Consider the following 111,237-nt stretch of genomic DNA (forward strand, 5'->3'; position numbering starts at 1 on the left):
TCGAAGACCTTGCGGAAGTGCTCGCGCTTGCGGAGGATCGTGATCCACGACAAACCCGCTTGAAATCCATCGAGAATAAGCTTCTCGAACAGGGCGCGGTCGTCGCGCTCAGGGACCCCCCAGTCGGTGTCGTGATAGGCGACATAGGGCGGATCGTAGCCAGGCCACCAGCACCGCGGCTTGCCGTCTGCATGATCGGTGAGCAACATCCGGACCTCCTGCCGATTTATTTTACACTTAAAATATTTTTCGCAGGTGGGGTTGTTCGCGAAAATTCCACGGCGATAATGCCTTCGCATTGGCCGCGACCACGGACAAGCCCGGGAGCGGTCGTCGACCCGAGCAACGCTCGGGGTGGGAGGTTTTCGATGAAGCGCATCCTTCTCTCTCTGGCGTTGGGAGCGGCCGCGCTGTCGGCACCCGCGCAGGCCCAGGAGCCGATCCGCATCGGCGTGATCCAGACCCTGTCAGGTCCCGGTGCCGTCCTCGGTCAGCAGGCGCGCGACGGCCTGCAGCTCGCCGTCCGCCATCTCGGCGGCCGCATGGGCGGGCGCGAGGTCCAGGTCATCGTCGTCGACGACGAGCTGAAGCCGGATGTCGCCGTGCAGCGCGTACAGGCGCTGATCGACCGCGACAAGGTCGATTTCGTGGTCGGCCCGATCTTCTCCAACGTGCTCCAGGCCATCCACCAGCCGGTGGTCAGCTCGCAGCGCGCCTTCCTCATCAGCGCCAATGCCGGCCCGTCCAGCTATGCCGGCCGCGGCTGCCACGAGAACTTCTTCGTCACCTCCTACCAGAACGACCAGGTGCACGAGGTGCTCGGCGCCTATGCCCAGCGCCAGGGCATGCAGAAGGTCTTCCTGATGACGCCGAACTACCAGGCCGGGCGTGACGCCATGGCCGGGTTCAAGCGCCATTTCCGCGGCCAGGTGGTCGACGAGGTCTATGTCCCGCTGAACACGCTGGACTTCTCCTCCGAACTCGCCCGCATCGGCTCCTCGGGCGCCAACGGCATGTTCACCTTCATGCCGGGCGGCATGGGCGTGAACCTCGTGCGCCAGTATTCGCAGGCCGGCCTCACCCAGCGCGTGCCCTTCCTGTCTGCCTTCACCGTCGACGAGTCGACCCTGCCGGCCCAGCAGGACGCCGCCGTCGGCATGATCGCCGGCATGACCTGGGCGCCGAACATGGACAATCCGCAGAACAAGAAGTTCGTGGCGGATTACGAGGCGGCCTTCGGGTCGGTGCCGGGCTCCTACGCCATGCAGGCCTATGACGCCGCCATGCTGATCGACAGCGCGGTGCGCGCCACCAATGGCAACCTGTCGAACCGCGATGCCGTCCGCGCCGCCCTGCGCAAGGCCGACTTCGTGTCTCTGCGCGGCCGTTTCCGCTTCGCCAACAACCACTATCCGATCCAGGACTTCTACACGGTCCGCGCCGCCAAGCGCGCCGATGGCAAGTTCCAGACGGAGATCGTCGAGCGGATCTTCGAGAACTACACGGACGTCTACGCCGCCCAGTGCCAGATGCGCTGGTGATCTGACACGCGATCACCCTCTCCCCTCGTGGGAGAGGGTGGCAGCGTCAGCTGCCGGGTGAGGGGCCGCCTGGTCCTCACCGACATCCATCGCCACCGCTTCCGCGGCCGGCATCCTGTTGCCCGCCCTCACCCGGCGCCTCCGGCGCCACCCTCTCCCACGAGGGGAGAGGGTTTCCGATCGGCCTGCGATGTCCTCCACGCTCCTCATCATCCAGACGCTGAACGGGCTGCAGCTCGGCGTGCTGCTGTTCCTGATCGCCGCCGGCCTCACGCTGGTCTTCGGCGTGATGGACTTCATCAACCTCGCCCACGGCGTCCAGTACATGCTGGGGGCCTATCTCGCCGCCATGTTCGTGCCGCTCACCGGCAGCTTCGTGCTGGGCCTGATCCTGGCGCTCGCCACGGCCCTGCTGGTCGGCCTGCTGCTGGAGGTCGTCGTCATGCGGCACCTCTATGACCGCGACCACCTCGAACAGGTGCTGGCGACCTTCGGCCTCATCCTCTTCCTCAACGAGGGCGTGAAGATCATCTGGGGCGCCGCGCCCCTGCAGGTGCCGATGCCGCAGGCGCTCTCCGGCACGATCCGCATCGCCGACGGCGTGCTCTATCCGGTCTGGCGGCTCGCCATCATCGGCTCGGGGCTCGCGGTGGCGGTCGTGCTCTGGCTCGTCGTCACCAAGACGCGGGTCGGCATGCTCATCCGCGCCGGGGCCACCAATGCGCCGATGGTCTCGGCGCTCGGCGTCGACATCCGCCGCCTGTTCATGATCGTCTTCGGCTTCGGCGCCATGCTCGCGGGCTTTGCCGGCGCCATGGCCGCACCGGTCCTCTCGGTCGAGCCGGGCATGGGCGACAACCTGTTGATTTTGGCCTTCGTTGTCATCGTCATCGGCGGCATCGGCTCCATCCGCGGCGCCTTCATCGGCGCGCTGCTTGTCGGCCTCGTCGACACGCTGCTGCGCTCCTTCTCGGTCGACCTCCTGCGCCTCGGCGGCCTGTCGCCCTCGGATGCGCGCACCATCGGCCCGGCGATCGCCTCCATGTCCATCTACATCCTCATGGCCGCCGTGCTGTTCTTCCGGCCGACCGGCCTCTTCCCGGCCAAGGGCTGACCGATGGCCGAGACCCCCGTTCCCCCCGTGATGCCCGCCGCCCCGCCGCTCTGGCGGCGGATCTGGCTCCCCGTCCTCGTCTTCGCGCTGCTCGCCATCGTGCCGCTGATCTGGGGCGAGCGCTTCATCCTCGGCCTCGTCACCCGCGCCATGATCATGGCGATCGCCGCGCTCTCGCTCGACCTCATCCTCGGCTATGGCGCGCTGGTCTCCTTCGGCCATGCCGCCTTCCTCGGCATCGGCGCCTATGCGGTGGCGATCCTCTTCAGCCACGACATCGTCGATGCCTCCATCGCCTTCCCCGTGGCGATCCTCGCGGGGGCCCTCTTCGCCCTCGTCACCGGCGCCATCTCGCTGAAGACCCGCGGCGTCTATTTCATCATGATCACCCTGGCCTTCGGGCAGATGGCGCTGTTCACCGCCACCAGCCTCTCGGCCTATGGCGGCGACGACGGCCTGAGGATGTTCCACCGCTCCGAGGTCTTCGGCTCGCGCCTGCTCGCCAATGACACGACCTTCTATTTCGTCGTGCTCGGCACGCTGCTCGGCTGCTTCCTCCTGCTCAAGGCCATCGTCGCCTCGCGCTTCGGCCGGGTGCTGCGGGGGGCGAAGGAGAACGAGCGGCGGATGCGCGCGGTCGGCTTCGATCCCTTCCTCTATCGCCTCGCCGCCTATGTGCTGGCCGGTGCGATCTGCGCGCTGGCCGGCGCGCTCTTCGCCAATCTCGGCATGTTCGTCGCCCCCGCCTACATGACCTGGCAGCGCTCGGGCGAGTTCATCGCCATGGTGGTGCTCGGCGGCATGGGCACGCTGATCGGCCCGATCATCGGCGGCATCGGCGTGACGCTGGTCGAGGAATGGCTCGCCCAGATCACCCAGCACTGGAAGGTCATCTTCGGGCCCATGGTGATCCTCGTCGCCATCTTCGCCCGCGGCGGCATCGTGAAGCTCCTGTCGCGGGGAGACCGGTGATGACATGGCACCGCGTCCCAGCGCCGACCACGCCGCATCGACACCTCTCCCCGGCGGGGAGAGGTCGATCCGAGAGAAACGAGGATCGGGTGAGGGGGAGCCTTCGCATCGACCGGATCACAGCCCCCTCTCCCGGCCTTCGGCCGACCTCTCCCCGCCGGGGAGAGGTGACCGGGCGCGCCAGCGGATCGCGCCCATGACCGCCTCACCCTCCTCCCCCGTCCTTTCCCTCTCCGGCCTGCACAAGAGCTACGGCGCGCTGAAGGTCACCGACGGCGTCAGCCTCGACGTCAGGCCCGGAGAGCTCCACGCCATCATCGGCCCGAACGGCGCCGGCAAGACCACGCTGATCGGCGAGATCACCGGCGAGGTGGCGCTGGATGCCGGCACCATCACCTTCTGCGGCGAGGACATCACCCGCCTGCCCATCCATCAGCGGGCGCTGCGCGGCCTCACCCGCTCCTTCCAGATCACCCAGGTCCTGCCCGGTTTCACGGCTCTGGAGAATGTCGCCACCGCCGCGCAGGCCCATGACGGCTCGTCCTTCCACTTCTTCCGCCGGGCCTCGTCCGAATCCCACCTGAACCGCGTCGCCCTGGACGCGCTCGCGCAGGTCGGCCTCGCGCCCCGCGCCGGCATGGTCGCGGCGAGCCTCTCGCACGGCGAGAAGCGCCAGCTGGAACTCGCCATGGCGCTCGTCTCATCGCCGAAGATCCTGCTGCTCGACGAGCCCATGGCCGGCATGGGCCGGGAGGAGACCGAGGGCATGGTCGAGGTGCTGCTGGCGCTGAAGGGCCGCTATCCCATGGTGCTGGTAGAGCACGACATGCACGCGGTGTTCCGCCTCGCCGACCGCATCTCCGTGCTGGTCTATGGCCGCGTCATCGCCTCCGGCACACCGGAAGTGGTCAGGGCCGATCCCGCCGTGCGCGAGGCCTATCTCGGCGAGGAGGATTTCGCGTGAGCGAGCCCGACATCGCCATCGACGCCGAGACGCGCCTCGCCCACCAGCCCAGGGACTCGCGCCCCGAGCTCAGGCTCTGGCTGCGGCTCCTCACCTGCACGACGATGATCGAGCGGGAGATCCGCCGGCGCCTCGCCGAGCGCTTCCAGATGACCCTGCCGCGCTTCGACCTGCTCGCCCAGCTCGACAAGTCGCCGGAGGGCATGACGCTCGGCGAGATTTCGAAGCGTATGATGGTCACCAACGGCAATGTCACCGGCCTCGTCGCGCGCATTGCCGAACAGGGCTTCGTCGAGCGCCGCCGCGACGCCACGGACGGGCGGGCCCAGCGCATCGTCATGACGGCGGAGGGCCATGAGCAGTTCGCCCGCATGGCGCGCGAGCATGGCGCCTGGGTGCGCGAGCTGCTGGCTGGGCTCGATCCCACCGAGCGCGAGGTGATGATGGGCCTGCTCGCCAAGACCAAGGCCGGCGTCGCGCGAGCCTCGGCGGCGCGCGAGGAGGCGGAGGACTGAGATGCTGACCGTCTCCAACCTCGAGGCCGGCTACGGCGACGTGCAGGTGCTGTTCGGCGTCTCGCTGAGCGTGAAGGCCGGCGAGGTCGTGACTCTGCTCGGCCGCAACGGCATGGGCAAGACGACGACGATCAAGTCGATCTTCGGCCTGATCCGCCCGGCGGCCGGGGCCGTCGAGGTCGAGGGCGTGGCGCTGGCCGGCCAGCCGCCCTTCCGCGTGGCGCAGGCAGGCCTCGGCCTCGTGCCGGAGGGCCGGCAGATCTTCCCGAACCTTGATGTCGAGGAGAACCTCGTCGCCACCGCCGCCAACCGCACCAAGCGCGAGCAGGCCTGGACGCTGGAGCGCGTCTACGCTTTCTTCCCGCGGCTGAAGGAGCGGCGGCGCAACATGGGCACGCAGCTCTCGGGCGGCGAGCAGCAGATGCTGGCCATCGGCCGGGCGCTCATGACCAATCCGAAGCTGCTCGTCCTCGACGAGGCCACCGAGGGGCTCGCGCCCGTCATCCGCGCGGAGATCTGGGCCTGTCTCGCGCGCCTCAAGCAGGACGGCCAATCGATCCTGGTGATCGACAAGAACGTCGACGCTCTGGTCAAACTGGCGGACCGGCACCTGATCCTCGAGAAGGGCCGGATCGTCTGGGAAGGGACGAGCGGCGACTTCCTCGCCAGTCCCGACCTGAAGGATCGCTACCTGCACGTCTGACCCGTGCCCGCCTTGATCGGAGCCGCCATGGCCACCCCCCTCGCCGAGACCATCGCCCGCGAATACGGCACGCCCGCCGTCGTCATCGACATGGACAAGGTGGAGGCGAACATCGCGCGGGTGCAGGCCCAGTGCGATGCGCAGGGCCTCGCCAACCGGCCCCATATCAAGACCCACAAGAGCCCGGAGCTCGCCAAGCTGCAGGTCGCCGCCGGCGCCAAGGGGATCACCTGCCAGAAGATCGGCGAGGCGGAGGTCATGGCCGCCGCCGGGCTCGACGACATCCTGATCAGCTACAATCTCCTCGGCGAGGAGAAGATGAACCGGCTGGGGCGCCTGCTGGAGACGGTCAGCGTCACGGTCGCCGCCGACAATGCCACCGTGGTCGGCGACCTGCCGAAGGCGGCGGCGGTGGCGGGGCGCCCGCTCGGCGTCGTCATCGAATGCGACACGGGCCGCAAGCGCGCCGGCGTCGAGACGCCGGGCGAGGCCATCGAGCTCGCCAAGCTGGTCGCCGCCTCCCCCGGCCTCCAGTTCCGCGGCTTCATGATGTACCCGACCGAGGACGGCTGGCCGGAGGCGCAGAAGTTCCTCGACACGGCGCTGGCCGGCATCCGCCTCGAAGGGCTCGACGCCGAGATCATCTCCACCGGTGGCTCGCCGAACATGAAGAACATCGGCAAGCTGAAGGGCGCGACCGAGCACCGTCCCGGCACCTACATCTACAATGACCGGATGCAGGTCGAGGTCGGCGTCGCCACCCTCGATGACTGCGCGCTCACCGTCTACTCGACCGTGGTGAGCCGCGCCGGCGCCGATCGCGGCATTCTCGATGCCGGCTCGAAGACGCTGACCGCCGATCCCGGCGGCGGGCTCGACGGCTACGGCCTCATCCTCGAGCATCCGGAAGCGCGCATCGCCAAGTTCGCCGAGGAGCACGGCTTCCTCGACCTTTCGAAATGCAACGAGCGGCCGAAGGTCGGCGACATCGTGCGCATCGTGCCGAACCATGTCTGCGTCGTCGTCAACATGGTCGACGAGGTGGTGATGGTGCGCGGAGACGAGATTGTCGGCATCCTGCCGGTGGCCGCCCGCGGCAAGCTCAGGTGAGGAGGGACGCATGACCCCGGAAGAGAAGCTCGCCCAGATGGGCCTCACCCTGCCGCCGACGCCGACACCGGCGGGCAATTACGTGCCCTTCAAGCGCGACGGCGCCATCGCCTATCTGGCGGGCCAGGGCCCGCGGAAGGCCGATGGCTCGCTGCACACCGGCAAGGTCGGGGCCGACGTGACGGTCGAGACGGCCTATGAGCACGCCAAGCTCGTCGGCCTGCAGATCCTCGCCTCCGCCAAGGCCGCGGCGGGCGGCGACCTGTCCAAGGTCGAGTTCCTGAAGGTGCTGGGCATGGTCAATGGCACGCCGGATTTCGGCGACCATCCCCGCGTCATCAACGGCTTCTCCGATCTCATGGTCGCGGTTCTCGGTGACCGCGGCCGCCACGCGCGCTCGGCGGTGGGCATGGGCTCGCTGCCCATGGGGATCACCGTGGAGATCGAGGCAGTCATCCGGATTCACAACTGAGGGGTGGGGGCAATTGCCCTAGCTGCTCCTCGACGATCCAAGCCCCTCACCCTTCCCTCTCCCCGCAAGCGGGGAGAGGGGGACTTCGACGTCGCGATCGTCCTCAGTCGTCGTGCCAGGCGCTGACGTCGTCCATCGAAAAGCTGCGGTGTTGCCCCCTCTCCCCGCTTGCGGGGAGAGGGAAGGGTGAGGGGCTTCTGGAAGCACCGAGGCTGGACGCGTCGATCGCCACCTCTCTCCGCGTCATGGCCGGGCTTGTCCCGGCCATCCACGACTTGACTACCGCCGTCAGAAGAAGTCGTGGATGCCGGGCACAAGGCCGGGCATGACGATTACGTCGAGGCAGGAAGGCAGGAATGCCCCACCCTGACCCTCCCCTCTGGCGAGGGGAGGGAGACCACGGCGTCGAGCCGAGTTCTCAACGGTTGGGCCTGGCGCGGCCGTCGCCAAACAGTCGGGACATCATGGTCCCCCTCCCCTCGCAGAGGGGAGGGTGCGGGTGGGGCATTCCCCATCGCCCCCTATCATCCGCCCCTACTCCGCGACGACCGCCGTCGCCTCGATCTCGATCTTTGCCGCCTTCTCCACCAGCCGCACGACCTGCACCACGGCCATGGCCGGATAGTGCTGGCCGAAGACGTCGCGATAGGCGCGGCCGAGACCCTTCAGGTTCGCCTGGTATTCCTCGACATCGGTCACGTACCAGGTGAGGCGCACGACATGGTGCGGCTCGGCGCCGCCCTCGGCGAGGATGGCGCGGATGTTTTCGAAGCACTGGCGCGCCTGGTCGACGAACGCCTCGGGGAAATTGCCCATGATGTCCCAGCCGACGACGCCGCCGGTGACGACGAGGCGGCCCTTCGCGCTCATGCCGTTGGCATAGCCGCGCGGCACCGGCCAGCCCTGCGGATTGAGGGTGACGGGGCGCACATCCTCGTCGGGGATGCTGAGGGGAATGACGGGCTTCAGGGTCTGGCTCATGATCTCTCTCTGAAACGCCTTTGGGGCGCGCCTGTTCGGCGGCCTTACTCGGCCGCCTTGGGCAAGCCGGCGGAGGATGCCTCGCCGGCCTCGCGGGCGGCGCGCTCGCGGAGCGCGAAGCGCTGGAGCTTGCCGGTCTCGGTGCGCGGCAGGCTGGGAACGAAGGCGATCTCGCGCGGGTACTTGTAGGGCGCGATCTCGTTCTTCACGAAGCTCTGGAGCTCGACGACGAGGGCCGGCGTCACCGTCACGTCGGGCTTCGGCACGACATAGGCCTTGACGATCATGCCGCGCTCGGGATCCGGCTGGCCGACGACGCCGGCCTCCGCGACGGTCGGATGGGCGAGGAGGGCTGCCTCCACCTCGGGGCCGGCAATGTTGTAGCCGGCGGAGACGATCATGTCGTCGTTGCGCGCCTGGTACCAGAAATAGCCGTCCTCATCGCGGACATAGGTGTCGCCGGTGACGTTCCAGCCGTTGACGACATATTTCCGCTGACGGTCGTCGGCGAGGTAGCGGCAGCCGGTGGGGCCGCGCACGGCGAGGCGGCCGGGCTTGCCGGGGGGAAGGTCCTCGCCGTCGGCGCCGATCACCTTGGCCTCGTAGCCGGGCACGGGCTTGCCCGTCGCGCCGGGACGGATCTCCTCCTCGGGCGCGGAGATGAAGATGTGCAGCATCTCGGTGGCGCCGATGCCGTCCATCAGCTTCAGGCCGGTCGCCTCCTCCCAGGCATCGAAGGTCGCCTTCGGCAGGGCCTCGCCGGCCGAGACGCATTTGCGCAGCGAGCGCCAGTCATGGTCGCGCAGGTTGGGGATCATGGCGCGGTAGGCGGTGGGCGCGGTGAAGCAGATGGTCGGCTTGTAGGTGGCGATGGCCGGCAGGAGGTCACCGGGCGAGGCCTTCTCCAGGAGCACGGTGGAGGCGCCGACGCGGAAAGGGAAAAGAACGAGGCCGCCGAGGCCGAAGGTGAAGGCGAGTGGCGGCGAGCCGATGAAGCGGTCGTCGGGCGTGGGCTTGAGGACGTTCCGCGCATAGGCGTCGCAGATGGCGAGCAGGTCGCGGTGGAAATGCATGGTGCATTTCGGCTCGCCGGTGGTGCCGGAGGTGAAGCCGAAGAGGCAGACATCGTCGCGCGCCGTGTCGATGGCGGTGAAGGTGGGGGCTGCAGAAGCGGCGAGCGCCTTGAGTTCCGAGAAGCCGACGATCCGCTTCAGGAAGCGCGAGGAGCCGGCGGTCTTGGTCAGTTCGTCCATCAGCCGGTCGTCGCAGAGGGCCAGCGCAATCTCCGCCCTGTCGACGATCTGGCCGAGCTCCTTGGCGCGCAGCAGCGGCATGGTGGCCACCACGATGCCGCCCGCCTTGATGACCGCGAGATAGGCCGCGACCATGGTCGGGTTGTTCGGCGCGCGCAGCAGGACGCGGTTGCCGGGCACGAGGCCAAGGGGGCCGGTCAGCACATTGGCGATGCGGTCGATTTCCGCCGCGAGGTCCGCATAGGTCCAGTGGGTACCGTCGGGGGCAAGAATGGCGGTGCGCTCTCCCCTGCCCTCCGCCACGTGGCTATCGACGAAGGCGGTGACGCAGTTGAGCCGCTCGGGATAGGCGAGCTCCGGCCGCTCGAAGAGGAAGGCGGGCTGGAGCTCCGCCGGCGGCAGGCCGCGCGCCGCGAAGCTGTCGACATGGGCGGAGGCCACGCCGGTTTTGAGCTGCACCACCGATCCTGCCACCGATCCCGTCATCGGATGCTCCTATTCGGCTGCCTTGGGGAAAGCCGCGGCCTCGGCCTCGGCGAGATGGGCCCTGGCGATGACGACCTTCTGGACTTCGGTCGCCCCCTCGTAGATGCGCAGGGCGCGGATCTCCCGGTACAGTTCCTCCACCTTTTCGCCCTTCTTGACGCCCAGGCCGCCGAAGACCTGGATCGCCCGGTCGATGACCTTCTGGGCATTCTCGGTGGCGACCATCTTGGCGATGGCCGCCTCCTTGGTGATGCGGGGCTTGCCCTGATCCTTCGCCCAGGCGGCGCGGAAGACGAGCAGGGCCGCGGCCTCGAGCTCGGCGACGCTGTCGGCGAGGGAGGCTTGCGTCAGTTGGAGGTCGGCGAGCGGCGCGCCGAACATGATCCGCGACTTCGCCCGGCGCGTCGCCTCGTCGAGGGCCCGGTAGCCCATGCCGAGGGCAGCGGCCGCGACGGTGGGGCGGAAGATGTCGAGATTGGCCATGGCCATGGCGAAGCCGCCGCCGGCCTTGCCGATCAGCGCGTCGGCGGGCAGGCGGCAATCGTCGAAGACGAGGGTCGCGAGCGGGTGCGGGGCGATGACGTCAATGCGCTCGGCGATGACGAGGCCGGGCGCGTCGGCGGGCACGATGAAGGCGGAGATGCCGCGGGCGCCTGGCGCCTCGCCGGTGCGGGCGAAGACGACATAGCGGTCGGCGATGCCGCCATTGGAGATCCAGGTCTTCGAGCCGTCGAGCCGCCAGCCGCCGTCGGCCGTCCGTGTGGCGGTGGTCGCCATGGCGGCGACGTCCGAGCCGGCATCGGGCTCGGAGAGGGCGAAGGCGGCGATCGCCTTGCCGTCGCGCACCGGCGGGCAGCAGAGCGCTTTCTGCTCCGGCGTGCCGAAGAGCGAGACGACGCCGGTGCCGAGGCCCTGCATGGCGAAGGCGAAATCGGCGAGGCCCTCGACATAGCCGAGGGTCGCGCGGGTGATGCAGAGGGTGCGCACGTCGAGGGCAGGAGTGAGCCCGCCCTGCTCGCCGGGCACGCAGGCCTTCAGCCAGCCCGCCTCGCCCATGGCGGCGACGAGGCGGCGGCAGGAGCCGTCGACATCATGGTGATCGACGAGGCCGGGAACGGTCCGGGCCGCCCAGTCGGCCAGACGCGCGGCATAGTCGCGGTGGCGGTCCTCGAAGAAGGGCAGCGACAGGAGGTCAGCGGGGAGCATTTCAAGGCCTCCGGGCGAGACCACCTCTCCCCGGCGGGGAGAGGTCGATCCGAGCGTAGCGAGGAGCGGGAGAGGGGGAGAAGGGTGCAAGGGCCGAAGGGCCCCCTCTCCCGGCTGCTGCGCAGCCGACCTCTCCCCGCCGGGGAGAGGTGAAGCGGCGGCCCCCGACGGTCATCCTCAATCCCCCTCGAAGACAGGCTTGGTCTTCGCCGCGAAGGCCTCGAAGGCACGGCGGAAGTCCTTGGTGTCCATGCAGATCGCCTGAGCCATGGCCTCGGCCTCGATCGCCTCGTCCACCGACATGGTCCATTCCATGTGCAGCATGCGCTTGGTGATGGAATTCGCAAAGGTCGGGCCATCGGCGATCTCGCCGGCAAGGGCGGTCGCCTCGGCGAGCACCGCCTCGGGCGCGGCGAGGCGGTTGAAGAAGCCCCAGGCATGGCCCTCCTCGCCGCCCATCATTCGGCCCGTGTAGAGCAGCTCCGAGGCGCGGCCCTGGCCGATGATGCGGGGCAGGATGGCGCAGGCGCCCATGTCGCAGCCGGCAAGGCCGACCTTGTTGAAGAGGAAGGCCACCTTGGTCTTGGCCGTGCCGACGCGCAGGTCCGAGGCCATGGCGATGATGGCGCCGGCGCCGACGCAGATGCCGTCGATGGCGGAAATGATCGGCTGCGGGCAGGCGCGCATGGCCTTCACCAGTTCGCCGGTCATGCGGGTGAACTGGAGGAGGCCGGGCATGTCGCGGCCGGTCAGCGGCTCGATGATCTCGAAGACGTCGCCGCCGGCGCAGAAATTGCCGCCCGCGCCCGTCACCACCACCGCCTTGATCGAGGTGTCGAAGGCCAGCGCCCGGAAGAGGTCGCCGAGCTCGGCATAGCTCTCGAAGGTCAGCGGGTTCTTCTTCTCGGGGCGGTTCAGGGTGATGGTCGCGACCTTGTCCTTCACCTCCCAGAGAAAATGCGTCGCCTTCCACTCGGCCAGGGCCTGTCGGTGCGGGATGCGGTGGGCAGGGGCTTGCATGGGCGTGTCCTCAGATCTCTCCGCCCGCGACCGGCAGAGCGAGGCCGGTGACGGCGGCGGCCGCATCCGAGACGAGCCAGAGGACGGCGGCTGCCACCTCCTCCGGCTTGATCAGGCGGCCGATGGGCATGGTCTTGGTGAGATCGGCGAGCGCCGCCTCGGGGCTGCGGCCGGTTTTCGCAACGATCGTCTCGATGGAGCCGGCGACGAGGTCGGTCTCGGTGAAGCCGGGGCAGACGCAATTGACGGTGACGCCGGAGGTCGCGACCTCTTTGGCCAGCGCCCGCGTCAGGCCGACGACGCCGTGCTTCGCGGCGCAATAGGCGGAGACATAGGGGTAGCCGGTGAGGCCGGCGGTCGAGGCGACCGAGACGATGCGGCCAGCACCGCGCGCCACCATGCCCGGCAGGACGGCGTGGATGCCGTCGAAGACAGCGGTGAGGTTCAGCGCGATCATCCGGTCGAACAGCGCGCCATCCATCCGCTTCAGCGGCGCGGTCTCGGCATGGCCGGCATTGCTGATGAAGATGTCGAGGTCGCCGGCCTCGCGCAAAGCGGCGAGGAAGGCGGGACGGACGGTGACGTCACAGGCGATGGCGCGGGTCGCATGGCCGGCGGCGACCGTCTCATCGAGGGGCGCCCGGCTGCGGCCGAGAACGATGACCTCGGCGCCCTGTCCGGTGAGCGCCGCGGCGATGGCCCGGCCGATGCCGCGTCCACCCCCGGTGACGAGGGCGCGCTTGGCCTTCAGCGGCATCAGCGCAGAGGATGGGGCGGCGGGGTCCGTCGGCATCATGGCCTCCTCGCCTGAATGTTTTAAGCTTCAAATATTTTGGAGCAAGAGCCTTTCCGCGCCTTGCCGCCAATTATTTTAAGCCTAAACTATTTTGCATGACGCGCGCCCCCGGGTGCAGCGACAAGGGAGATGGCCATGCGCATCGCGGTGATCGGCGGCGGACCGGGCGGGCTCTATTTCGCCATCCTCATGAAGAAATGGCAGCCGGCGGCGGAGATCACCGTCTTCGAGCGCAACCGCCCGGACGACACGTTCGGCTTCGGCGTCGTCTTCTCCGATGCGACCCTCGACATTTTCGAGCGCTACGACGCGGAGAGCTACCGCGCCATCACCGAGAACTTCGCCTACTGGGACGATATCGAGGTCCGCTTCAAGGACACGGTGCACCGCATCGGCGGCAACGGCTTCTGCGGCTGCTCGCGCCAGACGCTGCTGATCCTCCTGCAGAACCGCGCCCGCCAGCTTGGCGTCGAGATGAAGTTCCAGACGGAGATCGACCCCACCCCGGAGACCTTCGGGGCCTATGATCTCGTCGTCGCGGCGGACGGCATCAATTCGCGCATCCGCGAGGCCAATCGGGACCACTTCCAGCCCGAGGTGGACCTGCGCCCCAACAAGTTCACCTGGATGGGCTCCACCCGCGAGCTCGACGCCTTCACCTTCTTCTTCCGCGAGACCGCGTTCGGCATCTTCATCGCCCATACCTACCAGTACGAGGCGGGCCGCTCGACCTGGGTGATCGAGACCGATCCCGAGACCTTCGCCCGCGCCGGGCTCGACCGCATGGACGAAGAGCAGTCCGCCCGCTTCCTCGAAGGCGTCTTCGCCGAGGAGCTGGCCGGCCATCCGCTCATCACCAACCGCTCGCTCTGGCGGCAATTCCCGATGATCCGCTCGAAGCGCTGGGTGAAGGACAACGTCGTCCTCATGGGCGATGCCAAGGGCACGGCGCATTTCTCCATCGGCGCCGGCACCAAGCTCGCCATGGAGGATTCCATCGCGCTGTTCGACGCCTTCCGCGCCAAGGGCACCGTGGCCGAGGCGCTCGCGTCCTACGAGACCGACCGCCGCGAGGAGGTGGAGCGCACCCAGCACGCGGCGGACGTCTCGCTCGTCTGGTTCGAGCATGTCGACCGGTTCTGGGACATGGATCCGCGCCAGTTCGCCTTCGGCCTGATGACGCGCTCCAAGGCCATCACCTACGAGAACCTCAAGCTGCGCGCGCCGGACTTCGTCGCCGAGACCGACCGGATGTTCGCGGAGGGCGTGCCGGGGGCGGATCTGTCGAGGCCCCGCCCGCCGCTGTTCCAGCCGCTGACGCTCCGCGGCATGACGGTCACCAACCGCGCCGTCGTCTCGCCCATGTGCATGTATTCGGCGGTCGAGGGCATGCCGACCGATTGGCACGTGGTGCATTACGGCGCCCGCGCCATTGGCGGCGCCGGCCTCGTCTATACGGAGATGGTCTGCGTCGCCCCCGACGCCCGCATCACACCTGGCTGCGCCGGCCTCTGGTCGGATGAGCAGGAGGCGGCCTGGACGCGCATCGTCGCCTTCGCCCATCAGAACTCGCAGGCGAAGCTCTGCCTGCAGCTCGGCCATGCCGGCCGAAAGGGCGCCTCCAAGCTGATGTGGGAGGGCATGGACCGGCCGCTGACCGACGGCGCCTGGCCGATCGTCTCGGCCTCGCCCCTGCCCTACTATCCCGACAGCCAGGTGCCGGCGGAGCTGGACGAGGCCGGCATGGCCCGCATCACCGCGGAGTTCGTCGCGGCGACGGAGCGGGCGGCGCGCTGCGGCTTCGACATGCTGGAGCTGCACTGCGCCCACGGCTATCTGCTGGCCTCCTTCCTGTCGCCGCTCACCAACCAGCGGACCGACGCCTATGGCGGCAGCCTCGCCAACCGCCTGCGCTTCCCGCTCCGGGTCTTCGCCGCGATGCGTGCGGCCTGGCCGGCGGAGAAACCCATGTCGGTGCGCATCTCCGCCACCGACTGGGCCGAGGGCGGCATCACCGAAGACGAGGCCATCGCCATCGCCCGTGCCTTCGCCGAGGCCGGCGTCGACCTCGTCGACGTCTCAACCGGCCAGACCACGCCGAAGAGCCGGCCGGTCTACGGCCGCATGTTCCAGACGCCCTTCTCAGACGCCATCCGCAACGAGGCTGACGTGAAGACCATGTGCGTCGGCAACATCACCTCGGCCGACCAGATGAACACGATCCTCGCGGCCGGCCGCGCCGACCTCGTGGCGCTTGGCCGTCCCCATCTCGCCGACCCGTCGTTCATGCTGAAGGCGGCGGCCTGGTACGGCGTCGATATCCACCAGCCGCCGCAATATCTGCCGGGCAAGGACCAGGCGCTGCGCAATGCGGTGAAGGACCGGGCGGATTTCGAGGCGCTGAAGGTGGCGGCCAAGCCCAAGCGCCACGCCCGCGGCAGCTTCGCGCCGCGCGCCGCGGCTGAGTAAGGCTCAGCCGAGGTCCGCGAGGCGGAAGGTGAGGCCCGCGATGTCCGGATGGGCGGGCTTGAGCGGATCCGTGGACCCAAGCCGGCGGATGGCGCCATAGCCATCGGCGCGCGGTTCGCGATGGATGGTGACGGCCAGCTGGTGCGCGTCCACCACCCAGTAGTCGGCAACACCATGGGCCGCCATCAGTTCGGCCTTGCGACCGAGGTCAAAGGCAAGGCTCGTATCGGCAACCTCAATGACGAGAAGCACGTCGGAGGGCGTCAGCCGCTCGCCGCTGAAGTCGCGGTAGATGACGAGATCGGGCGCAACGAAGGTGGTTTCGGAGAGCTGCAGGGTGGGCTCGGTCCCGACGCGGAAGCCCGGCGGCAGGCGGCGGGCGATCAGCATGATGAGGTCGTCCTGGAGGCGCTGATGGATGCGGTTCTTCGCGTTCATCGGGACGAACTCTCCCTCGATCAGCTCGACCCTCTCATCGTCCTGCAGAATGCCGGTCTCCAGCATGCGGAAGGCGTCCTCGACGGTGAATGCCCGTCGCGGCAGACCTTCGGCTCCCTGAGTGACCATCACGTTCATCGCGTAACCTCGCGGGGGAGGATAGCATCGAGAATGCCTGATGTATTGAGCGGCCGCCTGGCCGCAAGCTCCTACCGGCTCGCCGCCGACAGCCCGCCATCCACGGCGATCTCGGCCGCCGTCACGTAGCGCGCCTCGTCGGAGACCAGGAACAGCACCGCCTGCGCCACGTCCCAGGCATCGCCCATCTTGCCGGTGGGCACCTGCGCATTGCGCGAAGCGATGAGCGCCGCGACATCGCCGCCGGCGATGGTCTTCGCCAGCCGCGTCTCGACCAGCGGCGTGTGCATCAGGCCGGGGATGACCGTGTTGCAGCGGATCTGCTGCTTCGCATAGGTCACGGCGATGGAGCGCGAGAAGCCGAGGATGCCGAGCTTGGTCGTGGTGTAGGCGACATGCGGCCGGTCGGGGAGGACGCGCACGCCGGCGATCGACGACAGGTTGACGATGGCGCCGCCGCCCTGCCGCTCCATGACCGGAATGACGTGCTTGCAGGCGAGGAAGGCGGTCTTGAGGTTGAGGTCGAGCTGGGCGTCCCAGACCTCCTCGCTCATCGCCACCGGATCGCCCGGCGCCGACCCGCCGACATTGTTCACGAGGATGTCGATGCGGCCGAAGCGGGCGAGGCAGTCGGCCACCGCCGCCTCGACCTGCGCAGCCTTCGTCATGTCGACGGCTGCCGCATGGGCGGTGCCGCCCTCGGCCGCGATCAGCCGCTGCGTCTCTTCGGCTGCCGCGAGGGTGATGTCCGTGCCGTAGATCGTCGCGCCCTGGCGGGCGAGCAGCACGGCCGTGGCCTTGCCATTGCCCCAGCCCTCGCCGACGGAGCCGGCGCCGGAGATGAAGGCGACCTTGCCGGTCAGGTCATGCATCGGGAACTCCGGGGAGAGAGGGATCAGACGTAAGCCGGGCTCAGACGAGGACCTGATGGGCCTTCATGCCCACCGTGCCGAAGACGCGGCGATAGCGCTCGATCTCGGCCTTCGGGCCCGTCGATTTCAGCGGATTGTCGGAGAGCTTCACGGCCGGGCGGCCATTGGCCTCGATGACCTTGCAGACGACGGAGATCGGCGCCAGCGCGTCCGGATCGCCATTGGGCACGCAGCCCTTGAAGTCGTTGGTGAGGTTGGTGCCCCAGCCATAGCCGATGCGCACCCGGCCCTTGAAGCGGCGCGCCGTCTCCTCGATGGAATCGATGTCCATGCCATCGGAGAGGATGACCAGCTTCTTGGCAGGGTCCCGGCCCTTCTCGCGCCACCAGGCGATGAGCTCCTCGGTACCCTCGATCGGGTCCTTGGAGTCCGGGCGGGCGCCGGTCCAGTCGGCCACCCAATCCGGCGCATGGGCGAGGAAATGCGCCGTGCCGTAGCAGTCGGGCAGGATGATCCGCATGTTCTGGTCGTAGATGCGCGCCCAGTCCTCCAGCACCCGGTAGGGCGCCTTGAGGAGATCGGCATCGGTCTTGGCCAGCGCGCCATAGACCATCGGCAGCTCATGGGCATTGGTGCCGATGGCCTCGAGGCCGAGGTCCATGGCGAGCTTCATGTTGGAGGTGCCGGTGAAGACGTCGGGGCCGAGGCCGTCGGCCATCGCCTCCATCATCCACTTGTGCCAGAGGAAGCCGTGGCGGCGGCGTGTGCCGAAATCCGAGATCTTGAGGACGCCGACCTCGTCCTTCAGCCGGCGCAGGCGCTTGATCTTCTCCCAGGCCTTGGCCTTGGCGTTGGCATAGAGGATGTCGAGCTCGAGCTTCGACAGGGCCCGCATGGTGGCGCGCGCCCTGAGCTCGTTGATGATGGCGAGTGCCTGGACCTCCCACATGGTGGTCTCGGCCCAGCGCCCGGCAAAGGTCAGCTCGTACTGCCCGTCGCGCTTCTCCAGGTGATAGTCCGGCAGGCGGAAGTCCTTGAGGAAGGCGAGATAGTCGGGGCCGAAAATGCGCTCGCGGCCATAGAAGGTGTTGCCCGCGAGCCAGATCAGCTCCTTCGGCGTGAAGCGCAGGTCGCGGGCGTGGTCGAGCTGGGCGCGCAGCTCGCCCTCGTCGACGATGTCGGCGAGACGCACGGTGGTGGTGCGGTTGGTCAGCGCGAAGGTCGCCGTCACCTCCGGATGGAAGCGGCGGATCAGCTGCTGCATCGAGAACTTGTAGTAGTCCGAATCCAAGAGCGACCGGACGATGGGGTCCAGCTTCCAGGTGTGGTTGTAGACCCGCGTGGCGATGTCGACCATGGACGGTCCGCTCGTGGCGCTTCAGGGTGGAGGACCTTAGGGGCGCGGGCGGAGCTTGCAAAGTCGCCCTTCGACCGAAGGCCTGCAGGGCAGCCGCCCAGGGCGGTGAAGCCGGGTGATGGCCCGCCGGACGAGGCCTTTTTCACGCCCCCCACCCCTGACCCCTCCCCTCCGCAAGCGGGGGGAGGGGAATGGCGGGACGTCCGCTCGCGTTTCACAGGGCCAAGGTTGAACGGAGTTGCACGATCCCCTCCCCCCGCTTGCGGCGGGGAGGGGTCAGGGGTGGGGGGCCTTGATCTGCGCCAGTTGGGCTCTCAGGCCGGCACCGAGTCGCGCGAAAGCCCGAATTCGCGGCCCGGGATCGAGGCCAGCAGCGCCTGGGTATAGGGGTGCTGCGGGGCGCCGAAGACCTCGCCGATGGGCCCCGCCTCCACCACCTCGCCGCTCTTCATCACGGCCACGAGGTCGCAGACCTGCGCGGCGACGCGCAGGTCATGGGTGATGAAGACGATGGAGAGGCCGAGCCGCTCGCGCAGGTCCGCCAGCAGCCGCAGCACCTGCGCCTGCACCGACACGTCGAGGGCCGAGACCGCTTCGTCGGCGACGAGCACCTCCGGCTCCAGCGCGAGCGCACGGGCGAGGCCGATGCGCTGGCGCTGGCCGCCGGAGAATTCATGCGGGTAGCGGTCGGTCGCCGCCGGATCGAGGCCGACGAGGCCGAAGAGCTCCTTCGCCTTGGCGAGGGCCGCCTTGCGGTCCATACCGTGGACGATGGGGCCCTGCGCCACCAGTTCGCCGGCCTTGCGGCGGGGATTGAGCGAGCCGAAGGGGTCCTGGAAGACCATCTGGATGTGGCGCGTCTCCTGCCGCATCTCCTCGCGGCTGAGCTTGGCAAGGTCGCGGCCGTTCAGCACCAGCGAGCCCTTGTCGGGATCGATGAGGCGGATGATGCAGCGGGCAAGCGTCGACTTGCCCGAGCCGCTCTCGCCGACAATGCCGAGGGTCGCGCCCTTCGGCAGGGTCAGCGTCACGTCCTTCACCGCGTGGGTGACGCGCACGCCGCGGCCGAGGAAGCCGCCGGTGCGGAAGGTCTTCGACACGTGGTCGATCTCGAGGATCGGCTCGGTGCCGATGGGCCGCGGCGGGGGCGCCTTCAGCGGCGGCACGGCGGCGATGAGCTGCTTGGTATAGGCGTGCTGCGGATGGTTCAGCACCTGATCGGCCGGGCCCTGCTCGACCACCAGGCCGTGCTGCATGACGGCGACGCGGTCGGCGATCTCGGCGACGACGCCGAAATCGTGGGTGATGAAGAGTACGGCCGTGCCCTTGCGCCGCTGCAGGTCCTTGATGAGCGCCAGGATCTGCGCCTGCGTCGTCACGTCGAGGGCGGTGGTCGGCTCGTCGGCGATGAGCACCTTGGGGTCGAGGGCAAGCGCCATGGCGATCATGGCGCGCTGGCGCTGGCCACCGGAGAGCTCGTGCGGATAGGCGCGGGCCGCAAGCTTCGGATCGGGGATGCGCACTTCTTCGAGGAGGGCGAGGACCTTGTCGGCGATCTCGGCCTTCGACAGGCCGGTATGGATGCCGAACATCTCGCCGATCTGGTCGCCGATGGTGCGCAAGGGGTTCAGCGCCGTCATCGGCTCCTGGAAGATCATGGCGATGCCGGCGCCGCGCACGGCGCGCATCTCGGCATCGGTGAGCTTGGTGAGGTCCTTGCCATCGAAGAGCACCGCGCCGCCATCGATGTCGACGCCGCCGGGCAACAGGCGCATCACCGCATTGGCGGTCATGGACTTGCCCGAGCCGCTCTCGCCGACGACGCAGAGGATCTCGCCGGAGGCGATGGCGAAGGACACGTCCTTCATGGCGTGGGGACGGTCGGCGCCCTTGGGCAGGCGCACGCTGAGAGCCTCGACGGTGAGGACTGGGGATGCGGCCACGGGTCAGCGTCCCTTCAGGCGCGGGTTGAGCGCGTCGTTGAGACCCTGGCCGACCAGCGAGACGGCAAGGACGGTGAGCAGGATGGCGATGCCGGGAATGGCCGAGACGTACCACTGCACGCGCAGCACGTCGCGGCCGAGGCCGATCAGGTTGCCCCAGGAGGCGACGTTCGGATCGGAGAGGCGGAGGAAGGCGAGTGCGCTCTCCAGCAGGATCGACAGCGCCATGACGACGCTCGCATAGACGATGACCGGCGGCAGGGCGTTGGGCAGGATCTCGCCGAAGATCAGCTTGAGGTCCTTCAGGCCGAGGGTGCGGCCGGCCTGGACGAATTCGCGGTTGCGCAGCGACAGGAACTCGGCGCGGGTGAGCCGCGCCGGGGCCGGCCAGGAGACGACGCCGACCGCGACGATGACCGTGCCGATGGTCGAGCCGAAGACGGCGACGAGGACCAGCAGCAGCAGGAAGTTGGGCAGGGTCTGGAAGGCCTCCGTCACGCGCATCAGCACGTTGTCGACCCAGCCGCCGTAATAGCCTGCCACCGCGCCGATGACGATGCCGATGGCCACCGCGATGATGGTGGCAACGCCGCCGATGAGCAGCGAGATGCGGGCGCCGTGGAAGATCTGGGCGGCGATGTCCCGGCCTGAATTGTCGGTGCCGAGGGGAAAGCGCGGATTGGTGAAGGGCCAGACCAGCGGCCGGCCGGCCAGAGCCAGCGGATCGCGCGGATAGAGCCAGCCGGCGCTGATCGCCATGGCGATGACGGCCAGCAGCAGGATGAGCCCGATGACGGCGGGCGGCGAGCGGAAATAGGCGCGGACGACCTCCAAGGCTCAGGCCCCCGTGGTGATGCGCGGGTCGAGGCGCGCATAAATGAGGTCGACGATGAAATTCACGGTGATGACCAGCAGCGCCGAGACGAAGATGATGCCGAGCAGGGTGTTGAGGTCGCGCTGGACGACGCTTTCATAGGCAAGGCGCCCGAGGCCGGGGAGCGAGAAGACGCTCTCCACCACCACCGAGCCGCCGAGCATGGTGCCGGCCTGCAGGCCGATCAGCGTCACCATGGGCAGCAGCGCGTTGCGCAGCACATGGCGGGTGATGATGCGCGTCTCGTCGAGGCCCTTGGCGCGGGCGGTGCGCACGAAGTCGAGGTTCTGCACCTCCAGCATCGAGGCGCGCATGATGCGCAGGTAGATGGCGAGGAAGATGAGGCCGAGCGTCAGGGTCGGCAGGACGAGGTGGCGCGCCGTGTCGAGCACGGCCCAGATGCCGGTCGCGGTGGAGGTGATGTCGGTGAGGCCGCCGGCGGGCAGCCATTGCAGGTAGATCGAGAAGACGACGATGGCCATGAGCCCGAACCAGAAGGAGGGCGTGGCGTAGAAGATGAGGCCCACCGTCGAGATGAGCGTGTCGGGCCAGCGGTTGACGCCGCGGGCGGCGATGACGCCGAGGATGAGGCCGAAGAAGAAGGCAAAGGACAGCGAGGCGGTCATCAGGAGGATGGTCGCCGGCAGGCGCTCGGCAATGACGGTTGCCACCGGCTTGCCGTAGATGGCGGAGAAGCCGAGGTCGAAGCGCACCAGCCGCCACAGATAGCTGCCGAGCTGGGCGGAGACCGAGAGGTCGAGCCCGTAGAAGCGGCGCAGCTCCGCCGCCGTCTTCGCGTCGCCGCCGCCCATCTGCGCCATCATGGCGTCGACAGTGTCGCCGGGCGCGAACTGCAGCAGCAGGAAGACGCCAATCAGGATCAGCAGCAGGGTGGGGATCGAGGCGGCGAGACGCCGCCCCGCAAGGCTCAGGATGCGCATGGATCAGGCCATTCGAGGCGATGGTGAGGGGTGGCGCGCAGACCGGCTGACAGGACCTCGCCCGTCATCCCCGGCCGAGCGAAGCGAGGGGAAGGGGATCCAGGGGCCGCCATCGCTGGTCCCTGGGCATGCGCCCTTGCCCTCCTGGACCCCCTTCCCTCGCCCCAAAGCATCGAGCGATTGCGAGATGCGTTTGCATCTCGCTTCCGGGCTCGCCGGGGGTGACATCGGTTCCACCTGTCTTGTCTCCGCAATCCGGTGTCGCAATGGCCGCGGACAAATCCGCGGCCGCCGACGCCGTCACTCCGCCAACCAAAGATCGTGCCAGGACGAGGAGCCCCAGCGCGGCGTGTTGGAGTGGTTGCGCGCCCTCGCCGTGATCACCGTGACGAAGATCTGCTCGATCGGCATCCAGATCATCAGCTCGCCATTGGCGCGGCGGACGAAGTCGCCATAGAGCGCCTTGCGCTTGGCGGCGTCGACCTCGGTCGCGGCATCGTCGATGATCTTGTCGAGGGTCGCGTCGGTGACACCCCACTGGTTGGTCCAGGGCGCGCCGACCGGCTGTCCCGAGCGATACCACACGGTCGTCGAGACGGCTGGATCGTTGCGATACTGGTGCCAGCCCGTGGCGAGGTCGAAGGCATGGTCGGCATAGACCGACTTGAGGAAGCCGCCGCCATCGGTGCGGACGATCTCGACGCGGATGCCCACCTCGCCCAGCGACTGCTGGATGAAGGTCGCCCAGAGCGAGATGTCCTCGCCCCAGGGGGCCGGGAGAAGTCGCAGCGTCAGGCGCGTGCCGCCGGCGCCGGGGCGCAGGCCCGCCTCGTCGAGGAGGCGGATCGCCTTGGCCTTGTCATAGGGGAACTGCGGGGTGTTGGCGCCCGGATAGAAATCGGTCGAGACCGAGGGGATCGGGCCGGTGCCGAGCTTGGCGAAGTCGCCGAGGAAGTTCTCGATGAAGAAGGGCACGTTGATGGCGTGGGCGATGGCCTGGCGCACCTTGATGTCGGCCAGTTCCTTGCGCCGGAAGTTGAACTCCAGCGTGTTGGTGCGGGCATTGCCCTCGTTGCCCTTGGTGGAGACGACGAAGCGCGGATCCTTGCCGAGGCGGGCCATGTCCGAGATGGTGAGGCCCGAGAAGGGCGAGTAGTGCATCTGGCCGGCCTCCATCTGGGCGGCGGCAGCGGCACGGTCGGTGATGACGCGCCAGACGATGCGGTCGAGATGGGCGGGCCCGCGCCAGTAGCCGTCATGGCGCTCGGCGATGATGTGCTGACCGCGCTCGTAGCTCACGAACTTGAAGGGGCCGGTGCCGACGGGGGCAAGGTTCACCGGGTTCTGGCGGATGTCGCCCTTGTCCTCGTAGAGGTGGCGCGGCGAGATGTAGCCGAGGTCGGGCAGCGCGCGCAGCAGGAGGTTCAGCGGCATCGGCCGCTCATAGCGGAAGATCGCGGTGTGCGGATCCGGCGTGTCGACGGCGGTGAGGAAGAGCTGCAGCGTCGAGCCGTAGTTGAGGATCTTCTTCCACATCTCCATGGCGGTGAACTGCACGTCCGCCGAGGTGAAGGGGCGGCCGTCGTGCCAGGTCACGCCCTGCCGCAGCTTGAAGGTGATGGTCTTGCCGTCGGGGGTCGATTCCCAGCTCGTCGCCAGCACGCCGACCGGATTGCCCGCGGCGTCGAGGTCGACCAGCGGCTCCATAATCTTGCCGGAGATGATGTAGACGCCGGTGGAGGCCTGGAGGCTGGGGTTCAGCTGGCGCTGCTCGGCGCCGTAATGGACGACGAAGACGCCGCCCTTGCGCGGCGTCTGCTGGGCGAAGGCCTTGAAGGGATCGATCACGTTGGCGGCGATCGCGGCCGAGGTCATCAGCGCTGCGCGGCGGGTCAGGTCCATGGGGATCTCCTGGCGGAAGGGGCGACTGAATTCACGATGGGCGACTGCACAATAGGCGTCAATCGCGGAGGACGCGGGGACGGCCCCGCGCCGCTCAGTTCGGGATGAAGCTGATGACGACGCCATTGGCGCGGGCGGCGGGCACGCTCACCGTCTCCTCGCCATGGGCGATGGCGGCGGAGGCGGCCTTGGCCTTGGCGAGGTCGCCGGTGGCGATGACGATGGCCACCGCGCCCTCGGCCGCGGCGCCCTCGCGCACGGCGGCCGGATAGCGCGCAGCAAAGCCGGCGGCGTCATAGAACAGGAAGTCGGCGCGCTTGCCGCCCGAAGGCACGCGCCAGCCGTCCGGCGTCTTCGTCGCCGGCTCGTCGATGAGGCCGGCCATTTTCTTGGCCGCGGCTTCCGGATCGGCGCTGAGGATCTCGATGCGGGCGATGCGGCGCGCGCCATTGGCATGGCTCTGCAGCTCGGGAATCCAGACCGTCTCGCGGGTCAGGTGCTGGCAGGCGAAGATGCGCATGCCGCCGGGATTCTGGTCGAGCGGCCAGCGGAAGACATTGAACTTGGCCTCGCCCGTGCCGCCGCCGGGCAGGTCGACGGGGCGGCCGAAATGGACGGGGCCGAGCGGCTCGAGGCCGCGGGCCTTCAGCTCGGCGGCGCCGCCGGCGGCGTCATCGGTGGTGAAGGCGGTGCGCTCGATGCCCTCGCGCTTCGCCAGGAAGTCGCGGGTCGGCTTGTTCTGGTCGGTCTCGGTGAGGACGCCGAGGAGCTCGAGGTAATCCTCGCCAAACATGATGGTGTAGTTGCCGGTGCCGAGATGCGGCGAGTGGGTGCCGCGCGGCGAGACGGTGAAGCCGAGCAGGCCCCAGGCCCGCGCCGACGCGTCGAGATCGCGGACGGTGACGACAACGTGGTCTGCACCGAGGATGTGCTTGAGCGGCATGGTTCGCTTCTTTCCAGTTCAGCTGGCGCGCAGTTCATCTGATCGGGCGCTGCCGCGCAACGCGCCAAGGGTGGCAGAAATGCCGCCCCGGTGCTGCTCTGCACACATAGCTGGAGAGAAGAATTTACCCGTCTGCGGCAGACAATCGTGATGCAATTAAAATATTTGTACTCTTACAACGCGTACAAATAGGATAAATATTCTAAATCAAGCCCCTGCCCGCAGAAGCTCCCGGTGGTTTTCGCCCGCCGCGTGGCGCCCCAGCCCACCGGCGGCTTGCCGCTGCCCCTGCAGGCGGCTTTCATGGATCGTGCCACATGACCGGAGATACCTCCATGCCTTCCACCGCCTCGGCTCCCTGGCCGCCGTCCCTCTGGGTCGCCACGGCGCCGCCCGGCCCGGTGCTGCAGCCGCTCGTCGGGGAGGAGACGACGGATGTCGTCGTCATCGGCGCGGGGTTCACGGGGCTCTCGACCGCGATCCACCTGCGCGAAATGGGCGTCGCCGTCACGGTGGTGGAGGCGGTGGAGCCGGGCTGGGGCGCCTCGGGCCGCAACAACGGCCAGGTGATCCCGACGCTGGCCGGCCATGACCCCTCCGGCATGACGGCGCGCCATGGCGAGGCCGGCGAGCGGTTCAACCGCGTGCTGCGCGACGCCGCGCAATATCTCTTCGACCTCGTGCGCAAGCACGACATCCCCGCCGAGGCCGAGCAGGCGGGCTGGGTGCAGCCCGTCCATTCGCCCGGCCGCTTCAAGATCGCGGAGAAGCGGGTGAAGGAATGGTCGGCGCTCGGCGCGCCGGTCGAGCTGCTTGACCGCGAGGCGACGGCGAAGATGCTGGGCTCGGAGGCCTGGTTCGGCGGCTTCTGGAACCCGACCGGCGGCCATATCAACCCGCTCGCCCTGTCCCGCGGCCTCGCTCAGGTGGCCCTGAAGCTCGGCGCGGTGATCCGCTCGCGCTCGCCGGTCTCATCCTATGCGCGAGTGGGCGATGCCTGGGTGGTGAAGACCGAGAAGGGCCAGGTCACGGCCAAGGCGCTCATCCTCGCCACCAATGCCTATACGGGCGAGTTCTCCGACAGCCTCAACCGCGACATCGCCCGCGAGGTGATCCCGGTCCTGTCCTGGCAGATGGCGACGCGGCCGATCAGCGACAATGTCGCCAAGACCATCATTCCGGACCGGCAGGCCATGTCGGACACCCATCGCGAGCTCTATTTCGCCCGCTGGGACGCCCGCAACCGCCTCGTCACCGGCGGCGCGGCCATGGTGCCGGGCGCCAATGGCGACAACCTGCGCGGCATGATCGGCGAGCGGCTGAAAAAGCTCTGGCCGCAGATCGGCGATGTCGAGTTCGACTATGTCTGGTCCGGCTATGTCGGCATGACGCCGGACAACCTGTTGAAGCCGCAGGTCGCCGGCTTCCCGCGCTTCCACAAGCTCGGGCCGAACGGCTATGCCTGGGCGGGCTGCAACGGCCGCGCCGTGGCGCTCTCGGTGTCGCTGGGCCGCGAGCTCGCCAGGGTCACGCAGGGCGTGCCGGAGAGCGAACTGGGCCTGCCCTTCTCCGATCCGACGCCGCAGCCCTTCCAGCCCATCCTGCGCCGCATCGCGCCCTTCGCCCTGCCGCTCTACCGGCGGCTGGACGCCCAGGAGATCTGAGCGCGTTCAGGCTCTACCCGTCATCCCCGGCGAGGCCGAAGGCCGAGGGAAGGGGATCCAGGACTTGAAGGGCAGGACGACTGTTGTCCTCATGGGTCTCGACGGTCGCCCCTGGACCCCCTTCCCTCGCCCTCCGGGCTCGCCGGGGGTGACGACAACGAAAGGCCCCAAGGGCCGGAGGAGATGGCATGAGTGACACGCCGCAAGCCGAGGTGAAGGTCTTCGGGCCGGAGGAGAGCCCGTCCTACTGGCAGCCGGTGCCGGCCAATGGCTTCGTGCGCTGCATCCTCAATCCGAAGACGGTGAAGACCGAGAACCGCTTCGCCATGGGCACGCAGACGGTCGCGCCGGGCTGCCATATCCGCGAGCACACCCATGACCGCCACGAGGAGGTCATCCACCTGACGGCCGGGCGCGGCTTCGCGCGCATCGACGGCGAGGACATCCCGATGGAGGCGGGCTCGACCGTCTTCATCGGCCGCGACCGCAAGCACGGCTTCGTCAATCCCGGCCCCGAGCCGATGAGCTTCGTCTGGTTCCTGATGCCTGGCGGGCTCGAGGATTTCTTCGCCGCCATCGGCCGCGAGCGGGTTCCGGGCGAGCCTGCGCCCGAGCCCTTCCCGCGGCCCGCCGATGTCGCCGAGATCGAGAAGCGCACGGTCTTCGGCTGGGCCGATCCCAGCCACAATCCGAAGGGATAGAGCCATGATCGTCGAGGAGCGCGACTACCGCATCAAGGCCGGCCATCTCGCCGAGTTCGTCGGGCTCTACGAGGAGCACGGGTTGCCCATCCAGCAGGAGCTGCTCGGCACGTTCCACGGCTATTTCACCTCGGAGACGGCGGAGCTGAACCACGTAGTGGCCTGGTGGTCCTACGAGAGCCTCGATGACCGCCTCGTCCGCCGCGACAGGATGATGGCCGACCCGCGCTGGCAGGATTACCTCGCCAAGGTGAAGGGGCTGGTCGAGGTCCAGCACGTGCGGTTCCTGCGGCCGACGCGGTTTTCGCCGATCAGGTGAGGAGTGGGGCGCGCGCCCCACCTCTCCCCGGCGGGGAGAGGTCGCCGAGCGTAGCGAGGCGGGAGAGGGGGTGAGCCTTCTCCGGATCGGCCTCAAGCCCCCTCTCCTGGCCTTCGGCCGACCTCTCCCCGCCGGGGAGAGGTGGAGCGGTGCCGCTTCGGCGCGCGATGCCATCAATGCGCGCCGCCCTCTCCGCGTCATGCCCGGGCTTGGCCCGGGCATCCACGAATTCTTCTGGATGCGCGGTGGTCAAGTCGTGGATGCCCGCCATAGCCGAGGCCTTGCCTCGGCGTCGGAAGCAAGGAACGGCGGCCAACGGCCGCCAGAGGGCGGGCATGACGGATGGGTGGGTGGAAACGGGAAGCGCCCCCTCACTTGAACCCCACCACCGCGTGCGGCACGTAGGCTGCCTCCAGCGCCGCAATCTCCTCGGCCGTCAGCTTCACCTTCAGCGCCGCCACCGCGTCGTCGAGATGACCCATCTTGCTGGCGCCGACGATGGGCGCGGTGATGCCCGGCTTCTGCAACACCCAGGCGAGCGCAACCTGGGCCCGCGGGATGCCGCGGGCTTTCGCCACCGCCGCCACGGCCTCGACCACCTTGCGGTCGGCCTCGGCGGTGGCCGCATAGAGCGTCTTGCCGAAATCATCGGTCTCGGCGCGGGCGCTGGAGGAATCCCAGTCGCGGGTGAGGCGGCCGCGGGCGAGCGGGCTCCACGGAATGACGCCGATGCCCTCCTCGCGGCACAGCGGCAGCATCTCGCGCTCCTCCTCGCGGTAGAGCAGGTTCACGTAGTTCTGCATGGTGGCGAAGCGCGTCCAGCCATTCGCCTCCGAGGTCTTCAGCATCTTCATGAAGCGCCAGGCGCTCATGGAGGAGGCGCCGATATAGCGGGCCTTGCCGGCCTTCACGACGTCGTGGAGCGCTTCCAGCGTCTCCTCGATCGGCGTGTCGTAGTCGAAGCGGTGGATCTGGTAGAGGTCGACATAGTCGGTGCCGAGGCGGCGCAGCGAATGGTCGATCTCGGTCATAATCGCCTTGCGCGACAGGCCGGCGCCGTTCGGGCCGGGGCGCATGCGGTTGAAGACCTTGGTGGCGATGACGATGTCGTCGCGCTTGGCCATGTCCTTCAGCGCCTTGCCGACGATCTCCTCGGAGGAGCCGAGCGAATAGACATTGGCCGTGTCGAAGAAGTTGATGCCGAGGTCGAGCGCCCGCTTGATGAAGGGGCGGCTCTCGGTCTCGCCCATGGACCAGGGATGGGCGCCCTGGTCGGGCGCGCCATAGGTCATGCAGCCGAGGCAGAGGCGCGAGACGTCGAGGCCGGTGCGGCCGAGCTTCACAGTGTCCATGGCGGGGCTCCCGAGGGGCGGATCGGCCCTGTTCTAGGACGGGCTTGGCGCGGGGGGAACGGCGGGCCGCAGCGGGCCTGCCATGCCCGCGGCGTCAGTCGTCGCGGTGGCGCGATCGCACGCGCCGGACCACCAGCGCCATGACGATGATGACGAAGGGCAGCACCACGGCGGTGGCGACCGAGGGGTCGAAGGGCAGGAGCCCCGCATCCTTGCCGCCCTTGAAGAGATAGCCGAGCAGGCCGAGCACGTAATAGGACACGGCCGCGATGGAGAGGCCCTCCACCGTCTGCTGCAGGCGCAGCTGCAGGCGGCCGCGCTCCGACATGGTCTCGAGCAGCGTGCGGTTCTGCTGTTCGAGGGCGATGTCGACGCGGGTGCGCAACAGGTTCGCGGCGCGGGCGAGCTTCAGCGACAGCTCCGCCTGGCGGTCGGACGCCGTCTGGCAGGTGCGCATGGCGGGGGCGAAGCGGCGGTCGAGGAAGGCCGCCCAGGTCGAGTGCCCCTCGACCGGCGTCTCGCCGATGACCGCAAGGCGCGAGCGCACCAGCGCCTCGTAGGCGCGGGTCGCACCGAAGCGGAAGCTCGACAGCGCAGCCTCCGCCTCGAGCTCGGCGGCCTGCGCCACCAGCGTGTCGAGCAGCGCGGCGTTGCTCTCGAGCCCCGTCGCCGTCTTCATGCGCTGGGCGACCGAGAGAAGCTCGCGCTCGATGCGGCCGATGATCGGCCCGACCCGCTGCGCCTCGGGCAGGCCGAGCAGGGCGAAGCAGCGATAAGTCTCGACCTCGAGCAGGCGCTGCACCAGAGCGCCGGCCACCGCCGGGGTCAGGCCGTGGTCGATGACGAGAATGCGGGTGTAGCCGCGCGAATCCTGGCGGAAGTCGGTGGCGATGGTCGCCGCATCCATGGCCCGGGAGACGCAGAGCGAGGCCGGGTCGAACAGCGCCTGCCAGTCGGCGGGAACGCCATCCTCGCGCACCAGCGCCAGGTCGATGGCGACCAGCAGCGGGCCGGGGGCGGCGACGGCGCCGCCGACCGGGCTCGGCTGCGGCAGCGGCCAGTGGAACGGGTCGCCGGCCGGCGCCGGCACGTCCCAGCCATAGGTGGAGAACTCGCTGTGCCGCTCCCAGCGCAGCCGCGACGTTGGGAAGACGGCGCGGTGGAAATTGGCGCCCTCGTCCGGGCGGGCCGCGCCCGTTGCGCCGCACCAGGCGGCGAGCGTCGCCCGCTCCTGCACCACCGGCACCTCGGCGGTGGCAAAGGCGTGGAGCAACACGCGGCGCGGCGTCTCGACCAGCTGGAAGGGCCGGGCATGCAGCTCGTCCAGCACCTGGCGGCGGAGCGGATGGGGCGCGAAATCGAGACTCACGGGGAACGCGTCCTTGGGGGCATGGGAGCGTCATTGGAGACCCGCCCCGCCCGCTTGGCAAGCGGCCTCACGGGGCTGCGTCACTCGATGCCGTAGGCCTTCCGCGCTTCCGCCACCTCGGCCTCGTCCCAGTAGCCGATGAGAATGCCGCCGCGCAGCTGGCGCGCCGGGCCATAGGTCTCGATCGTCGCATCCGGCATGGTGATGCGGTTGTGGTCGGTCAGCGCCCAGGCGAGGAGATGCTCCTTCAGCCGCGCCCGCACCGCCTCATGCTCGGGGTCGTCGCCGAGGTCGCGATATTCATGTGGGTCCGTCTGCAGGTCCCAGAGCATCGGGCGGAAGCCCGGCGCGTGGACATACTTGAACCGGCCGTCGAAGACCATGAACAGCCGGCACTCGTCGGGCTTGCGGCCGAGGGTGCGGCGGGAATCCAGCATGGAATAGTCGTATTCGGAGATGGCGACCGGCCGCCAGTCCAGCGGCGTCTGCCCCCGCAGCAGGGGTTTGAGCGACCTGCCCTCGACGATGTGGCGCGGCACCGTGCCGCCGAAATGCTCGATGAAGGTCGGCGCAAGGTCGATGGCCTCGACGAGGGCGTCGCAGGTCGTGCCGCGCGTGGCGTCGGCCTCCGGAGAGGGATCGACGACGATGAGCGGCACCTTCACCGAGACCTCGTGGAACAGGTCCTTCTCGCCGAGCCAATGGTCGCCGAGATAGTCGCCATGGTCGGAGGTGAAGACGATCATCGTCTTGTCGGTGAGGCCTTCGTCATCGAGGAACTTGAACAGCACGGCGAGCTGGTCGTCGATCTGGCGGATGAGGCCCATATAGGCCGGGATGACGCGGCGGCGGACCTCCTCACGGGCAAAGTTGCGGGAGACCCGCATGTCCATGAAGGCGCCATAGACCGGGTGCGGGTTCTGCCGCTCGAGATCGGAACGGATGGCCGGCTGGACGTCGTCCTCGCTGAACATGTCGTGGTAGGGCGCCGGGGCGATATAGGGCCAGTGCGGCTTGATGTAGGAGAGGTGCAGGCACCACGGGCGCCCGTCCTCCTTGGCCTCGCGGATGAAATCCATGGCCCGGCGGGTCATGTAGGGCGTCTCGGAATGCTCCTCGGGGATGTTGGCTTCCTTGTCGGCATGGGCGAGGAGCCAGCCATTCTGCTTCTCGCCGTCGGGCCCAATGCCGGAATTGGCGCGGTCCTCCCACGGGTTGCGCGCCGGGAAGCCGTTTGTCTCCAGATAGGCGTCGTAGGCCGGCCGGGCTGCGCCGGGCCGCGAGGGATGCAGGCCGTCGTCGCGCTCATAGGGCTCGAAGCCGCATTGCGCCGCCTCGACGCCGATGACCGAGCCCTTGGGGATGCCCAGCCGCTCCATGCCCTCGTCATCGGCGGTCATGTGGGTCTTGCCGACGAGGACGTTGCGCACGCCGAGGGCTTTCAGGTGCTGGCCGAGCGTCGGCTCGCCGATGCGCAGGGGGAAGTTGTTCCAGTTGGAGCCGTGCGAGCGCATGTAGCGGCCGGTGTAATAGCTCATGCGCGAGGGGCCGCAGACCGGCGACTGCACATAGGCGCGGGTGAAGCGCACGCCGCGGGCCGCCAGCGCATCGATGGTGGGGGTCTTGAGGCGTGGATGGCCGGCGCAGCTCAGGTAATCGAACCGCAGCTGGTCGCACATGATGAAGAGGATGTTCTTGTCGGCGTGCGGCATGGCGGGCTCGTGGGATCAAGGGCGCCGACAGTGCGTCGGACGGGCGAAGCGGGCAAGGGGAGTGGGTGGGGGATTGCGGAGCCACTCGGATAGCCACCGCACCCTCCGTCATGCCCGCCCTTGTGGCGGGCATCCACGACTTGACCACCGCCCCATGAGAATTCGTGGATGCCCGCCACAAGCCCGGGCATGACGGATGGGGTGGTGCCGGAAGGCAAGCAGGAGAGGTGAGCCCGGCCGAAAGCCCCACTCGCGCCCTCCCCGAGCGCCCCTCACGTCGGCCGGAAGCCGGAGGCCTTCACCGCCGGCGTCCAGTCGGCGATGTCCTGCCTCTGGACCCGCCCCAGCTCCTCCGGCGTCGAGCCGGTGGGCACCATGGCGAGGCCCAGGACCTTCTCCTTCACCGCCCCGTCATGCATCGCCGCCATCACCGCGCGGCTGATGCGGCCGAGGATCTCCGGCGGCGAGCCGGCCTTGGCGAAGAGCCCGTACCAGGCGCCGCCAGCAATGGCGATGCCGGCCTCGGTGAAGGTCGGCACATCGGGCAGGAACGGCGAGCGCTCGCGCCCCGACACGGCGAGGATGCGGATGCGGCCGCCTTTGGCCAGCTCCGTCACGTCGGAGGTGGTGGTGATGACCATGGGCACCTGGCCGCCGACGAGGTCGGTCAGCGCCGGGGCGGAGCCGCGATAGGGCGCATGGACCAGCGGCACGCCGATCTTCTCGGCCAGCAGCGCGCCGAAGAAATGCGGCAGGTTGCCGACGCCCGGCGAGCCATAGGTGGCGCGGCGCGGGTCCTGCTTCACCCAGGCGACGAGTTCGGAGAGCGTCTTCGCCGGCGTGTCGGGATGCACGGCAAGGGCGAAGTCGAAGGTGGTGACGAGGCTCACCGGTGCGAGGTCGCGGACGGGATCGTAGGGCAGCTGCGGGAAGACGATGGGGTGGATGACCACCGGTGCGATGGGCGTGAGGAGCAGCGTGCGGCCGTCGGGGGCGGCGTTGATGACGGCCTGGGTGCCGATCTGTCCGCCGGCGCCGGGGCGGGCCTCGACGATGGCCGGCTCGCCAAGGGCACGGCCCACCTCGTCGGCGACGATGCGGGTCAGCGCGTCACCGGCCCCGCCCGCGGCGAACGGGAAGATGAAGCGGATGGGGCCGGACTGGGCGCGCAGCGCCGGAGCGGCGAGGGAGAGGGCAGCGGCGGTGCCGAGAAACGTCCGACGATCCGGCGTCCTGCGATCCATGATGACCTCCCCTTGCCCCTGCACCGACCATCCGACGACGGCGAGGACCCTAGCGCAAGGCCACCGCTATGTCAATGATAATTTTCCTATCTTAGGATGATCGGCTTAGAGAAGGTTGATCTCCTCAATAGGCTTTCACCGGATGGATGAAGGGCCAGGGCGGGGCCTCGGTCCCCCGCGCCACCGCCACCTCGATAAGGGCGGGCGCGCCCTTGGCGAGGGCCGCCGCCAGGACCGGCCTCAAGGCCGCCGGGCTGTCGACGCGGGCGGTGTCGAGACCGAAGGCGCGGGCCAGGGCCGGGAAATCGGGGTTCATCAGATCGGCGCCGATCAGCCGGTTGCCGTAGCGGGTCTCCTGGTCGCGGCGGACATTGCCATAGGCGTTGTTGTTGAAGACCACGGTGACGAGGCCGATGCCGTATTGGACGGCGGTGGCGAGTTCCTGGACGCCGAAGAGGAAGCCGCCGTCGCCGGTGATGGAGACGACGGGGCGGTCCGGGTGGGCGACCTTGACGCCGAGCGCCGTCTGGAAGCCGAAGCCGAGCGTGCCCTGGAAGCCGGAAGAGACATAGGTCCGGGGGCGGCGAACGGGATAGCCGAAATAGCTGGTGAAGCCGGCCTGGCAGAGCTCCTCGACGAGGAGGCCCTCGGGCGGCAGGACGTCGCGGATGACGTCGAGATAATCCATCTCCGGCTGCACCACGCGGATCGCCGCGGCGGCCTCCCGACGGGCCGTCTCGATGGCGGCGCGGTTGTCCGGCGGGCGGTGGCCCTCCAGCGCGGCAAGAAGGGCCGCGACCCCCTCGCCGGCATCCGCGACGAGCGGCGCGTCGGCCTCCAGCCGGTCCATCTCGGCGGGGTCGATGTCGATGCGCACGAGCTTGCGGCCGCCGTCGAGGCGGGTCGTCAGCGCCATCATGTTGGCCCAGCGCATGGTCGGCATCTCGGCACGCGTGCCGATGGCGACGAGGAGGTCGCACTGCTCCCAGAGCCGGAAGGCGGCATAGGAGGACAGGCCCCAGGGACCGGCCTCGTCGACCACGCCGCGGCCACCGCGGAAGGCGGCGACAGGGGCGCCGATCCGCTCGGCGAGGAGGCCGATGGCGGCGGCGGCGTCCTGCGCGCCGGAGCCGGTCATGATGAGGGGGAAGCGGGCGGCGCGGATGAGGTTGACGGCGTGCGACACCGCCATTGGCTCGGGCTTCGCCGGGGCGTCGAGCACGGCGGCGGCGGCATCCGGCACATCCTCGGCGCCGGCCATCGTGTCCCAGGCCATTTCGAGCGCGACCGGGCCGGGGCGGCCGGACTGGGCCTGGCGAAACGCCTCGGCGACGAGGGCCGGGGCATCGGCCGGGCGCTCGATCCGCTCGGCCCATTTGACGAGGGAGCGCAGCGTCCCGAGCTGGTCGGCGATCTCGTGGAGGTGGCCGCGCCGCTTGCCGATGAAGGGCGTCGGGATCTGGCCGGTGAGGCAGACCATCGGCGTGTTGCAGCCCCAGCCCGTGGCGAGCGCCGCGGTGGTGTTGAGGACGCCGGGGCCCGGCACCACCGAATAGACGCCAGGCTTGCCGGTGGAGCGGCCATAGCCGAAGGCCATGTAGCCGCAGGCCTGTTCATGCCGCGCGCCGACGGTGCGGATGCGGTCGGCATTCTGCGCCAGCGCATCGAAGAGCGGATACATCTGCGCGCCCGGCAGGCCGAAGACCGTGTCCACCCCATTGGCGAGAAGGCCCGCGACGATGGCCTCGCCGCCCGTCATGCGCCGCGTCATGCGTGTCTCCGACAATCGCGTGGAAGGCCCCTGCCCGGCCGGCCGCTCAGGGCCATTTCACCACGGGCGGTAGCGAGGACAGGATGCTTTCGACATTGCCGCCGGTCTTCAGGCCGAAGACCGTGCCGCGGTCGTGCAGCAGGTTGAACTCGACATAGCGGCCGCGGCGGATGAGCTGCTCCTCGCGGTCGGCCTCGGTCCAGGGCGTCTGGACGTTGCGGCGGACGAGCTCGGGATAGATCGCGGCAAAGGCGCGGCCCACCGACTGGGTGAAGGCGAAGTCGGCGTCGCGGTCGCCGCTGTCGAGATAGTCGTAGAAGATGCCGCCGATGCCGCGCGGCTCCTTGCGGTGCGGCAGGTAGAAATAGTCCTCGCACCAGGCCTTGAAGCGCGGATAGTCGGCGACCGCATGGCCCTCGCAGGCGCCCTTCATCGCGTCGTGGAAGGCGATGCTGTCCGCATCCTCCTGTACCCGCCGACGGTCAAGCACCGGGGTCAGGTCGGCGCCGCCACCAAACCACATGCGGCTCGTCACCACGAGGCGGGTGTTCATGTGCACGGCCGGCACGTTGGGGTTCACCGGATGGGCGATGAGCGAGATGCCGGTGGCGAAGAAGCGGGGGTCCTCCATGGCGCCGGGGATCTGGCCGCGGAACTCGGGGGCGAATTCGCCGTGGACGGTCGAGCAATGGACGCCGACCTTCTCGAAGACGCGGCCCGCCATCATGCTCATCACGCCGCCGCCGCCATCGGCGCCGCTGTGATCGGTGCGCGACCAGGCCTTGCGGGTGAACCGCCCGGCGGGGGCCGAGGAGCCGGTCAGCCCGTCCTCCAGCGCCTCGAAGCGGGCGCAGATGTCGTCGCGCAGCGCTTCGAACCACGCTCTGGCCCGCGCCTTGTGGGCCTCGACATCGGCCGGCAGCGGCGAGGGATCGGGGCGCGGGGCGTTGACGGCTTTCGGTGCGGCGGTCGGGGCGTTCATGGGCGCTCTTCTCAGGTGCGGAGCACGATCTAGCCCCGTCCTTTCGCCGCAGACAAGTCCGTCAGAAGGCGACGCAGGCGCGCTTCGTGACAATGCCGACGGAGTCCTGCGCGAAACGGCGGCGATAGGCGGCCGCGACCTCGGCGAGACGCGGCAGGTCGCGGGCCTCGTCCGCCAGGACGATGGTGATGACCTTGGAGGGCTCGCGGATCAGCCGGCCCGAGGCCTCGCGATACTGGCCTCGGGCATCGGTGATGGTGAGGCCGTCGGGAAAGCGCGGCGTCACCTCGCGGTCGACGAAACCCGCGAAAGCGGCTTCCGAGACCCCCAGCCGCCCGCCGATGTTGCGGCCGAAGAGCAGGTCCGCCACCAGCCGCTCGCGGCCGCCCGGCGGGCAGGCCGGCGCGCCGGTGGTGACGCAGCCGGCGAGCACCAGCGAGGCCAGCAGCAGGACGGCAGGCGCACGGCTCACGGCAGGCGGGCCGTGTCGTACCAGAAGCCCTCGAGGTTCCTGGCGAGGTCGCGATAGCCGTCGGAGGAGCGCGGCTTCACCAGATAGGCATTGGCATGTTCGCGATAGGACCGGCGGATGTCCTCGTCGCGGTCGGAGCTTGAGAAGATCAGCGTGGGCAGGGTCCGCGTCGCCTCGTCGGCGCGCAGCCGCTGGAGGACGTCGAAGCCGTCCATGCCGGCCATGGAGAGGTCGAGCAGGACAAGGTCCGGGCTCTCCCGGGCGATCTCGGCCAGCGCCACCTCGCCGCTCTCGGCATGGCGGATGTCGACGGCGCCGCCGGTCGCCGCGAAGGCGTTGCGCAGGAAGAACAGCTCGTTCGGGTCGTCATCGACCAACAGCATCGACCGGTTGGGTTTCGCCATCGCCTCCTCCCGTCCTTCGCTCCGCCTTCGCCCGCCGACGCGGCAGGGTCATCTGGAACCGTGCGCCCTTTGGCCAGTCCTTGTCGAGCCAGATTTCACCGCCGTGGCTCTCGACGATGCGCCGGCAGAGCGCCAGGCCAAGCCCGATGCCGGGATAGCGGCTCTCGTCGCGGTGCAGGCGGCGGAAAATCTCGAAGACGCGATCGGCATAGAGCGGGTCGATGCCGATGCCGTTGTCCTCGACCGCGACCTCCCAGAAGCGGCCGGCGGGCCGGGCGCGGATCTTCACCACCGGCGGCTCGTCGCCGCGATATTTCACGGCATTGCCGATGAGGTTCTGGAACAGGCGGACGAGCAGTTCCTGGTCGCCTTCGATGGTCGGCAGGTTGAACACCTTGATGGTGGCGCCGGCAGCCTGGATGTCGGCATCGAGCATGGCGACCGCCTCGCTCACCACGACGGCGAGGTCCACGGCGTCCCGCTTCTCCAGCGCATAGGCGACCTGCGTATAGGCGTTGAGGCTGCGGATCAGGCGCTGCATTCGCTCGACGCTGCCCTGGATCTTGGCGGCATAGCCGGCCGCCTCGGCGTCCGTTCCCGCCACACGGGCGCCGAGCATGTCGGAGAACATGTTGATGTGGCGCAGCGGCGCCTGCAGGTCGTGGGAGACGATGGCGGAGAACTGGCGCAGCGACTCGTTGGTCTGGCGGAGCTTGGTCTCCTGCTCCTGCCGCTCGGTGTCGTCGCGGACCACGACCATGATCGAGGGCTCGTCAGACGATGCATGCGGCAGCCGGCTATAGGCCGCCTGGATCCACACCCAGTGGCCCTCCTTGTGGCGCAGCCGGTGGATGCTGAAGCCGAGCTCGCGTCCGTCGGCCATGGCCCGGTTGACGCCGTCCACCCGCCGCCAGTCGTCGGGATGGACGATGCTGACGGGGTGGATCGCCACGATCTCCTCCGGGGTGTAGCCGAGGAGGCGCTGGCAGGACGGCGAAGCGTAGAAGAGGCGCCCCTCGACGTTGCGCAGCAGGATCGTGTCGCGGGCATTCTCGGCCAGCAGCCGGTAGCGCTCCTCGCTCGCCTCCAGCGCCGCACCGCGCTCCTCGACGCGGCGCTCCAGCTCGCGGTTGGCGCGGGCGAGCGCCGAGGCCTGGAGGTGCAGCTTCACCGAGGCGCGGCCAAAGGCCTCGCCGACGCGGTTCACCTCGACGATGTCGGTGCGGGGGACGACGGTGAGCTGGCCGCGCTCCATGGCGGCGGCGGCCTCGACCATGGCATTGGCGGCGCGCGACAGGCGGCGCACGAGGACGGTGGCCATGGCGATCGACAGGATGACCAGCAGGAGGCCGACCACCGTGACGCCGCCGAAGGTGCGCCAGAGCGCCGCGTCGATGGCGCTCTCCCGCAGGCCGAGCGTCACCAGCCAGCCGCTGAGATCCGAGCGCTGGTAGAAGGCCCTGACCTTCAGGCCATCGGCATTGATGCCGTTCCAGGAGCCGGACCGTCCGACCGCCGCGTCGAAGGAGGGCAGCTGGCGGGCGACGGATGCCTCGTGATTGGCCGAGCGGGCGATGATGAGCCCGGAGCGGTCCGACAGCGAGGCGAAATAGGGATCGCTGATGCCGGCGCGGACCATGAAGCGATGGAAGACCTCGGGGCTGAAGGTGTTGGAGACGAGCGCCACCACTGTTCCGTCGCGGACCACCGGCACGAAGATGGCCACCGCATAGGTGCTGGTGCCGCGGCTGACGAAGAGGCTGGAGAAGACCGGCTGGCGGCTGCGGATCGCTTCCGTCATCGGCTCGAGGAGCGGCCAGTGCGGCAGCACCTCGCCGGGCGGCAGGCCGGTATCGACCAGCAGCCGACCGTCGAGCGCCCGCAGGCGGATGTCGACGCCGGATTCGGTGAACTGCCGCGCCTGGGCGTCGAAGGCGGCGTGGTCGCTGGCATCGATGGCCGGGGAGGTCGCGAGCACCCGCAGGATGTCGAGGCGGCTGCCGAGCATCCGCTCGATCTCGGCGGCGACATCCTCGGTGCGCTGCTGGCCGACCAGCTTGAGCCGCGAGATCTCGGCATCGGCGAAGCGCCAGGCCACGGCAACGGCCAGGAGCATGAGCGGCACAACGATCACCGCCGCGAAGGCGACGAGATAGACCGCCAGCGATCGCTCCTTGCCGACCTCCTGCACCCTGCCTGCCTCCCCTGGGGTCGGCCGATTCGCAGGCCGCTTCCGGGGTGATCATAGCAGCGCTCCGCTGCGTCAACTCCGGCCCCCCGTCGGGGTGGCGGCGAGGCGGCCTGATCGGCATCGCCCTTGCGGCATGATGGTAACGCCGTGGTGATTGCTTCCCCGCGCATCGTCCTCCTATGCTCAAACGCGCCGGCGGCGGGAGGGAGATTCTCGATCCCGCCGCCGCGGGGTTTTTTGCAGATTGTTCTGTCCTTCCCAGGCGACGGGGAACCACATGCGGCAGTTGACCCGCATCATGATCATCGATGACGAACTCCACGACATCGGCTTCATGATCCAGTTCTTCGAGGAACGCCTCCCGGACTGCTCGTTCGAGACATTCGGTTCGGCCGAGGAAGGGCTGGCCCGGCTGCATTTCTCCGATGCCCGCGGCGACAATCCGGCGCTGCCCGACGATCCCGACATCATCATCCTCGACCTGACGCTCGGCGCGATGGACGGGTTCGAGTTCCTCAAGCGCATCCGCCGCGATGAACTGACCCGGCAGATCCCGGTGATCGTCATTTCCGGCGACGGGTCCACCCTGTCGGTGGACAAGGCCTATGAGGCCGGCGCCAACACCATGTTCCGCAAGCCCTCGTCGCTGGAGGGCTACCGCGCCATGATCGGCGCCATCGTCGAATACTGGCAGAAGACGGCGCGCCACGCGGCGGCCTGAGACGGGCCGACTTGAGTTCGCGGCCCAGGCGGTGCAAGTGCGCGAAGCCTTCCCGCCTCCAGCGAGACGAACCAAGTCCCATGACGAACATGACCCGCGCCCTGCCCGTTGCCGCCCTCCTCCTTGCCGCCAGCGCCCTGCCCGCCGCCGCCCGCGATGCGCAGTGCCGGATCGAGCAGAACGGCCGGGTGGCGCTGGAGCGGATCTGCGACTTCCAGCCGGACGGGCGCGACGGCTCCTTCGGGCTCTCGCCGCGCGGCGGCGGCCAGGGCGCACTGTTTGGGCCGATCCTGTCGGTGAGCGTGTCGATCATCGAGCCGGGCGTGGCCGAGGTGCGCGGCCTCACCCGGGACGGCATCAATTCGCGCTGGGGCACGGCGCGCCGGTCGACCACCGACCGGGCCTGCTGGGAGGGCGCGGACTTCCGGATCTGCGTGCGCTGATCACTCCGCCAGGGCCGCAGCCTGATGCGGCTCGGGGGTGGCGTCAGCCGCCATGCCCAGCTCGCTCGCAACCGAGCGCATGATGGCCATCTGCTGCTCGGCGACCTCGGCCGAGAGCGGGGCATCGAGCGACAGGTCGACGGCGAAGAGCCCGAGGTTGCCCTCGACCAACTGGAGCACGCGCTCGGAGGCGGCCTGTCCGCGGCGGGACACCAGCGCGGCATGCTGGGTCTCGGCCGAGCAGACGCGGGGGCCGGCGTCGATCCGGAGGGGATTTGCCGTGGCGGCGGGCGACAGGACGAGAGCCCCGAGGCACAGGATGCCCGCGGCGGCCCCCGTGAAGGGGAACGTGGTCATGGGATGGATTCCAGCGTGGGGGCCCGCGACGCGAACGACTTGCGCGGGCCGGATCATGAGCTGGAAACGAAGGAATTGGCGATTTTGTTCCGCAGGACGCTGCGGCATGCCTGGCTGGGTCGCTAGGATTCGAACCTAGATAGCGGGTACCAAAAACCCGAGTCCTACCATTAGACGACGACCCAGTGCGGCCGGGAGCGCTGCTCCGGCGTCAGGCGGGGCGGACCATAGCGATGTGATCGCCGCCGTTCAACGCCCGGTGTGGATCATCGGCGCCGTCCGCCACTGCCGAAGGCCAGAGGGAGGCGTCTGTGGACGCCGCTCCGCCTCCTGCACTAGGTTTCGGCACCGATCGGCCGCCCGCCCGGCCGCAAACACACCGTCGTGGAGGACGCCATGCTGGGTCTGATGCAGGACTGGCCGCTGCTCATCTCGAAGATCATCGACCATGCCGGGCTCTATCATGCCAACCGCAAGGTCATCTCCCGCTCCGTCGAGGGGCCGATCGTCGAGACGACCTATGCCGCCATCCGCCGCAATGCGCTGCGGGTCGCCAAGCGGCTGGAGAAGGACGGGATCGGGCTCGGCGACCGGGTCGGCACGGTGGCCTGGAACACCTGGCGGCACCTCGAGGTCTGGTACGGCATCACCGGCATCGGCGCGGTCTATCACACGCTGAACCCGCGCCTCTTCCCCGAGCAGATCGCCTGGATCGCCAATCATGCGGAGGACCGCATGATGTTCATCGACCTGACTTTCGTGCCGCTGCTGGAGAAGCTGCAGGACAAGCTGCCGACGGTGGAGCGCTACATCGTGCTGACCGACGGCGCGCACATGCCGCAGACGAGCCTCCGGAACGCTGTCGCGTATGAGGACTGGCTGAACGAGGTCGATGACGACTTCGCCTGGAAGAGCTTCGACGAGAACACCGCCGCGGGCATGTGCTACACCTCCGGCACGACGGGAAACCCCAAGGGCGTCGTCTATTCGCACCGCTCCAACATCCTGCACTCGCTGATCGCCAACGGCCCGGACATGCTAGGCCTCGCGGCGCGCGACACGATCCTGCCCGTCGTGCCGATGTTCCACGCCAATGGCTGGTCGCTCGCCTTCACCGCGCCCATGGCCGGCACGACCATGGTCATGCCCGGCCCGAAGATGGACGGCGCCTCGATCTACGAACTGCTGAACACCTACAAGGTCACGCATTCGGCGGCGGTGCCGACGGTCTGGCTGATGCTGCTGCAGCATCTCGAGCAGAACGGCCTGAAGCTGCCCCATCTGCGCAAGACGATCATCGGCGGCTCGGCCTGCCCGCGCGCCGTCACCCAGACCTTCCGCGATGTCTATGACGTCGAGGTGCTGCATGCCTGGGGCATGACGGAGCTCAGCCCGATCGGCACGGTCTGCTCGATGAAGCCGGAGGTCGCCGACCTCACCGGCGATGCCTGGCTCGACATCAAGGAGACGACGGGCCACCCGCCCTTCGGCGTCGAGATGAAGATCGTCGACGATTCCAAGCGCGAGCTCGCCCGCGATGGCAAGGCCTTCGGCCGACTCGTGGTGCGCGGGCCGTCCATCGCCGCCGCCTATTTCAAGAACGAGGGCGGTGAGATCCTCGACGAGGACGGCTTCTTCGACACCGGCGACGTCGCCTCGATCGACCCCAACGGCTACATGCGTATCGTCGACCGCTCGAAGGACGTCATCAAGTCGGGCGGCGAGTGGATCTCCTCCATCGACCTTGAGAACCTCGCGGTCGGCCATCCCGACGTCGCCGAGGCGGCGGTGATCGGCATCGCCCATCCGAAGTGGGACGAGCGGCCGCTGCTGATCGTCGTCCCGAAGGCCGGCCGCACGCCGACCCGCGACGGGCTGCTCGCCTTCATGGAGGGCAAGATCGCGAAGTGGTGGATGCCCGACGACGTGGTGGTCGTGCCGGAGATCCCGCACACCGCCACCGGCAAGATCCAGAAGACGGCGCTGCGCGACCAGTTCAAGGCCTATCGCTTCCCCGGCTGAGCCCTGCCGCATCGCAACAGCGAAACGCGTGCGGCGTCGTGGCGCTGCAACGCGGGGGCGGCTAGCATGGCCTCCGTCATCGACCGGAGGATGGAATGACGGAAGCCGCCCCGCCGGGTCCCATGGACCCGTCCCGGCCGGGATCATCGCCGCAGGGCGCAGGCCAGGGCGCAAGCCAGGGACCCTGGGGGCCGCGCTCGGCCGCGGCCGCCATGGCGGCGGCGGAAGCCTCGCTCACTGCGGCGCGAACCACCTCCGTGCCGCCGGTGAGCCCCCCTCCCCCGGCTGCACCCACCCCGGCGCCCCCGACGCGGATGGTGTTCACCGGCGAGAACGGCGAGCTCTTCGGCCTCCTCGTCCGCGGCTATGTCCTGCAGGTGCTCACCCTCGGCCTCTACCGCTTCTGGTTCACCACCGAGATCCGCCGCTACTACTGGGGCCACAGCTTCGTCGGGCCCGAAGACATCACCTATACCGGCCGGGGCATGGAGCTGTTCAAGGGCTTCCTGATCGCGCTGGCCGTGGTCCTGCCGATCCAGCTCGGCGCCTTCCTCGTGCTGCTGGGCCTGCCGCAGGCCGAGCTTGTCGTCTCCGGAACGGTCTTCCTCGCCTATGCCCTGCTCGGCCAGTTCGCGGTCTATGCCGGCCGCCGCTATCGGCTCACCCGCACCTCCTTCCGGGGCTTGCGCCTGCGCATGACCGGGTCGGCCTGGTCCTATGCGTTCCGCGCCTTCGGCCTCTGGATCCTCGTCGTGCTGTCGCTCGGCCTGTTCTACCCCTGGGCGACCGCGGCAATGGAGCGGATGAAGATGCGCAACACCTGGTACGGCGACGTTCAGGGCGACTTCACCGGCGAGCCGATCGTCCTGTTCCGCCGCGGCATCGTGCTCTGGCTGATCGCGCTGGCGCTGCCGGTCGCTTCGGTCATCTCCATCATCGCCTCCGTGCCGCCCGAGGCCTGGGATGCGCTGTGGCTCTGGCTGGACGGCTCGAGTTCGCGCGTCTCGACGGTGGTCGGGCTTGCCATCGCCGCGGTGGCGGGAGTGGGTCTTCTGACCATCGTCATCCCCATCCTGCTCTTCCCGGCCTTCCAGGCCATCGCCTTCCGCTGGCGGATGGAGGGCACGCGGATCGGCGGGGCCTCGTTCACCTCGCGCTTCACCATCGGCGCCTCCTACCGGGTCTATCTCCTCGGCGCGGTGGCGCTGTTCGGCGTGCTGATCCTGCTCGGCATCGTCTCGGCCATCGGCTTCGGCGGCATCGCCACCGTGGCGATCCTGCGTGGCGGTGACGGGGTCTCGTCGACCACGGCCGGGATCATCGGCGGGTTGCTCGTCGTCGTCGCCTATCTCGTCCTGTTCGGCACGATGTGGATCGCCAAGCAATTGCTGATCGACCTGCGCCTGCAGCGCGCCCGCCTGTCGTCGCTGGCGGTGGTGAACCTCGCCGCGCTCGACCATGCCCGCGCCAACAATGTCGATGCCTCGGCCATGGGCGACAGCCTCGGCAGCGCCGTCGATTTCGGGTTCAGCACCTGATGCCCTCGATCTCCGCCCGGTACTATGACGGGATCACCAGCCGCCGGCAGGCGGTGGAGGTCTCGCTGCATCCCGAGGGGCTCGCCATCTTCTCCGGCGAGGGCTTCGTGGTGGCGCGCTGGCCCTATGCCGCCATCCGCCGCATCGAGGGGTTCCGCGGCACGGGCCTCGCCATCACCCGCGTGCCGGAGCCGGGCTCGAGCGCCGAACCACGGCTCGAGGTCGACGACCCCGCCTTTGCCGCCGAGCTCTCCGCACGCGCGCCGCTGTCGCTCACCGGCGCAGAGGGCGGGCGGCGCGAGCGCCGGTCCGTGGTGCTCTGGGCGCTGGCGGCCGTGGTCTCGCTGATGGGCCTTGCCTATTGGGGCCTGCCGGCTCTGGCGAGCAGCATCGCACCGCTGGTGCCCGCCTCCGTCGAGCAAAGGCTCGGCGCGGCCATGGACCCGCAGGTCCGCACCGAGTTCGGCGGGCCGCGCGGCCTCAAGACCTGCTCGGCGCCGGCCGGCGTCGCCGCACTCGCCGATCTCGTCGGCCGCTACGAGCGGGCCGCCGGCCTCCACGTGCCGCTCACCGTGGTGGTGCTCGACAGCGGCATGGTCAACGCCTTCGCCCTGCCCGGCGGCTACATCTACGTCATGCGCGGCCTGATCGACAAAGCGCGCGGGCCCGACGAGGTGGCGGGCGTGCTCGGCCACGAGATCGGCCATGTGCGCCACCGCCACGGCCTGCAGGCGGCGATCCAGTCCGGCGGGCTCGCCTTCCTGCTCGGCACGGTGTTCGGCGATTTCGCCGGCGGCACGGCGATCCTCATCGCCTCGCGCACTCTGCTCTCCAGCGCCTTCTCGCGCGATGCCGAGCGGCAGGCCGACGCCTTCGGCGTGGACCTGATGCTGCGCGCCGGCGGCGATCCCGAAGGCCTTGCCCGCTTCTTCCGCATCGCCGGCGCCGACGGCATGCCCGGCGTGCTCACCTGGCTGAACAGCCATCCGGCAGGCCCCGAGCGCGAGGCGGCGATCCGCAAGCTCGCCGAGAACAAGCCGGTGGTGGCCCCTGCCCTGTCGCCCGCGCAATGGCAGGCGCTGCGTGCTATCTGCAGCACGACCAGCTGAGCCGGACCGAGCCCGCATGCCGCGCAGACCTCTCGTCGAACCGACCTCCCGCCTCGCCATCTGGGGCCTGAGGCTGGTGCTTGCCGGCATGGCGGTGATGCTGGTGGCCATCCTCGCCGCCCGCCTGGACCGGCTGGACGGCTACCAGGCGGTGATCGCCCTCGCCCTCGGCCTCGCCATCGTCGCCATCGGCGTGCTGCTGGCGGTGCTCGGCGGCATCGTCATCTGGGTGACGGGCTATGGCGGCGCGCGGCGGGCGACGCTCGCCGTCGTGCTGGGCCTCGCCGTCTCGGCCTATCCCGTGGCGCTGATGGTCATTGGCCTCCGCCTGCCGGCGCTCAACGACATCACCAGCGACCTCACCGATCCGCCGAGTTTCGGCATCGCCGCCATGGCCCGGCCCGCCAATGCCAATCCAGTCGCCTATCCCGCCGCCTTCGCGCCGGTGCAGCGGCGGATCTATCCGGAAATCCGCGGCATCGATGTCGACCTGCCGGCGGACAGCGTCAACGAGATCGTCAACGACCTCGTGGAATCGCGGCGCTGGACCGTGCTCGACCAGGTCGATTATCGCGGCCCCGACCGCGAGGGTCGGGTGGAGATGGTGACGCGCTCCCTGCTGCTGGGCTTTCGCGACGACATCGTCATCCGCATCCGCTCGGTGAACGGGCGCGCCCGCATCGACATGCGCTCGGCCGCGCGCTACGGACGGCAGGATTTCGGCGAAAACGCGCGGCGGACCATCGCCGCGCTCGACGAGATGCGGGTTGCGGCGCGGCGCGCCCAACGCGAACGATGAGGGACTGACATGAGCATCCGGGCTGCGACCGTTCCGCTGCACGAGGACGAGGTGATCGAGGGCATCCGCCGCTGGGTCTCGATCGAAAGCCCCACCCATGATCCGGCCGGCGTCGAGGCGGTGCTCGATGCTGTGGAGGACGATTTCAAGGGCCTGCCGGTGAGGTTCGACCGCGTTGCCGGCGTCGATGGCTATGGCGGGATCCTCAAGGTGTCGAGCGCGGAGGCTTCCAACGAGAAGCCGATCCTGGTCCTCACCCATATCGACACCGTGCACCCCAAGGGCACGCTGACCGGGCGCCTGCCCTTCCGGCGCGAAGGCGACAAGCTGTTCGGGCCGGGCCTCTACGACATGAAGGGCGGCGCCTATCTGGCGGTTGCCGGCTATCGCGCGCTGGTGCGGGCCGGCGTGCCGACGGCGCGGCCAGTGACCTTCCTCTTCACCCCGGACGAGGAGGTCGGCAGCCCCACCTCCCGCGCCATGATCGAGGAAGAGGCCGCGAAGGCCGCCTATGTGCTGGTTACCGAGCCCGCCCGCGACGGCGGCCGGATCGTCACCGCCCGCAAGGGCGTCGGCCGCTTCACCCTCACCTGCACCGGCCGGCCCGCGCATGCGGGCGCGCGTCACCAGGACGGCCGCAGCGCCATCCGCGAAATGGCGCACCAGATCCTCGCCATCGAGGGCATGACCGACTATGCGCGCGCCATCACCACCACCGTCGGCCTGGTGAAGGGCGGCACCGCCGCCAACGTCACGCCGGAGACCTGCACGGCGGAGATCGACCTGCGCGTGCCCGATCCGAAGGTGGGTGAGGAGATGGTCGCCCGCATCCTCGGCCTCCAGCCGGTGACGCCGGATGTGACCGTGACCGTCGAAGGCGGCATCAACCGCCCCGCCTATCCGAAGACCGAGACGATCGTGGCGCTCCTCGACCGCGCCAAGGCGGTTGCCCATGCCGTCGGCTTCGACCTTGAGGACTGCCCGATGACCGGCGGCGGCTCGGACGGCAATTTCACCGCGGCGCTCGGCGTGCCGACGCTGGACGGCCTCGGCATCGACGGCGCCGGCGCCCACACGCTCGAGGAGCACGGTCTGGTGTCCTCGATCCTGCCGCGGGCCCGTCTGCTTGCAGGCTTGATGGAAACGCTGAGGTAACCGCCACGCGCTAATGATCGTAGGGTCTGTCCTTCGAGGGAGCCCCCGCGACATGGCGGAAATGTGCGGCAACTGCCGGAACTATCTGGATTCGCGCGGGATCTGCCGCGCCCACCCCCCGACCGCCAAGGACGACGGCTCGGCACGCTGGCCGTCGGTCTCACGCAGCGACTGGTGCGGGGAGTACAAGGTGGTGCCGCCGCCCGTGAACCAGGGCCTGCGCAAGCTCGCCTCCGCCTGAGGTTCAGGGCAGGCTGGCGGACCAAAAGCCCCAGTACAGCATCAGCAGCACGAAGGCCGCCCCAAGGCTGGCGATGAGCACCCACAGCACCGGCTTGCCGGTGACGGCCGAGCGCGCCGTGTCGGTGCCGATCACCTGCGGCCCCGGTGCGTCATAGGACGGCGGCGGATGCTGGCGGCGATCCGGTTCGACGAGGTCGGGGGATTTTTCGGCCATCTGGCTCTCCTGAGGTCGCAGGAGAAACGTGGCGCGGGGACAAGGGGTTCCGGCGGCGGCCCGTTCAGCGCGACGGCAGGCGTGTGAGACCGCTGGCCTGCATGTAGCGGGAGTTCAGGTCGAAGGCGCGCACCACCAGGTCCTGGACCCCACGGATCAGCGCCAGCTTGGTGTCAGCATCGAGAGCGCCGCCATCGATGAGTTCGGCGACCTTGCCGAGCGCGGAGGTGGCGTCGGCCAGGGTGCGAACCACATGGACCGGGCTCGCCGGATCGTAAGAGGGCGCCTCCTCCGAACCGAACAGCGCCACCACGTTGCCGCGTTGCATGCTCACCATCGGATACTCCCTGCCTATTTCCTGTGCACCCCACAAGGATTAGACGGACAGCGTGAACAGAGGGTTAAGCTTACCCTACGGAATGTATCTTATGTGATGCAGACCTGACGCGCCGCGGAAACCGAGCGCCAAGCGTCGCGGGCTCGTAAGGCCTTCAAAATGTCAGGAGCTGCTCGCGTAGGCCCGACCGCGCCCGGAGGCCGCTGGTCGGAGTGGCAGGATTTGAACCTGCGACCCCCACGTCCCGAACGTGGTGCGCTACCAGACTGCGCTACACTCCGCCTCGCGAACAGGCCGCGTGTATAGCGATGCCTCTGCCGCGGCGCAACCCCCGTCAGGCCGGCTTTCGACAAGATGCCGGCCATGCCTCGACGGGGCCGGCGAGCGGTGGTTGGATAGGGCTCATGAGCCGATATTCATTCGATGCCATCGCCTTCGCCGGCGGCGGCAACCGCTGTTACTGGCAGGGCGGGTTCTGGGACGCCTTCACCGCCATCCGCCCGCAGAATCCGTCGCTGGTGGTCGGGGTCTCGGCCGGCGCCTTCCAGGCCTGCTTCTCGCTCATCGGCGAAGGCGACCGCGTCCGCAGCATCGTCCTGGAGGCCTGCGCCACGATCGAGCGGGAGCTTGACTGGGGCCGGCTCCTGAAGGGGCGCTCCCCCTTCGTGGTCGCCGACCTCTATCGCGATCTCATCGCCACGGTCTTCGGCCCGCTGGAGCTCGCCGCGCTCCGGGCGGCGCCGGAAATCCTGATCCAGGTGACGCATCCGCCGCGCTGGATGCCGGCCATGGTCGCGGCCTATGCGGCCATCGGCGCCTACCAGGTCGAAAAGGTCGTGCTCGGCGCCGCCCATTCCCGCGCGGGGCGCCATGTCGGCCTCACCGCCGGCCACGTCTCCACGCATCAGCTGGAGACGCCCGAGGCGCTGGTGGAGGCGCTGATGGGCACGGCCGCAGTGCCGCCCTTCATGCCCGTCGGGCGCATCGATGGACGGCCGGCCCTTGATGGCGGGCTGGTCGACAACCCGCCGATCGATCGCATCGCGACGGTCGAGGCCAAAGGCGGGCGGACGCTGGTGCTGACGACCCGGGCGGGCAAGACCATTCCGGCGACGGAGACGCGGACGGTGGTGCAGCCCTCCGTGCCGATCGTCACCAGCCGCTTCGCGGTGACGGATGGCGAGGCCATCCGCGCGGCCTACGAGCTTGGCCTGAAGGACGGCGAGGCTTTCGCGCGAAGCCTGTGAGGGCTCAGACGCGGGAATCGAGCCAGGCCTCCAGCTCCATGAAGGAGGGCAGCACCACGTCGGCATGGTCGGCGAAGCCGTCCGGCACCAGCGGCCCCGAGGTGACGCCCACGGCGATGACCCCGGCGGCGCGGGCGGCATGCATGTCGTGAAGGCTGTCGCCGATCAGCACGACCTCCTGTGGCGCCATCTGCCAGGCATCAAGAAAAGCGGTGATCTGGCCGGGGGCGGGCTTGCGGCCATGGCCTGAATCCCAGCCGACGATGAAATCGAAATGGTGGTCGATGCCGAGCCGCGCGGTCTGGCTGCGGGCGCCGTTCTCGGAATCGTTGGTGACGACGCCGAGGACCAGGCCGCGCGCCTTGAGGGCGCCGATGGCGCCGGCCGGATCGCCGATGGGAGTGAGGCCGGCGAGCCCTTCCTCGACGAAGAGCACGTCCATTGCGTCGGTGAAGGCGGAGGAGAAGGGCCGACCGAGCGCCTCAGCCCAGAGCGGGCCGTAATCGGCTGACGAGCCGGCGACGAGCGGCGAGGTAGGCCGGAAGCGCATCGCCGCCTCGTCGAACTCGGAGACGGCCATCAGGCGCTCGACGCCGGCGCGGTCGCCCTGCGCCATGCGTTCCATGACGCGGAAGGCCGCGGGTCCCCAGGTGCGGTCGAAATCGACGAAGGTGCCGTCCTTGTCGAAGAGAATGGCGCGAATGGTCATGCGGGGCTCCTCGCCCGTCCCTGTGACACGGGCATGACGGACGGTCCAGCAAGGACGCGGCCGTGCTGCGGACTTGCCTTGGCCGGCCGGTGGGCCTAATCCCGCCGGGACCAATGCCGAGGCGCCGGAGATCCCGCCATGCGCTACATCTCGACCCGGGGCGAGGCTCCGGTCCTCAACTTTCCCGACGCGCTGCTGGCGGGCCTTGCCCGCGACGGCGGCCTCTATGTGCCGGAGACCTGGCCGACGCTGTCGCCCGAGGCCATCGGGGCCCTGTCCGGCCAGCCCTATCCGGAAATCGCCCGCCGCGTGCTCGCCCCCTTCGTCGCCGGCTCCATCGCCGAGGCCGATCTGTCGCGCATGATCGACGAGGCCTATGCCAGCTTCCGCCATCCGGCGGTGACGCCGCTGGTGCAGCTGTCGCCCTCCGAATGGGTGCTGGAGCTGTTCCACGGGCCGACGCTGGCCTTCAAGGACTGCGCCATGCAGCTCCTCGGGCGGCTGATGGACCATGTGCTGAAGGCCCGCGGCCAGCGCGCCACCATCGTCGGCGCCACCTCGGGCGATACAGGCGGCGCCGCCATCGAGGCCTTCAAGGGCCTCGACCAGGTGGATGTGGTGATCCTCTTCCCCGACGGGCGCGTCTCCGACGTGCAGCGGCGGATGATGACCACGGTGGACGCGCCGAACGTTCATGCTGTGGCCATCGACGGCACGTTCGATGACTGCCAGGCCATCGTGAAGGGCCTGTTCAACAACCATGCCTTCCGCGACCGTGTGCGCCTGTCCGGCGTCAACTCGATCAACTGGGCGCGGATCGTGGCGCAGGTCGTCTATTACTTCGTCGCCGGCGCTGCCCTCGGCGCGCCGGGCCGCGCCGCGCGCTACGTCGTGCCGACCGGCAATTTCGGCGATGTCTTCGCCGGCTATGTGGCGAAGCGCATGGGCCTGCCGGTGAGCGAGCTCGTGGTCGCCACCAACGTCAACGACATCCTGGAGCGCACCCTGCGCACCGGCCGCTACGAGGTGACGGGGGTCGTGCCGACCTCCTCGCCCTCCATGGACATCCAGGTCTCCTCCAATTTCGAGCGCCTGCTGTTCGACGCCGAAGGCCGCGATGCCGGCGCGGTGCGGCGGATGATGGCGGGGCTTGCCCAGTCCAAGAGCTTCTCCATCGGCGAGACGGCGCTGGCCGCCATCCGCAAGGAATTCGCCGCGGCGCGGGCCGACGAGGCGGAGGTCTCCGGCACCATTCGCACGACGCTCGAAGAGGCGGGCTATCTGCTCGATCCGCACACGGCTGTCGGTGTCGTCGCCGCGCGCAAGGTGGCGGCCGACCCGTCCGTGCCGACCGTGGTGTTGTCGACCGCCCATCCCGCCAAGTTCCCCGACGCGGTGGAGGCGGCCTCCGGCGTTCGCCCGGCGCTGCCGGCCTGGCTCGGCGACCTCATGACGCGTGAGGAGCGCATCGCCCACCTGCCGAACGCCCAGGAGGCGGTGGAGGCCTATGTGCTGGAGAAGACCCGCGCAGCGGTAGCCGGCGCGGCGTGAGGGTCACATCCCGAGGTAGGCCTTGCGGACCCCGTCATCGGCAAGCAGCGCCTCGCCGGTGCCGGACAGGGTGATCCGGCCGTTCTCCAGCACATAGCCGCGGCTGGCGAGCCGGAGTGACACCGCGACGTTCTGCTCGACGAGGACGCAGGTGAGCCCGCCCTCGGCGAGGTCGCGGATCGTACGCAGCACGTCCTGCACCACGGCAGGGGCGAGACCGAGCGAGGGCTCGTCGAACATGACGAGTTCAGGCTCGCCCATCAGGCAGCGGCCGATGGCGAGCATCTGCTGCTCGCCGCCGGAGAGCGTACCGGCGGCCTGGCCTGCGCGCTCCTTGAGGCGCGGGAACATGCTGTAGACGCGCTCGAGGTTGCGGGCCTTGTGGCGGCGGGCGCGCGGGATCATCGCGCCCATGGCGAGGTTCTCGGCGACCGAGAGCGTCGGGAAGACCTGCCGGCCTTCCGCCACCTGGCCGATGCCGAGATCGCAGACCTCATGACTCGGCAGGCCGGTGATGTCGCGGTCCTTGAAGCGGATGGTTCCCGCCGCCGGCTGGTGCATGCCGGCGATGGTGCGGATGAGCGAGGTCTTGCCGGCGCCGTTGGCGCCAACGATGGCGACGATGGCGCGCTCCGGCACCTCCAGCGAGACCTTGTCGAGGGCCTGGGCGTCGCCGTGGAACACGTCGATGTCGTGGACGAACAGCATCAGAGCGCCTCCGCTCCGAGGTAGCTTTCGAGCACCTTGGGGTGGCGCGTGACCTCCTCCGGCGTGCCCTCGGCGATGGTGGCGCCGTGGTGCAGCACGTGGATGCGCCCCGCCAGCGCCATGGTGGCGCGCATGACGTGCTCGATGAGCAGGATCGTCACTCCCGAGCGGTTGATCTCGCGCAGGATGGCGACGATGCGGTCGACCTCGGTGGGCCTGAGGCCGGCCATGACCTCGTCGAGGAGCAGGAGCCGCGGGCCGGTGGCCAGCGCGCGGGCGCATTCGAGGCGCTTGCGGTCCGGCAGGGTCAGGGACTTCGCCTTGGCGTCGCGCCGCTCCCAGAGATCGAGCTGGCGCAGCACCTCACCGGCATGGGCGCGGGCGGCCTCCATGTCGGGCGCGCGCATCATGGCGCCGATGGTGGCGTTCTCGAGGACCGTGAGTTCGGGGAAGGGCCTGACGATCTGGAAGGTGCGGGCAAGGCCCCGCTGGCAGAGCTCGTGCGGGGCGAGCCCGTCGGCGCGCTCGCCGGCAAAGGTGATGGACCCCGTGTCCGGCTTCATCACCCCGGCGATCATGTTGAAGAGCGTCGTCTTGCCGGCGCCGTTCGGGCCGATGACAGCGAAGATCTCGCCCTCGTCGACGGTGAGGGAGACGCTATCGACGGCGGTCAGGCCGCGGAAGCGCTTGGTGACGCCGCGGACGTCGAGGAGCACGCTCATTCCCGGCCCTCCGGGATGCCCAGCTTCTTCTTCAGCCAGGGCCAGACGCCGTTCGGCGCGTACCATATGATGACCATCAGCGCGGCGCCGTAGAAGACGAGATTGACGCCGGGGATGGCGCGGCCGGCGATCTTCTCCACCAGGGCGATGAGCATCTGGCCAAGAGGCGTGAGGATGAAGGCGCCGAGGATGGGGCCGAAAAGGGTGCCGAGCCCGCCGATGATCGGCGCGAGGATCATCTCGATGGACCGGGCGATGTCGAAGGTCTGACTGGGGAAGAGGTTGTTCTGGTAGAAGGCATAGACGACGCCGGCCACCGCCGTCATGGCGGAGGAGACGATCACCGCCGCCATCTTGGCGCGGAAGACGTCGATGCCGAGCGCCCGGGCGGCTTCGGCATCCTCGCGCACGGCGAGCCAGGCATGGCCGAGCTTGGAGCGGCGCAGCAGCGCGCAGACGACGAAGGCCACCACCATCATGGCGAGCGCCACGTAGTAGAAGAGCACCGGCCCGCCGCGCAGGTTGATGGGGCTCGCGACCTGCGAGACAGGAATGAAGAAGCCCGCCGCGCCGCCGACGAAGGACCAGTTGTCGAAGCCGATGCGCGTCACCTCGGCAAAGGCGATGGTGAGCAGAGCAAAATAGACGCCCTCGATGCCGAAGCGGAAGCCGAGCCAGCCGATGGCGGCGCCGAAGGTGGCCGCGACCAGCACGGCGGGCACGATGGCGATGGCCGGCGAGATGCCGAACTTCACCCAGAGCAGCGCGCCGATATAGCCGCCGAGGCCGACATAGAGCGCGTGGCCGAGCGAGAGCTGGCCGCAGAAGCCCATCATGATGTTCCAGGCCTGGCCGACGGTGGCGAACCAGAAGATCAGGAAGAAGACCGAGAGCAGGTAGCGGTCAAGCATCACGGGCGCGACGGCGAGCACCGCGACCATCAGGCCGAGCAGCAGGAGGGCGCGGCGCGGCGCCTCCGCCGCGAGATGCGAGAGCGAGGCGAGCGGGTTCATGCGCGCTTCCCCAGGAGGCCCTGCGGGCGCAACGCCAGGATGAGGACGAGCAGGCCGAATGAGGCCATGGTCTTCATGGAGGGCGCGACCAGGACGGAGGCCAGCGCATCGGCGACACCGATGAGCAGGCCGCCGATGATGGCGCCGGTCATCGAGCCCATGCCGCCGATGATGACGATGGTGAAGGCGAGCAGCGTATAGGCCGGCGCGATCATCGGCGTCGCATCGGTCAGCGTCACCATCAGCGCGCCGGCGGCGCCGACGCAGGCAAGGCCCAGGCCGAAGGTGAGCGCATAGAGCTTCTTCACGTCGAGGCCGACCACGGCGGCGCCGGTGAGGTTGTCGGCGCAGGCGCGGATGGCGATGCCGGTATCGGTGAAGCGGAAGAAGGCGAAGAGCAGGCCGGAGACGGCCAGCGCCGCGATCGCCGCATAGACGCGCACCTTGTCGACGATAACCGGGCCGATATCCCAGCTGTCGAAGGAATAGGGCAGGTTGGCGCTGCGGGCATCAGGCCCGAAGATCATCAGCGTGCCGTTGACCAGGATGATCGCGACGCCGACCAGCAGGATGAACTGCTCGTGCTCGGGCCGCGACACGAAGGGATTGATGAGGGTGCGCTGCAGCCCGTAACCGATGACGAAGAAGGCCAGCGCGATGGGCAGCATCGACAGGAAGGGGTCGATGCCGAAGGAGCGGAACAGGATGAAGGCCGCGTACATGCCAACCACGGCGAACTCGCCATGGGCAAAATTCACCACCCGGACGACGCCGAAGATGACGGAAAGCCCGAGCGCCATCAGGCCATAGACGAGGCCCGTCAGGACGCCCTGGACAAGGACGTTGGCATAAAGCGACCAAAGCATGGGCAGAGACGATCCCGGTGCGGTGCGACAGGGCGAGTTAAACGGTCAGCGGCGGAGGAGCAACCGCCGTGCCGGAATGGGCGACGAGCCGCCGTGACGCGGGCTGCGGAGAGGTGCCCCTCAACGCGGGACGGGCACCACGGTCGGCACACCCAACAACGGCGCCGCATCCGCAAGCCGGCGATCAAGCGTTGCGAGCGTCGCCCCCCGTTCTGCTGCAATCGCGCAATGCAGTGCGTCGCCCGCCCTGAGGGCCAGTTCATGCTGATTGGACAGGCGGGCAGCGTGGGCAAAATGATCGCTGCTGACCGGCAGAAGCAGAAGGCTCTCCGACACCAGGGTGGCGAAGACCGAAAGCGCCCGGGCTCGTTGATCCACGGTGATCGCCCCGATGCGCAGCTTCTGCGACAGGGCAGAGGAGAACTCGGTGATGGTCCAGTGACTGATCGAGAGGTCCGCGGGGTCCTGTTGAGCGAGCCAAGCCTGCACAGCAGGCGTCGTGGCTTCCCGCGTGAGGGCTGCAACGAGAACCGACGTATCGAGATAGATCATCAATACCGGTCGCTGTCGCGCAGTGCCCGGACAAAGTCGCCGGCATTCTCTGGGCTCAGGGCCATGTCGTCCGTGACCGCCGCTAGCGCCGCGGCGTCGACGGGCTTTCGCAGGGCAGAGGCGGGCGTCAACCGCGCCACGGTCTTGCCGCGGCGGGCGATCTCGATCGTATCGCCAGCCTCGGCACGATCGACCAGTTCACTCAACCGCGCCTTGGCATCAGCCAGATTCACGGGGGACATGCGCGCCTCCTGACCAACAAGTTGGTCATATAGCGCATGTCGCCCCTGGGCGCGAGGCGTGCCGGCGTCCCGCCCCCGCCTCAGCTCCGGCCCTGCCAGGCCGGCAGCGGCAGGACAGGCTCGGCCTGGGCGACGTCCTTCGGCAGAACGACGGTCGCCGTGCGCCGGATGTTCTGCACCAGCGCCGAGCCGATGTTCGGGTTCTGGCCCTTGGCGTCGAAGGTGATGGGCCCGCCGATCATCACGTGGTCGGTGATGTTGGTGGCGCGCACCGCCTCCATCAGCTGCGGACCGTTCGTCGTCCCGGCGCGCTTGAAGGCATCGGCGGCGATCAGCAGGCCCTCGAAGGTGAAGCCGGCATTGAAGCTGTCCACGGCGAAGCGGTTGTTCGGGTTCACCTTGGCGAAGGAGCGCTCGAAGGCCTGGGTCATCTGCGACTTCGGGTTGGCCCAGGGCAGGCCGAACATGACGAAATCGGCCAGCGGGCCTAGGGCCTGGTAGAATTCTTCGTCGTAGAAGCCCGGCGAGCCCGGCGAGATGATGGCCTTGGGCTGGAAGCGCTGGCGCACCATGTCGCGCACCATCTTGATGGCGTCCGAGGCGCGGGTGACGCACATGACGAGGTCGGGGTTCAGCGAGCGGATCTTGGTCACCTCAACCGAGAGGTCCTGGGCGCGCGGGTCATAGGCGATCTTGTCGACCAGCTCGATCGGCAGGCCGACGCGCGGCCAGATGGCATCCATGGCGTTGCGCTGGGCGGTTCCGAACGTGTCGTTGGCGTGCAGGAACACCGCCTTCTCGAACTTGATGGATTTCGCATCCATCACGTCCTTGATGAGACGCAGGCCGTTGGTGACGAGTTGGCCGCCGGTCTGGAAGTTGCGGACGAGGAACTTGTAGCCCTGCTCGGTGATCTGCGGGGCGGCGGCGACATTGACCACGAAGGGGATTTGCCGCTGCTCGGTCACTTGGGCGATGGCCAGCGTATGGCCGGAATCGAAGGCGCCGGTGAGGACATGGCAGCCCTCGTTGATGGCGCGCTCGGCCTGGGTGCGGGCGACGTCGGCATTCGACTCGGTGTCGATGTGGACGATCTCGACGCGGTAGCCGAGCTGGGCGAGGAGCTCGGGCGCGGCGAGCGCGCCGCGATGCATGGACTGGCCGGCCTGGGCGAAGAAGCCGGAGCGCGGCAGCAGCGAGCCGATCTTGATGGTCTGGCCTTGGGCCTTCACCACGGCGGGGGTAGCGAAGGCAGCGGCGGCGCCGGCCATGACGGTGCGGCGGGACAGGCGGGTCGAACGGGTCATGAAATCCTCCCGGCCCCCGGTGGGGCCTTGTATGGGCGCGATCTTAGCGAAAGCGGCGGTGAGGGGAAGGCGGGCGCGACGCATGGTCCCTCCCCTGTTGGTTGCACCCTTAGGTCCCGCCGGGATTGGCCTCAGGCGGGCGTCTTGTGCTCGAAGCGGCAGATGTCGGCGATGATGCAGCGGGGGCAGTCGGGCTTCGCCGCCTTGCAGACATAGCGGCCGTGCAGGATGAGCCAGTGGTGGGCGTGCAGGCGGTAGGCGTCCGGCACCACCTTCTCGAGCCCAAGCTCGACCGCCAGCGGCGTCGCGCCGGGGGCGAGGCCCGTGCGGTTGGCGACGCGGAAGAGGTGGGTGTCCACCGCGATGGTGGGGATGCCGAAGGCCATGTTGAGCACGACATTCGCCGTCTTGCGGCCGACGCCCGGCAATTGCTCCAGCGCCTCGCGGTCGACCGGCACCGCGCCGCCATGCCGCTCGATGAGCAGGCGCGACAGGGCGATGACGTTCTTCGCCTTGTTGCGGAAGAGGCCGATGGTCTTGATGTAGGAGACGAGGCCCTCCTCGCCGAGCGCCACCATCTTTTCCGGCGTGTCGACGACCTGGAACAGCGGACGCGTCGCCTTGTTGACGCCGACATCGGTCGCCTGCGCCGACAGCACCACGGCCACCAGCAGCGTATAGGCGTTGATGCTCTCGAGCTCGCCCTTCGGCTCGGGCTCGACCTCGTGGAAGCGGAAGAAGATCGCCTCGATCTCGGCCGGCGTCAGGCCATCACGCTTGCGCCGTTTCGCGGCGGCCTTCGCAGCCGCGGTGTTGGCGAGCGCCATGCCGGCGGTGATCTTCGGCGCCCGTTTGCGCGCCGGCTTCTTCGGCTTGGCCGACGAGGGCGTGGATGACGACTTCGGAGTGGTCGGACCGGGCATGTGGCTCGTATAGTCGGTCGTCATGAGCACCGGCAACATGCAACCGGGCGCGGCCCTCGCCGACGCCGAAGACCCGCCGCTCTTCGCGGCGATCCTCACCCCCCACCGCTCGATGGGATGGCCCGGCTTCCTCGCCGTGATGGGCGCGGTGGCGGCGGTCAACCTCGTCGGCGCGGTGGTCTTCACCGCCATCGGAGCCTGGCCCGTCCTGCCCTTCCTGGGCTTGGACGTGCTGATCATCTTCCTCGCCTTCCGGGCCAATTACCGCCATGCCCGCGCCTTCGAGGAGGTCATCGTCACGCCGACCGAGCTGCGCATCCGCAAGGTGACCTGGCACGGCCATGCCCGCGAATGGCGCTTCAACCCCGCCTGGACGCGGCTGACCCAGCAGCGCGACGAGGAGGACGGCCAGGTGCTCGGCCTGACGCTGGACGAAGGCCGGCGGCGGCTCGACATCGCGACCTTCCTGCCGCCCGTCGAGCGGGAGGGCTTCGGCAAGGCCTTGTCGGCGGCGCTCGCCGAGGCTAAGCGCGGACCGGATCGCACGCGCTTCGACTGAGGAGATCATCATGGCCGGTTCGGTGGATCGGGTGAGGGACGCCCTCACCGCAGCCGGTCATGCCGACGCGATCGTGACCTTTCCGGCGAGCACGCGCACGGCGGCGGATGCCGCAGCGGCCGTCGGCTGCGAGGTGGCGCAGATCGCCAAGTCCATCCTCTTCCGCGCCGGCGAGCGTCCGGTGCTGGTGGTGGCCTCGGGCGCCAATCGCATCGATGCGGCGAAGGTTTCCCGAATCGTCGGCATGAGCGTGGAGCGCCCCGACGCCAGCTGGGTGCGGCAGGTCACGGGCTTCGCCATCGGCGGCGTCGCACCGGTCGGCCACCTCACGCCGCCGGTGGTGCTGATCGACCAGGACCTCGGCAAGCTCGATCGCATCTGGGCGGCGGCGGGTGCCCCCAATGCCGTGTTCGAAACGCGCTTCGACGATCTCGTGCGGATCAGCGGGGGCCAGGTCGCGGACATCGCCGAGGGCTGAGAAATCGGGTGGCAGGGGCTGCCGGGCTGGCGCACTCTCAGCCCATGTTCAGCCGCGGAGGCCCCCATGCTCAACGTCGTCCAGCTGGAAAAGCACGGCACCCCGATCCGCCTCGCCGAGGCGGCGGATGACTACGAGATCGTCCGGCGCACCCTCGCCTTCATCACCGACCACTGGCGCCGCCAGCCGAGCGTCGAGGAAATGGCGGAGCATGTCGGCCTGTCGCCGGGCCACCTGCACCATCTGTTCCGCCGCTGGGCGGGCCTGACGCCGAAGGACTTCCTGCAGGCCATCACGCTCGACGCGGCGCGCTCGCTGCTGCGCGACGAGGCCTCGGTGCTCGATACGGCCTATGAGGTCGGCTATTCCGGCCCCGGGCGCCTGCACGACCTTTTCGTCACCCACGAGGCCATGTCGCCCGGCGAGTACAAGACCGGCGGCGAGGGCCTGGTCATGCGCTACGGCTTCCATCCCTCGCCATTTGGTCTCGCCATCGTGGTGGCGACAGACCGGGGGCTTGCCGGCGTCGGCTTCTGCGAGCCGGGCGGGGAACCCTCGGCGCTCGCCGACATGCGCGGGCGCTGGCCGCGGGCCAGCTTCGTCGAAGATAGCGGCGTCACCGGACCCCTCGCCCACCGCATCTTCGACCCCGAGGCCTGGCGCGAGGACCGGCCCCTGCGGGTCTGCCTCATCGGCACCGATTTCGAGGTGAGGGTTTGGGAGACGCTGCTGCGCATCCCCATGGGCAAGGCGACGACCTATTCGACCATCGCCAGCCATATCGGCCGGCCGACGGCGGCGCGCGCGGTGGGCGCGGCGGTGGGCAAGAACCCGATCTCCTTCGTCGTGCCCTGCCACCGGGTGCTCGGCCGCTCCGGCGCGCTCACCGGTTATCACTGGGGCCTGACCCGCAAGCAGGCCATGCTCGGCTGGGAGGCCGGGCACACGGGGTGAGGCAGGGAGGGGCGGGGCCGCTGCCGCGTGAGGCGGGGGACTAAACCCTCTCCCTTCATGGGAGAGGGTGGCGCCGTCAGGCGCCGGGTGAGGGTTGGTCCTCGATCCGCCTAGGGGGCTGCTCAGGTCGCGTTTCGATGCAAACACCGCGCACAGGCGGAGGGCCTGTGGCTCCCCCCTCACCCGGCCGCTGACGCGGCCACCCTCTCCCATGAAGGGAGAGGGTTTCGCGCCTGCCGTCCCGCCACCGCCCCATGGCTCCCCTGCCGGTCCGATAGCTGCAATCGCCGGTCGCACTGGCTAGAACGGGCGGGTGACCCACGCCCTCCCCCAGACCGCGCCCCCCGAGGTCAGCCACCGCCGGATCCTCTCCATCGCGGTGCCGATGATCTTCGCCCATGTGACGACGCCGCTCCTCGGCATCGTCAGCACCGCCGCCATCGGCCGGCTCGGCGATCCGATCGCGCTTGCCGCCGTGGCACTCGGCGCGGTCATCATGGACATGCTGGTCTGGGCCTTCGCCTTCCTGCGCATGGGCACGATCGGGCTGACTGCACAGGCCCGCGGCCGGGCCGACGAGACCGAGCGGCGCGCTGTCATCGCCCGGGCGCTGCTCATCGGCATCGCCTGCGGCCTCGCCATCCTCGTGCTGAAAGTGCCGCTGCTGGCGCTCATCTTTCGCGCCATGGGCGCCTCGCCTGCGGCGACGGCGGCGGCCGACACCTATGTCTCCGTTCGCCTCGTCTCGATCCCCGCCATCTTCATCAATTTCGCCGTGCTCGGCTGGCTCATCGGCCAGGCGCGGACCATGACGGGACTGGTCCTGCAGATCGTCATCAATGTCGGCAACATGGCCCTGACCGTGCTCTTCGTCTCGGTCCTGGAACTCGGCATCGCCGGCGCCGCCACCGCCAATGCGTTGGCCGAATGGATCGGCGCGGCGGTCGGCCTCGTCGTGGTGCTCGCCTCGCTCGGCTGGCGCCTCACCGTGCCGTGGTCGGTCATTCTCGACCGGGCGCGCCTCATCCAGACCTTCGCCATCAACCGCGACATCATGATCCGCACGGCGGCGCTGCTCGCCTCGCTCGCCTTCTTCACCCGCCAGGGGGCGGTCGGTAGCGACACGGTGCTCGCCGCCAACGCCATCCTGATGAACTTCGTCGGCATCGTCGCCTTCTTCCTCGACGGCTTCGCCACCTCCGCCGAGCAGCTCGGCGGCCAGGCGGTCGGCGCCCGCGACGAGGCCAGCTTCCGCCGCGCGGTCTGGCTCTCCTCGATTTGGGCGGTCGCCTTCGGCACGGTCGCCTCCGCCGTGTTCTTCGTCGGTGGCGGTGCGGCCATCGACTTCGTCTCGACCTCGGAGGCCGTGCGCGCGGAGGCGAAGCGCTACCTGCCCTACATGGCGCTGACGCCTTTCACGGGGGTCATGGCCTTCCTGTTCGACGGTGTCTTCATCGGCGCGACCTGGGCGGTCGCCATGCGCAACTGCATGCTGGCCTCGCTCGCGACCTTCATCGCGGCGTGGTGGCTGCTGTCCGGCTTCGGCAATGACGGGCTGTGGATCGCCTATCTCATCCTGCAGGCGGTGCGCGGCCTCTATCTCGGCCTCGCCATGCCCGGCCTGATGCGCGTCACCTTCAGGTGAGGCGCCAGTCGGCGTTGGCGGTGCCGACGAGGTCGGTGACCGAGGCCATGCGCTCGCGCATCAGCCGGTGGACGAGGCCCTGCTTGATCTCCTCGACCAGGCCGAAGCCGCGGAAGACCAGCGCGGAGTAAAGCTGCACCAGCGTCGCGCCGGCGGCGATCTTGGCGATGGCATCCTCAGGCGAGGCGATGCCGCCGACGCCGACGAGGGGGAACTGCCCCTCCACCCGCCGCCAGGTCTCGGCCAGCATCTCGGTGGAGCGGCGGAAGAGCGGCCTGCCCGACAGGCCGCCGGTCTCGCGGGCGGTGGCCTGGTCGGCGAGGGTCTCGGGGCGGGCGATGGTGGTGTTGGAGACGATCATGCCGTCGACGCGGCGGCGGCGGCAGACGCTGACCATGTCGTCGAGGCCTTCCAGCGACAGGTCGGGCGCGATCTTGACGAGGATCGGCTTGCCCGGCGCGACGGCGTCGCGCGCCTCGATCGAGCGCGCCAGCACGTCGTCGAGGAAGGAGGCCTGCTGGAGGTCGCGCAGGCCCGGCGTGTTGGGCGAGGAGACGTTGACCGACAGATAGGAGACGTGGGGGCCCAGCTTCTCGATGAGCAGGCCGTAATCCGCCACGCGGTCGGTCGAATCCTTGTTCGGGCCTATATTGATGCCAACGATGCCGGGCTTGCCGGTGCGGGCCGCGAGGCGGCGGGCGACGACGTCGACGCCGTCGGAATTGAGGCCGTAGCGGTTGATGATCGCCTCGTCGGGCACCAGGCGGAACACGCGCGGCTTCGGATTGCCCACCTGCGGCTTCGGCGTGACGCCGCCGACCTCGACGAAGCCGAAGCCGAGGCGAAGCGCCGGGTCCGGCACTTCCGCGTGCTTGTCGAAGCCGGCGGCAAGGCCGACCGGGTTCGGGAAGGAGAGCCCGAAGGCGGAGACGGCAAGCCGCCGGTCGTCCGTGCCGCAGGCCGGCAGCGGCAGGGTCTTCAGCGCCGCGACGGCGAGATTGTGGCCGGTTTCCGGATCGGTGGCGAGCAGGACCGGACGGGCGAGGCGCGAGGCGAGCGAGAGCAGGGACATGAGCGCGTTCTGGCACTGTGCGGCCAGAGCGGCAAGGGGGATGGTGCCTGCCTGCTGAGGCGAAGGTGGGCCCCTCACCCTTCCCTCTCCCCGCAGGCGGGGAGAGGGGGACTTCGACGTCGCGACCTGTTCTTCGCGGTCATGCCAAGCCCGGCGGTGCCATGCAGAGCGGGAGGCTGTTGCCCCCTCTCCCCGCCTGCGGGGAGAGGGAAGGGTGAGGGGCATTCAAGCCCAATCCCCTCCGAAGAGTCCCGTCAGATCCGCACGATCTTGGCGTCGTGCGGCCATTCGAGCGTCTTCAGCGCCTGAGCGAGGTCATCGATGAGGTCATCGGGGTCCTCGAGGCCGACCGACAGGCGCAGCAGGCCGTCGGTGATGCCCATTTCCAGCTTCTCCTCGGGCGTGAAGCGGTCGTGGGTGGTGGTCGGCGGATGGGTGATGAGGCTCTTGGAATCGCCGAGATTGTTGGAAATCTTGATGATGTTCAGCGCATTGGCGACGCGGAAGGCGCCGGCCTTGCCGCCCTCGACCTCGAAGGCGATCAGCGTCGAGCCGCCGCGCATCTGGCGCTGGGCGATCTCGTATTGCGGATGGTCCTTGCGGCCGGGATAGATGACCTTGGTGACGCCCGGCAGGGTCGCCAGCGCGTCCGCGACTTTGGCGGCGCTGGTGGTCTGGCGCTCGACGCGCAGCGGCAGGGTCTCCAGGCTCTTCAGCACCACCCAGGCATTGAAGGGGCTCATCGCCGGGCCGGTCTGGCGCAGGTACTGGTAGACGTTGTCCTGGATGAACTGCTTCGAGCCGAGGATGACGCCGCCGAGGCAGCGGCCCTGGCCGTCGATGTGCTTGGTGGTGGAATAGATGACGCAATCGGCGCCCAGCGCCAGCGGGCTCTGCATCATCGGGGTGGCGAAGACGTTGTCGACGGTGACCTTGATGCCGTTCTTCTTGGCGATCGCGACGATGGCCGCGATGTCATAGACCTCGAGGGTCGGGTTGGTCGGACTCTCCAGGAAGAAGACCTTGGTGTTGGGGCGGACCGCCGCCTCCCACTGGGCGAGGTCCGCGCCGTCGACCAGCGTCGACTGCACGCCGAAACGCGGCAGCAGCGTCTCGATGATGTAGCGGCAGGAGCCGAACAACGCCTTGCAGGCCACGACGTGGTCGCCGGCCGAGAGCTGGCCGAACATGGCCGCATTCACCGCCGCCATGCCGGTGGCGGTCGCCTTGGCGGCCTCCGCGCCTTCGAGGAGGGCAATGCGGTCCTCGAACATCTGCACGGTCGGGTTGGAGAAGCGGGCATAGATGAAGCCGGGATCGGTGCCCTTGAAGCGGGCCTCGGCCTGCTCGGCGCTGTCATAGACATGGCCCTGGGTCAGGAACAGCGCCTCGGAGGTCTCGCCGAACTCCGAGCGGATGGTGCCGCCATGGACCAGCCGGGTCGCCGGCCGCACGCGGGAGGGATCAAAGGGCTTCTTCATGGCGCGACCTCACGGCACGATCCGGGACTTGTCCCCCGGAAAAAACAGAACCCGGCCCGGCAAGTGCCGAGGCCGGGTTGATCCCGCGCGCCCGGCCTTTTAGCGAATGGTTTAGCGTGGTTCGCAAGCCAGCCGGCCAAATCTCCACGTCGTAGGCAAGGGTCCTAGGGCGGCGCGGAGAGAGCGTCAAGCGTTTTGTTCGTTTTGACGAACGGTTTGTTCGTCGGAGTTGGGGCGATGGTGGACGAAACCCTTCACGGCATCTTGCCGTCACAGGCCATCGAGGAGCTGGTGGCGCGCGGCCAGATCCGCATCGCGCGCGCGCTCGACGCCGACCAGGTGCAGCCGGCCTCGCTCGACCTGCGCCTCGGCACCCGCGCCTTCCGCATCCGTGCGAGCTTCCTTCCCGGCCCGTCGAGCACGGTGGTGGACCGGCTGCAATCGCTGGCGCTGCACGAGATCGACCTGACCCGCGGCGCGGTGCTGGAGACCGGCTGCGTCTATCTCGTCGAGCTGATGGAAGGCCTTGCGCTGCGCGGCGGCATCTCCGCCACCGCCAATCCGAAAAGCTCGACCGGGCGGCTCGACGTCTTCACCCGCGTCATCCTCGACCGCGCCCAGGCCTTCGACACGATCCCCGCGGATTACGAGGGCCCGCTGTTCCTCGAGATTTCGCCGCAGACGTTCCCGGTGCTGGTCCGGACCGGCTCGCGCCTGTCGCAGATCCGCTTCCGCCGCGGCCGCGCCGAGCTGACGCTGGACGAGCTCAACGGGTTGCAGGAAACCGAGCGCCTCGTCGACACCGGCACGCCGATCGTCGGCCCGGTCGGCATCGCGGTGTCGATCGACCTCATGGGGGAAGCCTGGGGCGGGCTTCTCGGCTATCGCGCCAAGCGCCATTCCAGCGTCATCGACGTGGACAAGAAGGCCGCCCATGACGTGCTCGACTTCTGGGAGCCGATCCAGGAGCGGGGGAAGGGCGAGATGATCCTCGACCCCGACGAGTTCTACATCCTCGCCTCGAAGGAGGCCGTGGTGGTGCCGCCGGACTATGCGGCGGAGATGCTGCCCTTCGACCCCCTAGTGGGCGAATTCCGCGCCCACTATGCCGGCTTCTTCGATCCGGGCTTCGGCCATGCGGCGGCGGGCGGCAAGGGCGCGCGCGCCGTGCTGGAGGTGCGCTCGCGCGAGGTGCCCTTCATCCTCGAGCACGGGCAGATCGTGGCGCGGCTCGTCTATGAGCGGATGACCGAGAGGCCGAAGAGCCTCTACGGGCAGGTCGGCTCGAACTACCAGGCGCAGGGCCTGAAGCTGTCGAAGCATTTCCGGTAAGGGCGGCGCCTCTCAAGCCCCACCCCTATCGCCTATTCAATCCCCTCACACCCCCGACAGCTGCTGCTCCACCAGCCGCGCGAAGCAGCTCGCGCCAATCGGCAGCAGCGCGTCGTTGAAGTCGTAGCGGCCGTTGTGGACCGGCACCGCACCATGCTCGGGCGTGGACTGTCCCAGCAGCATGAAGGCGCCGGGGGCCTTTTCCAGATAGTAGGCGAAGTCCTCGCCGGCGGTGAGCGAGGGCAGGTCCACCTTGATGAGGTCGTCGCCGACCACGTCGCGCGCGGCCTGCTCGAAGGCCGAGGCCTCCTCCACCGTGTTGATGGTCGGCGGATAGGAGCGGCGGTAGTCGAGCGTCAGCTCGATGCCATGGGCGGCGCAGAGCCCCTCCAGCGTCTGGTGGAAGAGCTCGTCCATCGCCTTCCGGGTCGACGGCTTCAGGGTGCGGATCGTGCCGGACATGGTCACCGTCTCGGGGATGACGATCTGCGAGGTGCCGGCGATGAACTTGCCGATGGAGAGGACCACCGTGTCGTGCGGGTCCATGCGGCGGCTGACGAGGCTCTGCAGCGCCGTGTAGATCTGCACCGCGCAGGGCAAGGGGTCGATGCCGCGATGCGGCTCGGCGGCGTGGGACGAGCGGCCCTTCAGGGTGATGTCGAAATAGTCGACCGCCGCCAGCACCGTGCCGGGGCGGATCGCCGCCGTGCCCAAGGGCAGTTGCGGCGCATTGTGGATGCCGTAGACTTGGTCGCAGGGGAATTTCTCGAAGAGCCCGTCGCGCAGCATCTCGGCGGCGCCCGTGAGCCCCTCCTCCGCCGGCTGGAAGATGAGATGCACCGTGCCGGAGAAGTTGCGTGTCTCGGCGAGGTAGCGCGCCGCGCCCAGCAGCATGGTCGTGTGGCCGTCATGGCCGCAGGCATGCATGCGGTTCTCGTAGGTGCTCTTGTAGGGCAGGTGATCGTTCAGCTCCGGCATGGGCAGGGCATCCATGTCGGCGCGCAGCCCGATCTTGCGGTTGCCGGGCCGGCCATGGATGACGCCCATGATGCCGGTCTTGCCGAAGCCGCGATGGACCTCGATGCCCCAGGATTCCAGCTTCTCGGCGACGATGCCGGAGGTGCGGACCTCCTCGAAGCCGATCTCGGGATGGGCGTGGAAGTCGCGCCGCCAGGCGGTCATCTCGTCGTGGAAGGCGGCGATGCGGTCGATGACGGGCATGGGGCGGCTCCGGGATCCGAAGCCGGAAGGCTAGCCTGCCCTCGCCCCGCCGCAAGCCCCGCGGCGCAGGCCTGCGCTGCGCCTCAAGGGTCGTTGCGGCGGAAGGTCAGGTAGCAGGGCTTGCGGCCCTCGCGCAGGGCCTTGGCCTCGTAGCGGGTCGACTGCCAGTTCGACCAGGGCGTCGTCCAGTCGCTCGCCGCCCGGGCGGCGAAGGTGAAGGCGGGCGAGCGCAGCAGCCGCTCCAGCGTCCAGGCCGAATAGTGGTCGATGTCACTGGCGAAGCGGAACTCGCCACCGGGTTTGAGGATGCGGGCGAACTGGGCGACCGTCTCGTCGGAGACGAACCGGCGCTTGTGGTGGCGGGTCTTCGGCCAGGGATCGGGATAGAGCAGGTAGACGATGTCGAGGCTGGCATCCGGGAACCAGGGCAGCAGCAGGCCGGCGTCCTGCGTGTGCAGGCGGACATTGTCGATCCCCTGCCGCTCGATCTCGGCCAGCATCTTCGCCATGCCGTTGATGAAGGGCTCGACGCCGACGAAGCCGAGATGGGGATGGGCGGTCGCCTCGCGCACCAGGTGCTCACCGCCGCCGAAGCCGATCTCCAAGACGTAACCGTCGAGCTTGCGGGGAAAGAGGGCGGCAAGGTCGCAGGGGCGCGCAGGATCGACGCGCAGGCGCGGCAGCAGGGTCTCGAACAGGTCGGCCTGGTGCGGGCGCAGGGCCTTGCCCTTGCGCCGGCCGAAGAAGGAACCCTGCCCCGCGAGGCGCTTGTCGTTGGTCATGGCTTTGTCGGTCGTCATTGGCGTCCGTGATCAACCCCGCAACGGGAGGGCCTTCATCGGGGCAAGGCGGCTGGTTGGCAAGGGCCTCGCCGCATTTGGCGCGGAAGCCTTGGCAGCATGCGGCGCTGCAATGCAGCATCTTGCGGCAACAGGACAGGCGGATGTTGCGGGCCACGTTCATTCAACTGCGAGCCTTCCCGCCATGACCCGCAAGACCCTCGCCGCGCTGGCAGCCGTCGCTACGGTAGCGACCAGCGCCGCAACAGCCCATGCCGACCGTCTGACCGCCTTGGTCCGCGATGGTGACAGCGCCTGCTTCACCCGCCAGTTCACCGGTGCCGCCCGCGAGGCGGGACAGCGGTTGCGGTCCCTCACCCTCGCCGTGACCCGGGCGGACCGGCTCCGGCCAGACGATCCGGCCGTGGCGGAGATCCGCGTCACCTTCCAGCGAACCGACCGTCCCGGCACCTTCGTGTACCGCGCGATCTGCGCCGACGAGATTCCGGGCGGGGCCGGCTGTCTGGGGAACCTGCCGCCGAGCAGCCCCCAAGAAGCCAGCGAAGCCTCCGTTGTCATCCGACCCGGTGCGCGGCAGGCCCTGCTTTCGCTGGCGTCGAGCCTCGCCGTCGTGCCGCGGAATGCGGCGGATCCGGAGGTCGTGGTGCTGCCGTTCGGCGCCGCTGACGGGCGGCTCACGCTCACCCGGGCCCCGCTCGCAGCGTGTGGGCTGTCGGACCCGTCCGCCCGGCTCTGAGCGGTGGCCGGCATGGCCTCGTCAACGCCGGCTTGGCCATGCGTAGTGCGCAGCATAGGCGGCCAAGCGGTCGACCTTGGTCGAGCCCTTGCCGCAGACGACATCTGCAGCCTTAGCAGCGCATCATGTTGCGTTGCAACATAAGCGCGCAATGTTTCCGGCCGATGGTTGGGTCAATCGTACCAACCCCGGGCCCGGAACCATGACCCGCACCCTTCTCGTCGCATTGGCGACCCTGGCGGCCCTGACGGCCGCGAAGGCCGATCCCCTGACCGATCTCGTCCAGACCGGCGAGGGAGCGTGCTTCTCCCGCCAGTTCTCGGCGGCCGACCTCAGCGCCCGAGCGGCCCAGACCGTCAAGTCGCTGACGCTCGCGGTCACGCGGGCAACGCCGCTCAAGCCCGGCGATCCCGCCGTTGCCGAAATCACCGTGATCCTCACCCGCCGCGACCAGCCCGGCATCTTCAGCTACCGCGCCACCTGCGTCGATCCCATGCCGAACGGGGCCGGCTGCATGGGGTTCCTGTCGCAGGACAGCGCCGAGGAGGCCGGCGACACCACCGTCACCCTCGGCGCCGGCGCGCGGAGCGCCCGCCTCTCCCTGACGTCGGGCCTTAAGTTCATCCCGCTCGGCGAGGCGGAGACACGGGTGGTGGTGCTGCCTTTCGGCGCCGCCGATGGCGACCTGGAGCTCGCGGCGGCGCCGATGCGCACCTGCGCCATGCTCGACGGCGCATCCGCCGATTGAGGCCGGAAACGGAAAAGGGGGCCGCGAGGCCCCCTTCCCTGATCCGTCGGTGCGCGTCGCCTCAGGCGGCGACGGCGTCCTTCAGCTTGGCGACGAGGTCGGTCTTCTCCCAGGAGAAGCTGCCGTCGCGGCCGGCCTTGCGGCCGAAATGACCGTAAGCCGAGGTCTTGGCGTAGATGGCCTTGTTCAGGCCGAGATGCTCGCGGATGCCGCGGGGCGACAGGTCCATGACCTCGGCCAGCGCCTTCTCCACCTTCGCCTCGTCAACGCCCGGCTTCGCCGTGCCGTGCAGGTCGACATAGATCGACAGCGGCTTGGCAACGCCGATGGCGTAGGAGAGCTGGATGGTGCAGCGGTCGGCCAGCTTGGCGGCGACCACGTTCTTGGCGAGGTAGCGCGCGGCATAGGCGGCCGAGCGGTCGACCTTGGTCGGGTCCTTGCCGGAGAAGGCACCGCCGCCATGGGGGGCAGCGCCGCCGTAGGTGTCGACGATGATCTTGCGGCCGGTCAGGCCGGCGTCACCATCCGGACCGCCGATGACGAACTTGCCGGTGGGGTTGATCCACCACTTGCAGTCCTTGGCGATCTCGAGGCCGTCGAGCGTCTCGCGGATCACCGGCTCGACGATCTTCTGCACGTCCTTGGAGGTCAGCTTGGGATCGAGATGCTGGGTCGACAGCACGATCTGGGTGACCGCGGCCGGCTTGCCGTTCTCGTAGCGGATGGTGACCTGGCTCTTGGCGTCGGGGCCGAGCTTCTCGCAGCCCTTCTCGCCGGCCTTGCGGTACTTGGTCAGGTTCTCGAGGATCTTGTGGGCGTAGTAGATCGGCGCCGGCATGAGCTCGGGGGTTTCGCGGCAGGCATAGCCGAACATGATGCCCTGGTCGCCGGCACCGACGTCCTTGTTGCCAGCCTCGTCAACGCCCTGGGCGATGTCGGCGGACTGCGGGTGCAGCAGCACGTCGATCTTGGCCTTCTTCCAGTGGAAACCGTCCTGCTCGTAGCCGATGGCCTTGATGGCCTTGCGCGCCACGGACTTGAACTTCGAAGGGTTCACCAGCGGGTTGCCGTGGGCGTCCTTCAGCACCTTGCCGTCCTTGCCCTTCTTCAGGAGCGAGTCGGGCACGCGGACCTCGCCGGCGATGACGACGCGGTTGGTGGTGGCGAGCGTCTCGGCGGCGATGCGCACGGAGGCGGCGGGGACGCCGGCCTTGGCGGCCTCCTTGAAGACCAGGTCGACGATCTCGTCGGAGATGCGGTCACAGACCTTGTCCGGATGTCCTTCGGACACGGATTCCGACGTGAAGAGATAGGAACTGCGGGACACGAACCGTCCTCCAGAAACAGAAGCCCACGGGGATCGCGGGACGCGGACCGTCGCTAGCGACGGTTCCATGAACCGGATTTGAACATCCGCGCACCCTCAGGGCGCGCGGCCGCCGGGGACGCGCGCTTTCCCGACGCCCAAGCGGCCGAGGTTCTGGCAACAGCGCGTTCTTCGGTCAAGTCCGAAACTGGCAAAAAGACCGGTTCGTTCGCAAAAAAGAACGCGGCGAGGCGATCTGGCGCAGCTTTTGCGGAGATCAGGCCGGCTCGTCGTCGTCGCCGGCAATGGAGGAGACGAGGTCGACGATCTTGCGGCGGATCTTGGGGTTCTTGATCCGGATGAAGGCGCGGTTGAGCGCGAGGCCTTCGCTGGTCGACAGGAAATCGGCGACGTAGGAGGCGGCGCTGACGTCGGAGAAGCCACCTTCGGGAGCCGGCTCACCGGACGGCGCACCCTCGAAGAAGAAGGAGACTGGGACGGAGAGGATGGCACCGATCTGTTGCAACCGGCTCGCGCCGATACGGTTGGTGCCCTTTTCGTATTTCTGGACCTGCTGGAAAGTCAGACCGAGACGTTCACCCAGCTTTTCCTGGCTCATGCCGAGCATCATGCGGCGCATTCGGACGCGGCTGCCGACGTGTTTGTCGATGGGATTCGGGGTTTTCTTGACAACCATCAGCGCTTCTCCGTGCCTCGGCACGTCCTCAGTTGACCCACCCAGCAGCCTCCCCAGGCTCACCGCGCACGATCACGCAGGCGGTTGTACAACCTTAGCACTCATGATTGACCGCACCAACCATGGGGTTCCGCATCAGGGTTTTTTGCTTATGGCCAATTGTCCAGATCGTTACAAGTAAATTACCGCAACCCAATACCCATCATGTGGATTGTATGATGCGCTGCCTTCCCCTACGGAGCAGGATCATCACAATACCGCCCAGTACAACCGCCAGCGGCACGTGACCAGCGCGGGAAAACACGGTGGGCGGCAGGGCGCGGGGCAGGTCCGAATCAAGCACGTCGCGGGCGCCGAGCGGCAGTGAGCGCAGGATCCGGCCATAGGGATCGATGACGGCGGAGACGCCGTTATTGGCGGCGCGCACCATCGGCAGCCCCTCCTCCAGCGCCCGGACCGCGGTCTGGTGCAGGTGCTGGTAAGGGCCCGGCGTCATGCCGAACCAGGCGTCGTTCGTGACATTGATCAGCCATTGCGGCCGGCGGTCCGAGGCGGTCACGGCCCCGGGGAAGACCACCTCGTAGCAGATGAGGATGCCCGCCGGCGGCGCGCCGGGGATCAGCAGGGTGCGGCGGCGGTCGCCGGCCGAGAAGCCGCCGCGCTGGCGGGTAAGCGCCTCGAGCCCCATGGCTTCAAGCCGGTCCTGGAACGGCAGGTACTCGCCGAAGGGCACGAGGTGCACCTTGTCGTAGGTCTGGCCGATCGTGCCCTCGTGGTCGATCACATAGGCTGAGTTGAAGACCCGCGGCTCGCGGCGGCCGGGCAGCGGCTCCTCGGGGCGGGCGGCGCCGGTGATCAGGGTGACCCCGGGGGGCACGAGGTCGGCGATCTTCGCCAGCGCCTCGCGGTCCCAGATCAGGAAGAAGGGGAAGGCGGATTCCGGCCAGATCACGTGGGTCACGTCACGGATCCCGGAGCGCTCCGGCGAGGTCGGCTTGTCCGAGAGCTGGGCATAGCGGCCGAGGATCTCGTCCCGCGCCTCCGGGCGGAACCGCTGGTCCTGGGGAATGTCGGGCTGGACGATGCGCAGCCGCACGCCCGGCACCGAGCCAGTGTCGGCGCCCGACAGGCGCCAGCCGCCGACGAGCGCGAGGCACATGAGCGTCAGCGCCGCGCCCGCGGGGACGGCGAAGCGGCGCATGGGCGACAGGTCCTCGTCGCCGAGAACGGAGGGGCTCGCGAAGACAATGACGGTCAGCAGGGTCAGGCCGTAGACCCCGGCATAGGCCGCGCCCTGGGCGAGCCACGGATATTGCGTCAGCGCATAGCCGTAGAGGTTCCAGGGAAAGCCGGTGAGCACCGTGCCGCGCAGCAGTTCGGCGATGGTGAGGCCAAGCGCCAGCGCCAGGATGCGGCGGGCTCCCGGCCGCCACAGCAGCCGGGCGATGAACGTGCCGATGGCGGTGAAGAGCGCGAGGCCGGCCGGCAGCAGCGTCACCGCCACCGGCAGCAGCCAGGCGAAGCGGTCCGCTTCGACGAGGAAGGCCGCGCCGATCCACCACAATCCCGCGAGGTGGTAGCCGAAGCCGAACCACCAGCCGGTGCGCGCCGCCGCCATCAGCGTGCGCCAGCCGCCACCGGCGGCCGCCGCCCCGTCCACCAGCCAGACGAGCACCGGCAGGCTGACGGCGAGCACGGGGAAGGCGCCGAAGGGCGGCATGGCGAAGGCGGCCAGCGCGCCGGCGCCGAAGGCCAGGGCGGTGCGCCGCCATCCCCAGGCGAGGATGACGGCCCGCGCGAGGGCTGCGGCGGTCACCGGGCAAGGCCCGGCGCAGGGCCGGCCGAATCGCGGAGCGCTGTCGTCATGGCCCCCGTGTCGGGCAGGCCCGCCCGCCGGTCAAGCGCCGGCCTCGGATCCGGGCGGTTTGGCGGGAGGGGGGCGCTGGGCCTGGGTGGCCGGCGAGGGCAAGGGCTGCGGGGCCTCGACCGGACCGGCGGACGCCACCGGCAGGTCCGCTGCGGGCGCCGCGGACCGTGTCGCCATGGCGGCGGCGGGGCCTGCCGCCGGCGCGGGATCGGAGGCGAGCGCTGCCGCCGCGGCCTGGTCCTCCTCGTCGCGGCGCCGGCCGCGCACCGGGGCCGGGCGGCTGATGAGGCCGCGCCCGCGGGTGATCTTCACCCGCTTCACGCGGCGCGGATCGGCATCGATGATCTCGAACTCGAGCTCGCACGGGCCTGCCAGCAACTCGCCGCGGACAGGCACGTGGCCGGCAAGGACGGTGAGATAGCCACCGAGCGTGTCGACCTCCTCGCTGACCTCCGCGCCGGGGTCGAAGTCAGGTCCGACCACCTCGCGCACCTCCTCGAGCCGTGCACGGGCATCGGCGACATAGGCGCCATCGGCAGTTTGCGAGACGGTCTTGCCGTCGTCGACGTCGTGCTCGTCCTCGATGTCGCCGACGATGCTCTCGACGATGTCCTCCATGGCGATGAGCCCGTCCGTGCCGCCGTACTCGTCGATGACGAGGGCGAGCTGGATGCGCGTCGCCTGCATGCGCGCCAGCAGATCGATGGCCGGCATGGAGGGGGGAACGAAGAGGATCGGGCGGATGAGCCGCGTGGCGGCGAGCGGGACCGAGAGGTCGACCGCGCCGAGGTCGAGGCCGCCATTGACCTTCGGCGCCTCGGGCTTGGCGGAGGCAGCGTCCGGCGCCTCGCCGGCCTTGGCGCGCGTGCGGCGCTTGCGCGTCGCCTTCTTCGCCTCGGCGAAAAGATGCTTCACCAGGTCCTTGATGTGGACCATGCCGACGGGATCATCGAGCGTGTCGTCGAAGACGATCAGGCGGGTATGGCCGGCATCCTCGAAGGACTGCATGAGGGCGGCCAGCGAGATGTCCTTCTGCACCGCCATGATGTCGGCGCGCGGCTGGGCGAGGTCATTCACCCGGCTCTCGCGCAGGTCGAGAATGTTGCGGAGCATGGACCGCTCTTCCGGCGTGAAGCCGGCGGCGGCGGGGGCATTGTCCTCGAGCACGTCCTCGAGATTCTGCCGGGCCGAGGTCGCCGATCGCAGGCGCAGCCGGCTGAGCAGCCGGTCGATCCAGCGGTCGTGGCGGTCAGGTACCCGTTCGGCTCTGGGGCCTTCCGGGGTCGCCTCGGGGGATGCGGGGGTCGTTGCGGCCTCTGCCGCGGTGGTTCGGTATCGACTGTCGCTAGGGTCGGGCATCGGTTCCATCGGGCGTCATGCGCCCGGCCGCGTGGGGATCCTTGATGCCGAGCCCTGCGAGGATGGCTGTTTCCAGCGCCTCCATCGCCACGGCCTCGGCTTCGGTCTCGTGATCATAGCCCAAAAGATGCAAGAGGCCATGGATCGTCAAGTGCGCGAGGTGGTCGGCCGGCGTGATGCCCTCCTCCTCGGCCTCGCGCAGCAGCGTTTCCCAGGCGATGATGACGTCGCCGAGCAGCGGGCCGTGCGGCGCGGGGAAGGACAGGACGTTGGTCGGCTTGTCCTTGGCGCGATAGTCGCGGTTGAGGTTGCGCACCATCGCGTCGTCGGCGAGCGCCAGCGACAGTTCCGCATCGGGGGGCACGCGAATGTCGGCGCGCGCGGCCACGGCGGCCACGGCGCGGCGCGCTACGGTCTCGGCCTCCGGGAGAGCCTCCCAGAGGTCGGAGAGAACCGCGATATCCGTCTCGATCGGTGCGGCGTCGACCTGTCCGAGGGTCATGATCCGCGCATGCGTCGCGGCTGGTGGGGCGCTGCATGCTCGCCCGACCGCGTCGCCGCCTCATAGGCCCGCACGATGCGGCCGACGAGCTCGTGGCGCACCACGTCGTCCTCGCTGAAGTAGCTCTGGGCGATGCCCTCGACGCCGTCGAGCAGGTCGAGCGCCTCGGACAGGCCGGACTTCATGCCGGACGGCAGGTCGACCTGCGTGGGGTCGCCGGTGATGATCATGCGGGAGTTCTCGCCCAGGCGGGTGAGGAACATCTTCATCTGCATCGAGGTGGTGTTCTGCGCCTCGTCGAGGATGACGACGGCATTGGTGAGGGTACGGCCGCGCATGAAGGCGAGCGGCGCGATCTCGATCATGCCGGACTGCATGCCCCGCTCGACCCGCGGCGCGTCCATGAGGTCATAGAGCGCGTCATAGATCGGGCGGAGATAGGGATCGACCTTCTCCTTCATGTCGCCGGGCAGGAAGCCGAGCCGCTCGCCGGCTTCCACCGCCGGGCGGGTGAGGATGAGGCGATCGACCATGCCCTTGTCCAAAAGGGCGACGGCCTGCGCGACGGCGAGCCAGGTCTTGCCGGTGCCAGCCGGGCCGATGCCGAAGACCAGCTCGTGGCGCTTCAGGGCGCGGATATAGGCGTCCTGCGCCGGGGTGCGGGCGCGCACCGTGCGCTTGCGGGTGACAATTTCCTCGTGGCCGAGGCGCGGCGCGCCGTCCGCCTCGAAGAGCGAGCCCTGCGATGTCGTCATGCGGATGGCTCCGTCGACATCGCCGAGATTGACGTCGTGGCCGCTCTTCAGCCGCGCATAGAGATTTTCCAGCACCACCTTGCCCTGCTCGCAGGGATCGGCGGGTCCGACGAGATTGACGAGATTGCCGCGGGCCGTGGCGCGGATGCCGAGCCGCTTCTCGATGAAGGCAAGGTTCTGGTCGTATTGGCCGAACAATCGGCTGGCGAGGCGGTTGTCGTCGAAGGAGAGGGTGATCTCGGCCTCGGCCGCATCGTCATCGGTCGCAAGCCAGGGAATGTTGCGCCCGCTATTCGGCCCGAAGCCGCCCCCGCTGGGATTTTTCAACCGCGCCGTCCTTCGTTCACGTGGTTCCGTTCACTCTGCCGCATGCACTGACATCATATGGTCGTTCCCGACGAGAACGCCATCCAGCGAGTTTGTCTTCGTCGCCGTGATTCGCACAGGGACGATGCTGCCGACCAGAGACGACGGTCCGATGACCTGGACCGGCAGGAGATGGGGCGAGCGGCCGACGACCTGGCCGGGCTTGCGGCCCGGCTTCTCGAAGAGGACATCCACGGTTCGGCCGACCAGGCTTTCCTGGAAATCCCGCTGCTGCCCGGCGACCAGCGCCTGCAATTCATGAAGCCGCGAGGTCTTCAGCGGTTCCGGAAGGTGCCCGTCCATTTCGGCGCCGGGCGTGCCGGGGCGCGCGGAGTAAGCGAAGGTGTAGGCCGAGGCGAAGCCGACACGGCGGACGAGGTCCAGCGTGTCGGCGAAATCGGCATCGGTCTCGCCGGGGAAGCCGACGATGAAATCGGAGGTCAGCGCGATGTCCGGCTGGGCCTCGCGGATGCGGTCGACGAGGCGGAAATACTCGTCGCGCCCATGCTTGCGGTTCATCCGCTTCAGCACCGCATCGGAGCCCGACTGAACCGGCAGGTGGAGATAGGGCATCAGCGCCGCGAGGTCGCGATGGGCGGCGATGAGGTCATCGCCGAGCTCGCGCGGATGGCTCGTCGTGTAGCGCAGCCGCGCGATGCCCGGCACCTCGGCGAGGCGATACAGCAGTCGCGCCAGCGTCCATTCCGCGCCATCGGGACCGAGGCCGTGATAGGCGTTGACGTTCTGGCCCAGCAACGTGATCTCGCGCACGCCGGCAGCGGCGAGCTTCTCCACTTCGGCAAGGACCTGGGAGACCGGCCGCGAGACCTCGGCGCCGCGGGTATAGGGCACCACGCAGAAGGTGCAGAACTTGTCGCAGCCCTCCTGCACCGTGACGAAGGCGGTCAGGCCGCGGGAACGGGTCGAGGCGACGGTCGCCGTCGGCAGCTTGGTGAACTTGTCCTCGGCCGGAAACTCGGTATCGACGACCCCAGGCTTTTGCGTGGCGCGCGCCACGAGATCCGGCAGGCGGTGATAGCTCTGCGGGCCGACCACCAGGTCGACCACGCGGGCGCGGCGGACGATCTCCTCGCCCTCCGCCTGGGCAACGCAGCCGGCGACCCCCACCAGCACCTCGCGACCCGCAGCCTTCGCCTCTTCCTTCAGGACCCGCATGCGGCCGAGCTCGGAATAGACCTTCTCGGCGGCCCGCTCGCGGATGTGGCAGGTGTTGAGGAGGATGAGGTCGGCCTCCTCCGGGGTCGCGACCTCGCGATAGCCCTCGGCGCCCATGACATCCGCCATGCGCTGGCTGTCATAGACGTTCATCTGGCAGCCGTAGGACTTGACGTAGACGGCTTTCGGCGCGGGATTGGGCGGAGACTGGCTCATGTCTTGCCTATAGCGGGTTCATCCGGGGGCGTTAAGGGCCTCACGCCGGCAGGCCCGGCAAGCCATGGGTGCACATCGCGGAACATCTCTCGCGAAACGATATTCACTTTCCGCTACGGCATTCGCAGCCATGATCCTGTAGATTTCCTGTTAAATCTCGATACACCGCATGGTTGCGTAACACCTTTTCCGTGCGAGACACGGTTAATTTCCACCAAGACACGAGACATTCGACATCCTGGTGACAATTTGTATCGGATAGGGGTCAGATTATTCTTTATCCGACGCATTTTATTAATTTCCAAGGCGCTTTCTGTCGTCCTTACCTTGGGTCATATGGACGCACCGCTCTCATGAACCGCCTTCTCCGCAACATTCCCATCGCTCCGAAGATCCTCATCGCGATGGGCCTCCTGCTCGCCACCATGCTCATCGTGACGGCCACGGCCTTCTGGGGCTTCGGTGCCATCCATGACGCCCGAAGGGAAATCGAGGCCTCGGTCGTTCGCGTCGAACAGGCGGGCCGGGGCACGGCGAACCTCCTCTCCTATGCCCGGGCAGTCGAATTCCTGCCGATCGAGATGCCGATCGCCGAGCGGGAGGCTTTTGAAAAGCAGGTGGTCGATGAGGCGGCTCGCTTCCGTCGCCGCCTGGAGCAGCTTGAGGCCGGCGCACGGCAGCAGGCCGGACGCGATGACGTGGCCAAGATGCGCCAGCTTCTGGCGCAGCACGAGGAGCGCGGCCAGCGGATCAAGGCCTTGTCGCGTGACGGCGCCTTCGACGACGCCGGCAAGATCGCCTTCGAATCGGCGGGGATCATCGCCTCGATCCGGCAGGTGATGCGCGGCCTCGAGGACCGAGCCATGCAGCGCCAGAACGACGCCGTCACCGCCTCCGACGCAGCCTTGACCCAGGCGAAGTGGAGCATCGGCATCGTTCTGGCCGTCGGCGTCGTCACCAGCCTTGCCCTCGCCGGCTTCATCCTCATCGGCTTCATCACCCGGCCGCTCAACGCCATGACGGAGGCCATGCTCAAGGTCGCGGATGGCGACACCGCCGTCGCGGTGCCGGCCCTCGGCCAGGCGGACGAGATCGGCAAGCTTGCGGGCGCCCTGGAGACCTTCAAGGCAAACCTCATCGAGAGCCGCCGCCTCGCCGCCGAGCGGGAGGCCGAGCAGGCCGCCAAGGAGCGCCGCGCCGATGTCGTCGCCGCTGCCGTGGCGGAGTTCGAACATTCCGTCGGCGAGGTGGTCTCGACCGTGTCCTCGGCCTCGACCGAGCTGGAGGCCGCCGCCTCGACCCTCACCGGCACGGCCGAAGCCACGCAGCACAAGTCCGGCATGGTGGCTGCCGCCTCAGAGCAGGCTTCCGGCAATGTCCAGGCGGTCGCTGCCGCCACCGACGAGATGACCTCGTCCATCCACGAGATCGCCCGGCAGGTCCAGCATTCCAATGCCAAGGCGCGGGCCGCGGTGGCCGACGTCAAGGCGACCGATACCAAGGTCACCGAGCTCCTCGACGCGGCAGGCCGCATCGGCGAGGTGGTGAAGCTGATCACCGCCGTTGCCGAGCAGACGAACCTCCTCGCCCTCAACGCCACGATCGAGGCGGCGCGCGCCGGCGAGGCCGGCAAGGGCTTCGCGGTGGTCGCCTCCGAGGTGAAGCAGCTCGCCGGCCAGACCGCCAAGGCGACCGAGGCCATCGGCGCGCAGATCACCGCCATGCAGGCGGCGACCCGCGAGGCTGCCGCCTCCATCCAGATGATCGGCGCCACCATCGTCGAGGTGTCCGATGTCGCCGCCGCCATTGCCGCGGCGGTGGAGGAACAGGGCGCCGCGACGCAGGAGATCGCCCGCAACGTCCAGCAGGCGGCCAAGGGAACGGTGGAGGTCGCCACCTCGATCGTCGAGGTGAACCAGGGCGCCGTCGAGACCGGTTCGGCCTCCACGCAGGTCCTCTCGGCCGCGCAGGAGCTCTCGCAGCAGGGCGTCCGCCTGAAGAGCGAGGTGGACCGTTTCCTCGCCACCGTGCGGGCGGCCTGACCTCGGGCGGGACGGCGTCACGTCGTCCCACCCCCGCCTCATCGCTTGACCCGGCGCGCTGTTTGCCGACTTTTTTGCAGCGCGGCGGGAACCGGATCGCGACCTCCGCCGTAGTCAGCCTGTCATGACCATCGGCGGAGATGATCCATGCGGTTCCTGTCCCTTCTTGCGGCGTCCGGCCTGATCCTGTCGGCCACGGCCGCCAGCGCCAACACGATCGACGGCACCTGGATGCGCGGCGACGGCAATGCCCGCGTCCGCATCGCCCCCTGCGGCGACAAGGTCTGCGCCACCAATGTGTGGATCGGCGATACCAGCAACGGCGAGGAGGTGGGTGACCGCCTCATCATGACGCTGGCGCCGGAAGGCGGCGGGCGCCTCGCCGGCACCGCCTTCGACCCGAAGCGGCAGCGCAGCTACAACATCATCATCACCTCGAACGGCCAGCAGATGAGCACCAAGGGCTGCATCCTTGGCCGGCTGCTCTGCCGCGAGGTGACGTGGACGGCGGCCCGCTGAGGGCCGCTTCCCGTCAAGCCGCCCGGATATTGCCGAGGAAGGCCTTCACCTCGCTCCGCATCCGGTCTGCCTGGACGGAGAGCTCGCGTGCGGCGGCGAGGAGCTCACTGGCCGAGCCCCCGGTCGCTGAGATGACGCCCGACACATTGACGATGTTCGAGGACACCTCGGTCGAGCCGGCGGAGGCCTGCTGAACATTGCGGGCGATCTCGGTGGTCGCGGCGGTCTGTTCCTCCACGGCCGCGGCAATCTCGGTCGCGACGAGATTGATCTCGCGGATGTTGCCGGCAATGCCGCCGATGGAGCGGACGGAGCCCGAGGTTGCCTCCTGGATGGCCGCGATCTGGCGGGCGATCTCGGTCGTCGCCTTGGCGGTCTGGTCGGCGAGACCCTTCACCTCGGCCGCCACCACGGCGAAGCCCTTGCCGGCCTCACCCGCCCGCGCGGCCTCGATGGTGGCGTTCAGCGCCAGGAGATTGGTCTGGCCGGCGACGCCGCTGATCAATTCGACGATGGCGCCGATGGCGTTGACCTTGCCGGCCAGTTCCTGGATCGAGGCGGCCGTGCCGTCGGCGGTGCTGACCGCCTCGGCGGCCATGGTGGCCGACCGGGCGACGCGGCCGGCGATCTCGCGGACGGATGCGGCCATTTCCTCGGCCGCGGCCGCGGCGGTCTGGATGTTCACCGAGCTCTGCTCCGAGGCGGCGGCGATGGTCGCGGTCCGGCCGGAGGCCTCCTCCGCGGAGGCCGAGAGCCCCTCGGCGGAGGAGCGGAGCTGGGCGGCCGAGGCCGACACCGCCTCGACGATGCCGCCCACGGCAGCCTCGAACTCGCTCGCCACCCGGGCCATCATCTCGCGCTGGGCTATTTCAGCCCGCGCTTTCTCGGCCTCCTGCGCGGCGCGCAGCGCGAGGTTGTCCTCGGCGGACCGGCGGAAGACCTGGAGGGCATCGGCGAGCTGGCCGACCTCGTCCTTCTGCCCCACGGCGGGGATGGAGACAGCGAGGTCCCCTGCAGCGACGCTGCGCATCGCGCCGGTCATGGCGAGGAGCGGTCGCACCACGCCCCAGATGACGACCCAGACTGCGAAGACGAGACCCACGAGGGCGCCGGCCGAGCCGACAAGGCCGACCACCCAATAGGCCTCCCGGGCGGCGGCATCCATGGCCTGGCCCTGCTCGGTGAACTGCTTGAAGACCTCGGCCTCGACGCGGCGGATCGCCTCCCGCATCTCGGCAACGACGGGCGCCGCCTCGAAGGCGATGCGTCCCGACTTCTCCAGGTCCCCGGCCTGGGCGCTGGTCCAGACCTGCTCGCGCGCCGCCTGGTAGGTCGAAAGGCGGTCACGGATCTGGGCGATCTCGCGGGTGAATCGACCGGCCGTGTCGGCAGTCACGATTTCGCGCAGGCGCCGCTCGAAGCGGCCCGCTTCGTCGACGGCCTGGTCATAGAAGCGACGACGCTCCTCCGCCGGCAGTTCCAGCGGGATGAACTCGACGGCCCGCGCATAGCTCAGCAGATTGGCGGTGCCGCGGCCGGCATGTTGCAGCATCTCGCTGGCCGCCCGGACGTTTTGCCCGCTGGTGCTGGTCACGGAGACGGCGGAGAGCCCCGCCGCGGCAACGAGGCCGATCACGACGATCAGGAAGGCGACGACCGATAGCAGCTTCGGGCCGATACCGAGATTGCGAAACAGGGCCATAGCGAGTTCTCCTCGCCATCCCTTCTGTCTTTGATCCTTTAAAAACCAATTAACATTGAAACATTCCCTGACATTCCGTCAGCAACCGTCGTATTTGACATTCATCTATACAATGTCATAATGCGAGATAAACATTATATTTGGAACGATTTCAAACTCTTATTTCTTTTAATCGATTCATATTGGGATGCACGATTGAGACATACATCGTCATAAAGCAGCCTACTGAAACGTCCTCGGGGTTATATTCCCTTACGGAACAACCATACCGCGAGGCGGCATCGCCCTGTTGTTTTCACAGAAACTATTGCACATTCCGATGCGGAAACGCCCGGCTGCTTCCGCAACCGGGCGTTTGTCTTGAGGCCGTTTCCGCCGCGCCGGGGCGCGGCGGGTGCATCCTCACCGGGCGTCGGCGAAGATGTCCTTGTCCTTATTCTCGGGCACGAAGATCGCGCCGATCACGACGGTCACCATGGCGATGACGATCGGGTACCAGAGGCCGTAATAGATGTCGCCGGTCTGCGCGATCATCGCGAAGGACGTGGCGGGCATCAGGCCGCCGAACCAGCCGTTGCCGATGTGATAGGGCAGCGACATGCCGGTGTAGCGGATGCGGGTCGGGAAGAGTTCCACCAGCGCCGCGGCGATCGGGCCGTACACCATGGTGACGAGCACCACGAGGTAGGTCAGCACGAGGACCAGCGGGAAGACCTGCGCGTTGAACAGGTCGAAGAAGTGATTCATCTTCACCGTGGTCGGGTTCGGCGCGCCGGGCGGCGGGTAGCCGCCGGCGGCAAGGGCCGCATTCACCGCGCGGGTGAACTCGGCCGGCACCGTGCGGACCTGATCACCCGTCAGCTTCGACATGTCGTAGGCCGCGACCTCGGTCGTGCCGACGCGGATCTTGGTGATCGCGCCCTTCGGAGCCTCCTCGACGGAGTAGTTCACCGAGGAGCGGGCGAGCAGCGCCTTGGCGATGTCGCAGGACGAGGTGAAGCGCGCCGTACCGGTCGGATTGAACTGGAACGAGCACTGCTCCTTGTCGGCGATGACCGTGACCTTGGTCCGCTCATGCGCGGCGTGGAGGGCGGGGTTCGCCGTCGCCGTGATGAACTTGAAGACCGGGAAGTAGGTCACCGCAGCGAGCACGCAGCCGGCGAGGATGATCGGCTTGCGGCCGATCCTGTCCGACAGCGAACCGAAGATGATGAAGCCACCGGTGCCGAGGAGCAGAGACCAGGCGATGAGCACGTTCGCCGTGTACATGTCGACGCGCAGGATGCTCTGCAGGAAGAACAACGCATAGAACTGGCCGGTGTACCAGACGACCGCCTGGCCGGCGACGAGGCCGAGCAGGGCGATGACGGCGAACTTGGCGTTCTTCCACTGGCCGAAGGCCTCGGAGAGCGGCGCCTTCGAGCCGGTGCCTTCCGCCTTCATCTTCGCGAAAGCCGGGCTCTCCTCCATCTGCAGGCGGATGTAGAGCGAGATGCCGAGCAGGAAGATCGAGAGCAGGAAGGGGATGCGCCAGCCCCAGGCGGCAAAGGCGGCCTCACCGGTCCAGGAGCGGACCGCGAGGATGACCATCAGCGACAGCAGCAGGCCGAGCGTCGCGGTGGTCTGGATCCACGAGGTGTAGAAGCCGCGGCGATGGTTGGGCGCGTGCTCGGCCACATAGACGACGGCACCACCATACTCGCCGCCCAGCGCCAGGCCCTGGAGCATGCGCAGGATGATGAGGATGACCGGGGCGATCCAGCCGATCGTCTCGTAGCTCGGCAGCAGGCCGACCACGAAGGTCGAGATGCCCATGATCAGGATGGTCATCAGGAAGGTGTACTTGCGGCCGACCATGTCGCCGAGGCGGCCGAAAAACAGCGCACCGAAGGGGCGGACAAGGAAGCCGGCGGCGAAGGCCAGCAGCGCGAAGACGTTGCGCGTGGCTTCCGGGAAGGCCGAGAAGAACTGGGCGCCAATGATGGCGGCCAGCGAGCCGTAGAGATAGAAGTCGTACCATTCGAAGATGGTGCCGGCCGAGGAGGCCAGGATGACCTTCTTCTCTTCCCGCGTCATCGGACGCGTTCGTTCATCCACCGTCGGTGTTGCTGTCGTCATGGCAATTTCCCCACTAGGCGGGCGTTAGGCCCTGCAGACAGACAGCTAACCTAAGCAGTATCCCCTACAACCCGAGGCCGTTTAGACTTTGGTAGGGAATGGCGGGGCCGCGCCATGGTGCGCCGCGGGAAGACATTGGAATCGTTCCCTCCCCCGCTCTGCGACGCGATGTCGGAGGCCTGCGTCCCAAAGCCGCAGGTATGCCGATACGCGCAATCTCAATCGGTTTTGGGCTCGGCTGGTGCCACGCCAGCCCGAAACGACAACGCCCGACCGCGGGGGCGGCCGGGCGTCGACAAGCGATGGTGGATGGCCGATCAGCGGGCCGGGGTGCAGCGGCGCGGCGGCATGATGGCGTTGTTGCCGACCGGGCCGTCGAAGCCCGGGCCGCCCAGGCGCAGGAAGTCGCCGGTGCAGCCGAAGCGGCGCATGATGTCATAGCCGACGAGGACGCTGGCGACGCCGATGATGCCGATGGTCGACCACTTGGCGGCGGCGCTGGTGCCGGCGACGATGACCTTCGGCTTGGCCTGGGCGGCCGGGGCAGCGGCGACGACGGCGGAGAGCGACAGGGCGAGCGCGACGGCGGCGCCCTTCAGGGTGATACGCATGGAACTTCCCCTCGATACGCGGAACAGGCCGGCGGTCCTTGCCGGTCCGGCCATCGGTGAAGCCACCGACAGCGCGGTCTTACCAAGAGGTTAAGCCTGCGTCACAGGGCGGGACGGGAATGTTTGACGTAACGTTAATGCCGCCGTGATCAGCCCGGATCGAGCGGCGTCGTGCCGGAGGGCGAGCCGTCGGCGGCCAGGGTGATCTTCTGCACCCGCGCCTCGGCGTCGCGCAGCAGCGCCTCGCAGCGCTTCTTCAGCGCCTCGCCGCGCTCGTAGATGGCGATCGATTCCTCGAGGGCCACGTCGCCCCGCTCCAGCCGCGTGACGATGGCCTCCAGCTCGCCCAGCGCCTTCTCGAAAGAGAGGCCGGCGACGTCGGCATGGGAGGCGGCGCTGGTGTCGCTCATGGCGGAACTCTCGCGGTGGGAATCGGTCGGTCAGCCGCGCATCAATGCCATGACATGGGCGCCGACGGAACGGCCGAGGCCTTCGAGGTCATAGCCGCCCTCCAGCAGCGAGACGACGCGGCCGCCGCAGGACTCGTCGGCCACCTCCATCATCCGCTTGGTCGCCCAGGCGAAATCGGCCTCGTTGAGGTTGATGTTTGCGAGCGGGTCGCGCTCGTGGGCGTCGAAGCCCGCGGAGATGATGACGAGGTCCGGCCGGAAGGCGCGCATGCGCGGCAGGATCACCGTGTCCATGGCCTCGCGGAACTCGTCGCCGCCATCGCCGGCGCGCAGCGGCGCATTGACGATCTGGTTGTGGGCGCCGGTCTCGCTCGGCGCGCCCGTGCCGGGATAGAGCGGCATTTCGTGGGTCGACAGGTACATGACCGAGGCGTCGGACCAGAAGACGTCCTGCGTGCCGTTGCCGTGGTGGACGTCGAAATCCATGATCGCGACGCGCTCGGCGCCGTGCCGCGCCTGGGCGTGGCGGGCGGCGATGGCGGCATTGTTGAACAGGCAGAAGCCCATGGCGGTCGCCGTCTCGGCGTGATGGCCGGGCGGGCGGGTCGCGACGAAGGCGTTGCTGACCTTGCCGGCCATGACCTCGTCCACCGCGAAGATGCCGCCTCCGGCCGAGCGCAGCGCCGCCTCGTAGGAGCCGGGCGACAGCGTCGTGTCGCCATCGACGTGGACCAGGCCGACGAAGGGCGTGGCATTCTGCAGCTTGTCGACGAATTCCGGCGGATGGACGCGGATGATGGCCTCCACCGGGGCCTCGGGCGCCTCGTCGCGGGCGAGATCCGCGAAGCGCTCGTGCTCCAGCACGTGGGTGATCATCCTGAGGCGGTCGGCACGCTCGGGATGGCCGAAGGGCGTCTGGTGCTCGAGGCACTTGGCGTGGGAGATGACGAGTGTGGTCACAGCGGCCGGCCCCTCGATGCACTGGCGGGAAGCCGGCCCGCGCCGGGGCCGCTCCGCGGGCAATGATGGAACCACGGCGCGGCCGGTGCAACCAATTGCGCCCACGCAATCGTGATGGGAGGCGCTGCGTTGCAGCGTGGAGCGGCGAGGATCATGCGTTTCCCCCTGGGTCACCTTGTGTCAGGCTGATGACGTTCGGCCCATTGCTCGGGGTTTTTCATGATCCGTGCATTGATCCTCGTCGTGTCGCTGCTCGGTGCGGTGGCCTTTCCCGCCTTCGCCCAGAACCGCGCGGCGGTGACGGAAGTGGATGTACAGATCGTCCTGGCGGTCGACATTTCCTATTCGATGGACCCGGAGGAACAGCGCCTCCAGCGCGAGGGCTACATCAAGGCCATCACCTCGCAGGAGGTGATCGACGCCATCCGCAAGGGGCTCATCGGCAAGATCGCCATCGCCTATCTCGAATGGGCTGGCCATCACGAGCGGCAGGTGGTCATCGACTGGCGCATCATCGACGGACCGGAGAGCGCCCGCGCCTTCGCCGCCGAGCTGGAAGCCAAGCCCTACCGGCGGGCCTTCCGCACCTCGATCTCCGGCGGCATCGAGGCGAGCGCCGAGCTGATCCAGAAATCCGGCATCCGCGCCATGCGCCGGGTCATCGACGTGTCGGGCGACGGCTCCAACAACAGCGGCCCCCACGTGGAAATCGCCCGCGACGACGCCCTCGCCAAGGGCATCGTCATCAACGGCCTGCCCATCCTCATGCCGCGCGCCAACCAGCGCTTCGTCGATATTCCTAATCTCGACGTCTACTATCAGGACTGCGTGGTCGGCGGGCCGGGCTCCTTCATGATCCCGATCACCACGCCCGAGGAATTCGTCACCGCGACGCGGCGCAAGCTGATCCTCGAGGTCGCCGGCATCACGCCGGTCTGGCCGCTGCCCGACATGCCCGGCATCGTCCCGGCCCAGAACCAGAAGGCCGATTGCCTTGCCGGCGAGCGGCTGTGGCGGGAGCGCTGGGAGCGCAACTGACCGGCGATCAGGCCGGGCGCGGCACGATCCGGACGCTGGTGCCCCAGGGATCGCTCGTCTCGATGCCGCCCGGCACGGAGATGACGCTGGCGCCACCCGTGGCGAGCTTGTCGCGCCGCGCCTCCAGAAGCTCGGCGCTCGCCGCTTCGAGCGAGAACCAGCCGAGGCCGGTCGCCGCGCGGTCGCGCGGGCCGGCGCCGCGGCTCTGCCAGACGTTCAGGCCGAGATGGTGATGGTAGCGCCCGGCCGACATGAAGGCCGCGCCCGGCCGCTGGCGGGTCATGTCGAGGCCAACGAGCCCGCCATAGAAGGCGGCGGCGCGGTCGGTGTCGCCGACCCTGAGGTGGACATGGCCGATGCGCAGGCCTGATGGCGCGGCGGCATAATCGGGGACGCGGATATTGGTGAGCGAGACGAGGTCGTCGATGTCGAGATGCTCGGTGGTCATGGTGACCGCCGCGCCGTCCCAGCGCCAGCGCTCCGGCGGGCGGTCGGCATAGACCTCGATGCCGTTGCCCTCGGGATCGTCGAGATAGACCGCCTCGCTGACGTGATGGTCGGCAAAGCCGGTGAGGCGCACGCGGTTCGCGGCGACATGGACCAGCCAGCGGGCGAGGTCCTTGCGCGTCGGCATGAGGAAGGCGGTGTGGTAGAGGCCGGCCGAGCCTTGCGCCTCGAAGGGCGCGGCAGGGCGATGGACAAGGTGCAGAAGGGCTGTGCCATCGACGCCGAGCGATGCGCCATCCGCCCGGCGCTCCAGCACCGCGAGACCGATGACATCGCGGTAGAAGGCGGCGACACGATCCAGGTCGCGGACGACCAGGCTGACCGCGCCGATGCGCAACGGCGTCGCATGGGCGACCACGACCGGCGCCGTGCCGGCGGGCATAGCGCCCTCGGCGCGCAGCGCGGCGGCCGTGGCAACGGCGATGCTTGCGGCACCGGTGAGTTCGATGATGCGACGACGCGTGATGGCAATGGTCATGGCAGGCCCCCCTGTTGCTCGCCTCATGCCACGGCCGGGGCGCCACTGGTGTTCACGTCGCTGCGCTGCACCATCACATTCGGGCGAGCAGGGCGCCGGACGTTCCACCCGGCGCCGACCTGTCCCGCGTGCCGTCCTCTTGCATCCCCGGGCACTTCGGGCTCATCTGCGCGCCGTTCCCTACGGAGGATGACATGGATTTCGGCCTGTCCGACAAGAAAGCCCTCGTTCTGGCCTCGAGCCGCGGTCTCGGACTCGGCATTGCTGAAGCGCTCGCCGCCGAAGGCGTGACCGTGATGCTGGTCGGCCGCACCGCCGATCGCATCAAGGCCAATGCCGAGGCGATCACCGCGCGCGGCAAGGGCAAAGCCTATGGCATGGCCGCGGACCTCGGCGCCGAGGGCGCGGTGGAGGAGATCGTGGCGCTCGCCGAGAAGACGCTGGGGCGCATCGACATCCTCGTGAACAATACCGGCGGCCCGCCCGCCAAGCCCGCCACGGAAGTCGCGGGTGACGAATGGGCGAAGTACTTCAAGACCATGGTGGAGCCGGTCTTCCAGATCACCGCCAAGGTCCTGCCGGGCATGCGCGCCCGCAAGTGGGGCCGCATCCTCACGGTCGCCTCCTCCGGCGTCGAGAACCCGATTCCGAACCTCGCCCTGTCGAACGCCCTGCGCTCGACCATCGTCGGCTGGTCGAAGACCCTGTCGACCGAGGTCGCAAAGGACAATGTGACCGTCAACATGATCCTGCCAGGCCGCATCGCCACCGACCGCATCCGCGAGCTCGACGAGGCCAATGCCAAGCGCTCCGGCAAGTCGATGGAGGACATCCAGTCCGCCTCGATCGCCACGATCCCGGCCGGGCGCCTCGGCACGGCCGCCGAGTTCGGCGCGACCGCCGCGTTCCTCTGCTCGGAGCAGGCCGGCTACATCACCGGCTCGAAGATCCGCGTCGACGGCGGCGCGACGAAGAACGTCTGAGGATGGGAGCGGGCGGCCTTCGAATTGGGCTGCCCTCATTCCCGCTCCCCGGCATGCTAGCCTTCGCTGCGGGGGCTTCACCCCCCGCGGCGAATGCCCCCCTAGCCAGCCTTTGCGGTTAAACTTACGACCGGGACGGCCCACCACCCGTCACCCCCGGCCGAGCGAAGCGAGGGGAAGGGGGTCCACTATCCTGACTGCCCCCGCCCGGCGAGCTCTTCATGCAGGTCGCGCCATTCAGGATTGCTGCTTTCGATCAACCGGATTTTCCAGGCCCGATTCCAACCCTTGATCTGCTTTTCTCGGGCGATGGCTTCGGCAACCCTGTCATAAGGTTCCATCCAGACTAGGCGATGGACGGAATAGCGGCGGGTGAAGACAGCTCCCACGCCCGTACGATGCTCGAAAGTGCGGCGGGAGATGTCATTGGTGACGCCAACGTACAGGGTGCCGTGGCGACGGTTGGCGAGGATGTAGACGTAGAACGGGCCTCTCGATCGCATACGAGATCTCGCAACAGGCTGCCCCAGAGTTACGGCGAAGATAGCCGGGTCAGTCGCCGCCTGATCATCGGGGTGGTTCCTACCCGCCGGACCAGCCGCCCTTGTGAACTCTGGACCCCCTTCCCTCGGCCTCAAAGCATCGAGCGAACGCGAGATGCGTTCGCACCTCGCTTTGGGCCTCGCCGGGGGTGACGGCAGTGGTTCCTGCGTAGGCCTGCGGCCGACCTCTCCCCGCCGGGGAGAGGTTTGGAAGCGCCCGACATGACGGGCACATCGCCAAGGCATCCGCGCCGCCTTTCCGACGCATTCGACCCCCATTTCCTTGCATCCCCGCAAGCCCTGCGCGCCCGATTGCCGGTCGCCCTCGCCCCCCGCCTCCGATAGCCTCTGCGACATCGACGCCCCATCCGAGGAGCCCCGCGATGTCCTTCGCCCCGACGCCTGATCCGACCCCCGGCGACACGCTGTCCTGCGACGCGATCGAGATGCTCATCGTGCCGCGCACCCACGACCTCGGCGGCTTCACCGTCAGACGCGCCCTGCCCTTCGCCAAGCGCCGCATGGTCGGCCCCTTCATCTTTTTCGACGAGATGGGCCCGGCCGAGTTCAAGGATGGCGGCGGCATCGACGTGCGGCCCCACCCCCATATCGGCCTGTCCACCGTCACCTATCTGTTCGAGGGCGAGATCCAGCACCGGGATTCCCTCGGCACCTATGTTCCGGTGCGGCCGGGCGAGGTGAACCTCATGACCGCCGGTCGCGGCATCGTTCATTCCGAGCGCACCGACCCGGCGCTCAAGGCCTCCGGCCACAAGCTGCACGGCATCCAGAGCTGGGTCGCCCTGCCAAAGACCCACGAGGAGACGGCTCCGGGCTTCGAGCATGTGGAGGAGCGCGAGCTCCCGGTCATCACCGGCGAGGGCAAGACCATCCGCGTGGTGATGGGCTCGCTCTATGGCGCGACATCGCCGGTCACGCAGAACTGGCCGACCATCTATGGCGACATCTCCCTGGAGGCCGGGGCGAAGCTTCCCGTCGATGCCGACACCGAGGAGCGCTGCATCTATGTCGTCTCCGGCGAGATCGACGTCCAGGGCGACCTGTTCCAGCCCGGCCAGCTGCTGGTGCTGCGCCCCGGCGACCGCATCACGCTCTCGGCCACGCGCCCGGCGCGGCTGATCCTCTGCGGCGGCGCCACCATGGACGGTCCGCGCCTCATCTGGTGGAACTTCGTCTCCTCCTCCAAGGAGCGGCTGGAACAGGCCAAGGAGGACTGGAAGCAGAAGCGTTTCGACACGGTCCCCGGCGACGAGGAGGAGTTCATTCCGCTGCCGGAATGATTGGCAGGCCAAAGGACGATCGCTTCGCAGCGGCAGGGCCGTCACGCCCCCGTCGCATTGCGCCGGGCGGCGCTGTGGTGTAACCCGTCCCGCCTACGAGAGCACGCTCAGGCGTGGCGCTCGGCGGGTCCGACATGGCCTTCCCTGCGTAGGAAGCCCTGAGACCGCCCCTGACGTCCTTGGCCTGGTGAGACGAGTGACAGACCGCCCCGACACGCCGCTCCTCGACACGATCCGCATCCCGTCCGACCTGCGCAAGCTGCCTGAACACCAGCTTAGGCAGGTCGCCGACGAGCTGCGTGCCGAGACCATCTCGGCCGTTTCGGTGACCGGCGGCCATCTCGGCGCGGGCCTTGGCGTCATCGAGCTGACCACGGCCCTGCACTACGTCTTCGACACGCCCGCCGACCGCATCATCTGGGATGTCGGCCACCAGACCTATCCGCACAAGATCCTCACCGGCCGGCGCGACCGCATCCGCACCTTGCGCCAGGGCGGCGGCCTCTCCGGCTTCACCAAGCGCTCGGAGAGCGAGTACGACCCGTTCGGCGCGGCGCATTCCTCGACCTCGATCTCGGCCGGCCTCGGCATGGCCGTGGCGCGCGACCTCTCCGGCGCGAACACCAATGTCATCGCGGTGATCGGCGACGGCGCCATGTCCGCCGGCATGGCCTATGAGGCGATGAACAATGCCGGCGCCCGTCACGAGCGGCTGATCGTCATCCTCAACGACAACGACATGTCGATCGCCCCGCCGGTCGGCGCCATGTCGGCCTATCTGGCGCGTCTCGCCTCGGGCAAGACCTATCTGAAGCTGCGCGACATCGGGAAGCAGCTGACGAGCCGCCTCGGCAAGACCATCGACCGCACGGTGACTCGGGCGGTGGAGCATGCGCGCGGCTTCGTCACCGGCGGCACGCTGTTCGAGGAGCTGGGCTTCTACTATGTCGGGCCCATCGATGGGCACAATCTCGATCACCTGCTCCCCGTGCTGAAGAACGTCCGGGACGCCGATTTCGGGCCGATCCTCGTCCATGTCGTGACGCAGAAGGGCAAGGGCTATGCCCCCGCCGAGGCCAGCGCCGACAAGTATCATGGCGTGGTGAAGTTCGACGTCGTGACGGGCACGCAGGCCAAGGCCAAGGCCAATGCGCCGAGCTACACCAAGGTCTTCGGCGAGAGCCTGATCAAGGAAGCCGCCAAGGACGACAAGGTGGTGGCCATCACCGCGGCCATGCCGTCGGGCACCGGCATCGACCTGTTCGAGAAGGTCTATCCCGCCCGCACCTTCGATGTCGGCATCGCCGAGCAGCATGCCGTGACCTTCGCGGCGGGCCTCGCGACCGAGGGTTACAAGCCCTTCTGCGCCATCTACTCGACCTTCCTGCAGCGCGCCTATGACCAGGTGGTGCATGACGTGGCCCTCCAGGGCCTGCCCGTGCGCTTCCCCATCGACCGCGCCGGTCTCGTCGGCGCCGATGGCGCCACCCATGCCGGCTCCTTCGACGTCGCCTATCTCGGCTGCCTGCCGGGCATGACCATCATGGCCGCGGCCGACGAGGCCGAGCTCGTCCACATGGTCGCGACCGCCGCCGCCTTCGACGAGGGGCCGATCGCCTTCCGCTATCCGCGCGGCGAGGGTGTCGGCGTCGACCTGCCGGCCGAGGGCGTGCCGCTCGCCATCGGCAAGGGCCGCATCGTCCGCGAGGGCACGCGCATCGCCCTCCTGTCGCTCGGCACCCGCCTCGCCGAATGCCTGCGCGCCGCCGAGGACCTCGGCGCGCTCGGCCTGTCGACGACCGTGGCCGATGCCCGCTTCGCCAAGCCCCTCGACCTGGACCTCGTCACCCGCCTCGCCCGCGAGCACGAGGTGCTGATCACCGTCGAGGAAGGCTCCATCGGCGGCTTCGGCTCCTTCGTGCTGCATGCGCTCTCGGATGCCGGCCTCCTCGACGGGGCCTGCCGCGTCCGCTCGATGGTGCTGCCCGACGTCTATCTCGACCATGACAAGCCCGAGGCCATGTATGCGACGGCCGGGCTCGACGCGAAGGGCATCGTCGCCAAGGTCTTCGAGGCCCTCGGCCGCGGCGCTGTGCCAGCGGTCGGAGGGGTGCTGAGGGCTTGAGCGGCAAACGGGCGCGCGCCGACGTGGTGCTGGTGGAGCGCGGCCATTTCGACAGCCGCGCCCGCGCCCAGGAGGCGATCGCCGCGGGCCTCGTGAGCGTCGACGGGCGCGTCCTGCGCAAGGCGTCCGAGACCATCGCCGACGGCGCCGCCATCACGGCGGAACAGCCCCATCCCTGGGTGTCGCGCGGCGGGGTGAAGCTCGCGGCCGCGCTGGCGGCCTTCGGGGTGAACGCGGCTGGCCGCACCTGCCTCGATGTCGGCTCCTCCACCGGCGGCTTCAGCCACGTGCTGCTGTCGCAGGGCGCGGCGGGGATCATCGCGGTGGATACCGGCCGCGACCAGTTTCATGCGAGCCTGCGCGGCGATGCGCGCGTGACGCTGATGGAGGGCACGGATGTGCGCCGCCTCACGCCCGGCGACCTCCCCGCCATCCCCGATCTCGCGGTGATCGATGTCAGTTTCATCTCGCTGGCGCTGGTCCTCCCCGCCGCCACGGCGCTTCTGGCGCCCAAGGCGGAGCTGGTGGCGCTGGTGAAGCCGCAATTCGAGGTCGGCCGCGCCCATGTCGGCAAGAACGGCATCGTCACCGACGCGGCGGCCCGGGGCGTGGCCATCCTCCGGGTGCGTGGCGAGGCCGAGCGGCTCGGCTGGCGCATCGCGGGCCAGATCGACAGCCCCATCGCCGGCGGCGACGGCAACCGCGAAGTGCTGATCCATGGGGTGCGGCCGTGACGACCACCCGCCTCACCATCGCCCATGTCGGCCATCGCGGCGATGGCGTCGCCGAGGGCCGCTTCGTGCCCTACACGCTGCCGGGCGAGGTGGTGGAGGTGGAGGGCGACGAGGAGCGCGCTGCGCCAGCCACGATCCTCAGCCCCAGCCCCGACCGCGTGTCGCCGCCCTGCCCGCATTTCGGCACCTGTGGCGGCTGCGCCCTGCAGCACTGGGCCGACGCGCCCTATCTCGCGTGGAAGCGCGATATCGTCGCGGCCACCCTTGGCCAGCATGGCCTCAGGCCGGAGATCGCACCGACCATCGATGCGCGCGGCACGGGGCGGCGGCGCGTCACCTTCCATGCGCGCCGCGGCTCCGGCACCCGCCTCGTCGTCGGCTTCGCCGCCGCCCGCAGCCACGCCATCGTGCCGATCGAGGCCTGCCCGCTGCTGGCGCCATCCCTCGCCAACGCCCTGCCTGCGGCACGGCGCATCGCAACGGCCCTGGAAGGTCTCGGCAAGCCGCTGGACATCCAGGTGACCGCGGCCTCGCAAGGCCTCGACATGGAGCTGCGCGGCGCCGGCAGGCTCAGCGAGCGCGAGCGCCTCGGCCTCATCGCCGCCGCCAATGCGGCCGGCCTCGTGCGCCTCACCAATCACGGCGACCTCATCATGCAGCGCGAGGTGCCGAGCATCGTCATCGCCGGCATGGCCGTGCCGCTGCCGGCCGGCGCCTTCCTGCAGGCGACGGAGGCCGGCGAGGCCGTGCTCTCGGACCTGGTTCTCGCCGGCGTCGGCAAGGCCAGGAGCGTTGCCGACCTCTTCTGCGGCATCGGCCCCTTCGCGCTGCGCCTCGCGGCCAAGGCGAAGGTGCGCGCGGTCGATTCCGACGCGCCGGCCATCGCCTCCCTCGCCCAGGCGTTGCGCAAGGCGAGCGGCCTCAAGCCCGTCCAGACGGAAGCCCGCGACCTCTTCCGCCGCCCCCTGCTCGCGGCTGAGCTCAAGGGCCTCGACGCGGTCGTCTTCGACCCGCCGCGGGCGGGCGCGGAGGCGCAGGTGAAGCTGCTCGCCAAAGCCGATATCGGCCGCATCGTCGCCGTCTCCTGCAATGCCGCGACCTTCGCCCGGGATGCGGCAATCCTCACCGATGCGGGCTGGACCCTCGGCACGGTGACGCCGGTCGACCAGTTCCGCTGGTCGGCGCATGTGGAACTGGTGGCGACCTTCGAGCGGTGAGACCAAGCGCCCTCTCTCGACCTGCACGCCGGAGTTGCTAAGCTGCACCACCGCTGACCCCCGTTGCATGCCCATGATCACGCGCCTCGCCGTCGCCGGATACCGATCCCTGCGCGACATCGTCCTCGAAGTCGGGCCACTGACAGTGGTGACGGGAGCCAATGGCTCCGGAAAATCCAGTCTCTATCGGGCCCTGCGACTTCTGGCCGATACCGCGCAGGGGCGGGTGATCCAGTCGCTCGCCGGCGAGGGCGGACTATCCTCGACGCTGTGGGCAGGGCCGGAAGCGTTCTCCCGCGAGGTCAAGGCCGGCATCCATCCGGTGCAGGGCACTCGCCGCAAGGCCCCGATCAGCCTGAGGCTCGGCTTCTCGGGTGACGATTATGGCTATGCCATTGATCTGGGGCTCCCCCTGCCCTCGCAGACGCTGTTCGGGCATGACCCGCAGATCAAGGTGGAGAGCCTTTGGACAGGGCCTCGGATGACACGCAACTCGGTGTTCGCCGAACGCCGTGGCCCCCTCGTCAGGATCCGCGACGAGGCTGGCCGATGGCGTGACGTCTGGACCTCCCTGGCCCCGGTCGACAGCATGATGACCCATGCCGCGGACCCGCGCGACGCCCTGGAACTGCTGACCCTGCGCGAGCGGATGCGGTCGTGGCGCTTCTATGACCATTTTCGCACCGACCGCGACGCGCCGTGTCGGCGCCCTCAGGTCGGCACCTACACCCCGGTTCTCGCCAGCGACGGAGCCGACCTCGCCGCGGCCCTGCAGACGATACGCGAAGTGGGAAGCTCCGGGGATCTCGACAACACGATCGCGGATGCTTTCCCGGGAAGCACGATCGCTGTCGCGGTCCAGGACGGCTATTTCGAGGTCGAACTGCGCCAGCACGGCCTGCTGCGTCCTCTGAAGACATCCGAGCTCTCGGATGGCACCCTGCGCTACCTGTTGCTGGCGGCGGCCTTGCTGTCCCCGCGGCCACCGGAATTGATGGTGCTGAACGAGCCCGAGACGAGCCTGCACCCGACGCTCCTCGCACCGCTGGCCCGGCTGATCAGCAAGGTGTCGGAGACGACCCAGGTCATTGTCGTGTCCCACGCCAAAGCCCTCGTCGATGCCCTCGGCCCCGACGCTGTGCGGGTGACGCTCGAGAAGGACTTCGGCGAAACTCAGGTCGCCGATGCCGATCCGCCGCTGTGGGACTGGCCAAGCCGCTGAGCGCGGCTACGGGCGCTACGACCTCGGCGCCGCGGCCCTCGCGAGGCGGTCGCGGATGGCCTCGCCCAGACCCTCGCCGGGGATCGGCATGACGGCGATGCCGCAGGCCGCCGCCGCGTCCAGCGTGCGCAGGTGGCCGAAGAGATTTGCGGCGGCTTCCGCCAGATCACCGGATGGCGAGAGATTGAGCACGGGCCCGTCGGCGACTGGCACGTCGCGCCCGAAGGCCAGCAGGGCCTCGCCAGGCGCGGGCGCCATGACGTCGAGGCGCAGCCCCGCCTGCGGCGCATAGTGCGAGGCAAGCATGCCGGGCGCGATGGTGGCCTCGCCGGTGGAGGCGGTGAGCGGCCGGCCGATGACCTTCTCGATCGCCTCGCGCGGCACGCCGCCCGGCCGCAGCAGGACCGGCGCTCCGCCGAGGCAGGCGACGATGGTGGATTCGACGCCGACCTCGGTCGCCCCGCCATCGACGACCGCATCGATGCGGCCATCGAGATCGTCGAGCACATGGTCGGCCGTCGTCGGGCTCACATGGCCGGAGCGGTTCGCCGAGGGCGCGGCGATGGGCCGTCCTGCCGCCGTCAGCAGGGCCTGCGCCACCGGGTGCGAGGGCACGCGCAGGCCCACCGTGTCGAGGCCGGCGCGGGCGAGGTCCGAGATGCCGGCGCCGGCCGCCATGGGCACGACAAGGGTCAGCGGTCCCGGCCAGAAGGCGCGGGCCAGCGCCTCGGCGTCGGCGTCGAACTCGCCCAAGGCCAGCGCCGCCTCCACCGTCGCCACATGGGCGATGAGCGGGTTGAAGCTGGGCCGGCCCTTGGCGGCGTAGATGGCGGCAACGGCCCGGCCATCGGTGGCGTCGGCGCCGAGGCCATAGACAGTCTCGGTCGGGAAGGCGACGAGACCTCCTGCGCGCAGACTATCGGCCGCGGCGGCGATGCCGGCGGCATCGGTTCGCAGGCGCTTCGTGGCGCTGGGATCCTTCAGCTTGTCGTCCATGCGGCGGCGCTTAGCACGCTCCAACCCGAAAACACAGGCCGGACGCGGCAGACAGTTCGTTCATCACACCGTCAAGGCAGGATGCTCATCCGTCCGGCGTCCTTGTCGTGAGAATGCACCGGTCCTAGAAACAAGACATTGGAGGAAAGCCATGCCTTATCGCGCGCCCGTCGCCGACATGATCGCCACCCTCAAGCATGCCGCCGGTCTCGAACAAGCGCTCGCCGATGGTCTATATGGCGACCTCGGCCTCGACGACATCACCGCCATCCTCGAGGAGGCCGGCAAGTTTGCTGGTGAGCGCATCGCGCCACTGAACCGTGTCGGCGACCGCGAGGGCGCCCATTTCCACGACGGCCAAGTGACCATGCCGCATGGCTGGAAGGAGGTCTATTCCGACTGGACCGCCGCCGGATGGAACGGGCTGATGGCCGAGGAAGCCCTGGGTGGCCAGGGCCTGCCCTGCGTCATCAACTCCGCCTGCCTCGAGATGTGGAACGCCGCATCCGGCGCCTTCGGCCTCGGGCCGCTGCTCACCCAGGGCGCCATCGAGGCGCTGCAGGCCCATGCTGCGCCGGAGCTGAAGGCCAAGTACCTGCCGAAGATGATCACCGGCGAGTGGACCGGCACGATGAACCTGACGGAGCCGCAGGCCGGCTCCGACCTTTCGGCCCTGCGCAGCCGCGCCGAGCGCGCGGGCGATGGCACCTATCGCATCACCGGCCAGAAGATCTTCATCACCTATGGCGAGCACGACCTGACGGAGAACATTGTCCATCTGGTCCTCGCCCGCCTGCCCGATGCGCCTCCCGGTACCAAGGGCATCTCGCTCTTCCTCGTGCCGAAGTTCCTCGTCAACGACGACGGCTCGCTGGGCGCCCGCAACGATGTCCGCTGCGCCTCCATCGAGCACAAGCTCGGCGTCCACGCCTCGCCCACCTGCACCATGGTCTATGGCGACGAGGGCGGCGCCATCGGCTGGCTCGTCGGCGAGGAGAACCGCGGCCTCATGGCCATGTTCACCATGATGAACAATGCCCGCCTCGCCGTGGCGCTGCAGGGCGTCTCCATTGCCGAGCGCGCCACGCAGAAGGCGCTGGCCTTCGCCGCCGAGCGCCGCCAGGGCAAGGCGCCGGGCTGGGAGGCCGAGGGCATGAGCCCGATCATCGAGCATCCCGACGTGAAGCGCATGCTCGCGACCATGCGGGCCTCGACTCTGGCCTCGCGGGCCATCTGCTACATGCTCGCCGCCGAGATCGACCGCGCCCATCTCGGCCGCACCCCGGAGGAGCGCAAGGCCGGCCATGCCCGGGCCTCGCTCCTCACCCCCATCGCCAAGGCCTATTCCACCGACATCGGCAACGAGGTCGCCTCGCTCGGCGTGCAGGTCCATGGCGGCATGGGCTTTGTCGAGGAGACGGGCGCGGCCCAGCACATGCGCGACGCCCGCATCTACGCGATCTACGAGGGCACCAACGGCATCCAGGCCATCGACCTCGTCACCCGCAAGATCGGCATCGAGGGCGGCGCGCTGGTCGCCGCCGAGATCGCCCGGATGCGCGGCATCGTCGCCGATGTCGCCAAGTCCAACGCCGTCGAGTTCGGCCTGACCGCCGCGCGGCTGCGCGAGACGGTGGACGCGCTCGAGACCGCGACGAAGCACCTGCTCGGAGCGCTGGCCAATGACCCGGCCGACGCGCAGGCGGGCGCGACTCCCTATACCCGCCTCTTCGGCCTGGCGCTCGGCGGCACGGCGCTGGCCCAGAAGGCGCTGAAGATGCGCGCCAATGGCGTCTCGGACCTCGCCCGCGCCGAAGCCACGGGCCTTGCCCGCTTCTTCGCCGAGAATATCGCCACCGCCGCCACCGGCCTCGCCGAAACCGTCGTCACCGGCGGCCACGCGGTGGTCGATCTCGACATCCCGCTCGCCAGCTGAGGAGCCCCGCGATGGACGCAGCGACTGCCACCACCGCCCTCGCCGGCGGCCATGTGACCCTGGAGCGTCACCCGCACGGCGTGGTGCTCGTCCGGATGAACCGCCCGGACAAGAAGAACGCCCTCACCGGCGCGATGTATGACGCCATGCGCGGTGTCATCGAGAACGCCGCGGCGGAGGGCACCCGCGCCGTCGTCTTCGCCGGCGTGCCGGGCGTCTTCACCTCCGGCAACGACATTGCCGATTTCGTGCAGCGATCGGCGGGCGGCGAGACCCGCTCGCCGGCCGGCGATTTCATCAAGGCGCTGGCGACCGTCGAGGTGCCGATGATCGCGGCCGTCGACGGCCTCGGCATCGGCATCGGTACCACCATGGTGCTGCACATGGACCTCGCCTATGCGAGCCCTAATGCGCTGTTCCGCATGCCCTTCGTCGATCTCGGCCTGGTGCCCGAGGCGGCCTCGTCGCTGATCTTCCCGCGCCTTGCAGGGATCAAGAAGGCGACGGAATACATCCTGATGGCCGAGCCCTTCGGGGCGGCTGAGGCGGAGAGCATCGGCCTCGTCAATGCCGTGCTGCCGCCGGCGGAGCTGGAGGCGAAGGCGCTGGCCGCGGCGACCAAGCTCGCCTCGAAGCCCCCCATCGCGCTCGCCCATTCGCGCCGGCTGCTGCGCAAGGACGCCGCTGAGATCCGCGCCCGCATGGACGAGGAAGGCGCGCTCTTCGCCGAACTGCTCAAGGGCGACGAGGCCAAGCAGGCCTTCATGGCCTTCATGACGCGGAAGTAGGTCTGTCGCCAACCGATCGAAACGGTGACGCCGAGGGCCCCTCACCCTTCCCTCTCCCCGCAAGCGCGGAGAGGGGGCCCCCGCGTTGCGTTCCGTTCGACAGCCGGGTTGCCCTGCACAAGCAGAATTGCGTGAGGCGGGACGTCGAAGACCCCTCTCCCCGCTTGCGGGGAGAGGGAAGGGTGAGGGGCAAATCAGCCCCAACCTCTGTCTTGAGGAAAGACCCGCGGGCGGATAGCTCGCCCTACCCTTCCAGCATCTCGGTCGAGACGATCTCGATGCCGAAGCCGCCGAGACCGACATAGTGGCGGGTCTTGGAGGCGAGCAGGCGGATGCGGTTCGCCCCGAGATCCCGCAGGATCTGCGCTCCGAGGCCGATCTCGCGCCACTGGTCATCCCGCATCCGCGCCGAGCCGTGGGTCTCGTGAATGTCGGCGCCGGGGGCGGTGGCGGCCAGCGACTGGGCCGGCACGCCGGCCGTGCCATCGCGCAGATAGACGAGGACGCCGCCCTTCTCCGCCAGCTTCTTCATGGCCCGGTCGGGCGAGCGGTTCTTGCCGAAGACGTCGCGCAGCACCGTCTCGCGATGCAGGCGCACCAGCGTCGCGCCGGCCTCGTCGATGTCGCCGAAGACGACAGCGAGGTGCTCCACCCGGTCATAGGGGGTGCGGTAGGCGATGCCGCGGGCCGGGCCGTAGGGCGTCTCGACGGTGAACTCGCCGGCGCGCTCGACCAGGCGGTCGCGGGCCTGGCGATACTTGATGAGGTCGGCGACCGAGACCATGACAAGGCCATGCTTCTCGGCAAAGGCGGTGACCTGCGGCCCGCGCGTGACCGTGCCGTCGTCATTCACGAGCTCGCAGATGACGCCGATGGGTGGGAGCCCCGCGAGCTTGCAGAGGTCCACTGCGGCCTCGGTGTGGCCGGAGCGCATGAGCACGCCGCCTTCCTTGGCGATGAGCGGGAAGATGTGGCCCGGGCGGACGAAATCGGCGGCGCCGACATTGGGATTGGCCAGCGCCCGGACGGTCGCGGTGCGGTCATCGGCGGAAATGCCGGTGGTGGTGCCATGGCGGTAATCAACCGAGACGGTGAAGGCCGTGCCGTGGGGGCTGTCGTTGGACGAGACCATCGGGTCGAGGCGCAGGCGCTGCGCCTCCTGGAGGGTCAGGGGCGTGCAGACGATGCCGGAGGTGTGGCGGACGATGAAGGCCATCTGCTCCGGCGTGCAGAGCGAGGCGGCCACGATGAGGTCGCCCTCGTTCTCGCGGTCGTCGTCGTCGGTCACCACGACGATCTGCCCCTTGGCAAAGGCCTCGAGGGCGGCCTTCACGCGTTCGGCGGCTTCGAGCATGGTTCTCTCCTCATCGCGCGGCCCCGGGAGGCCGATAAAGTCATTGGGCGTAACGGCACCGGCGGTGATCTCGGCGATGCGCGCCGCCGTCTCCCGGGACATCCAGGGAGCATCGCCATTGCACAGGGCCGTGACGGTCGCGGGCGAGACGCCGAGGCGGCGGGCGAAGGCCATCCGGGTCATGCCGGCGCGCGCGAGCCAGGTGTCGAGCTTCATGGGGGGAAAATGGGTGCAGAGGGATTTTCAGTCAAACTGAAAATCCGCCGATACAGCCCTGCATTTCAGCAACACTGAAGGCCGAAGGGCCTTACCCGTTCTGGCCGCGATGCCTCAGATAGTGGTCGGCGATGACGCAGGCGACCATCGCCTCGCCAACCGGCACGGCGCGAATGCCGACGCAGGGGTCGTGGCGGCCCTTGGTGAGGATGTCGGTTTCGCCGCCCTTCTTGTCGATGGTCAGCCGCGGGGTGAGGATCGACGAGGTCGGCTTCACCGCGAAACGGGCCACCACGGCCTGGCCGGTCGAGATGCCGCCGAGAATGCCGCCGGCATGGTTCGACAGGAACAATGGCGCCCCGTCATTGCCCATGCGGATCTCGTCGGCATTCTCCTCGCCGGTCAGCGCGGCAGAGGCGAAGCCCGAGCCGATCTCGACACCCTTCACCGCGTTGATGCCCATCAGGGCACTGGCGATCTCGGCGTCGAGCTTGCCGTAGATCGGCGCGCCGAGCCCCGGCGGCACGCCCTCGGCGACGATCTCGATCACCGCGCCAATGGAGGACCCGGCCTTGCGGATGCTGTCCAGATAGGTCTCGTAGAAAGCGGCCTTGTCGGCGTCGGGACAGAAGAACGGATTGGCGCCGACCTCATCCCAGTCCCACTTGTCGCGGTCGATGGCGTGCGGGCCCATCTGCACCAGAGCGCCGCGCACGGTGAGGCCGGGGACGATCTTGCGGGCAATGGCCCCGGCGGCGACGCGGGCCGCCGTCTCGCGCGCGGAGGAGCGGCCGCCGCCCCGATAGTCGCGGATGCCGTATTTCGCCTCGTAGGTGAAGTCGGCATGACCGGGGCGGAACTTGTCCTTGATGTCGGAATAGTCCTTCGAGCGCTGGTCGGTGTTCTCGATCACTAGCGCGATTGGCGTGCCGGTGGTCACCTGCACGCCGTCGTCGTCCACCATCACGCCGGAGAGGATCTTCACCTCGTCGGGCTCGCGGCGCTGGGTGGTGAAGCGCGAGGTGCCGGGACGGCGGCGGTCGAGATCGGCCTGGATGTCCTCGGCGGTGAGCGGGATGCGCGGCGGGCAGCCGTCGACGACGCAGCCGAGCGCCACGCCGTGGCTCTCGCCGAAGGTGGTGACGCGGAACAGGTGGCCGAAGGTGTTGTGCGACATGGCCGCTGGTTAGGGGCAAGGCCCGGATGGGTCAAGCTGCGGATCGGAATGGATTGACGATCGCGACGCCCTCGATCGTGCGCCCATGCGCGAGGTCCTCCGTCAGAACCTCGTCGCAGCCGAGCGCCCGGGCCGCCGCCAGGATGGCGCTGTCCCAGTAGGAGAAGCCTGTCAGTGAGCGGATACGGAACGCGTCGAACAGGACGTCGAGCGTCATGGGTTGGACGGGAAACCGCATGCTACTCGTCACCACGCCCACGGCCATCCGGTGCGACAGAGCCCCTAACCGACCGGGTCTTGTCGCCTGATGGTAGAATTCCTGGAAGACCTGGATCGAAAAGCCGATATCCGGGCGCTCGAGGATCGCGACGGCTATGGCCCGCTTCGCCTGTTCGTCAGGATCGGTGCTGATGGCATAGAGCAGAACGTTCGTGTCGATGAAGCGCATGCTTCATCGCCAGCGGCTGCGATCATAAAGCTCGTCGCGCGGAAGCCGATCGGAGGCTGAGAACCCCACGATCTGGGCTCGCACTTCCTCTCCGAGGCGCTTCAGGCGCTCGAACTCTTCGGGCGGCGCGGGCTTGGTCCAGTCGCGCTCCGGCGTCTCGCGCAGGCCATTGAGAAGCTCGGTGATGAGGTCCTCGACCGACGTGTTCCGTGCGGCGGCCTTGGCTTCGGCGCGCCGGTAGGTCTCCTCATCAATGGATACCGTCACGGTCTTCATCCCCGTAAAATAGCACAGGACGGCGGACAGCCTAAAGCGGCCCTCTCACTCACTCCTCCAGATAGATCCCAGTGTCGAACTTGATGCGCTGGAGATTGAAGCTGGAGCGGAAGCGCTTGATGTTGTGCTCCTGGGCGAGGACCTGCCGGACGAACTGGTTGTAATGGTCCATGTCGCGGCAGACGACGATGAGCATGTAGTCGGTCTCGCCGGTGACGAAATAGCACTGCTGCACCTCCGGCTGGGTCGAGATGTGCCGCTCGAAGGCGCGCAGCACGTCCTCGCGCTGGCGGTCGAGCTCGACCGAGACGAAGGCGATGAGGGTCGAGCCGACGCGCGCCGGATCGACGAGGGCGACCTCGCGGGCGATGTAGCCCTCCTCCTTCAGGCGCTTGACGCGCCGCGATGTCGGCGCGGGCGACAGGCCCACCGCATCGGCGAGATCCTGGTTCGGAATGGCGGCGTCGCGCTGCAGCCGGTTGAGGATCTTGCGGTCGATGCGGTCGAGCGGCTCGGGAGGCGGCGGCGCAGGCGATTTCAGATTGCGCGGGGGCTGCGGCTTCTTCATCTCGATTGCGCTTCCGTTGCGATTTCACGCAAGCGACGATGCAATTCTTGTGCAAGTTCGCAACCACGGACCTCTCCGGATGGCCCACCATCATGGCCCATCGGAGCGCTGCCGGTGGCGCCTCCGCCCCTTCCGGAGACGCCTGATGGCCACTGCCCTGACACTCGACCGCTTCCCCCGCCACAAGCTGACCTTCGGCCCCTCGCCGGTGGAGAAGCTCGACCGGCTCTCCGCCCATCTCGGCGGCGGCGTGGAGCTCTGGGCGAAGCGCGAGGACTGCAACAGCGGCCTCGCCTTCGGCGGCAACAAGCTGCGCAAGCTCGAATATCTCATTCCCGAGGCGATCCAGCAGAACTGCGACACGCTCGTCACCATCGGCGGCGTGCAGTCGAACCACACCCGGCAGGTGGCGGCGGTCGCCGCCAAGCTCGGCATGAAGTGCCGCCTCGTGCAGGAGAGCTGGGTCAACTGGAACGATGCCGTCTATGACCGCGTCGGCAACATCCTGATGAGCCGCATCCTCGGCGCCCATGTCGAGCTGGTGGACGAGGGCTTCGGCATCGAGTTCAAGCAGAGCTGGGAGAATGCGCTGGAGGAGGTGAAGGCCAAGGGTGGCAAGCCCTACGCCATTCCCGCCGGCGCCTCGGACCACAAGCTCGGCGGCCTCGGCTTTGTCGGCTTCGCCGAGGAGGTGCGGGCGCAGGAGGCCGAGCTCGGCTTCACCTTCGACTACATCGTCGTCTGCTCGGTGACCGGGTCCACCCAGGCCGGCATGGTGGTGGGCTTTGCCGCCGACGGCCGCGCCGACCGCGTCATCGGCATCGACGCCTCGGCGACGCCGAAGGAGACGCGGGCGCAGATCAAGCGCATCGCCGAGCGCACCGCCGACCTCGTCGGCCTCGGCCGCGCCATCACCGACGCCGATATCGTCCTCAACGAGGATTATGCCTATCCGGAATATGGCCTTGCCTCGGAGGAGACGGTGGAGGCCATCCGCCTCTCGGCACGCCTTGAGGGCATGCTCACCGATCCCGTCTACGAGGGCAAATCGATGCAGGGCATGATCGACCTGGTGAAGAAGGGCTTCTTCCCCAGGGGATCGAAGGTGCTCTACGCCCATCTCGGCGGCGTGCCGGCGATCAACGGCTACAGCTACCTCTTCCGCAACGGCTGAACGATGGCAGCGCCGGCGCTTCTCCTCGAGGTGCCGCGCGAGGCGGTGAGCCTCTCCGCCCGTCTTCAGCGTCGCCTCGACACGGTGACGCTGTCGGGGGCGGGGCGGATCCTCGCCATCGGCCTGGACGGGCAGACGGGCGTGCAGGTGACCATCGTCGCCTTCTCCTCCGCGGCCCGCCGGGACGCCTTCCGCGACGGGCTTGCCGACCTCGTCGCCGACGGCCTCGTGGCGCGGAGCCTCGATTCCGCGGCGCGCGAGACGGCGGGGCTCGGCCTGCTCTTTCCCTGAGGACTCAGGTCGGCGCGAGGACGCCGCCGACGCGCAGCGGCGTCACGGCGGTCGCAAGGCCGTTGGCGCCGAGATCGACGATGACGCCGGAGAGGGTGGCGGGACCACCGGCCGGCTCGAACTTGCCGCCGGGCGTCTTCTCGCGCATCCGGCGCATCGGCTCGGCCTTGTCCATGCCGATGACGCCGTCATAGTCGCCGCACATGCCGACATCGGTCTGGAAGGCGGTACCGCCGGGCAGCACCCGGTGGTCGGCAGTCGGCACATGGGTGTGGGTGCCGACGACGAGCGAGACGCGCCCGTCAAGAATGTGCCCCATGACCTGCTTCTCGCTGGTCGCCTCGGCATGAATGTCAACGACGATGGCATCGGCGACGCGGCCGAGCGGGGCGGCCTCGACCTCGCGCTCGACGGCGGCGAAGGGGTCGTCCATGGCGTCCATGAAGACGCGGCCCATGACATTGACGACGAGGACCTGCGCGCCGTTCTTGGCGGTGACGAGCTGGGCGCCCCGGCCGGGCGTGCCGGCGGGATAGTTCACCGGGCGGACGAGGCGCGGCGCGCGGTCGATGAAGACGAGCGCCTCGCGCTGGTCCCAGGAATGGTTGCCGAGGGTGATGCAGTCGGCGCCCGCCTCGCAGAGCTCCTCGTAGATGGCCTCGGTGATGCCGAAGCCATGGGCGGCGTTCTCGCCATTGATGACGACGCAGTCGAGCTTGAGGTCGCTGACGAGACCGGGCAGGCGTTCGGTGACGGCGGTGCGGCCGGCCTTGCCGACGACGTCGCCGAGGAAAAGAAGGCGCATCAGAAGGTCCTGAAACCGGTCTCGGTGAGGAGGAAGTCGAGACCCCGGTCATGGGGCTCGTGGGGCACCGCGTCAACCTCCTGACAGGCGAAGGCGACGCCGACGGCTATGCGCCGGCCCTTCTCGTCGAGGGCGGCGAGCGCGCGGTCGTAATGGCCCTTGCCGTAGCCGATCCGGTTGCCGCGCGCGTCGAAGGCGGCAAGGGGGGTGATCAGCACCTCGGGGAAGACCTCCGCGGCTTCGGGGCCAGGGCCGTAGGTGCCGAAGCCCATGGGGACGAGCTCTGCGCCACGGACGAGTTCCCGGAAGATCATCGGGCCTTTGCGGTCCGGGAAGGCTGGCAGCGCGAGGCGCGCGCCGGCGAGGCGCAGCCGGTCCATCAGCGGGCGGACATCGATCTCCGACTGGATGGGCAGGAAGCCCGACACGACCCGGCCGGCGACCGGGATCAGGTCGAGCGGGAAGGTCTCGGCGAGGACGAGGGCGGCCTCGATGCGGGCGGCGGGGTCGAGGGCATCGCGCCGCGCGAGGGCGGCCGCGCGCAGGTCAGCCTTGGTGGGAGCGGTCATGGGGGAGGAGTAGCGGAGCGCAGCCGGGGTGTCACCGGGCCTCGCGTCGGTCGAGCATTGAGGACCATGGATGCAATGGCCCCACCCGCACCCTCCCCGCGCTGCGCGCAGGGAGGGGGACCACGGCGTCGCTTCACTGCCGGCGAGGGTGGGGCCAGGCCCAACCGCCCCAGTATGACCGGGAGGTCGAAGTCTGCCTCCCTGCGCGCAGCGCGGGGAGGGTGCGGGTGGGGCATGAAAAGCCGAGCTGGAGAAGTAAGGCGGCGGGATCGGGCTCCGCCCTCCCCGTCATGCCCGGGTTTATCCCGGGCATCCACGCCTTGAACACCGCGCCATGAAGAGAAGTCGTGGATGCCCGTCACAAGGCCGGGCATGACGGGGGGAGGTTCGGGAGCCAGGAACGGGGGGCGTGGGCTATCGAGCCTTCAGCCGCACGGCAGCCGGCGGCCTTGTCGCCATCGCCACGCCGCCCGCGAATTCAGTGGAGCCACTCTGCCGTTGGACGATCGATCCCGGGAACCTACCTAAGTAGGTGGGCGCCGTGTTGCCCAAGTCCACGGACAAGGGCAGGGACAGCTCCCTCAAGATCGATAAGGCCCCGGGGATATGTGTGTCCTGACGTACGTCGCAGCTCCGAGGTCAGAGATAGGTCGGATCATCAGCCGGCGGAAGACCCCTCCCCGTCCACTCCCGCCTTTTTCGCTCGCGCGATTTTCACCGCTCCCATCCCTCCCGCCCCGTTGACGCTTCCCGCCCGCGCGGCGCAAGAAGCCTCGCCCGAAGACACGCCGTCGCAGGAAGCCAGCCATGCCGCTGCCGAAGCCCGTCGCCGCCCTCGCCCCGCCGATGCCGGAGCCGCTGATCCAGCGCTTCAAGGCGATCGTCGGCGACCGCTACGCCATCACCGACGCGAACGACCAGGCGCCCTACCTGCGCGACGACCGCGGCCTCTATATCGGCCGCACCTCGCTGGTGGTGCGCCCGGCGAACACGGAAGAGGTCGCGGCGGTCATGGCGCTCGCCCACGAGACCGGCACGCCGGTCGTGCCGCAGGGCGGCGCCACCGGCCTTGTCGGCGGGCACGTGCCGCATGAGACCGGCGCCGAGATCGTCATCTCGCTGAACCGCATGACGGCGGTGCGCGCCGTCGATCCGGCCGGCAATACCATGACGGTCGATGCCGGCGTGACCCTGCAGCAGGCGCAGGACGCGGCAACCGAGGTCGGCCGGCTCTTCCCGCTCAACATCGGCTCCAAGGGCTCCTGCACCATCGGCGGCAATCTCTCGACCAATGCCGGCGGCACGCAGGCCATCGCCTATGGCATGGCGCGCGACCTCGTGCTCGGGCTCGAGGTGGTGCTGGCGGACGGCCGCATCTGGCACGGCCTCAGGACCCTCAAGAAGGACAATACGGGCTACGACCTGAAGCACCTGTTCATGGGGGCGGAGGGCACGCTCGGCATCATCACCGCGGCCGTGCTGAAGCTCTATCCGGCCCCTCGCTCCATCGAGGCGGCCTGGGTGGCGGTCCCATCGGCGGAGGCGGGCCTTGCCCTCCTGAACGCCGCGCAGGAGCGCGCCGGCCCCTCCGTCACCGGCTTCGAGCTGATGCCGCGCAACCTGTTCGACTTCGTGCTGAAGCACCTCGCCGGTGCGCGCGATCCGCTGGCCGAGCCCTCGCCCTGGTACTGCCTGATGGAGCTTTCCAGCGCCTCGGCCTCCGGCATGCGCGAGACGCTGGAGGAGATCCTCGCCGCCGGCTTCGAGGAGGGCATCGTCACCGACGCGGCGCTCGCCGATTCCATCGACCAGCGCAACGGCTTCTGGCGCCTGCGCGAGGGGATGAGCGAGGTGCAGAAGATGGAGGGCGGCTCGATCAAGCACGACGTCTCCGTGCCCGTCGCCGCGGTCCCGGCCTTCATCGCCGAGGCGGTCGCGGCATGCCTCGCCTACATGCCGGATTGCCGCCCCGTGCCCTTCGGCCATCTTGGCGACGGCAACATCCACTTCAACGTCAGCCAGCCCGTCGGCATGGACAAGGCCGCCTTCCTCGACCACTGGGACCGGGTGCAGACCATCGTCCATGACATCGTGGCGAAGCATGGCGGCTCGATCTCCGCCGAGCACGGCATCGGCCGGATGAAGCGCGACCTGCTGCCGGGGGTGAAGGACCCCGTCGCCATGGACATCATGCGGCAGGTCAAGGCGGTCCTCGACCCGAAGAACATCCTCAATCCCGGCAAGGTGCTCTGACCGGACCACCGCGGCCCGAAGGCCGCGGCGGGAGCTGTCGCCACCTCAGGCAGCGACCTTGCCGAGGAAGCCCTCAACCGCGGTGCTGACATTGCCGGCGGAGGCCTCGACCGCCCGCGCCGTGTCGTCCATGGCCCGCGACGAGGAGGCCGAGACCTCGGCCTTTCCGGCGATATCGCCGATGGCCTGCTCGATGCGCAGCGTCAGCGCATTGGCCTCGGCGATGCTGCGGTTGATCTCCTCAACCGCGCTCGCCTGCTCCTCGATCCCCGCGGCCAGCGCCGAGGCGTTGCGGTCGATCAGCTCCATCCGCTCGGTGATGGCGCGGATGGCGCCGACCGCGCCGACGGTCAGGTTCTGCACGGAGCCGATCTGCTGGGCGATCTCTTCCGTTGCCTTGGAGGTCTGGACGGCCAGCGACTTCACCTCGGAGGCGACGACGGCGAAGCCTTTGCCGGCATCGCCGGCCCGGGCCGCCTCGATCGTGGCGTTGAGGGCGAGGAGATTGGTCTGCTCGGCGATGGACTGGATCAGCGCCACCACGGCGCCGATCTTCTCGGCGGCGCCGGAGAGCTCAGCGATGTTGCCGTTGGCCGCGTGGGCCTCGCCGGCGAGTTCCCGCACGACGCCGGCGGTCTCGCTGACCTTATGGGCGAGTTCGCCGACCGACGAGGACAGCTGGTCGCTGGCGCCGGCCACCGCGCTGATATTGGTGACGGCGGCGCGGGCCGAGCTGGTGGCGGCCTGGACCGTGTCGGCCGTGCCGGCGGCGGCGCCGCGGACGGTGGCGGCGGCCGTGCCGAGCTCCGCCATGCCGCCGCGGACCTTGGCGATGACACCGGCGATCTCGGCCTTGAAGCCGGCGATGGCCTTTTCGAGATCGGCCTGGTGGCGGGCCTTGTCGGCGGCGCGGGAGCGATCCTCGGCGGTCGCGGCCTCAAGCCGGCTCGCCGCCTCCTTGGCCTCCTGCACGGCGCCGTCGGAGACGACGAAGGCATTCGCGAGGCGATTGCAGAGCCAGGCGAGCGCCACGGCCTGGGCGACGAGGATCACGGCGTGGATCACCACGCGGACGAGATCGCCGCCCTGCGGGAAGACCGCCATGGGGTAGATGAAGTTGAGGCCGAGATGATGCACGGCCACGAGCGCCGTATAGGCGGCGACCGAGTGCCAGCAGCACCACAGCGCCACGATGGCGAGGCCGGCGAAGAAGGCCATGTGCATGTCGATCTGGTAGACGGACCCTTCCATGGCGAAGGTCAGCAGCGCGACCAGCGCACCGCCCGACAGGGAGGAGGCGATGCGGGCCGCGGCGTCCGTGCGCCCCCCGCCGATGGCGAGCAGGCCGGCGGCCGACACCACGACGACGGACAGCGCGCCGAGCATCAGGGCGCCGCCGCGCGCCACCAGGACAGCGAGCGTCACGGCCGAGAGGCTGACGATCACGCCTTGCATGACACGCGCGACGGTCACGCGGAGCTTGTCGAGGGTCGGCGACGCCTCGACGGTCGTTGCAGTCGTGCTGAAGGTCATGGGGTTCGCACCACGGTGAGAGACATGAGTGGAGACAGGCAGGCCGTCGCCAGGGCCGCGTCGACGACGAGGCCCGCGCCGGCGGCATAGAGACGGGCGACGAAACCGGGGGTCCCGGCGCTGGCGATCACGACGCGGTTTCCCGAGGAGGCGCTGTGCAGCGTTCCGTCCGCGCGCGCGGCGATGGCGGCGGCGCCGCCGTTGTCGCCCGACCAGGCGATGACGGCGACCGCGCGCCCGTCACGCGGAGCCGCGGCGAAGACCAGCGGCGTGACGAGGCTCACGGCTGCAGCCAGCGGCAAAACGAGGGCAGTCCGAGCGGAGGACCGTCGGGGAGGCTGCATGGTACCAGGGACCGGCGAAGAGGATCACGACGCGGATGGGGGCGGCCGCGACAACCATATTTCACCGGAACAGGTTGCAGAAAACTTAACCATCAATTGAAGGTGTTCATTTACCGGCAACCTCAGTCGAAGAGCCGTCCCTGCCGCGGTGGCTCGGCGGCCGCGCTGGCGCGCCGGGCGGGCTCAGGCCGCGCCACCGACAGAGGGGCCGAGACGGGCGCCTGGATCTCCGGGCCGTCATTGGCGACCTTGTTGACCGCGGTCGAGACGGCGACGAGCTCCAGCTCGGTCTGCACGGGCGGCTCCAGCAGAGCGGCCGCCTCATCGGGAGTTGTCGCCGGATCGAGCCAGGCATCCCAGTTGGCGGGGTCGAGGATCACCGGGGTGCGATGGTGGATCGCCGCGAGCGGCGGCACGGCCGGCGCGGTCATCATGGCGACGGTGTCGACCTCCGAGCCATCCGGCGAAGTCCAGGTCTCCCACAGCGCCGGAAAGGCGAAGAGCCCGCCATCCGGCCGGCGCGCCATGTAGGGCGTCTTGCTGCGCCCCTGTGTATGCCACTCGTAGAAGGCGTCGGCCGGCATGAGCGCGCGGCGGCGGGCGAAGGCGTTGCGGAAGGACGGCTTCTCGCGCGCCGTCTCGGTGCGCACGTTGATGACGAGGGGAAAGTCCTTGGGGTCCTTCACCCAGCCGGGGATGAAGCCCCAGCGCATCAGCACGAACCGCCGCTTGCCATGGTCGATCGTGACGACGGGCACGGG

General features: G+C 68.9%; 107 protein-coding genes, 2 tRNA genes, 1 other RNA gene and 1 riboswitch (2 of these 111 only partly in view). Of the genes, 43 read left to right on the forward strand and 67 right to left on the reverse strand.

Annotated features, from left to right (window positions below; translation table 11 throughout):
• On the reverse strand, positions 1-209 hold the start of the coding sequence (locus C8P69_RS04735) for a DNA-3-methyladenine glycosylase I (protein ID WP_108174724.1). 388 nt of this gene lie to the left of the window's left edge; only the first 209 of its 597 coding nucleotides appear in the window; the start codon lies at positions 207-209; its stop codon lies beyond the left edge, outside the window.
• Positions 210-368: 159 nt separating this feature from the next.
• On the opposite strand from C8P69_RS04735, the gene C8P69_RS04740 reads away from it, so the two are divergent.
• The 8 genes from C8P69_RS04740 (at position 369) to C8P69_RS04775 (ending at position 7,391) form a co-directional block, all read left to right on the forward strand.
• A complete protein-coding gene (locus C8P69_RS04740; protein ID WP_108174725.1) occupies positions 369-1,541 on the forward strand; it encodes an ABC transporter substrate-binding protein in 1,173 nt (390 codons plus the stop codon).
• A 190-nt stretch (positions 1,542-1,731) separates the two neighbouring features.
• Positions 1,732-2,655, forward strand: a complete 924-nt coding sequence (locus tag C8P69_RS04745; RefSeq protein ID WP_108174726.1) for a branched-chain amino acid ABC transporter permease — start codon at positions 1,732-1,734, stop codon at positions 2,653-2,655.
• Between the two features lie 3 nt (positions 2,656-2,658).
• Complete coding sequence (locus C8P69_RS04750) at positions 2,659-3,627, forward strand: branched-chain amino acid ABC transporter permease (protein ID WP_245901868.1); 969 nt, start codon at positions 2,659-2,661, stop codon at positions 3,625-3,627.
• Positions 3,628-3,823: 196 nt separating this feature from the next.
• Positions 3,824-4,591: an ABC transporter ATP-binding protein gene (locus C8P69_RS04755; protein ID WP_108174728.1), complete on the forward strand. Its 768-nt coding sequence runs from the start codon at positions 3,824-3,826 to the stop codon at positions 4,589-4,591.
• On the forward strand, positions 4,588-5,106 hold the full coding sequence (locus C8P69_RS04760) for a MarR family winged helix-turn-helix transcriptional regulator (RefSeq protein WP_245901869.1): 519 nt from the start codon (positions 4,588-4,590) through the stop codon (positions 5,104-5,106). Before C8P69_RS04755 ends, C8P69_RS04760 begins: the two co-directional genes overlap by 4 nt.
• 1 nt (position 5,107) lies before the next feature.
• Complete coding sequence (locus C8P69_RS04765; protein WP_108174729.1) at positions 5,108-5,809, forward strand: ABC transporter ATP-binding protein; 702 nt, start codon at positions 5,108-5,110, stop codon at positions 5,807-5,809.
• A 27-nt stretch (positions 5,810-5,836) separates the two neighbouring features.
• Positions 5,837-6,919, forward strand: coding sequence for a D-TA family PLP-dependent enzyme (locus C8P69_RS04770; protein ID WP_108174730.1), 1,083 nt, complete (start codon positions 5,837-5,839; stop codon positions 6,917-6,919).
• A 10-nt stretch (positions 6,920-6,929) separates the two neighbouring features.
• Positions 6,930-7,391, forward strand: a complete 462-nt coding sequence (locus C8P69_RS04775; RefSeq protein WP_108174731.1) for a RidA family protein — start codon at positions 6,930-6,932, stop codon at positions 7,389-7,391.
• A gap of 534 nt (positions 7,392-7,925) precedes the next feature.
• Here the strand turns inward: C8P69_RS04775 and C8P69_RS04780 are convergent.
• The 5 genes from C8P69_RS04780 to C8P69_RS04800 form a co-directional block, all read right to left on the reverse strand.
• Entirely contained in the window at positions 7,926-8,372 is a 447-nt protein-coding gene (locus C8P69_RS04780; RefSeq protein ID WP_108174732.1) for a RidA family protein, read from the reverse strand.
• Positions 8,373-8,416: 44 nt separating this feature from the next.
• Positions 8,417-10,111, reverse strand: coding sequence for an AMP-binding protein (locus C8P69_RS04785; protein WP_108174733.1), 1,695 nt, complete (start codon positions 10,109-10,111; stop codon positions 8,417-8,419).
• 9 nt (positions 10,112-10,120) lie between these two features.
• Positions 10,121-11,317, reverse strand: coding sequence for an acyl-CoA dehydrogenase family protein (locus tag C8P69_RS04790; RefSeq protein ID WP_108174734.1), 1,197 nt, complete (start codon positions 11,315-11,317; stop codon positions 10,121-10,123).
• Between the two features lie 177 nt (positions 11,318-11,494).
• Positions 11,495-12,337 carry an enoyl-CoA hydratase family protein gene (locus C8P69_RS04795; RefSeq protein ID WP_108174735.1) on the reverse strand — a complete coding sequence of 281 codons (843 nt, stop codon included), beginning with the start codon at positions 12,335-12,337 and terminating at the stop codon, positions 11,495-11,497.
• Between the two features lie 10 nt (positions 12,338-12,347).
• On the reverse strand, positions 12,348-13,130 hold the full coding sequence (locus C8P69_RS04800) for an SDR family NAD(P)-dependent oxidoreductase (RefSeq protein ID WP_245901870.1): 783 nt from the start codon (positions 13,128-13,130) through the stop codon (positions 12,348-12,350).
• 138 nt (positions 13,131-13,268) lie between these two features.
• Here C8P69_RS04800 and C8P69_RS04805 point away from each other — a divergent pair, with 138 nt between their 5' ends.
• Positions 13,269-15,602 carry a bifunctional salicylyl-CoA 5-hydroxylase/oxidoreductase gene (locus C8P69_RS04805; protein ID WP_108175519.1) on the forward strand — a complete coding sequence of 778 codons (2,334 nt, stop codon included), beginning with the start codon at positions 13,269-13,271 and terminating at the stop codon, positions 15,600-15,602.
• A gap of 3 nt (positions 15,603-15,605) precedes the next feature.
• On the opposite strand, the gene C8P69_RS04810 is transcribed toward C8P69_RS04805, so the two are convergent.
• The 8 genes from C8P69_RS04810 to C8P69_RS04845 all read right to left on the reverse strand — a co-directional run bounded on the left by C8P69_RS04810 (position 15,606) and on the right by C8P69_RS04845 (position 25,010).
• On the reverse strand, positions 15,606-16,169 hold the full coding sequence (locus C8P69_RS04810; protein WP_170118122.1) for a Uma2 family endonuclease: 564 nt from the start codon (positions 16,167-16,169) through the stop codon (positions 15,606-15,608).
• A gap of 80 nt (positions 16,170-16,249) precedes the next feature.
• A complete protein-coding gene (locus C8P69_RS04815; RefSeq protein ID WP_108174737.1) occupies positions 16,250-17,050 on the reverse strand; it encodes an SDR family NAD(P)-dependent oxidoreductase in 801 nt (266 codons plus the stop codon).
• A 40-nt stretch (positions 17,051-17,090) separates the two neighbouring features.
• Positions 17,091-18,407 (reverse strand): nicotinate phosphoribosyltransferase, encoded by a 1,317-nt coding sequence (locus tag C8P69_RS04820; protein WP_108174738.1) that lies wholly within the window; start codon positions 18,405-18,407, stop codon positions 17,091-17,093.
• A 314-nt stretch (positions 18,408-18,721) separates the two neighbouring features.
• Positions 18,722-20,350, reverse strand: coding sequence for an ABC transporter ATP-binding protein (locus C8P69_RS04825; protein WP_108174739.1), 1,629 nt, complete (start codon positions 20,348-20,350; stop codon positions 18,722-18,724).
• A 3-nt stretch (positions 20,351-20,353) separates the two neighbouring features.
• On the reverse strand, positions 20,354-21,184 hold the full coding sequence (locus C8P69_RS04830) for an ABC transporter permease (RefSeq protein WP_108174740.1): 831 nt from the start codon (positions 21,182-21,184) through the stop codon (positions 20,354-20,356).
• A gap of 3 nt (positions 21,185-21,187) precedes the next feature.
• The gene (locus C8P69_RS04835) at positions 21,188-22,165 is read right to left on the reverse strand and encodes an ABC transporter permease (RefSeq protein ID WP_108174741.1); all 978 of its coding nucleotides are present in this window, start codon (positions 22,163-22,165) and stop codon (positions 21,188-21,190) included.
• 300 nt (positions 22,166-22,465) lie between these two features.
• Positions 22,466-24,067: an ABC transporter substrate-binding protein gene (locus C8P69_RS04840; protein ID WP_108174742.1), complete on the reverse strand. Its 1,602-nt coding sequence runs from the start codon at positions 24,065-24,067 to the stop codon at positions 22,466-22,468.
• Positions 24,068-24,161: 94 nt separating this feature from the next.
• The gene (locus C8P69_RS04845; RefSeq protein WP_108174743.1) at positions 24,162-25,010 is read right to left on the reverse strand and encodes a VOC family protein; all 849 of its coding nucleotides are present in this window, start codon (positions 25,008-25,010) and stop codon (positions 24,162-24,164) included.
• A gap of 335 nt (positions 25,011-25,345) precedes the next feature.
• Here C8P69_RS04845 and C8P69_RS04850 point away from each other — a divergent pair, with 335 nt between their 5' ends.
• The 3 genes from C8P69_RS04850 to C8P69_RS04860 all read left to right on the forward strand — a co-directional run bounded on the left by C8P69_RS04850 (position 25,346) and on the right by C8P69_RS04860 (position 27,694).
• Positions 25,346-26,674, forward strand: coding sequence for an NAD(P)/FAD-dependent oxidoreductase (locus C8P69_RS04850; protein WP_108174744.1), 1,329 nt, complete (start codon positions 25,346-25,348; stop codon positions 26,672-26,674).
• A 188-nt stretch (positions 26,675-26,862) separates the two neighbouring features.
• Positions 26,863-27,375 (forward strand): cupin domain-containing protein, encoded by a 513-nt coding sequence (locus tag C8P69_RS04855; protein ID WP_108174745.1) that lies wholly within the window; start codon positions 26,863-26,865, stop codon positions 27,373-27,375.
• A gap of 4 nt (positions 27,376-27,379) precedes the next feature.
• Positions 27,380-27,694 carry an NIPSNAP family protein gene (locus C8P69_RS04860; protein WP_108174746.1) on the forward strand — a complete coding sequence of 105 codons (315 nt, stop codon included), beginning with the start codon at positions 27,380-27,382 and terminating at the stop codon, positions 27,692-27,694.
• A gap of 371 nt (positions 27,695-28,065) precedes the next feature.
• Here C8P69_RS04860 and C8P69_RS04870 read toward each other — a convergent pair whose 3' ends face one another.
• The 9 genes from C8P69_RS04870 to C8P69_RS04910 all read right to left on the reverse strand — a co-directional run bounded on the left by C8P69_RS04870 (position 28,066) and on the right by C8P69_RS04910 (position 39,191).
• Positions 28,066-29,046, reverse strand: a complete 981-nt coding sequence (locus C8P69_RS04870) for an aldo/keto reductase (protein ID WP_108174748.1) — start codon at positions 29,044-29,046, stop codon at positions 28,066-28,068.
• A gap of 94 nt (positions 29,047-29,140) precedes the next feature.
• Positions 29,141-30,415 (reverse strand): DUF3422 family protein, encoded by a 1,275-nt coding sequence (locus C8P69_RS04875; protein WP_108174749.1) that lies wholly within the window; start codon positions 30,413-30,415, stop codon positions 29,141-29,143.
• A gap of 80 nt (positions 30,416-30,495) precedes the next feature.
• Entirely contained in the window at positions 30,496-32,127 is a 1,632-nt protein-coding gene (locus C8P69_RS04880) for an alkaline phosphatase family protein (RefSeq protein WP_108174750.1), read from the reverse strand.
• A 272-nt stretch (positions 32,128-32,399) separates the two neighbouring features.
• Positions 32,400-33,371 (reverse strand): Bug family tripartite tricarboxylate transporter substrate binding protein, encoded by a 972-nt coding sequence (locus C8P69_RS04885; protein WP_108174751.1) that lies wholly within the window; start codon positions 33,369-33,371, stop codon positions 32,400-32,402.
• Between the two features lie 124 nt (positions 33,372-33,495).
• Positions 33,496-35,142, reverse strand: coding sequence for a thiamine pyrophosphate-dependent enzyme (locus tag C8P69_RS04890; protein WP_108174752.1), 1,647 nt, complete (start codon positions 35,140-35,142; stop codon positions 33,496-33,498).
• 46 nt (positions 35,143-35,188) lie between these two features.
• Complete coding sequence (gene hemF / locus C8P69_RS04895; protein WP_108174753.1) at positions 35,189-36,124, reverse strand: oxygen-dependent coproporphyrinogen oxidase; 936 nt, start codon at positions 36,122-36,124, stop codon at positions 35,189-35,191.
• 61 nt (positions 36,125-36,185) lie between these two features.
• Entirely contained in the window at positions 36,186-36,596 is a 411-nt protein-coding gene (locus C8P69_RS04900) for a DUF3574 domain-containing protein (protein ID WP_108174754.1), read from the reverse strand.
• Positions 36,593-37,000, reverse strand: coding sequence for a response regulator (locus C8P69_RS04905; protein WP_108174755.1), 408 nt, complete (start codon positions 36,998-37,000; stop codon positions 36,593-36,595). Before C8P69_RS04905 ends, C8P69_RS04900 begins: the two co-directional genes overlap by 4 nt.
• On the reverse strand, positions 36,963-39,191 hold the full coding sequence (locus C8P69_RS04910) for a sensor histidine kinase (protein WP_108174756.1): 2,229 nt from the start codon (positions 39,189-39,191) through the stop codon (positions 36,963-36,965). The genes C8P69_RS04905 and C8P69_RS04910 overlap by 38 nt, the downstream gene beginning before the upstream one ends.
• A 277-nt stretch (positions 39,192-39,468) precedes the next feature.
• Between C8P69_RS04910 and C8P69_RS04915 the strand changes: the two genes are divergently transcribed.
• Together C8P69_RS04915 and C8P69_RS04920 are read left to right on the forward strand one after the other, a co-directional pair.
• Complete coding sequence (locus C8P69_RS04915; RefSeq protein ID WP_108174757.1) at positions 39,469-39,912, forward strand: response regulator; 444 nt, start codon at positions 39,469-39,471, stop codon at positions 39,910-39,912.
• Between the two features lie 80 nt (positions 39,913-39,992).
• Positions 39,993-40,355 (forward strand): hypothetical protein, encoded by a 363-nt coding sequence (locus C8P69_RS04920; RefSeq protein WP_245901871.1) that lies wholly within the window; start codon positions 39,993-39,995, stop codon positions 40,353-40,355.
• Here C8P69_RS04920 and C8P69_RS04925 read toward each other — a convergent pair whose 3' ends face one another.
• A complete protein-coding gene (locus C8P69_RS04925; protein WP_108174758.1) occupies positions 40,356-40,712 on the reverse strand; it encodes a hypothetical protein in 357 nt (118 codons plus the stop codon).
• 111 nt (positions 40,713-40,823) lie between these two features.
• Positions 40,824-40,897 (reverse strand) — tRNA-Gln (locus C8P69_RS04930).
• Positions 40,898-41,108: 211 nt separating this feature from the next.
• Between C8P69_RS04930 and C8P69_RS04935 the strand changes: the two genes are divergently transcribed.
• The 6 genes from C8P69_RS04935 to C8P69_RS04960 all read left to right on the forward strand — a co-directional run bounded on the left by C8P69_RS04935 (position 41,109) and on the right by C8P69_RS04960 (position 47,576).
• Positions 41,109-42,734: a long-chain-fatty-acid--CoA ligase gene (locus C8P69_RS04935; protein WP_108174759.1), complete on the forward strand. Its 1,626-nt coding sequence runs from the start codon at positions 41,109-41,111 to the stop codon at positions 42,732-42,734.
• Positions 42,735-42,829: 95 nt separating this feature from the next.
• The gene (locus C8P69_RS04940; RefSeq protein WP_108174760.1) at positions 42,830-44,272 is read left to right on the forward strand and encodes a DUF898 family protein; all 1,443 of its coding nucleotides are present in this window, start codon (positions 42,830-42,832) and stop codon (positions 44,270-44,272) included.
• Positions 44,272-45,381: a M48 family metallopeptidase gene (locus C8P69_RS04945; RefSeq protein ID WP_108174761.1), complete on the forward strand. Its 1,110-nt coding sequence runs from the start codon at positions 44,272-44,274 to the stop codon at positions 45,379-45,381. Before C8P69_RS04940 ends, C8P69_RS04945 begins: the two co-directional genes overlap by 1 nt.
• Positions 45,382-45,397: 16 nt before the next feature.
• On the forward strand, positions 45,398-46,180 hold the full coding sequence (locus C8P69_RS04950) for a DUF1499 domain-containing protein (RefSeq protein ID WP_108174762.1): 783 nt from the start codon (positions 45,398-45,400) through the stop codon (positions 46,178-46,180).
• Positions 46,181-46,189: 9 nt separating this feature from the next.
• Entirely contained in the window at positions 46,190-47,335 is a 1,146-nt protein-coding gene (locus C8P69_RS04955) for a M20 family metallopeptidase (RefSeq protein ID WP_108174763.1), read from the forward strand.
• A 52-nt stretch (positions 47,336-47,387) separates the two neighbouring features.
• Positions 47,388-47,576 carry a hypothetical protein gene (locus tag C8P69_RS04960; RefSeq protein WP_108174764.1) on the forward strand — a complete coding sequence of 63 codons (189 nt, stop codon included), beginning with the start codon at positions 47,388-47,390 and terminating at the stop codon, positions 47,574-47,576.
• 3 nt (positions 47,577-47,579) lie between these two features.
• On the opposite strand, the gene C8P69_RS04965 is transcribed toward C8P69_RS04960, so the two are convergent.
• The 3 genes from C8P69_RS04965 to C8P69_RS04975 all read right to left on the reverse strand — a co-directional run bounded on the left by C8P69_RS04965 (position 47,580) and on the right by C8P69_RS04975 (position 48,410).
• Positions 47,580-47,792, reverse strand: a complete 213-nt coding sequence (locus tag C8P69_RS04965) for a hypothetical protein (RefSeq protein WP_108174765.1) — start codon at positions 47,790-47,792, stop codon at positions 47,580-47,582.
• A 64-nt stretch (positions 47,793-47,856) separates the two neighbouring features.
• Positions 47,857-48,129, reverse strand: coding sequence for a hypothetical protein (locus tag C8P69_RS04970; protein WP_108174766.1), 273 nt, complete (start codon positions 48,127-48,129; stop codon positions 47,857-47,859).
• A gap of 204 nt (positions 48,130-48,333) precedes the next feature.
• Positions 48,334-48,410 (reverse strand) — tRNA-Pro (locus C8P69_RS04975).
• Positions 48,411-48,533: 123 nt separating this feature from the next.
• Between C8P69_RS04975 and C8P69_RS04980 the strand changes: the two genes are divergently transcribed.
• Positions 48,534-49,376 (forward strand): patatin-like phospholipase family protein, encoded by an 843-nt coding sequence (locus C8P69_RS04980; protein WP_170118123.1) that lies wholly within the window; start codon positions 48,534-48,536, stop codon positions 49,374-49,376.
• 4 nt (positions 49,377-49,380) lie between these two features.
• Here C8P69_RS04980 and C8P69_RS04985 read toward each other — a convergent pair whose 3' ends face one another.
• The gene (locus C8P69_RS04985) at positions 49,381-50,085 is read right to left on the reverse strand and encodes an HAD family hydrolase (RefSeq protein ID WP_108174768.1); all 705 of its coding nucleotides are present in this window, start codon (positions 50,083-50,085) and stop codon (positions 49,381-49,383) included.
• A gap of 138 nt (positions 50,086-50,223) precedes the next feature.
• Between C8P69_RS04985 and thrC the strand changes: the two genes are divergently transcribed.
• Positions 50,224-51,636, forward strand: a complete 1,413-nt coding sequence (gene thrC, locus C8P69_RS04990; protein ID WP_108174769.1) for a threonine synthase — start codon at positions 50,224-50,226, stop codon at positions 51,634-51,636.
• Positions 51,637-51,639: 3 nt separating this feature from the next.
• On the opposite strand, the gene C8P69_RS04995 is transcribed toward thrC, so the two are convergent.
• From C8P69_RS04995 to nth, 8 genes are all read right to left on the reverse strand, one after another.
• Positions 51,640-52,344, reverse strand: a complete 705-nt coding sequence (locus C8P69_RS04995) for an ABC transporter ATP-binding protein (RefSeq protein ID WP_108174770.1) — start codon at positions 52,342-52,344, stop codon at positions 51,640-51,642.
• Entirely contained in the window at positions 52,344-53,066 is a 723-nt protein-coding gene (locus tag C8P69_RS05000; RefSeq protein ID WP_108174771.1) for an ABC transporter ATP-binding protein, read from the reverse strand. Before C8P69_RS05000 ends, C8P69_RS04995 begins: the two co-directional genes overlap by 1 nt.
• On the reverse strand, positions 53,063-54,079 hold the full coding sequence (locus C8P69_RS05005; RefSeq protein ID WP_108174772.1) for a branched-chain amino acid ABC transporter permease: 1,017 nt from the start codon (positions 54,077-54,079) through the stop codon (positions 53,063-53,065). Before C8P69_RS05005 ends, C8P69_RS05000 begins: the two co-directional genes overlap by 4 nt.
• Positions 54,076-54,945: a branched-chain amino acid ABC transporter permease gene (locus C8P69_RS05010; protein ID WP_108174773.1), complete on the reverse strand. Its 870-nt coding sequence runs from the start codon at positions 54,943-54,945 to the stop codon at positions 54,076-54,078. Before C8P69_RS05010 ends, C8P69_RS05005 begins: the two co-directional genes overlap by 4 nt.
• A gap of 120 nt (positions 54,946-55,065) precedes the next feature.
• Complete coding sequence (locus C8P69_RS05015) at positions 55,066-55,497, reverse strand: type II toxin-antitoxin system VapC family toxin (RefSeq protein WP_108174774.1); 432 nt, start codon at positions 55,495-55,497, stop codon at positions 55,066-55,068.
• On the reverse strand, positions 55,497-55,739 hold the full coding sequence (locus tag C8P69_RS05020; protein ID WP_108174775.1) for a type II toxin-antitoxin system Phd/YefM family antitoxin: 243 nt from the start codon (positions 55,737-55,739) through the stop codon (positions 55,497-55,499). Before C8P69_RS05020 ends, C8P69_RS05015 begins: the two co-directional genes overlap by 1 nt.
• 80 nt (positions 55,740-55,819) lie before the next feature.
• Positions 55,820-57,046: an ABC transporter substrate-binding protein gene (locus C8P69_RS05025; protein ID WP_108174776.1), complete on the reverse strand. Its 1,227-nt coding sequence runs from the start codon at positions 57,044-57,046 to the stop codon at positions 55,820-55,822.
• Between the two features lie 131 nt (positions 57,047-57,177).
• Complete coding sequence (gene nth / locus C8P69_RS05030; protein ID WP_425440743.1) at positions 57,178-57,969, reverse strand: endonuclease III; 792 nt, start codon at positions 57,967-57,969, stop codon at positions 57,178-57,180.
• A gap of 22 nt (positions 57,970-57,991) precedes the next feature.
• Here nth and C8P69_RS05035 point away from each other — a divergent pair, with 22 nt between their 5' ends.
• From C8P69_RS05035 to C8P69_RS05050, 4 genes are all read left to right on the forward strand, one after another.
• Positions 57,992-58,528: a DUF2244 domain-containing protein gene (locus C8P69_RS05035; protein ID WP_108174777.1), complete on the forward strand. Its 537-nt coding sequence runs from the start codon at positions 57,992-57,994 to the stop codon at positions 58,526-58,528.
• A gap of 10 nt (positions 58,529-58,538) precedes the next feature.
• The gene (locus C8P69_RS05040; RefSeq protein WP_108174778.1) at positions 58,539-59,006 is read left to right on the forward strand and encodes a YbaK/EbsC family protein; all 468 of its coding nucleotides are present in this window, start codon (positions 58,539-58,541) and stop codon (positions 59,004-59,006) included.
• 66 nt (positions 59,007-59,072) lie between these two features.
• On the forward strand, positions 59,073-59,960 hold the full coding sequence (locus C8P69_RS05045) for a bifunctional helix-turn-helix domain-containing protein/methylated-DNA--[protein]-cysteine S-methyltransferase (protein WP_108174779.1): 888 nt from the start codon (positions 59,073-59,075) through the stop codon (positions 59,958-59,960).
• Between the two features lie 313 nt (positions 59,961-60,273).
• On the forward strand, positions 60,274-61,605 hold the full coding sequence (locus C8P69_RS05050) for an MATE family efflux transporter (RefSeq protein ID WP_245901873.1): 1,332 nt from the start codon (positions 60,274-60,276) through the stop codon (positions 61,603-61,605).
• Here the strand turns inward: C8P69_RS05050 and C8P69_RS05055 are convergent.
• Positions 61,598-62,671: a quinone-dependent dihydroorotate dehydrogenase gene (locus tag C8P69_RS05055; RefSeq protein WP_425440744.1), complete on the reverse strand. Its 1,074-nt coding sequence runs from the start codon at positions 62,669-62,671 to the stop codon at positions 61,598-61,600. The genes C8P69_RS05050 and C8P69_RS05055 overlap by 8 nt on opposite strands.
• Positions 62,672-62,931: 260 nt before the next feature.
• Positions 62,932-64,158 carry an O-succinylhomoserine sulfhydrylase gene (locus tag C8P69_RS05060; RefSeq protein WP_108174781.1) on the reverse strand — a complete coding sequence of 409 codons (1,227 nt, stop codon included), beginning with the start codon at positions 64,156-64,158 and terminating at the stop codon, positions 62,932-62,934.
• 79 nt (positions 64,159-64,237) lie between these two features.
• Positions 64,238-64,316: riboswitch (SAM riboswitch) on the reverse strand.
• A 79-nt stretch (positions 64,317-64,395) separates the two neighbouring features.
• Between C8P69_RS05060 and C8P69_RS05065 the strand changes: the two genes are divergently transcribed.
• Positions 64,396-65,490 (forward strand): 2'-deoxycytidine 5'-triphosphate deaminase, encoded by a 1,095-nt coding sequence (locus C8P69_RS05065; RefSeq protein ID WP_108174782.1) that lies wholly within the window; start codon positions 64,396-64,398, stop codon positions 65,488-65,490.
• A gap of 45 nt (positions 65,491-65,535) precedes the next feature.
• Here the strand turns inward: C8P69_RS05065 and C8P69_RS05070 are convergent, their stop codons facing one another.
• Together C8P69_RS05070 and trmB are read right to left on the reverse strand one after the other, a co-directional pair.
• Positions 65,536-66,711: a M20 aminoacylase family protein gene (locus tag C8P69_RS05070; protein WP_108174783.1), complete on the reverse strand. Its 1,176-nt coding sequence runs from the start codon at positions 66,709-66,711 to the stop codon at positions 65,536-65,538.
• 83 nt (positions 66,712-66,794) lie between these two features.
• Complete coding sequence (gene trmB, locus C8P69_RS05075) at positions 66,795-67,511, reverse strand: tRNA (guanosine(46)-N7)-methyltransferase TrmB (protein ID WP_245901874.1); 717 nt, start codon at positions 67,509-67,511, stop codon at positions 66,795-66,797.
• A 184-nt stretch (positions 67,512-67,695) separates the two neighbouring features.
• On the opposite strand from trmB, the gene C8P69_RS05080 reads away from it, so the two are divergent.
• The gene (locus tag C8P69_RS05080) at positions 67,696-68,247 is read left to right on the forward strand and encodes a hypothetical protein (RefSeq protein ID WP_108174784.1); all 552 of its coding nucleotides are present in this window, start codon (positions 67,696-67,698) and stop codon (positions 68,245-68,247) included.
• Between the two features lie 202 nt (positions 68,248-68,449).
• On the forward strand, positions 68,450-68,995 hold the full coding sequence (locus tag C8P69_RS05085) for a hypothetical protein (protein ID WP_108174785.1): 546 nt from the start codon (positions 68,450-68,452) through the stop codon (positions 68,993-68,995).
• 61 nt (positions 68,996-69,056) lie between these two features.
• Here C8P69_RS05085 and metK read toward each other — a convergent pair whose 3' ends face one another.
• The 7 genes from metK to miaB all read right to left on the reverse strand — a co-directional run bounded on the left by metK (position 69,057) and on the right by miaB (position 77,239).
• Positions 69,057-70,322: a methionine adenosyltransferase gene (gene metK, locus C8P69_RS05090; protein ID WP_245901875.1), complete on the reverse strand. Its 1,266-nt coding sequence runs from the start codon at positions 70,320-70,322 to the stop codon at positions 69,057-69,059.
• Positions 70,323-70,578: 256 nt separating this feature from the next.
• Positions 70,579-70,998, reverse strand: coding sequence for a helix-turn-helix domain-containing protein (locus C8P69_RS05095; RefSeq protein WP_108174787.1), 420 nt, complete (start codon positions 70,996-70,998; stop codon positions 70,579-70,581).
• Positions 70,999-71,200: 202 nt separating this feature from the next.
• Positions 71,201-72,814: an apolipoprotein N-acyltransferase gene (gene lnt / locus C8P69_RS05100; RefSeq protein ID WP_108174788.1), complete on the reverse strand. Its 1,614-nt coding sequence runs from the start codon at positions 72,812-72,814 to the stop codon at positions 71,201-71,203.
• An 81-nt stretch (positions 72,815-72,895) separates the two neighbouring features.
• Positions 72,896-74,224 carry a hemolysin family protein gene (locus tag C8P69_RS05105; RefSeq protein WP_170118125.1) on the reverse strand — a complete coding sequence of 443 codons (1,329 nt, stop codon included), beginning with the start codon at positions 74,222-74,224 and terminating at the stop codon, positions 72,896-72,898.
• A complete protein-coding gene (gene ybeY / locus C8P69_RS05110) occupies positions 74,211-74,726 on the reverse strand; it encodes an rRNA maturation RNase YbeY (protein WP_108174790.1) in 516 nt (171 codons plus the stop codon). Before ybeY ends, C8P69_RS05105 begins: the two co-directional genes overlap by 14 nt.
• A complete protein-coding gene (locus C8P69_RS05115; protein ID WP_108175529.1) occupies positions 74,723-75,760 on the reverse strand; it encodes a PhoH family protein in 1,038 nt (345 codons plus the stop codon). The genes ybeY and C8P69_RS05115 overlap by 4 nt, the downstream gene beginning before the upstream one ends.
• Positions 75,761-75,838: 78 nt before the next feature.
• Complete coding sequence (gene miaB, locus C8P69_RS05120; RefSeq protein WP_108174791.1) at positions 75,839-77,239, reverse strand: tRNA (N6-isopentenyl adenosine(37)-C2)-methylthiotransferase MiaB; 1,401 nt, start codon at positions 77,237-77,239, stop codon at positions 75,839-75,841.
• A 353-nt stretch (positions 77,240-77,592) separates the two neighbouring features.
• Here miaB and C8P69_RS05125 point away from each other — a divergent pair, with 353 nt between their 5' ends.
• Positions 77,593-79,281 carry a methyl-accepting chemotaxis protein gene (locus C8P69_RS05125; RefSeq protein WP_108174792.1) on the forward strand — a complete coding sequence of 563 codons (1,689 nt, stop codon included), beginning with the start codon at positions 77,593-77,595 and terminating at the stop codon, positions 79,279-79,281.
• A gap of 147 nt (positions 79,282-79,428) precedes the next feature.
• Positions 79,429-79,800, forward strand: coding sequence for a DUF2147 domain-containing protein (locus C8P69_RS05130; protein ID WP_108174793.1), 372 nt, complete (start codon positions 79,429-79,431; stop codon positions 79,798-79,800).
• 13 nt (positions 79,801-79,813) lie between these two features.
• Here C8P69_RS05130 and C8P69_RS05135 read toward each other — a convergent pair whose 3' ends face one another.
• From C8P69_RS05135 to C8P69_RS05155, 5 genes are all read right to left on the reverse strand, one after another.
• Positions 79,814-81,502: a methyl-accepting chemotaxis protein gene (locus C8P69_RS05135; RefSeq protein ID WP_108174794.1), complete on the reverse strand. Its 1,689-nt coding sequence runs from the start codon at positions 81,500-81,502 to the stop codon at positions 79,814-79,816.
• Between the two features lie 402 nt (positions 81,503-81,904).
• Complete coding sequence (locus C8P69_RS05140) at positions 81,905-83,578, reverse strand: MFS transporter (protein WP_108174795.1); 1,674 nt, start codon at positions 83,576-83,578, stop codon at positions 81,905-81,907.
• Between the two features lie 359 nt (positions 83,579-83,937).
• On the reverse strand, positions 83,938-84,231 hold the full coding sequence (locus C8P69_RS05145; RefSeq protein WP_108174796.1) for a hypothetical protein: 294 nt from the start codon (positions 84,229-84,231) through the stop codon (positions 83,938-83,940).
• A 149-nt stretch (positions 84,232-84,380) separates the two neighbouring features.
• Positions 84,381-84,641: an exodeoxyribonuclease VII small subunit gene (locus C8P69_RS05150; RefSeq protein ID WP_108174797.1), complete on the reverse strand. Its 261-nt coding sequence runs from the start codon at positions 84,639-84,641 to the stop codon at positions 84,381-84,383.
• Between the two features lie 30 nt (positions 84,642-84,671).
• The gene (locus C8P69_RS05155; RefSeq protein WP_108174798.1) at positions 84,672-85,601 is read right to left on the reverse strand and encodes a histone deacetylase family protein; all 930 of its coding nucleotides are present in this window, start codon (positions 85,599-85,601) and stop codon (positions 84,672-84,674) included.
• 219 nt (positions 85,602-85,820) lie between these two features.
• On the opposite strand from C8P69_RS05155, the gene C8P69_RS05160 reads away from it, so the two are divergent.
• Positions 85,821-86,639 carry a DUF1194 domain-containing protein gene (locus C8P69_RS05160; protein ID WP_108174799.1) on the forward strand — a complete coding sequence of 273 codons (819 nt, stop codon included), beginning with the start codon at positions 85,821-85,823 and terminating at the stop codon, positions 86,637-86,639.
• 7 nt (positions 86,640-86,646) lie between these two features.
• Here the strand turns inward: C8P69_RS05160 and C8P69_RS05165 are convergent, their stop codons facing one another.
• Positions 86,647-87,624, reverse strand: a complete 978-nt coding sequence (locus tag C8P69_RS05165; RefSeq protein WP_108174800.1) for a VOC family protein — start codon at positions 87,622-87,624, stop codon at positions 86,647-86,649.
• A gap of 194 nt (positions 87,625-87,818) precedes the next feature.
• Here C8P69_RS05165 and C8P69_RS05170 point away from each other — a divergent pair, with 194 nt between their 5' ends.
• Positions 87,819-88,607 (forward strand): SDR family oxidoreductase, encoded by a 789-nt coding sequence (locus C8P69_RS05170; protein ID WP_108174801.1) that lies wholly within the window; start codon positions 87,819-87,821, stop codon positions 88,605-88,607.
• A gap of 188 nt (positions 88,608-88,795) precedes the next feature.
• Here C8P69_RS05170 and C8P69_RS05175 read toward each other — a convergent pair whose 3' ends face one another.
• Positions 88,796-89,110, reverse strand: coding sequence for a GIY-YIG nuclease family protein (locus C8P69_RS05175; protein WP_108174802.1), 315 nt, complete (start codon positions 89,108-89,110; stop codon positions 88,796-88,798).
• Positions 89,111-89,532: 422 nt separating this feature from the next.
• Here C8P69_RS05175 and C8P69_RS05180 point away from each other — a divergent pair, with 422 nt between their 5' ends.
• The 5 genes from C8P69_RS05180 to C8P69_RS05200 all read left to right on the forward strand — a co-directional run bounded on the left by C8P69_RS05180 (position 89,533) and on the right by C8P69_RS05200 (position 95,748).
• Positions 89,533-90,450: a pirin family protein gene (locus C8P69_RS05180; RefSeq protein ID WP_108174803.1), complete on the forward strand. Its 918-nt coding sequence runs from the start codon at positions 89,533-89,535 to the stop codon at positions 90,448-90,450.
• Positions 90,451-90,646: 196 nt separating this feature from the next.
• Entirely contained in the window at positions 90,647-92,575 is a 1,929-nt protein-coding gene (gene dxs, locus C8P69_RS05185; protein ID WP_108174804.1) for a 1-deoxy-D-xylulose-5-phosphate synthase, read from the forward strand.
• The gene (locus tag C8P69_RS05190; RefSeq protein ID WP_108174805.1) at positions 92,572-93,309 is read left to right on the forward strand and encodes a TlyA family RNA methyltransferase; all 738 of its coding nucleotides are present in this window, start codon (positions 92,572-92,574) and stop codon (positions 93,307-93,309) included. The genes dxs and C8P69_RS05190 overlap by 4 nt, the downstream gene beginning before the upstream one ends.
• Positions 93,306-94,526 carry a class I SAM-dependent RNA methyltransferase gene (locus tag C8P69_RS05195; protein ID WP_108174806.1) on the forward strand — a complete coding sequence of 407 codons (1,221 nt, stop codon included), beginning with the start codon at positions 93,306-93,308 and terminating at the stop codon, positions 94,524-94,526. The genes C8P69_RS05190 and C8P69_RS05195 overlap by 4 nt, the downstream gene beginning before the upstream one ends.
• 73 nt (positions 94,527-94,599) lie before the next feature.
• Positions 94,600-95,748, forward strand: coding sequence for an AAA family ATPase (locus C8P69_RS05200; RefSeq protein WP_108175531.1), 1,149 nt, complete (start codon positions 94,600-94,602; stop codon positions 95,746-95,748).
• A 15-nt stretch (positions 95,749-95,763) separates the two neighbouring features.
• Here the strand turns inward: C8P69_RS05200 and C8P69_RS05205 are convergent, their stop codons facing one another.
• The gene (locus tag C8P69_RS05205; protein WP_108174807.1) at positions 95,764-96,744 is read right to left on the reverse strand and encodes an L-threonylcarbamoyladenylate synthase; all 981 of its coding nucleotides are present in this window, start codon (positions 96,742-96,744) and stop codon (positions 95,764-95,766) included.
• A gap of 151 nt (positions 96,745-96,895) precedes the next feature.
• On the opposite strand from C8P69_RS05205, the gene C8P69_RS05210 reads away from it, so the two are divergent.
• Together C8P69_RS05210 and C8P69_RS05215 are read left to right on the forward strand one after the other, a co-directional pair.
• Positions 96,896-98,680: an acyl-CoA dehydrogenase family protein gene (locus C8P69_RS05210; RefSeq protein ID WP_108174808.1), complete on the forward strand. Its 1,785-nt coding sequence runs from the start codon at positions 96,896-96,898 to the stop codon at positions 98,678-98,680.
• A gap of 11 nt (positions 98,681-98,691) precedes the next feature.
• A complete protein-coding gene (locus C8P69_RS05215; protein WP_108174809.1) occupies positions 98,692-99,468 on the forward strand; it encodes an enoyl-CoA hydratase-related protein in 777 nt (258 codons plus the stop codon).
• A 244-nt stretch (positions 99,469-99,712) separates the two neighbouring features.
• Here C8P69_RS05215 and ribB read toward each other — a convergent pair whose 3' ends face one another.
• The 5 genes from ribB to C8P69_RS05240 all read right to left on the reverse strand — a co-directional run bounded on the left by ribB (position 99,713) and on the right by C8P69_RS05240 (position 103,507).
• On the reverse strand, positions 99,713-101,038 hold the full coding sequence (gene ribB, locus C8P69_RS05220) for a 3,4-dihydroxy-2-butanone-4-phosphate synthase (RefSeq protein ID WP_108174810.1): 1,326 nt from the start codon (positions 101,036-101,038) through the stop codon (positions 99,713-99,715).
• Positions 101,039-101,129: 91 nt separating this feature from the next.
• Positions 101,130-102,215 (reverse strand): chorismate synthase, encoded by a 1,086-nt coding sequence (gene aroC / locus C8P69_RS05225; protein WP_108174811.1) that lies wholly within the window; start codon positions 102,213-102,215, stop codon positions 101,130-101,132.
• Positions 102,216-102,246: 31 nt separating this feature from the next.
• The gene (locus C8P69_RS05230) at positions 102,247-102,663 is read right to left on the reverse strand and encodes a PIN domain-containing protein (protein ID WP_108174812.1); all 417 of its coding nucleotides are present in this window, start codon (positions 102,661-102,663) and stop codon (positions 102,247-102,249) included.
• Between the two features lie 3 nt (positions 102,664-102,666).
• Positions 102,667-102,939, reverse strand: coding sequence for a hypothetical protein (locus C8P69_RS05235; protein WP_146167287.1), 273 nt, complete (start codon positions 102,937-102,939; stop codon positions 102,667-102,669).
• A 49-nt stretch (positions 102,940-102,988) separates the two neighbouring features.
• Positions 102,989-103,507, reverse strand: coding sequence for an Lrp/AsnC family transcriptional regulator (locus C8P69_RS05240; protein WP_108174814.1), 519 nt, complete (start codon positions 103,505-103,507; stop codon positions 102,989-102,991).
• 145 nt (positions 103,508-103,652) lie between these two features.
• Here C8P69_RS05240 and C8P69_RS05245 point away from each other — a divergent pair, with 145 nt between their 5' ends.
• Together C8P69_RS05245 and C8P69_RS05250 are read left to right on the forward strand one after the other, a co-directional pair.
• Positions 103,653-104,681, forward strand: coding sequence for a 1-aminocyclopropane-1-carboxylate deaminase (locus C8P69_RS05245; protein ID WP_211353804.1), 1,029 nt, complete (start codon positions 103,653-103,655; stop codon positions 104,679-104,681).
• 3 nt (positions 104,682-104,684) lie between these two features.
• Positions 104,685-104,972: a hypothetical protein gene (locus C8P69_RS05250; protein ID WP_108174815.1), complete on the forward strand. Its 288-nt coding sequence runs from the start codon at positions 104,685-104,687 to the stop codon at positions 104,970-104,972.
• A 4-nt stretch (positions 104,973-104,976) separates the two neighbouring features.
• On the opposite strand, the gene C8P69_RS05255 is transcribed toward C8P69_RS05250, so the two are convergent.
• From C8P69_RS05255 to ssrS, 3 genes are all read right to left on the reverse strand, one after another.
• Entirely contained in the window at positions 104,977-105,777 is an 801-nt protein-coding gene (locus tag C8P69_RS05255; RefSeq protein ID WP_108174816.1) for a TIGR00282 family metallophosphoesterase, read from the reverse strand.
• Entirely contained in the window at positions 105,777-106,346 is a 570-nt protein-coding gene (locus C8P69_RS05260) for a 5-formyltetrahydrofolate cyclo-ligase (protein WP_108174817.1), read from the reverse strand. The genes C8P69_RS05255 and C8P69_RS05260 overlap by 1 nt, the downstream gene beginning before the upstream one ends.
• A 480-nt stretch (positions 106,347-106,826) precedes the next feature.
• Positions 106,827-106,983: non-coding RNA, 6S RNA (gene ssrS / locus C8P69_RS05270), on the reverse strand.
• Positions 106,984-107,153: 170 nt separating this feature from the next.
• Between ssrS and C8P69_RS05275 the strand changes: the two genes are divergently transcribed.
• Entirely contained in the window at positions 107,154-108,599 is a 1,446-nt protein-coding gene (locus C8P69_RS05275) for an FAD-binding oxidoreductase (RefSeq protein ID WP_108174819.1), read from the forward strand.
• A 45-nt stretch (positions 108,600-108,644) separates the two neighbouring features.
• Here the strand turns inward: C8P69_RS05275 and C8P69_RS24415 are convergent, their stop codons facing one another.
• The 3 genes from C8P69_RS24415 to C8P69_RS05290 form a co-directional block, all read right to left on the reverse strand.
• Positions 108,645-110,132 carry a methyl-accepting chemotaxis protein gene (locus C8P69_RS24415; protein WP_108174820.1) on the reverse strand — a complete coding sequence of 496 codons (1,488 nt, stop codon included), beginning with the start codon at positions 110,130-110,132 and terminating at the stop codon, positions 108,645-108,647.
• The gene (locus C8P69_RS05285; protein WP_146167288.1) at positions 110,129-110,416 is read right to left on the reverse strand and encodes a hypothetical protein; all 288 of its coding nucleotides are present in this window, start codon (positions 110,414-110,416) and stop codon (positions 110,129-110,131) included. Before C8P69_RS05285 ends, C8P69_RS24415 begins: the two co-directional genes overlap by 4 nt.
• Before the next feature lie 182 nt (positions 110,417-110,598).
• Positions 110,599-111,237, reverse strand: the 3' portion of a protein-coding gene (locus C8P69_RS05290) for an SOS response-associated peptidase (RefSeq protein WP_108174822.1). 108 nt of this gene lie beyond the right edge of the window; only the last 639 of its 747 coding nucleotides appear in the window; the start codon falls outside the window, past its right edge; the stop codon is at positions 110,599-110,601.

Source organism: Phreatobacter oligotrophus (assembly GCF_003046185.1).
Classification (GTDB): Bacteria; Pseudomonadota; Alphaproteobacteria; order Rhizobiales; family Phreatobacteraceae; genus Phreatobacter; species Phreatobacter oligotrophus.

Bases quoted from the DNA above. Each gene is read 5' to 3' on its own strand.
- nth (WP_425440743.1), bottom strand. From the start codon at position 57,969: ATGCCCGGTCCGACCACTCCGAAGTCGTCATCCACGCCCTCGTCGGCC.
- C8P69_RS04770 (WP_108174730.1), top strand. From the start codon at position 5,837: ATGGCCACCCCCCTCGCCGAGACCATCGCCCGCGAATACGGCACGCCC.
- C8P69_RS05240 (WP_108174814.1), bottom strand. From the start codon at position 103,507: ATGAAGAAGCCGCAGCCCCCGCGCAATCTGAAATCGCCTGCGCCGCCG.
- C8P69_RS05255 (WP_108174816.1), bottom strand. From the start codon at position 105,777: ATGCGCCTTCTTTTCCTCGGCGACGTCGTCGGCAAGGCCGGCCGCACC.
- C8P69_RS04815 (WP_108174737.1), bottom strand. From the start codon at position 17,050: ATGCATGACCTGACCGGCAAGGTCGCCTTCATCTCCGGCGCCGGCTCC.
- C8P69_RS05235 (WP_146167287.1), bottom strand. From the start codon at position 102,939: ATGAAGACCGTGACGGTATCCATTGATGAGGAGACCTACCGGCGCGCC.
- C8P69_RS04780 (WP_108174732.1), bottom strand. From the start codon at position 8,372: ATGAGCCAGACCCTGAAGCCCGTCATTCCCCTCAGCATCCCCGACGAG.
- C8P69_RS05135 (WP_108174794.1), bottom strand. From the start codon at position 81,502: ATGGCCCTGTTTCGCAATCTCGGTATCGGCCCGAAGCTGCTATCGGTC.
- C8P69_RS04820 (WP_108174738.1), bottom strand. From the start codon at position 18,407: ATGGTCGACATCGCCACGCGGGTCTACAACCACACCTGGAAGCTGGAC.
- C8P69_RS04755 (WP_108174728.1), top strand. From the start codon at position 3,824: ATGACCGCCTCACCCTCCTCCCCCGTCCTTTCCCTCTCCGGCCTGCAC.
- C8P69_RS05140 (WP_108174795.1), bottom strand. From the start codon at position 83,578: ATGACGCGGGAAGAGAAGAAGGTCATCCTGGCCTCCTCGGCCGGCACC.
- C8P69_RS05070 (WP_108174783.1), bottom strand. From the start codon at position 66,711: ATGCCCGTCATCGACCGCATCGCCGCCTTCCACGACGAGATGACCGCC.
- hemF (WP_108174753.1), bottom strand. From the start codon at position 36,124: ATGAACGCCCCGACCGCCGCACCGAAAGCCGTCAACGCCCCGCGCCCC.
- C8P69_RS05040 (WP_108174778.1), top strand. From the start codon at position 58,539: ATGGCCGGTTCGGTGGATCGGGTGAGGGACGCCCTCACCGCAGCCGGT.
- C8P69_RS04995 (WP_108174770.1), bottom strand. From the start codon at position 52,344: ATGCTGTTCGTCCACGACATCGACGTGTTCCACGGCGACGCCCAGGCC.
- C8P69_RS04950 (WP_108174762.1), top strand. From the start codon at position 45,398: ATGCCGCGCAGACCTCTCGTCGAACCGACCTCCCGCCTCGCCATCTGG.
- C8P69_RS05080 (WP_108174784.1), top strand. From the start codon at position 67,696: ATGACCCGCAAGACCCTCGCCGCGCTGGCAGCCGTCGCTACGGTAGCG.
- C8P69_RS04915 (WP_108174757.1), top strand. From the start codon at position 39,469: ATGCGGCAGTTGACCCGCATCATGATCATCGATGACGAACTCCACGAC.
- C8P69_RS04745 (WP_108174726.1), top strand. From the start codon at position 1,732: ATGTCCTCCACGCTCCTCATCATCCAGACGCTGAACGGGCTGCAGCTC.
- C8P69_RS05035 (WP_108174777.1), top strand. From the start codon at position 57,992: ATGAGCACCGGCAACATGCAACCGGGCGCGGCCCTCGCCGACGCCGAA.
- C8P69_RS04885 (WP_108174751.1), bottom strand. From the start codon at position 33,371: ATGGATCGCAGGACGCCGGATCGTCGGACGTTTCTCGGCACCGCCGCT.
- C8P69_RS05145 (WP_108174796.1), bottom strand. From the start codon at position 84,231: ATGCGTATCACCCTGAAGGGCGCCGCCGTCGCGCTCGCCCTGTCGCTC.
- C8P69_RS05170 (WP_108174801.1), top strand. From the start codon at position 87,819: ATGGATTTCGGCCTGTCCGACAAGAAAGCCCTCGTTCTGGCCTCGAGC.
- C8P69_RS05015 (WP_108174774.1), bottom strand. From the start codon at position 55,497: ATGATCTATCTCGATACGTCGGTTCTCGTTGCAGCCCTCACGCGGGAA.
- C8P69_RS04985 (WP_108174768.1), bottom strand. From the start codon at position 50,085: ATGACCATTCGCGCCATTCTCTTCGACAAGGACGGCACCTTCGTCGAT.
- C8P69_RS05180 (WP_108174803.1), top strand. From the start codon at position 89,533: ATGTCCTTCGCCCCGACGCCTGATCCGACCCCCGGCGACACGCTGTCC.
- C8P69_RS04840 (WP_108174742.1), bottom strand. From the start codon at position 24,067: ATGGACCTGACCCGCCGCGCAGCGCTGATGACCTCGGCCGCGATCGCC.
- ybeY (WP_108174790.1), bottom strand. From the start codon at position 74,726: ATGACCCTCGGACAGGTCGACGCCGCACCGATCGAGACGGATATCGCG.
- C8P69_RS04940 (WP_108174760.1), top strand. From the start codon at position 42,830: ATGACGGAAGCCGCCCCGCCGGGTCCCATGGACCCGTCCCGGCCGGGA.
- thrC (WP_108174769.1), top strand. From the start codon at position 50,224: ATGCGCTACATCTCGACCCGGGGCGAGGCTCCGGTCCTCAACTTTCCC.
- C8P69_RS04905 (WP_108174755.1), bottom strand. From the start codon at position 37,000: ATGGCGAAACCCAACCGGTCGATGCTGTTGGTCGATGACGACCCGAAC.
- C8P69_RS05025 (WP_108174776.1), bottom strand. From the start codon at position 57,046: ATGACCCGTTCGACCCGCCTGTCCCGCCGCACCGTCATGGCCGGCGCC.
- C8P69_RS04860 (WP_108174746.1), top strand. From the start codon at position 27,380: ATGATCGTCGAGGAGCGCGACTACCGCATCAAGGCCGGCCATCTCGCC.
- C8P69_RS05260 (WP_108174817.1), bottom strand. From the start codon at position 106,346: ATGACCGCTCCCACCAAGGCTGACCTGCGCGCGGCCGCCCTCGCGCGG.
- C8P69_RS04855 (WP_108174745.1), top strand. From the start codon at position 26,863: ATGAGTGACACGCCGCAAGCCGAGGTGAAGGTCTTCGGGCCGGAGGAG.
- C8P69_RS04775 (WP_108174731.1), top strand. From the start codon at position 6,930: ATGACCCCGGAAGAGAAGCTCGCCCAGATGGGCCTCACCCTGCCGCCG.
- C8P69_RS04980 (WP_170118123.1), top strand. From the start codon at position 48,534: ATGAGCCGATATTCATTCGATGCCATCGCCTTCGCCGGCGGCGGCAAC.
- C8P69_RS04790 (WP_108174734.1), bottom strand. From the start codon at position 11,317: ATGCTCCCCGCTGACCTCCTGTCGCTGCCCTTCTTCGAGGACCGCCAC.
- C8P69_RS04935 (WP_108174759.1), top strand. From the start codon at position 41,109: ATGCTGGGTCTGATGCAGGACTGGCCGCTGCTCATCTCGAAGATCATC.
- C8P69_RS04785 (WP_108174733.1), bottom strand. From the start codon at position 10,111: ATGACGGGATCGGTGGCAGGATCGGTGGTGCAGCTCAAAACCGGCGTG.
- C8P69_RS04740 (WP_108174725.1), top strand. From the start codon at position 369: ATGAAGCGCATCCTTCTCTCTCTGGCGTTGGGAGCGGCCGCGCTGTCG.
- C8P69_RS04945 (WP_108174761.1), top strand. From the start codon at position 44,272: ATGCCCTCGATCTCCGCCCGGTACTATGACGGGATCACCAGCCGCCGG.
- C8P69_RS04835 (WP_108174741.1), bottom strand. From the start codon at position 22,165: ATGCGCATCCTGAGCCTTGCGGGGCGGCGTCTCGCCGCCTCGATCCCC.
- C8P69_RS04810 (WP_170118122.1), bottom strand. From the start codon at position 16,169: ATGGTCACTCAGGGAGCCGAAGGTCTGCCGCGACGGGCATTCACCGTC.
- C8P69_RS05060 (WP_108174781.1), bottom strand. From the start codon at position 64,158: ATGAAGAAGCCCTTTGATCCCTCCCGCGTGCGGCCGGCGACCCGGCTG.
- C8P69_RS05275 (WP_108174819.1), top strand. From the start codon at position 107,154: ATGCCGCTGCCGAAGCCCGTCGCCGCCCTCGCCCCGCCGATGCCGGAG.
- C8P69_RS05200 (WP_108175531.1), top strand. From the start codon at position 94,600: ATGATCACGCGCCTCGCCGTCGCCGGATACCGATCCCTGCGCGACATC.
- C8P69_RS04920 (WP_245901871.1), top strand. From the start codon at position 39,993: ATGACGAACATGACCCGCGCCCTGCCCGTTGCCGCCCTCCTCCTTGCC.
- C8P69_RS05150 (WP_108174797.1), bottom strand. From the start codon at position 84,641: ATGAGCGACACCAGCGCCGCCTCCCATGCCGACGTCGCCGGCCTCTCT.
- C8P69_RS05165 (WP_108174800.1), bottom strand. From the start codon at position 87,624: ATGACCATTGCCATCACGCGTCGTCGCATCATCGAACTCACCGGTGCC.
- C8P69_RS05205 (WP_108174807.1), bottom strand. From the start codon at position 96,744: ATGGACGACAAGCTGAAGGATCCCAGCGCCACGAAGCGCCTGCGAACC.
- C8P69_RS05065 (WP_108174782.1), top strand. From the start codon at position 64,396: ATGGTGGACGAAACCCTTCACGGCATCTTGCCGTCACAGGCCATCGAG.
- C8P69_RS05010 (WP_108174773.1), bottom strand. From the start codon at position 54,945: ATGCTTTGGTCGCTTTATGCCAACGTCCTTGTCCAGGGCGTCCTGACG.
- ribB (WP_108174810.1), bottom strand. From the start codon at position 101,038: ATGAAGCTCGACACCTGGCTCGCGCGCGCCGGCATGACCCGGATGGCC.
- trmB (WP_245901874.1), bottom strand. From the start codon at position 67,511: ATGACGACCGACAAAGCCATGACCAACGACAAGCGCCTCGCGGGGCAG.
- C8P69_RS05215 (WP_108174809.1), top strand. From the start codon at position 98,692: ATGGACGCAGCGACTGCCACCACCGCCCTCGCCGGCGGCCATGTGACC.
- C8P69_RS04800 (WP_245901870.1), bottom strand. From the start codon at position 13,130: ATGCCGACGGACCCCGCCGCCCCATCCTCTGCGCTGATGCCGCTGAAG.
- C8P69_RS04925 (WP_108174758.1), bottom strand. From the start codon at position 40,712: ATGACCACGTTCCCCTTCACGGGGGCCGCCGCGGGCATCCTGTGCCTC.
- C8P69_RS05000 (WP_108174771.1), bottom strand. From the start codon at position 53,066: ATGAGCGTGCTCCTCGACGTCCGCGGCGTCACCAAGCGCTTCCGCGGC.
- C8P69_RS04955 (WP_108174763.1), top strand. From the start codon at position 46,190: ATGAGCATCCGGGCTGCGACCGTTCCGCTGCACGAGGACGAGGTGATC.
- C8P69_RS05230 (WP_108174812.1), bottom strand. From the start codon at position 102,663: ATGCGCTTCATCGACACGAACGTTCTGCTCTATGCCATCAGCACCGAT.
- C8P69_RS04805 (WP_108175519.1), top strand. From the start codon at position 13,269: ATGCGCATCGCGGTGATCGGCGGCGGACCGGGCGGGCTCTATTTCGCC.
- aroC (WP_108174811.1), bottom strand. From the start codon at position 102,215: ATGTCGCACAACACCTTCGGCCACCTGTTCCGCGTCACCACCTTCGGC.
- C8P69_RS04765 (WP_108174729.1), top strand. From the start codon at position 5,108: ATGCTGACCGTCTCCAACCTCGAGGCCGGCTACGGCGACGTGCAGGTG.
- C8P69_RS05045 (WP_108174779.1), top strand. From the start codon at position 59,073: ATGCTCAACGTCGTCCAGCTGGAAAAGCACGGCACCCCGATCCGCCTC.
- miaB (WP_108174791.1), bottom strand. From the start codon at position 77,239: ATGAGCCAGTCTCCGCCCAATCCCGCGCCGAAAGCCGTCTACGTCAAG.
- C8P69_RS05125 (WP_108174792.1), top strand. From the start codon at position 77,593: ATGAACCGCCTTCTCCGCAACATTCCCATCGCTCCGAAGATCCTCATC.
- C8P69_RS04870 (WP_108174748.1), bottom strand. From the start codon at position 29,046: ATGGACACTGTGAAGCTCGGCCGCACCGGCCTCGACGTCTCGCGCCTC.
- C8P69_RS04970 (WP_108174766.1), bottom strand. From the start codon at position 48,129: ATGGTGAGCATGCAACGCGGCAACGTGGTGGCGCTGTTCGGTTCGGAG.
- C8P69_RS05160 (WP_108174799.1), top strand. From the start codon at position 85,821: ATGATCCGTGCATTGATCCTCGTCGTGTCGCTGCTCGGTGCGGTGGCC.
- C8P69_RS05005 (WP_108174772.1), bottom strand. From the start codon at position 54,079: ATGAACCCGCTCGCCTCGCTCTCGCATCTCGCGGCGGAGGCGCCGCGC.
- C8P69_RS05245 (WP_211353804.1), top strand. From the start codon at position 103,653: ATGGCCACTGCCCTGACACTCGACCGCTTCCCCCGCCACAAGCTGACC.
- C8P69_RS04880 (WP_108174750.1), bottom strand. From the start codon at position 32,127: ATGCCGCACGCCGACAAGAACATCCTCTTCATCATGTGCGACCAGCTG.
- C8P69_RS05130 (WP_108174793.1), top strand. From the start codon at position 79,429: ATGCGGTTCCTGTCCCTTCTTGCGGCGTCCGGCCTGATCCTGTCGGCC.
- C8P69_RS05095 (WP_108174787.1), bottom strand. From the start codon at position 70,998: ATGGTTGTCAAGAAAACCCCGAATCCCATCGACAAACACGTCGGCAGC.
- C8P69_RS05105 (WP_170118125.1), bottom strand. From the start codon at position 74,224: ATGCCCGACCCTAGCGACAGTCGATACCGAACCACCGCGGCAGAGGCC.
- C8P69_RS05175 (WP_108174802.1), bottom strand. From the start codon at position 89,110: ATGCGATCGAGAGGCCCGTTCTACGTCTACATCCTCGCCAACCGTCGC.
- C8P69_RS04890 (WP_108174752.1), bottom strand. From the start codon at position 35,142: ATGACGCGGCGCATGACGGGCGGCGAGGCCATCGTCGCGGGCCTTCTC.
- C8P69_RS04850 (WP_108174744.1), top strand. From the start codon at position 25,346: ATGCCTTCCACCGCCTCGGCTCCCTGGCCGCCGTCCCTCTGGGTCGCC.
- C8P69_RS04965 (WP_108174765.1), bottom strand. From the start codon at position 47,792: ATGGCCGAAAAATCCCCCGACCTCGTCGAACCGGATCGCCGCCAGCAT.
- C8P69_RS05250 (WP_108174815.1), top strand. From the start codon at position 104,685: ATGGCAGCGCCGGCGCTTCTCCTCGAGGTGCCGCGCGAGGCGGTGAGC.
- C8P69_RS05210 (WP_108174808.1), top strand. From the start codon at position 96,896: ATGCCTTATCGCGCGCCCGTCGCCGACATGATCGCCACCCTCAAGCAT.
- C8P69_RS05085 (WP_108174785.1), top strand. From the start codon at position 68,450: ATGACCCGCACCCTTCTCGTCGCATTGGCGACCCTGGCGGCCCTGACG.
- C8P69_RS04795 (WP_108174735.1), bottom strand. From the start codon at position 12,337: ATGCAAGCCCCTGCCCACCGCATCCCGCACCGACAGGCCCTGGCCGAG.
- C8P69_RS05020 (WP_108174775.1), bottom strand. From the start codon at position 55,739: ATGTCCCCCGTGAATCTGGCTGATGCCAAGGCGCGGTTGAGTGAACTG.
- C8P69_RS04960 (WP_108174764.1), top strand. From the start codon at position 47,388: ATGGCGGAAATGTGCGGCAACTGCCGGAACTATCTGGATTCGCGCGGG.
- C8P69_RS04845 (WP_108174743.1), bottom strand. From the start codon at position 25,010: ATGCCGCTCAAGCACATCCTCGGTGCAGACCACGTTGTCGTCACCGTC.
- C8P69_RS24415 (WP_108174820.1), bottom strand. From the start codon at position 110,132: ATGACCTTCAGCACGACTGCAACGACCGTCGAGGCGTCGCCGACCCTC.
- C8P69_RS04750 (WP_245901868.1), top strand. From the start codon at position 2,659: ATGGCCGAGACCCCCGTTCCCCCCGTGATGCCCGCCGCCCCGCCGCTC.